This is a genomic window from Mycolicibacterium agri, assembly GCF_002553505.1.
GTDB lineage: Bacteria > Actinomycetota > Actinomycetes > Mycobacteriales > Mycobacteriaceae > Mycobacterium > Mycobacterium agri.
The window spans coordinates 55948-167932 of sequence record NZ_PDCP01000002.1; the positions used below are offsets into that span (position 1 = coordinate 55948).

Genomic DNA, 111985 nt, shown 5'->3' on the forward strand with positions numbered 1-111985 from the left:
TCGACGGGGTCGTCGACGAGATGAATGCCGTCGAACCCCTTGCCGACAAATGGTGGGCGTTCGGCTGGAATGTCCATGCCGTCGACGGGCACGACGTGGCCGCGCTCAGCTCAGTGCTGCGCGACATCCGCGACAACCCCAACGGCAAGCCGACCGCCGTCATCGCCAAGACGGTGAAGGGCAAAGGGGTCAAATTCATGGAAGAGAACTTCGGCTGGCATCTGGGCTGGCTGGACGAAGACGACCGCGCCGACGTACTGACAGAACTGAAGGCGAACTCATGACCGACACCAAAGAGGCTGGCGCACGCGGGAACTCGTGGCAGATCATGGATCTGCTCGGGCAGGCACCCGGTTTCGCCGCGCTGTCCCAAGCGCTTATCGAGCTCACCGACGAGGGCGTGCCGATCGTCGTCGGCACCGCCGACCTCAAATACTCCAACGGCCTGGTCCGCTACCAGCAGAAGTATCCGGACCGGTTCCTGCAGTTCGGTATCTCCGAGCAGAACATGGTGTCGGCAGCGGCGGGCATCGCCACCACCGGCAACCAGCCGTGGGTCGCCACGTTCGCCAGCTTCCTGGCGCTTTTGTGCGCCGAGCAGATTCGCACCGACACCGCCTACACGCAGTTGCCGGTCCGCATGGTCGGCCACCACGCGGGCATCACGCTGGGGTTCTACGGCACCTCGCATCACGCCACCGAAGACCTGGCGATCACGCGCAGCATGGCCAACCTCACCGTGCTCGCGCCCGCCGATCCCGTACAGCTGCACGCGATGGTGAAGCAGACGCGCGACATCGACGGCCCGGTGTATCTGCGCACCGGAAGGGGCCGTGACCCAAAGGTTTACGACGCCACCGACCTCTCCGACCTGCGCATCGGGCGGGCGCTGCGCCACGGTGACGACGCACCGGTGACGATCGTCGCGACCGGGTCGATGGTGCATCCGGCGCTGCAGGCGAAGGCGACCCTCGCCGACGAGGGCGTGGACGTCTGCGTGCTGGACATGCACACGATCAAGCCGTTCGACCGCGAGGCAATCGAGCACGCGGCCTTGACATCTGACGTCATCGTGACCGTGGAAGAGCACAACATCATCGGCGGCCTTGGCGGCGCCGTCGCCGAGGTGATGGCCGAAAACCCGTCGCGCGCAAGGCTGGTTCGGCACGGCATCCGCGACGTATACAGCCTGATCGGTCCTCCGACGCACCTGTACCGCCACTACGGACTCGACGCAGAGGGCATCGCCGATGTGGTCCGGCGCGCCGCGGTTCAGCCGGCGCGGTCCGGCGTGTAACCCAGGCTCGCCGAGATCTCGGCGGCGCCGTTGCGCACGAGCTGCTGAAGGTGAGACTTGGCCTTGCCCAGAAGGTCGTCGCGCAAACCACTGACCGACAGCGCGGCAATCACCTCGCCGCGGAAATCGAATACGGGCGCACCGAGCGCGGCGATGCCGACGGTGACGTCACCGTCGCTCGTCGTCACCCCTTCGGCGCGCTCCCGGCTCAGCACGTCGAACAGCCGCTGACGCGTCGATGGCGTCGACGGCGTCAACCGCACCAGCGGACCCGCCGAAACGTAGCGCTGCCATTCCTCCTGCGGCGCGAACGCCAGAAGAGCGCGCGGCGCGGCACCGGTATGCAACGGCAGCGAGCCGCCCAGTTGCAACGCCAACGAGGCGACCCGCTCGCCCTCAATGCGTTCCACGCACACCGCGTGATCACCGCGGCGGACAAGCAGATACACCGTCAGCCCGGTCTCGTCGCGGATCCGGTTCATCACCGGCAGGGCCCGTTCCCGCTCGTCTAGCCCCGCCATCATCGCGGCGCCGAGGCGCAACGCGTGCACGCCGAGGCGATAGGTGCCCCGCGAGCCGGCCGACTCGACGAACTCGAGCTTCTCGAGGCTGCCGAGCAACCGATACAGGGAGCTGCGCGGCTCGCCGGTCTTCTCGGACAGCTGCGCGATCGTCAACTTGCGCTCCTGGCCGAGAAGGTCGAGCACTTCGACCGCCTTCTCCACCAGCCGTAATCCCACTGGTTGCGCCACTGTTTCCCTCTGCTTTCGGTTCATCGGTGCGGTCCGGAGGTCAAACCCCGGGGCTCACTACCACCTTCAGCGAATCACGCTCGCGAACCATATCGACGGCCTTCGCATAATCAGACAACGGTACGGGCTTCTCCACAATCGACTCGGCATCGATCATGTCGTTCTCGAGCATCCGCAGCGCGCCGGGGAACGTGTGCCGCGTCGTCATGCTCCCGATTATCGACAACTCGCGCGCAAAGACCTGGTAGGGCGACAGCGGCACGACGGCGTCGCCGGGCGCCACACCGAGCTGAAGGAACGTCCCTCCCCGCTGCAGCCGTGCCAGCCCATCCGCGATCGCCGCGGGCGCGCCGCTGGCATCGACGACGAGGTCCCAGTCGTCCTGCCGACTCAAGCTGTCGGGAGCAAACACCTCGTCGGCACCGAGCTTTTCGGCGACCGACAACCGCTGGGTGTCGAGGTCCACCGCATCCACCGTGTAGGCCCCGAGGTGGCGAGCCACCTGAACGGCGAGCAACCCGATCGTGCCGGCGCCGTAGATCAGCACCCGCCTGCCTGCTGTCCTCGGCACCATCTCGAATGCGTGCAGCACACACGCGAGCGGTTCGGCGAGGACGGCGGCCGAGAAGGTGACGGAGTCTGGAAGCACATGACAGTTGCGGGCAGGCACGACGACTCGGTCTGCGGCGCCGCCGTTCAACGTGATGCCGACGGCGTTGCGGTGTTCGCAGAGATTGGGTCGCCCACGACGGCAGAGCAGACACGTCAGGCACGGGACGCCGGGATCGACGACGACGCGGTCACCCGGTTGCGGGGACGTGACCTCCGCCCCGGTCGCGACGACCGTGCCGGTCACCTCATGCCCGGGCACAATGGGAAACCGTGCCGTGGCGAAGTCGCCGTCGAGCATGTGCAGGTCGGTGCCGCACACGCCGGTCAGCGAGACGTCGACGACCACCTCGGCAATGGCGGGGCGTGGCTCGGGGAGGTCGGACATCCGCACCACCGTCGGCGCCTCGATGACCACTGCTTGCATCACGGCCCCCAGTAACTCTCGTTTGGTGGACGTACTGTCCACCCAATGAAACTATTTTGCCATACGGGCGGCACTCAGGACACCTTCAGCCGGCGGTCAATTGGCGCTCAGAACAGCGCGACGGGGTTAACCAGGCATCCCGTCGCACCGATCATGACCAAGGGATTCACGGTCAGCAGGAAGTCGCGGCGCTCTTCCTGGTCGCACGCCTCGACCAACGGTTCCAGCAGTGGCGAATCGATCACCGCCACGCCGAACGCGTGTATCACCGAATGCACGCCGAACGAGAGACCGTCCCTATTCGGTGCGGTGTCGAACATGTCCCACAGCACGACCGCGATGTCGCGCTCGCGGAAGAACGGGACGCAGCCGGCGTCGAGGCCCGGTCGGCACGAGGCGTCCGCGGACCACGGGCCGTGGCGTTGTTCGTAGGCCCCTCGACCGCAGAAGATCGCCACCGCGTCTCCCGGTCCCGGTTCGACGCCCTGCGTGCGGCAGATGTCGTCGAGTTCGTCGCGGGTCACCGGTCGATCGTGGGTGACGTAATCGACGCCGCGGTAACGCGGTACGTCGATGAGGAAGCCTCGGGTGTAGATGCCGTCGCGCCAGTGCTCGATCGATCCCCACCGCGCGCCGGACAACGTGATCTCCTCGTCGGGATTCCGGCCGCCCCACAGGCCGTCGCCGTCCCACACGTGGCAGAGCGCGTCGACGTGGGTTGCGCTCTGACCGTGGTAGGCCATCCCCTGGAAGTCCTTCGCGGCACCACCACCCGCCGCGTGCGGTGTGCGCTCCATGTACATCATCGCCGGTGTCCGGTTGTTCGGGGCGGGCCGGGTCGGCACCGGCCGGGACAGCGACACAGCACGGCCGGAGCGCACCAATTTACTTGCCGCTACCCGTTTTTCGTTAGTGATCAGGTTGAGCGCCCCGCGTTGGTCCTGCGGCCCCCAGCGGTCCCAGTTGCGATGGTTGCGCAGATAATCCTTGAGTTCGTCGACGGTCATGCGCCACCCACCCAGGCCAGGTGGTCGGACAGGGCCTGGCGAAACTCGTTCGGTTTCTCCAGCGGTGCCATGTGAGGCGCGTCGATCTCGACGTAACGGGCGTTCGGCAGGCGCTCAGCCAGGGTGATCAGCTCCTGCGGCGGGGTGGAGACGTCGTGCTTTCCGGCCAGACAGGTTGTGGGCGCCGTGATTTCACCGAGTCGGTCCAGCACGTCATGGTCGGCCATCGCCCGCCAGATGTCGGCGAACGAGGCCTTGTCTATGTTCTGAAGGCACCGACGCGCATACGCCAGTGCCTCGGGTTCCGGTGTCGCAGCGAGGAAATCGGCGGTGAACCACCGCTCCAGCGTGGTCGCGACGGTGCGCTCGGTCGGGTCGCTCTCGGTGGCCGCCGCACGGTCCACCAGGATCTCGGTCGGGGTTCGCGCCGTGGTGCAGGCAAGCACGAGCGAGTGCACCGATCCGGGGTGGGCGAGCGCGAGATGCTGGGCCACCATACCGCCCAGCGACAGCCCGACGACGTGCACCGGCGTACGCACCCAGCCTGCGATCTCATCGGCCATGTCTTCGAGCTGAAGTCCCGGCCGCTGCCGACGCCTGATGCCGTGTCCGGGCAGCGTCACCGAGATCGCGCCATCGACGCCGAGCAGGTCGGCACACGCAGCGTCCAGGCCCGCTGCGTGCAGGATGAGCACCGGTGCCGCGGTCATGCGTCAGGCTTTTTCATCGGCGCGGGAGTGATCTCCCGGTACACGTTGCGGAGGTGATCGGTGAAGTGCGCGCTGATTTTTCGCGTCCACTCCGTCGGCGGAAGCAGCCGTTGGTAGGCCGGGCCGTCGAGCACCTCCGGATTCTCCAGTTCGTATGTCGCAAGGTATTTCGGCCCGCCTTCGAGCGCCTGGAACCGTCTGCCGTTGAGGAAGCCGTCGCACGCCAGGCGCTCGGGCAGGTGCTCCTCCTCGTACCAGCGGTTGAACTCGTCTTCGAACTCGGGCTCGATGTCGATCATCACGAACAGCAGCCCCGATCCGCGACCGGTGCTCATAGCTATGTCCTTTCGTCTCTTGGGTTCTGCCGGGATACCGTCACTCCACAAGAACTCCGGTCCGCACCCCCGTCTTGCGTCCGGCGACGCTGGGCAGGATGAGGATCGCCGCGGCGATGGCGAAGACGATCAGCGCGATCGGACGGTGCAGGAAGATCGTCCAGTCTCCGCTGCCCATCGACGACGTCCTGTTCAGGTTCGCCTCGAGCATCGGGCCTAGGATCAGACCCAGGATCAACGGCGCAGGCGGATAGCCGTACTTTGCCATGAAGAATCCCGGGACGGCGGCGGCCACCGCGAGCCATGCGCCCCACATCCGCTGTTCGATCGCGTATGCGCCGAGCACGCTGGCCACGATGATGATCGGGTACAGCAGCGAATAACGCAGCCGCAGAATCGATGCGAACATCGGCGCCATCGGCAGATTCAGAATCAGCAATAAAACGTTGCCGATGTAGAACGAGGCCAGCAGGCCCCACACCAGCGGCGCCTCTTTCTCCATCAGCAGCGGACCGGGCTGGATACCGAACAACAGGAACGCGCCGAGCAGCACGGCGGTGGTGCCCGAACCCGGAATGCCCAGCGCGAGCGTCGGCACGAACGCTCCATTGACCGCGGCGTTGTTCGAAGACTCCGGCCCGGCGACGCCCTCGATGGCGCCCTTGCCGAACTGCTCCTTGCGCTTGGAGATTCGCTTCTCCAGGTCGTAGGAGACGAAGGACGCGATGGTCGCGCCCGAGCCAGGCAGGATGCCGAGGAAGAAGCCCACGAACGTGCCGCGGGTGATCGGCCCGGCCGATCGGCGAAGATCCTCTTTGGTGAGAAGCAGATCGCGCAACCGGGCCCGGATGGGGTCCTGTCTTTCCAGCCTGGCCTGGCGCATCACCTCCGACAGCGCGAAGAGACCGATCACCACCGCGACGAAGTCGATGCCCCCGACGAGTTCGATGCTGCCGAAGGTGAATCTCGGCACCCCGGACTGGGGATCAAGGCCGACGGTCGAGATCGCGATGCCCAACAAACCCATTGCGAGCCCTTTGAATACCGCAGAACCCTGGGCGAAACCGACGACGCCGGCGAGTCCGAGCATCACGAGCGCGACCATCTCGGGAGGACCGAATTTCACCGCGAATCGGGCGAAGACGGGGGCTGCCGTCATCAGCAGCACGATGGTGATCGTGCCTGCGATGAACGACCCGATCGCGGCGATCGCCAGCGCTTGGCCTGCCCTGCCGCGTCTGGCCATCTGATAGCCGTCGAACGTCGTGACGACCGTGGATGCCTCACCGGGGGTGGACACCAGGATCGAGCTGATCGTCCCGCCGTATTGCGTGCCGTAATACAGGCCCGCCAACATGATCAACGCAGTGACGGGCTCCAGGCCCAAGGTCAGCGGCATGAGCAAGGCGACACCGGTCGCCGAGCCGAGACCCGGCAACAACCCGATGATGGTGCCCAGTAAGACACCGAGCAGGCAGAACAACAGGTTGTGCGGTGTGAGGGCAGTCTGGAAGCCGGTAAGGACGTTGTCCCACATGCCTTTACATCACCCCCGCGAACACACCCCAGGGCAGATTGACCTCGAGGAAGTCGTCGAACACGTACCACGACGCGATGAGGATCAGCACGGACACCGCGATCGAGGCGATCCACGGCTCCCGCTCGACGAACTTCATCATCACGAACGCGCCGAGCGCCAAGGCAGGGATGAGGCCGATGTAGGGCGCCAAGACGAGCGACCCGACCATGGCCGCGAGGATGAACCAGGGCCGAAGGCGGTGCCTCTCCTCGCGGTCGGCGATGTCGGATTCCATGTTGTCCGATGGCTTTTCGACCGCAGCGTCGGTAGCGTCGCTGCCGCCGACGCGGATGGGTGTTCGCTCGGTGACCTCCGCAGGCACGGCCGCCGCGGTGCCGGTGGCGCGGGATGACCGCAATTCCGACACCACCAGCAGCAGGCCGAAGACAATCATGCCCAAACCCGTGAGCGCGGGCATCAGCCCCGGCGCCATCCGGCCGTCATGCGCCAGCCCGTAGGACAGCCCGCCGACGAAGAACCCGACCCCCAGCGCGGTCACGATCGCGCCGGGAAGCCAGGCCGATACGGATCTCCTCACTGGGCGAACGCCCCGCTTGCCTCGAGCACCTCGTGAACTTCCTTGTCCTGCTCTTTCAGCATGTTGGTGAAGTCCTCAGGTCCGCTGTAGGCGGGGGTGGTCAGCGCGCTCTCCAGGTACTGCTGATACGACGGTGTGTCCTGCCACTTCTTGAAGCAGTCGGCATACCAGTCGCGAGCCTCGTCGGACATGTCGGGCGTGCCGAGCAAGCCGCGCCATTGCGTGAACGCGATGTCGTAGCCCTGCTCTTGCGCGGTCGGCACCTCTGCCATCGCCCCGTCGGAGTAGCGCTCCGGGCCGAAGATGGCCAGACCGCGGATGTCGCCCGATTCGACCTGTCCGACGATGTCGCCTGCGCCGCCGATCGCGGCATCGATGTCGCCGCCGAGCAGCGCGGCCGTGGTCTCGCCGCCGCCGTCGAAGATCACCGGTTCGAACTTGACGCCGCCCTGCTTTTCCAGGAGCACCCTTGCGATGTTGTCGGGGCCGGAAAGGCCGACGACGCCGATCGTGACCTTTCGTGTCTTGGCGGCCTCCACCAGGTCTTGCAAGGACTTGAATGGCGAGGCCGCGGGGACCGCAATGCTGACCTGGTCGTCGGCGAGATGGGCTATGGGAGTGAATGATTCCCACGTGAAGGACGTGTCGACGAACATCGGCAGCGTGGTGAGCTCGGTGGTGGTGGCCATCAGAACGTGGTCGCCGTGCTGCTGTTGGAAGTACGAGTAGCCGATGACGCCGCTGCCGCCCTCGTGGTACTCGACGTTGCCTTTGATGCCCTCGCCGCACGACTCCAGGCCGGTCAGCATGGCGCGGGCGAACTGGTCGGTGCCGCCTCCGGCACCGAACGCGGAGATCATGGTGATCTGCCGGGTCGGCTTCCAGTCGCCCCCGCCGGAATCGCCTGAACTGCCGCTGTTTCCGCCTGCACTGCAGGCCGACAGCACAAGGGCCGACGTGACTAGCAATGCTCCTCCGACACCACACCGGCGGAACTTCCGGACTTCTCTCATCGCACACTCCTCGATGTCGCACCTTGTAAAGCGATTTCGTGACGTGTCAGCCACGCCGTGACCGGCCGGTCCGGCCGGCCGCCGTTCGTCGGTGTCGGAATGGGTGCGCCGGCTGCTGTGCCGACGCGGAGAAAAGCCCACTCGGTGGTCACTTGAATCGGGGGGAGCCTTCGCGGGTGTAGATCATCGCCGACCGCTTGTAGGTGATGACGGTTGTGCCGTCCTGTTTGAAACCGCGGGTGCTCACAGTCACGATGCCGGCGTAGGGCCTGCTCTTGGACGGCCGCGTGTCGATGACCGTCGACTCGGCATAGAGTGTGTCACCGACGAAAACCGGTGCGGGAAGCCGCACTTCATCGAATCCGAGGTTGGCTACGGCGTTTTCACTGATGTCGCCCACGGTCAGCCCGTTGACGATGGCGAGCGTCATACCGCTGTTGAAGAGGTACTGGCCGAACTCGGTCTTCTTCGAATACTCGGCGTTGATGTGGTTCGGGTTGACGTTGCACGTCAACAGCGTGAACCAGATGTTCTCGGTCTCGGTGACGGTGCGGCCGACCGGATGCCGGAACACGTCGCCCACCTCGAAGTCCTCGAAGAAATTGCCGACCCAACTCTGCTTGACAGCCATCTACCCTCTCTCGCCTGGCTTAGCCGGACGCTGCTACTGGACTGCGGTCAGCGCAGCGATAGAATTCCCATATAACAGACATTCAGTTCACCACACGGAACATGGGTTGTCTAGAGAGTCGGACAAGAAAAGCGTGACGGGGGTCACTCCCGCGATGCGGCGCCATCCGGCAGCGGGCCCGGGCCGCCGGCGAACTTGGGGGTGATCTCGGCGTAGACGCCGCGGATCATCCGAACGTGCGCCTCGACCTCCTGCGTCATCGGAGTCGGGTTGCGCTTCTTTTCCAGGTACGGCTCCTGCTGGACGACTGCCGGGTTGTCGAGTTCGTACATGGCGAGGTACTTCGGCTGCCCCTCGACCGCGACATATCTGCGCGCAGACAGGACGCCGGGGATTGCCCCGCGCTCGGCCAGATGCTCCTCGTCGTACCACCGGTTGAGGAGCTCCTCGTAGCCCTCCTCGGGCTCCATCATCACCACCAGCAGGCCACGGCGGTCAGTGGGATACGCGGCGGGTTCGGTCGCTTGCTCGGACGGGTTCACGCTGTCCTTTCCGGTGGCCGGCGCTGTTGAATCCGGGCCGGCCGCCTCGCTCAACGCGGTCGCGAAACTGGACAATAAGGTCATCTACATGGTGGACTAATTGTCCGTAGAGCGAGACTATATGAACTCGGCGCGGCGCGTGTATCAAAGCGAAGGAGCGCAGGCTGTATGACCCCGTTGGATGGACACCGCGTAGTCGACATCACGCAAAGCGCCGCCGGGCCGTACTGCACGATGATTCTCGGCGACCTCGGCGCCGAAGTCATCAAGATCGAGAAGCCGACCGGCGGAGACGACGCCCGGGACTGGAAGCCCCCGTACTGGGGTGAGTACGGCTGCACCTTCCTCGCGCTCAACCGCAACAAGCGCAGCCTGGCCGTCGACCTGAAAACACCTGAGGGCAAACGGATCCTGTGGCAGCTGATCGAGACAGCCGATGTGCTGGTGCACAACCTGCGCGCCGGCGCACTCGACAAGCTCGGTTTCGGCTACGACGCCGTCCGCGCTGCCAATCCCCGGCTGATCTACTGCTCGATGACGGCCTTCGGCGGCAGCGGCCCCCTGTCGTCGCGGCCGGGCTACGACCCGCTGATGCAGGCCTATGCCGGGCTGATGAGCATCACGGGCGAGCGGTCCGCGCCGGGTGAACCGCCGCGCCCGCCGATCCGGGTCGGCACGTCGATCAACGACATGGGAATGGGCATGTGGGGTGCCATCGGCATCCTCGGCGCGCTGATGAACCGCAGCAAGACCGGGCACGGCCAGTTGGTCGAGACGTCCCTGCTGGAAACCGCCGTCAGCTGGATCCCGTATCAATTGCAGGCCTACATGGCCTCCGGCATCCTTCCTGACCGAAACGGCTCCGGCACCTCGATGAACGCGCCGTATGAAGCGTTCCCAGCCTCCGACGGCTACGTGATGATTGCTGCAGGAAACAATCCGTTGTGGGAGAAGCTGTGTCATGCGATCGGGCGGCCGGAGCTGATCACCGACCGGCGCTACGTGGACAACCCTGCCCGCGTGCGAAACCGCGCTGAGCTCGCCGAGGACCTGACCGCGACGCTGCGCACCAACACTGCGGCGCACTGGGTTTCCGTCCTGTCGGACGCCGGCGTCCCGTCCTCGCCGATTCGAACCCTCGACGAGGTGCTCGCCGACCCACAGGTTGCGCATCTGCGCATGGTGCGTCCCGCCGATCATCCAGAGATCGAGGGCTACAAAGACGTCGCGCTGCCGTTGCAGTGGGATGGGCAGCGGGTGGCGACTCGGCGGACACCGCCTGCGCTCGGTTCGGACACGGTTGCCGTCCTGCGTGAGATCGGCCTTGACGACGGTGATATCGCGCGGCTGATCCGCGAGCACATCGTCGGAGCCGCCCCCGAATCCGAAGCGGTCGCCGCCTCTCCGTCGTCGACGTGATGCGGCGACCCTCTGCACCGAGTGCGCCATGGTGACCGGTGCCTGGCCGACGACCCTGGCGGTCGCCGCGACGGCGTTGAGCAACATGCCGATCTGGGTCTTCACCGGACTCGCGCCGTCGATCGGTGCCGATCTGAACTTCGGTGAACTCGGGCTCGGAGCGACCGCCGCGGCATTCTTCGCCGCCGCAGGCCTTTTCGCAGTACCGGCCGGCCATGCCGTGGAGCGCATGGGATGGCGACGAGCCATGATCGTGGTGTCCATCCTGCTGATCGTGTCGTTCACCGGCATGAGCCTGGCGGCCAACCTCGCTGTGCTTGTGTGCTTTTTGCTGGTCGGCTCCCTCGGCTTCGCCTTCACCCACCCGAGCACCGGCCTGACGCTGGCCCAGACCGTCGATTTGCACCGTCGGGGCATGGCCTTCGGGCTCAAGCAGGCCGCGCTTCCGCTCACCACCCTCCTGGTCGGGGCCACCACGCCGTTGTTCCTCGGCGTGAACGGCTGGCGCTGGGCCTTCGCGTCGTCGGCCGTGCTCAGCCTGGCGTTCCTGTGGGCGGTGGCGACCGAACATCGCAGATGGGTGTTCGCGAACGGAACTCGAATACCATTGCGAACAAATAACCATGGCGAACCAGTTGCACCGCGTCCGCGGCCGCAGCCGCCGCTGATGATGCTCGCGGCCGGCGCCGGGCTTGGGTGCATCGCGACCGCGAGCATCGGCGGCTTTCTCGTCGTCTACGCCGTGTCGGCCGGGCTGACCCAGACGCAGGCCGGCCAACTCCTCGCGATCGGCAGCATCGTGTGCCTGATGTCCCGGTTGGCCACCGGCTGGTTCGCGGATCGCCGCGGGCGCGGGCACCTGCGAGTGGTGGCGATCATGATGCTGGCCGGCTCGCTCGGCTTTTTGCTGCTGGCCGTGGCCTACGGCAGGCCGTGGCTGCTGGTCGTGGCGGCGGGTTTGGCGTTCGGGCTTGGCTGGGCATGGAACGGGCTGTTCGCGTTCGCCGTCGTGCACAACCATCCCGAGTTCCCCGCCGCCGCAACGGGTGTGGTGCAAAGCGTGATGGGGATGGGTTCGGCGGTCGGTCCGGCGCTGTTCGGCGTCACGGTTTCGGTCGCCAGCTACACCGGCGCGTGGACGGGTGCGGCGGTGTGCCTCGCGCTCGGTGCGGCGTTCATGTTGCAGGGTCGACGGCTGCTGGCCAGGGCGGTCGCCGCGCGCTAGCGTCAATCCGATTGCGGTGCAGGCGAAATAGCATCGCGCGCGGGCGAGACAATCGGCTCCTTCCACGGCGAGAGCGCACCCTGATATGCGCTCGGGCCGACACGGAAGTGCTGGGCCTGCTCGAGCGTCTCGACGAACGGCATGTCCATCGGGTAGAGCCGGTCCGGTCCCGGCCGCGGACCCGCCTTCGACACGTGTCCGTAGAGCGGATGACCCACGATCTCTTCGGCGAGCACGACGACATCGATCAGCCGGTCGAGGTCGACGCCGGTTCTGTAGCCGAGGCTTTCGAGCAGGTGCACCAGGTCCTCGGTCGGCGTCAGTGTCGCTGCGCGGCCGTTGCCGCAATAGGGGCATCCCGCCATGCCGCCGATGCTCGCGTCGATGATGGCAGTGTGTCGCTCGTCGAGCGTGCGCAGTGCCGAATAGATCGAGATCGCCGCCACCCCGCGCGTGTTGTGCAGGTGCAGGTGGAAGGTCCGCACGCTGGGCCAGCGACGGATGATTTCGCTGAGATCCTCTTCGACCTCGTGCGGCACGTTCCAGCCCATCGGATCGGCCAGCGACACCTTCGTCACCGCGATGCCGGCCGCCTCCCACAACTGAACTTGGCGCGCAAGCAGATCCATGCGCTCGGCATGACTGAACCCGCCCAGCCAGTTGGAACCCCATGCGGCGCCGAGGCCGACCTGGGCCTCGGTCGCGCCGTTGGCGACCGCCGCCTCGATCCGACCGGGCCACGACGCGATCTCCTGCTCCCTGGAGCGGTTGGTGTTGCGCCGCGCGAACACATCGCAGAGGTGGACGTTGGTCGCCGGAAGACCGTCGTCGAGCGACAGCGGCGGAATGTACTTCGCGCGCCGCTCGACGCCCTTCTCGTTGAGGGCCAGCGCCGTGTAGATGACGTCGGGACGAGGCGTGAAGCCCTCGACCACCTTGTCGATCATCGCCATCTGCGGCGTCCACTTGGGACTGACGAAGCTGCCCACCACGATCCGCTTGAGCCCGGTGTCCGACAGCGCATCGAGCAGCCGGATGCGGTCTTCCACCGAGATGTCGGGATTTTCGATCTGCAGTCCCTCGCGCATCCCTTCTTCCACGACGGCCACCGCAGGCATCCCCGCGGGCCCGTACGCAAGGTGCGGCATCTGCTGGTGCGCGTGCCGTGCAGCGCTGGTCGCCGTACCTGGCATCGTCGTCAGCTCCTTTCTCGGTGAAGGTCGATCACGTCAGCGCCCCCTCCAGACCGGTTGGCGCTTCTCGAGATACGCCCGGATACCCTCCTGGCGGTCCTCCGTGAGATACGGGTTCGGCCCCACATTCAGCCGCAGCGCCGTTTGCACCGGAAGCTCCCAGCCCTTGGTCAGCATTTCCTTGTAGCGCCGCAACGTCAACGGGGCGTTGGCCACGATCTGGCGGACCAGTTTCTCCGCCTGCTCGCGCAGCGTCGCCCCTGGGACGACGCGGTTGTACAGGCCCCACTTCAGCGCATCCTCGGCACTGATGTTGTCACCGGTGTAGAGCATCTCGAGCGCGACCGCGCGCGGAACGAGGCGCGGCAGCACCACGGTGGCGAAGTTGGCTCCCATGCCCCGTTTGGCCTCCGGCATGCCCAAAACGGCGTGATCGGCGGCGATTCGCAGATCGCAGGCCAGCGCCAGTTCGCAACCACCGGCGACGGCGGGACCGTTGAGCACCGCGATCGTCGGCTTGTACGTCTCCAGCACAGTCTCGTAGAGATTGCGTCGCGGGCCGGTCATCGGTACCGGAATCTGCTTGCCCGACTGGGCGATCTCGTCGAACTCCTTCAAGTCGGCGCCCGCGCAGAAGGCCTTGTCCCCTGCTCCGGTGAGCATGACCGCCCAGACGTCGGGATTGTCCTCGGCGTCGGTGAAGGCGTCGACGAGAGACGCGGTAACCGCAAGGCTCAAGGCATTTCGGCGCTCCGGGCGGTTGATGGTGATGTAGCAAACGTGCTCACGAACCTCGACGAGGACTTCGTCTGTGCTCATCTATCCACTCCTTTTCCTGCCTCCGCGAGGCATCCGACGAGATTTCTGGCGGCGAGGTTGTCCATCAGCGCACGGATACCGGTCGACCAAGCCGGCGCGCGCTCGCATGTGGTAACGGTGTTTTCCAGCGTTCCCAGTTCGGGACAGCTGATCGTGACGCGGTCGCCGACGTGGTGGGTGAAGCCCTCACCGGCGCGGTCGCGGTCCTTGAAGGGGGCGAACATCGTGCCGGTGAACAGGGCGAACCCGTCCGGGTACTGGTGATGCCTGCCGTAGGTGCGGGCCAGCAATTCCTCAGGGGTGCGGCTGATCTCGCGCATCGAGCTGACCTCGGTCAGTTCGAAGCCGTCGTCACCTTCGACGTGCAGAGTGATGTCGAGCCGCTTGACGTCGTCGAGGGTGAAGCCGTCGTCGAAGAGCCGGATGAACGGGCCGATCGCACATGATGCGTTGGCGTCCTTGGCCTGCGCCAACAGCAGGGCGCTGCGCCCCTCGAGATCACGATGGTTGACGTCGTTTCCGAGCGTCGCGCCGACGCAGGCGCCGCGGGAGTTCGCCACCAACACGACTTCGGGTTCGGGGTTGTTCCACGCCGAACGCTCCAACACGCCGATCTGGGCGCCGTGTCCGACGGCGGACAACACCGGCGCCTTGGTGAAGATCTCCGGATCCGGTCCTATGCCGACCTCCAGGTACGGTGACCACAACCCCTGCGCGACAAGCGTTTGCTTGAGTCGGTCCGCGGCCGCCGTGCCCGGCACCAAGTCACCGATGGCGCTGCGGATCTGCTCGGTGAGCTCAGCACGCACGCCCTGCACGCGCTGCGGATCACCGCCTGCGGCCTCCTCGACCACGCGCTCCAGCAGGCTGCGCACGAACGTGACGCCCGCGGCCTTGATCACCTGCAGATCAATCGGCGCCAGAAGATGCGGCCGCACCGGGCTCGGACCCGTCGCCAACTCCGCCAGCGACCAGTCCCGCGACGCCTGCCCGTGGCGCGCCACGTCGATGGCGTCGTCGCGGTCGAGAAGGTCGGCCATCGTGGGGCCGTGCCCGGTGATGTCGGCGACCCGTTGCCCGCGGACCGCCACCAGGCAGGGCCCGCCGACATCCGGGTCGTAAAGCCGCCCGACGCACGTGGCACGTTGTGCGGCAACATTGTTCACGTTGCCGCCTCTTGCGGTTGGTCACGGCATTCGCGGGCCAGCTCGCGCCAGAAGTCGTCCCGCTCGCCGGGCAGCATGAACTCGAAGAGCGCGACCCGGTCGACCAATCCGTCGTATCGCTCGCGCAGGGCGGCTCCGACGTCGCCCGGGTCGGCCTCCACGGCGAAAGCCGACACCATCTCGTCGGTGACGCAGTCCGACATCTCGTCCCATCGGCCCTGGCGCGACATGGCGTGCAGCTTTTCGCTGATCGCGTCCCAACCGTGGACATTCAGCACGACGCGGTACGCGGGGGTCGACGCGTAGAACGCGATGCGGGACTTCACCGCGGCGCGCTGTCGCTCTCTCTCCTCCCCGCTGTCCCCCGTGATGACGAAAGTGCTTGTCGACAGCTCCACCTCCGCCGCCGCCCGGCCCGCCGACGCCGCGCCCTTGCCCACCTCGGGCAGAACGACGGACCGGATGTAGGCGGGGGTGTGGAACGGGTGGACATGCAGCCCGTCGCACATCTCGCCGGCCAGGCTGATCAGCGCTGGGCTCACGCCTGCGATGGCGACGGGGATATGGGGGTGATCCAGCGGACCGGGGTTGAAGACGGGCGGAAGCAGGTTGTGGCGGTAGAACCGGCCTGCATAGTTCAGCGGCTCACCGCTCTGAAACGAATGCCAAATCGCCCGCAACGCGCAGACGTAGTCGCGCAGCCGTGCGACTGGTCGGTCCCACGGCATCGAAAAGCGCCTCAGCACATGCGGTTTGACCTGGGTTCCGAGTCCGAGCAGAAAGCGTCCGCGCGAGCGGCGCTGCAGGTCCCACGCGAGTTGGGCGGTCACCATGGGCGAGCGGGAGAAGGCGATCGCCACGGCGGTACCGAGCTGGATGCGCGATGTGTACTCCGCCGCGACGGCCAACGGCAGGAACGCGTCGTGCTTGTTCTCACCGGCCCACAAACCGGCGACGCCGATCTCTTCGGCCCATCGACTGATGCTGCCGGTGGCGAGTGCGGACGACCCCTCGGAACTGAGTCGGGCGTCGAACTTCACGAGCACTCCTTTTCACAGTCGCGGTGACAAGACCGGCTTGATGATGGTTCCGGCGCGCATGTCGGACATGGCCTGGTTGACTTGTGCGAGCGGGTATTCGGTCACCAGCCGGACCAGGTCGAAGTGGTCGGCCACCTGCGGCAGCGTGCGCACGTAGCGCTCATAATGTTGCGCCGAAAACGCCCATGAACCAATGACTTCCAGTTGTTTCCTGGTGATGTGGTGGGGATTGATCAACGTGTCGCCGTGGTCGGTGTACTGGCCGACGACGAGGTAGCGGCCCCCGCGACGGGCCATCGCGATGCCTTCCGCCACGGCGCTGGGCAGACCCGTCGCCTCGATCACCAGATCGGCTCCGCGGCGACCGGGGGTGACCTGTCGGGCGGCGTCGATCCTGGCTTCCGGTTCGGTGTGGCGGTCGATGTCCAGCGCCAGATCGCAGACGCCGAGTTCGTCGGCCACCTTCAGTCGCTCCGCAGGCCCGCCGACGAGCACGATGGTGCCCGCGCCCGCCAACCGCGCGTACATCGCCGCCGCCATTCCGACCGGGCCCGCGCCTTGGATCACCACCACCTCGCCCACCCGGGGCGCGGCTCGGCCGAGCAACCCGTGCACGATGGTCGGTCCCGCGCAGCCCAGCGCGACCACTTCCAGCCCGGAGAGCTGCGCAGGTACGCGGAACAGCGCGGTGCCCGGCTGCAGGTAGATGCGTTCCGCCCAGCCGCCCGACAGGTGTGGCCACACCTGCGCCGATTGATTGATGCCATAGACCCGGCGCTGCTCACACAGCGAATATTCATGCAGCGCAACGCAATAGTGACAGCGGCCGCACGGGATGCTCGACGCCCACACGACGTGATCGCCGGCACGCAACCGGTCGCCCGTCGCGTCGGCATCCACACCGTCGCCCAGTTCGCGCACCACGCCCACCGCTTCGTGGCCGAGAATCACCGGAAGGGGAACCGGCAGCCTGCCGTCCTGCAGGTGGATGTCGGTGCCGCAGATCCCGGCGTGCAGGACGTCGACCACGACCGCGCCCGGTTGCGCGGGGGCCGCGGGATACGTGCCGATGCGCACCTCGCCGCCGGTCGTCTCCAGCACCGCAGCGCGCACCGTCGTCACCATCGACTCCATCTCTTCGGCCTGTTTCGGAGATTACCGCACAGCAGACATATTGCCCACTGACAGATAGAATTCTTGCGGACTTCCTCCATGGCACCTGCAAACGGGTGCGCCTCTGCGAGAGTTGATTCGTCTGGTGAGACGTCTGTTCGCCGAGCTTAAACCCATCAACGTGAGGAGCGGCAATGACAGCCCTGCAGGGACTGCGAGTTCTCGACGTGACTCAGGTGTTGGCCGGGCCGTTCTGCGGTCAGCTGCTCGCCGACATGGGCGCCGACGTCATCAAGGTCGAACCGCCCGAGACCGGCGACCAGTCCAGGCGCGCGCTCGGCTTCTCACTCAAGGGCGACGACACCGCCGCCTTCCTCGCAGTCAACCGAAACAAGCGCAGCCTCACCCTGAACTTGAAGAGCGACGCAGGCCGAGATGCGTTCTACCGCTTGGTTCGACAGAGCGACATCGTCATCGAGAACTTCCGGCCGGGTGTGGCCAAGCGCCTCGGCATCGATTACGAGACGCTGAGCGCCATCCATCCGCCGATCATCTGTGCGAGCATCTCCGGTTACGGCCAGGACGGCCCGTACGCCACGCGGCCCGCGCACGACCTCATCGCGCAGGGCATGGCGGGCCTGATGAGCGTCACCGGCGAGCCCGACGGGCCACCGGCGAAGGTGGGCATCTCGATCGCCGACCTGTCCGCCGGGCTGTTCTGCGCGTACGGCATCGTGTGCGCCGTGGTGGCCCGCCACCGCACCGGACGCGGCCAGTACGTCGACACATCGATATTCGAGGCGCCCATCGCGCTGGCGGTGTTCGAGTCCACCGAGTTGTGGGGTCTGGGCCGGATCCCGCGACCGCTGGGTTCGACGAACCGCACGGCTGCCCCCAATCAGGCCTTGAGGGCGCGCGATGGGTACATCAACGTGTGCGCGGCCAATGAACGCCTGTGGCAGCGGTTGTGCGAGGCATTGGGACGCGACGACCTGCCGAAGGATCCCCGGTTCGCCACGAACATGGACCGCATGGCGCACCAGGGCGAGCTGGCCGAGGAACTGGAACGCACGCTCGTCGAGCGCGACGTGGCCGACTGGGTGGACCACCTGCTGGCGGTCGGGGTGCCCGTGGGCCCGATCCTCAACTACGAGCAGGTGTTCTCCGACCCGCACACGCTGGCGCGCAAGATGGTCGTCGAGATGGAACATCCCGTCGAGGGCACCCTCAAGGGCCTCGGAATACCGGTCAAACTCAGCGATACCCCCGGATCCGTGCGGTCCGCAGCACCGCTGCTCGGCGAGCACACCACCGAGATCCTTTGCAGCCTCGGCTATTCCGATGAGGAGATCAGCCGGATGCGGCGGGATGGCGCGGCGTGACGTTCTCGCCTGCGAGGAATTCAGAGATCGTGTCCGCCAGCAGCTCGGGCTGTTCGAGGTAGCCCATATGGGGCACCCCGCCGAGGATCTTCAGTTCGCAGTCGGGCAGGACTGCGGCCATCTCCTCGGCGAATCGGGGCGGCGTCGCCACGTCGGCGTCACCGGTGACGACCAGGGTGCGCGTCCGAACGCCGCGCAGATCGTCGCGCACGTTGTGCTCGGCGATGGCGCGAAATGTGTTGGCCCACGAGGCGGAATCGTTCTCGAGCAGCCGGCGGTAGGCCCGGTCCACGACCGGCAGCGCCATGCCCGCGTCAGTGAACCAGCGCGCGATCGCCGCCTTGGCGACGGGCTCCATGCCCTCGGCCTCGGCGACCCGCGCGCGGTCGAGGAACACCTCGCGTTCCGACGACGATGTCGTGCAGGAAGTCCCCGACAACACCAGGCCCGTCACGAGTTGGGGGTAGCGGATGGCGATGTGCTGTGCGACCAACCCGCCGAAGGACTGACCGACCACGTGCGCGCGGTCGATACCGTTGCGCTGCAGCAGGCCCGCCACGTCATCGGCGAGGTCCTCGAGGCGCCAGGGACCGGGCGGCGACGGCGACTCACCATGACCGCGCAGGTCAACCCGCAGGATCGCGAACCGCCTCTCGAGAACGGCCGAGGCGGCCGCCCAGAACGTCCGGTCCAGACCGACGGAGTGCAGCAGCACCACCGTCTCGCCGTCGGCCACGCCCGCGCGATCGAAAGCCAACGGAACCGTTCGACGCTCGAGATGCGCACTTCCCATCGCTTCACCCTTCATTCGACAGCCACCGCAGCGTATCGCCAGGTGGACACGGAGTCCATGCCGTGCCACAGCGGTGTGCGGTTATTTCGCAGCGATTTATTGACGATTGCGACCCTCCAGGTCTAGACACGCCTGCGCCCATGTGATGGACTAAATGTCCACACACCGGACAAAATCGGCATCGCCGCCGACCTCGGAGTCGGACGGTGCCGCGGAAAGGTAGCCGTGGCGGATCTGTCACCTCAGCAACAGTCGATAGCCGCGGAGATCCGCGAGATCTGCGCGTCATTTCCCGAGGACTACTGGCAGGACAAGGACGCCCGACGCGAGTATCCCGAGGAGTTCCTCAAGGCGTTGCTCGCCTCCGGCTGGCTCGGAGTGCTCATTCCCAAGGAGTACGGCGGCAAGGGCATGGGCATGACCGAGGCCGCGGTGATCATCGAGGAGATCGCCAAGTCCGGCGCCAACGCAATCGCCTGTCACGCACAGATATACAACGTCGCCATGCTGATGCGGTACGGCTCAGAGGAGTTGAAACAGCGCTACCTGCCGCGCATCGCCGCCGGCGAGATGCGATTCCTGGCGTTCGGCCTCACCGAGGAGGCGGCCGGACAGGACACCAGCAGCATCAGCACCGAAGCCAGGCGCGAAGGCGACGTGTATGTGCTCAACGGCCGCAAGAACTGGCTTTCGCGAGCACAGCACTCCGACCTGATGCTTGCCGTCGCGCGCACCACGCCGCTTGACCAGGCGCCCAAGAAGACCCACGGCCTCAGCGCCTTCCTCGTCGAACTTCCCGTCGAGGGACTGCATCTGCGGCCGGTCCCGACGATGTTCAACATCGAGACCAACGAAGCAGACTTCGTCGACCTTCGGGTGCCCGCCGAAAACCTGGTGGGCGAAGAGGGGTCCGCGTTCCGCTACATCCTCAGCGGCGTCAACGGCGACCGCATCGCCGCGGCGTCCGCCGCGATCGGCGACGCCAGGTGGCTCATCGAACACGCAACGCAGTACGCCAACGACCGCGTGGTCTTCGACCGGCCCATCGGACAGAACCAGAGCGTGCAGTTCCCCATCGCACACGCCTACGCCGCTACCGAAGCCGCCAGCCTGATGCGGTTCCGCGCCGCCGAGAAGTACGACCGAGGCGAGGAGCCGGGCCCGGAGGCGAATATGGCGAAACTCCTTTCGTCGGAAGCCGCCTGGGAGGCGGCCAACGCCGCGATGTCCACCTACGGAGGCTATGCGTTCGCGCGGTCTAAGGGCATCGAGCGGAAGTTCCGCGAAACGCGCTTGTTCCTCAACGCCCCGGGCTCCAACAACCTGATCCTGTCCTACCTCAGCCAACACGTTCTGGGGATGCCCCGAAGCTTCTGAATCCACCGGCCGGCACCGGGCCGCACCGACGTCAACGAAGACACCTTCCGGTCAGGAGTACAAATGAAAACAACAAGGCCATTCTCCGCGTTGCTCGCCGTGATCGCGCTCGCGTTGGTCTACCTCTTGGCTGCGTGCGGCAGCGAATCGCAGAACGCGTCCGGCGGGAACGAGGCCCAGGGCCAGGGCCAGAGTCAGGGCCAGGACGAGAACTATCCCAGCGGGCCCATCCAATTGATCGCACCGGCCGCCGCGGGCGGCGGTTACGACACCACCGCGCGCACGGTGCTCAACGTGCTCCAGCAGACGAAGCTGGTCGACACGCCGATGGTGGTGGAAAACCGCGAGGGCGCAGACGGATCGGTGTGGATGGCGCAGATGGCCACCGACCTCACCGGCGATGACAACGTCATCTCGGTCGGCGGCACCGCGTCGATGTACAACGACGCCCGCGGCGACACGCAACACGACTTCTACGACGTGACCCCGATCGCGTCGCTGATAAGCGAGTATTACGTATTCGTCGTTCCGGCCGACTCGCAGTTCCAATCGCTGAAGGACATCGTCGAGGCCGTCAAGCGCGACCCGCGGTCGGTGCCGATCGGCGGCGGCAGCCTCGACCGCGCCGCGTTCGATCTGGTGATGCTCGCAGCGGGCGGTGATCCGTCCAAGACCAACTTCGTCGAGTACCCGACCGGGGCCGAACAGACCGTCGGCCTGCTCAACGGTGACCTCGCGGTTGGCGTCGCAGGCACCCCAGAGTTCCAGGGCCAGATCGAGTCCGGCGATCTTCGCGCGGTGGCGGTGACCAAGCCCGAACGGTTCTCAGATGCGCCGTACGACACCGTTCCGACGGCGACCGAGGAAGGCTACGACGTCACCCTCGCGAACTGGCGCGGCATCTACGGCCCGAAGGACATGCCCGATTACGCGGTCAAGTACTGGGCGGACACGCTGGGCAAGATGGTCGACACCGAGCAGTGGGCCGAGGCGGCCAAGAACAACCAGTGGGAAACCAATTTCAAGACGGGAGACGAGTTCAAGAAGCTGATCGACGACACCTACGCCGAGATCAAGGACGCCTACCGGGCCACCGGGGTGATTAAGTGAGCGGGCGCGTCGACGCCGAAACCCGCAAAGCACGGTCCGCCCGCCGAGAGGACGCCGTCGCCGCGCTCGTCGTACTCGCGCTGGCGGCGTTCATACTCCTTTACGGGCTGAAGATCCCGGACTCGAGCTACTCGAATGCCATTCTGTCACCGAGGGATTTCCCCTTCCTGACCGGTGCGCTCATGCTGCTCGCGGGTGTTGCGCTGCTGGTGCGCAACGTCTCCGCGCTGCTGCCGAGTCGAGCGCCAACCGAGGGGTCCGAGGCGTCCGAGACGCCCGAGTCCGAGCCCGCGAAAGATCAAGCGCCCGCTGAGGATTCGGACGACGAGTTCGAAACGGGTCGGGCCGCGCAGGATCCGCGAATCCTCGGAATGCTGCTCGCCCTGCTGCTCGGCTACATACTCGTCTTCGTCTGGCTCGGTTACGTGTTGTCCACGTTCGCCTTCCTGACCGCCTCGACAATGCTGCTGTCGCCGCGCCGGCCGGTTCGCAATGTGATCTTCGCCGCGGCGCTCAGCACCGCCATCTATCTGCTGTTCACGGTGGGACTGAATGTGCGGCTGCCACCGGGACCGTTGGGCGGGTTGCTCTGATGGATACCTTAGGCCTGCTTGGCGACGGCTTCGCCGCGGCGCTGACCGCGGAGAACCTGTTGTGGGTGCTGGTCGGTGTGCTGGTCGGCACCGTCGTGGGCATCCTCCCGGGGCTGGGGTCCATCACGGCGGTGGCGCTTCTGCTGCCGCTGACCTTCAACCTGTCCCCGCTGGCGGGCCTGATCATGTTGTGCGGGGTCTACTTCGGGTCCCAGTACGGCAGTTCCACCACCGCGATCCTGGTGCGAACTCCCGGCGACATGGGGTCTGTCGTGACGACGCTCGACGGCTATCAGATGGCGCTGCGCGGACGCGCGGGTCCCGCGTTGTTCACCGCCGCGATCGGGTCGTTCCTCGCGGGCACGGTGTCCATTGTCGCGCTGACGTTCCTCTCGCCGCTGTTCGCGCGGCTCGCAATCAGTTTCGGGGCCGCCGAGTACTTCCTGCTCATGCTGTTGGCTCTCTTGCTGGTCGCGACCTTGACCACCGGGTCCACGATCAAGGCGATCATCGCGGCGCTGTTCGGGTTGTGGTTGGCAACCATCGGAACCGACGCCGCCAGCGGCGTCACCCGATACACCGGCGGGAACCTGCATCTGATCAACGGCATCGACTTCATCGTGGTGGCGATCGCATTGTTCGCGATGGCCGAGGCGTTGCGAGTGCTGTCGCATCCGGCGGGCAAGAAGTTGAAGCCCCACGCCGTCGGACGCATCACGATGAGCAAAGAGGATTGGCGGCGCTCGGCAGGACCGTGGGCGCGGGGCTCCGTGCTCGGTGTGATCGTCGGCGTGCTTCCCGGCATCGGACCGTCGCTGGCCTCCTATGCGTCCTACATCCTCGAAAAGAATGTCGCCCGCAAGGAACGCAAGGCCGAGTTCGGCCGCGGCGCAATCGAAGGCGTCGCCGGCCCCGAGGCGGCGAACAACGCCGGTGTGGGCGGCGCGCTGGTGCCGATGTTCACACTCGGAATTCCGGGATCGGCCACGACGGCACTGCTGCTCTTCGTGTTCACCATGCACGGGCTGCAGCCGGGACCTCAACTGTTCCACACGAATGCGCCGCTGATCTTCGGGATCATCGCCAGCCTCTACATCGGCAACATCGCACTGCTGGTGCTGAACCTGCCGATGGTGGGCCTGTTCGCGCGACTGCTGCGCGTGCCGCAGGAAATGCTCTACACCGGCGTTGCCGCCCTCGGCGTGCTGGGCGCATACGCGTTGGGCTTCGACCAGTTCGACCTGTACCTGCTGTTCATCTTCGGCATCGTCGGTTACCTCATGGACCGGTACGGCTTTCCCGCGGCGACCGCCATCTTGGCGATGGTCCTCGGACCGCTGGTGGAACAGAACCTCAGCCGGGCACTCAATGTCGCCGGCGGCGACCCGTTCGTGTTCGTGCAGCGGCCGATCTCCCTCGCGCTCGTCATCGTCAGTGCCCTCGTACTCCTCGGCCCGATGATCACGAAGGTCATCCGCAGGCAACGGGCGCGGCGCGGCGGCGGCAGCACCGTCGAACGCTCGGAATCCACTGAGGAGCCTGCTCCGGCCGCACAGTAACAGGCCTGTCCCCCACCATCACTGAGAGGAATTCACAGTGCTTCTAGACGTGTCCCAGCCGCTGCACACCGGCATGCCCAAGGCGGCCCCGCTGTCTGACGTCAGGGTCGAACCCGTCCTACGTATCAAAGACGGAGACGCGTTGGACACATCGGAGCTCTCGATGCCCTCGCATGCAGGGACACATGTCGACGCACCGTCGCACGCGATTGACGGCGGGGCAACGATCGACGAGATACCCACCGACCGGTTCCTCGGGCCCGCCGTGGTGTCGGCCGTGCGGTGTGAACCAGGCGAGGTGATCGGCATATCGCATGTGCTCGACGGCGGACCGGAACCGACCGCAGGCGACATGCTGTTCCTCGACACAGGCTGGGGGGCACGGTTTTTCGACGACAGCTACTACGACCATCCCAGCCTGGAGCCCGAGCTCGCGCAGTGGCTGGTCGACAAGGGTGTGAAACTGCTCGCCGTGGACATGATCACCCCGGACCTGGCCCACGCACGGCGCAGTGAAGGATTCGATTACCCGGTGCACAAGATCCTGCTCGGCAACGATGTGCTGATCGCGGAGAACCTCTCCGACATGAGTGCTTTCGCAGGCCGACGGGTGTTCGCCTACGCGTTTCCGTTGATCGTCCGCGGCGGCGATGCCGGCCACGCCAGGATTGTGCTCTCCGACGAGCCGGTCGGCTGACGCCTCACGGCGTCAGCGCGCCGCCGTTCACCTCGATCACCTGGCCGGTGACGTAACCGGCCATCACCGGTGAGGCCAGGAACAGCACGGGGCCGACGCAATCCTGCGGAGTGCCAATGCGTTTGAGCGGATTGCTCGCCGCGATCTTCTCGAGCCGCTCCGGCGTCGAGTGCCGGTCGTGGAACGGCGTGTCGATCACTCCCGGCGCCACCGCGTTCACCCGGACACCGGAGCTGCCGACTTCCCGCGCCAGGCCACGGGTGAAGGTGCTCACCGCCGCTTTGGCCGAGGCATAGATGACCGACCGCCCTCCCCCGCCGGTCCGTGCAGCGATCGAGCTGACGTTGACGATTGCGCCGCTGCCGCGCTCGACCATCGTCGGCACCACCCGTCGGCAGACCCGGAACACAGTGCCGATGTTGAGATCCATGATGTGCTGGTAGACCTCGTCGCTGACGTCGGCGACCTCGGCGCGTTGACCGAGATCGCCCGCGTTGTTGATGAGGATGTCGATGGAGCCGAGTTCGGCCTCCACCGCCCCGACGACCTCGTCGGCGCCGCTCGGTTCGGTGAGGTCGGCCTTGACCAGAAGCCCCCGCGCGCCTGCCGACGTGACCGTGTCGAGCACCGCTCTGGCGCCGTCGGCGTTGCTGCGATAGTGCACCGCAACAGATGCGCCTGCCGTGGCAAGGGCGACGGCGACGGCTGCGCCGATTCCCGAGCTCGCCCCGGTCACCAACACCGTCTGCCCGCGGAATTCCTCCATGCCGGCCGCCTCCTCAATTTTATGGACAATATGTCTACTGAGTGGGACTCACAATATCGCGCTCTGGACCTGCTGCAGAGCGTGGTGCATAGACTGACATTCAGTGTGCCGAACTAATAGTCTACCTGCGACAATAGCCAGGCGTGACGCACGTCTCAGATGACCCTAGACAACGTGCTGTCCGTGTGGTGGACTAAATGTCCGTGCAGTAGGACTCCTGTCGCAGGTGTTGCCGGCGACCTAAGCCGTCGAGGAGGACAGCGCTGATGATCAAGTCCCACGTCCGCCGATCCCTGGGGGTGATCGGCATCGCGACGGCACTCGTCTCGGGTTGCGCTGCGCAAGGCGGCGGGGACGGCGCCTGGCCCGGCGGCGAACAGATCACCTACGTGGTCCCCTACAGCCCAGGCGGCTCAACCGATCCGGTGGGCAGAGAGTTCTCCCGCCAACTCGCCGAGGCCGCCAAGGCGAGTGCCGTCGTGGAGAATCTGCCCGGCGGCGACGAAACCATCGGCCTGACCAAGGTGATCGAGGCGGAGCCGAACGGCTTGACGCTCGGGCTGAGCTCGGCGACCGGGGTGATAGTCCAACCGATCGTCAACAAGAACCTGCCCTTCCAGACGGCGGACGACTACACCCCGATCGTCAAGATGGTGGAGGCACCCAATGTGCTTGTGGTGGCGGCGAATTCGCCGTACAAGACGCTGGATGACCTGATCGCCGACGCCAAGAGGCGGCCGGGGCAGGTGCGGGTCGGCACGACCGGTGAGCTCACAAACAACACCTTCGTGCTGGTCAGCCTGGAGGATCAGGCAGGCATCGACCTCAACATCGTGCCGTTCAGCGGCGGCGCGGGTGAAGCCGTGCTCGCCACGTTGAGCGGCAACATCGACGCGGCCATCCCCACGGCGGCAGGGCAGCGTTCCTTCATCGACAGCGGTGAACTGCGCGCGCTCGCGCACACCGGTGACGCCGAATACAACGAGGTCCTGCCGGGATCGGTGCCGTTCAGCGAGGCCGGCTACGACGTGCCGTTCTCGTCCGACTACCTCACCGTGGCCGCGCCTGGCCTCCCCGACGACGTTCGCGAGGAGATCGTCGCGAAGGCCAGTGAAGTGGCCGGTAGTGACGAATGGGCGGCATGGTGCAAGGAGGCCGGATTCGTCGCCGACCCGATGTCGGGCGCCGAACTCGACGAATGGATCGCTCACACAACCGAAGCGAGCAAGAAGGCGATCGAGCTCGTCCAAAACAGCAGACAACAGAACTGACAGTCGCTCGCACCAGCCGTCCGCCAATCCGTCGACCCCACGAGAGGAAACCTGTGGCGCGCGTTCCCTACCTATCCGCTGATGATCTGCCAGAGAAATATCGCGACCTGCTGTCGCGACCGATCAATCTGTTTCGCGGCCTTGCGAACTCCCCGGAGGCCTTCGCCAAGTACCACGCGCTCGGTGAATGGATCCGGTGGGACTGCGAGCTCGATCCTCGGCTGCGCGAATTGGTGATTCTGCAGATCGGATACCTCGCGCACAGCCCGTATGAGTTCAGCCACCACATCGAGATCGGCCGCAAGTTCGGCGTGACCGACCAGGATGTGCAGGGGCTGATCGACCTGGCGGAGGGACGTGATACGCATTTCACCGACCAGGAACTCGATCTGCTGAAGGCCGCCGCTCATCTCGTCGACGACAACACCGTCCCGGCCGATCTCTGGGATCGCTTGGCAGCGTGGATGTCACCGGCACGACTGGTCGATTTCGTTGTGGTGGCAACCTTCTACTGCATGGTGGTGCGGGTGCTCGGCACTCTGGAGATCGACGTCGAACCGGAGTACGAGCAGTATCTCGACCAGTTTCCGTTGCGGAGCCCGGTATGAGCCAGCCGGAGTCCGCGCTCGGTGTCGCGGGTAACGGCAGGGATCCACGGATAGCCTGGCACGACCCTCAGCGCCGGGGCCGGATGCTGCTGGGGGCCGTGAGTTTGATGGTCGCCGTCGGCTATCTCGTCGAGGCACTCGGCATGCCGCGCGGCACGGCCGAACATCCGGGGCCCGGTCAGTGGCCGATCGCCGTCGGCGTGGCCTGGATCGTCATCTCGATTCTGGTCATCGCCGAGGCCGTGGTGTCGCGCGAAGTCGGCGGCGAAGTGGAACTTCCCACCGGCGACGAGCGCCGTGACCTTCTGATCTTCCTCGGCGCGACCATCGCGTTCGTCGTACTGCTGCCCTATCTGGGTCAGTACATCGCGGCGGCGCTGTATGGGGTTGCGATCGTGAAGCTGTTGAGCAATCTGTCGTGGCCGCGCGCGGCGGCCTACGGCGCTGTGCTCGGCATCGGCATCTCGTTCGCATTCATCACACTGTTGCAAATCAGGCTTCCCGTCGGACTTTTCGGCGGGTTTTAAAGGATCACTCGTGGGTACCATCGACGGCTTCATGCAAGGGCTCTCCCTTGCCGTCACGCCCGAACTGCTGCTTGCCGCCTTCCTCGGCGCATTGGCAGGCACGTTGATCGGCGTTCTGCCCGGCCTCGGCCCCGTCGCGGGTGCGGCACTGGTGCTGCCGCTGACGTTCGCCTACTCCCCCGCGGTCGGCCTGATCCTCATCGCAGGCATTTATTTGGGCGCGCAGTACGGCGGTTCGACGACCTCGGTGTTGCTGAACATTCCCGGTGACGCCTCCGCGATCGTGGCGACGTTCGACGGTCACGAGATGGCGAAGAAGGGCCGCGCCGGGCCGGCGTTGACGATCATGGCCATCGGGTCCTTTATCGCGGGCACCGTGGGCTTGACCATTCTGGTGTTCACGGCCACGAGCGTTTCGCGGCTCGCACTGAACTTCGGGCCGCCGGAGTTCTTCGCGTTGACGGCGGGCGGGCTGCTTGCGCTCGCCCGCATCTCGGGCGGCAGCGTGGCAGGCGGGTTGCTTCCGATGATCCTGGGCATCGCGATGGCGACCGTCGGGCTGGAAGCAGCCACCAGTTATCCACGTTTCACCTTCGGCAACAACGACTTATCGCTGGGCTTGAGCATCGCCACCGTCGCAGTCGGCCTCTACGGCATCTCGGAAATGATGTACATGATCGAGAGCCGAGACGCCGACCGACGGCCCATGCGCATCGGCATGCGTGACCTCATGCCCTCCGCCGAGGAGTGGAAGCGCGCGGTGACGCCGTGGTGCCGGGGCTCACTGCTCGGCTTCTTCTTCGGCCTGCTTCCCGTCCCCTCGGCCACCCTGTCGACCTTCACCTCCTACAAGCTCGAGCAGACGGTTTCCAAACACCGCAAGGAACTCGGCAAGGGCGCCGTCGAGGGGATCGCCGGGCCGGAAGCGGCCAACAACTCGGCGGCGATCGGAAGCCTGGTGCCGGTGCTGGTGTTGGGACTGCCGTTCTCGGCGACGTTGGCGCTGATGATCTCGGCCATGGTGGTTCAGGGCATCCAGCCGGGCCCCATGATCCTGACGCAGCGACCGGAGCTGTTCTGGTCGGTGGTCGCCGCGATGGTCGTCGCCAACTGCATGCTGCTGGTACTGAACCTGCCGATGGTCGGGGTGTGGGTGCGGGTGCTGCAGATCCGCCGGCCGTATCTGGTGGCCTCGATCGTGCTGATCGCCGCGATCGGCAGTTACAGCGTGTCGTACAACATCATCGACGTCCGGCTGATGATCGCCATCGGCATCGTCGGCTACGTGCTGCGCAAACTGAACTTCAGCCTGGCGTCACTGCTGGTCGGTCTGGTCCTCGGGCCGCTGATCGAAAAGTACTTCATGCAAAGCATGTTCATCTCCCGCGGCGACATCGGGTATCTGTTCAGATCCCCCATCTCGATCGGTGTCTGGACGTTGGTCGCGATCGTGCTGATCGGCGGCCTGTTCACGCCGTTGCTTCGGCGGCGACGCACGCGCAGGCCGAAACCGACGACCGACGAGACCCAAACCACCGACGACGCGAAGAACATGGCAGAGGAAACGCATGGCTGACCGACTGAAAGACAAAGTGTGTATCGTCACGGGCGCAGGCTCGTGCGGTCCGGGGCTGGGCAATGGCCGCGCGACCGCGATCGCCTTCGCCCGCGAGGGTGCGTCGGTGGTGATCAACGACCGCGACGCCGATGCGGCCAAACCCACGCTCGCCGCCATCGAGGAAGCGGGCGGCACCGCCTCGGTGTGCATCGGCGACCTGACCGACGCCGCCGACGCCGAGGCTCTCACCCAGCACGCAGTCGACACCTTCGGGCGAGTTGACGTGCTGCACAACAACATCGGGATCAACGGTCCCGGCTCGGTCGTCGACATGACCGAGGATCTGTGGGACCGGGTGATGTCGGTGAACGTGAAGAGCATGGCGCTGACATCGAAGTTCGCCATTCCGGCCATGGCCCGCAACGGCGGCGGCGCCATCGTCAACATCTCGTCGATCTCGGCGTTGCGGCCCCGCGGACTCACCCCGTATTCGGCGTCGAAGGGGGCGGTGATCGCGCTGACCAGGGCCATGGCGGTCGATCACGCGAAAGACGGCATCCGGGTCAACTGCATCGCCCCCGGACCGATATACACCCCGCACGTGATGGACGGCATGACCGAGGAGCGCCGGGAGCGGCGCCGCAAGGCGTCCCTGCTCGGCATCGAAGGCACCGCATGGGATGTCGCGTACGCCGCGGTGTATCTGGCCTCCGACGAGGCGCGGTACGTCACCGGCGTGACGATTCCCGTCGACGGCGGCGTCACCTTGACGAGCGCGGGCCGATGACGTCGGCCGAGCCTCTGGTGGTGGCCGTCCTCGACGACTATCAGGGCGTCGCCGCGGACTGCGCGGACTGGAGCCGGCTCGGACCGGCGGCCGACGTCCGCTTCATTCGCGAGCACATCGACGACGACGACCGGCTCGTCGAGACATTGAAGGACTGCCACGTGGTGGTGGCGATGCGGGAGCGGACGCCGTTGCGCGCCGACATCCTCGGCAAGCTCGACGAGCTTCGCCTCGTCGTCACCACCGGTATGCGCAACGCCTCGATCGAGCGGGTGCCCGGCGTGGTCTTCTGCGGCACAAGGGGTCTGGTGTCGCCCACCGTCGAGCTGACCTGGGGGCTGCTGCTGGCCGCCCGCCGACGGCTGATCACCGAGTCGGAGGCACTGCGCGAAGGACGCTGGCAGACCTCGATAGGCGAGGGCCTGGAGGGCAGCACGCTCGGCGTGTTGGGCCTCGGCCGGATCGGCACCCGGATGGCGCGGATCGCGGCGGCGTTCGGCATGAACGTGATCGCCTACAGCCAGAACCTCACCGAAGAGCAGGCGCGGGAGGCCGGGGCCGTGCGTGCGAAATCTCTGCAAGCACTGTTCGCCGATGCCGACACCGTGACGATCCACCTTCGGCTCAGTGATCGGACGCGCGGCCTGGTGGGCGCCGCAGAGCTAGACCAACTGGGCCCAACCGGCCTGCTGGTCAACACCTCTCGCGGCGAGATCGTCGATCAGGACGCGCTTCTGGCCGCGCTGCGCGACGGCCGCATCGGCGGGGCCGCCCTCGACGTCTACGACCAGGAGCCACTGCCCGCAGGCCATCCGATACTGTCTGCGCCCCGCACCACGCTCAGCCCGCACCTCGGATACGTCACCCGGCAGAACTACGAGTTGTTCTTCTCCGACGTCGTCGAGGACATCGAGGCGTTCATCGCGGGCAAGCCGATACGAATGCTCGAAGACGGCTGACGACCGAGGTTTCCGAGGTTTCCAAGGTTTCCAGGGTTTCCAGGAGGGATCACATCCGTGACACGTAAGCTCGAAGGCAGAACCGTCGTCGTCGTCGGCGGCGGACAGACACCAGGCCAGACGGCCGGTAACGGACGCGCCGCGGCCATCACCTACGCCGAGGCCGGCGCCAAGGTCCTTGTCGGCGACCGCGATCTGGACGCGGCGAACGACACCGTGAAGGCCATCCTCGACGCCGGCGGGGAGGCGTGGGCGGCGACGGTCGACGTGACCGACGAGTCCTCCATCGTCGAACTGATCGGCACCGCGCGCCAGATGTGGAACCGGATCGACGTGCTGCACAACAATGTCGGCGTCAGCCTTGCCGGCGGTGACGCCGTGATTACCGACATCGATGCGGAGGCCTTCAACCGGGTCATCGACATCAACCTCACCGGAATGGTGTTGACGTGCAAGCACGTCATTCCCATCATGCGGGAGCAGGGCGGCGGCGTCATCATCAGCATTGGCTCGCTGGCTTCGATGATCGACTACCCCTACATCGCCTACAAGACATCCAAGGCCGGTGTGGTGGCGATGACGCAGAACATCGCGATCAGGCATGCGCCAGAAGGCATCCGCGCCAACGCGATCCTGCCGGGGTTGATGGACACGCCGATGGCGATCGAGAACCGCGTCGGGCTTGGCGGCAAGACACGAGAGCAGGTGATCGCCGAGCGCAACAGCCACGTGCCGCTGCGCGGCCGCATGGGTACCGCATGGGACGTCGCGCGCGCCGCGCTGTTCTTGGCGTCGGACGACGCGCAGTTCATCACGGGTGTTGCGCTGCCCGTGGACGGTGGCCAGTCCCTGGCCGTTGGGTGATGTGGAGGGGAGACAATCGATGACGGCTACAGAAGCGACGACGCCACAACCGAAGCAGACCGTTGAGCTGTACTGGATGCCGGGGTGCAGCAGCTGCCTTCGCATGAAGGAATTCGTGGAACGATCCGGCCTCGACTTCGTGGCGATCAACGTGGATCAGGAACCCGAGCGCGCCGACAAGCTCACCAAGTTGGGCTTGCGAGTGCCCGCCGCCTGCATCGGCGACACCTGCGTCACGGGAACACATCTCACCAGCGTCGCGAAGCTGCTCGGAATCGAGTACTCCGCGCCGGAGATGCTGGAGCCGGCCGAACTGATGGCCCGCTACCGGCGAGTGATAGAGGCGCTGTGCGATCTGATCGTGCAGATCCCCTCGGAGCGTGGTGATTTCAAGCTGCCGGGTCGCGACCGCGACGTCACCTCGCTCGCCGGCCACGCGGGTTGCGTCATGCGGTACTTCCTCGGCAAGTACGACGACGACGATTATGAGGAGTTCTTCGAAGACCTCGAGCCGGGCTACCGCGACGCGCCACGGCTGGTCGCGTTCGCCAAGGAGACGCTGCAACAAGCCGAGACATGGTGGGCGCAGGACGGTCACGACGATCCGCTGGACCGGGTGGTGCCGTTGTACTGGGGCCACCGCACCCTGGCCGAAGGCCTCGAACGGGAGGTCTGGCACACGGCGCAGCACACGCGGCAACTTGCCTACATGCTCGAGCACATCGGTGTCCAACCGCGCGGTGCGCTCACCGCGGACGACCTGGCGGGCCTGCCCCTTCCTGAACGGATCTTCGACTGATGGACGACCACGGTTCCTCGTTCGCCGAAATCGAGGAGGTCACCGGCGACGATCCCCGTGCGCTGCTCGACCGTCCCGGCCTCGTGCTGGTCCAGTTCTGGGCGGAATGGTGTTCGCCCTGCCACGCAATGCGCGCCGAGATCGAGCGCTTCGCCGCAGAAGCTCACGACGACGTCGCGATCTGCGCGGTCGATATCACCGAATCCCCCCGCACCACCCAGCATTTCGGGGTCAGCTCGGTGCCGAGCATCGTCATTCTGCGCGACGGGGAAACCGTCCATCGCTCCGCGGGTGCCAAGCGGCGCTCGCAGATCGCGCGGCTTGTCGCGGGGGCGCGTTGACCGTGCAAGCCGTCGTGTACGCCAGCCCGGGACGACTCGAACTGCAGGACCGGCCCGATCCGACGCCTGCGCACGACGAGGCGCTGCTCGCGGTCTCCCACGTCGGGGTGTGCGGCACCGACCTGCTCGTCTGGGAGGGCGGTCTGGAGCGGGTGCGCCCGCCAGTGGTGTTGGGACACGAGTTCAGCGCCAGCATTATCGAGGTGCCACCCGATACGGGTCTGCGGCCCGGTCAGCCGGTCGTGGTGGAGCCTCTGCTGTCGTGCGGCGAGTGCACGCCGTGCCGAACCGGCAACAGCCACGTATGCGTGCGACTCGGTTTGGTCGGTATCGATGTCGACGGTGCCGCGGCGCCGACCGTCGCAGTGCCCGCCCGCAGGCTGCACCCGGTGCCGGAGGCTTTGGGTCTGCGCGAGGCGGCGCTGGCCGAGCCGACCGCGGTGGCCTGCCACATGGTGAACCGGGCGGCCGTGACACCGGGGATGACGGTGCTCGTCGTCGGCGGCGGGCCGATCGGAGTTCTGGTCGGGCTCGTCGCGCACGCGAACGGTGCGGGCCTTGTCGTCGTCAGCGAGCCGAACAAGCATCGGCGCGCGATCGCGGAATCCGTTGGGCTGCTGACGTCGTCGCCCGATGACGAACCCGTTGACCAACTCGCCGCACGCGCGGGTGCCGACGGCTTCGACGTCGCCTTCGAACTGACGGGGCTCGGGGTCGGCCTGCAGACCGCGATCGCCGCGGCCAGGGTGCGCGGCACCGTGCTGCTCGGCGGGCTGCCGCACGGTGCGATCACCGCCGCGACGGCTCCCGCGGTTCTCAAGGAACTTGAGCTGCGGGGGTCACGGGTCTATCGAAGCGCCGACTTCAAGACTGCGCTCACGCTGCTCGCCGACGGACGCGTCCCGGCGAAGCATCTGATCACCAAAGTGGTTGCGCTGGACCAAGCGATTGACGGTGCCTTCAAGGCGATCCGCGACGACAAAGCGGAGATGAAAGTGCTCATCGATGTCGGAGGCGATGCTTCATGACCACACCGCAGCGTCCCCCGCTGGGACGCATGGACGGCCGCGTGGCCGTGGTGACCGGAGCCAGCACGGGTATCGGCGCTGCGATTGCCCGGGAATTCGTCCGCGCGGGCGCGAAGGTCCACGCCGTCGCGCGCCGGCCCGACGTCATCACCGACAACATCGGCGCCGACGTGGTGGCCTCGGGCCAATGCGTGCCTCACAAGGTCGACGTGTCCGACGCCGACGCGGTGCGGGCGCTGGCCGATGAGCTGCGCGACAGCGAACCCGTCGACACCTTGGTGTGTGCGGCCGGCATCAACGTCACCCGCAGGCGTATCGCGGAGTTGACCCTCGACGGGTGGCACCAGCTGGTCGCCACCAATCTCAACGGAGTCTTCTACTGCCTCAACGCATTTCTCGACGAATTACGGGCCAACCACGGGGATTTCGTGGTGATCTCGAGCGTGGCGGCGAGCTGGCCCGACCACAGCGGGCCGGGCTACGGGGCGACCAAGTCCGGGCTCCTGGGCCTGGCACGCGGCACCGGCATCGACGAACACGCCAACGGCGTTCGGGTGTCGACGATTCTGCCCGGCATCGTCGACACGCCCATCCTCGACAACCGCCCCATACCCCCGCCACCCGAGCTGCGGGAGTGGTGCCTCAAGCCGGAGGACATCGCCGCGACCTGCCTGCTGGCGGTGACATTGCCGCCGCGAGCCAACTTGGCCGAGGCCACGATGGTGGCGACCCGGTTGCAGTCGCTCGGCAAGACGCAGCAGGCGAACCCGCAACTGCCGCCCGACCTCGCCCCCTGACCGCCGAACCTCAACGCCTGACCGCTCGAATGTGAAACTGGCGACGGTTTACGGCCGTTTTGCGTCGTCAGATGCACAAACGGCGGGAGGCTATAGGTAGGTCACGCCCAGCACGACCAGCGACAGCAGCACGGGCGAAACCGGCAGCGCGCACAGAAATGCCGCCAGCACCTCCCTTCGCTGGCGATAGGCCCGCCAGCCCAGGAAGCCCGCGACGAGGCCCAACACGAACGACACCGCGGCCACCACCAGCACCCAGCTGCTCACCGTGCGCGTGGCGATCGCCGCGGAGATACCGGCCAGCCACAGCATGTGGCCGATGATCAACCCGCCGATGCCTGCGACCCAGATCGCTCGCGCTGTACCGGGCTGCTGACCCACGCTCAGAAGTTGATCATGTGGCCGACGAGCCCGTGGAAGCACTCCTGCAACGCCTCCGACATCGTCGGGTGCGTGTGCACGTTGCGCGCCAGTTCGGTCGCGGTCAGGTCCCACTTCTGCGCCAGAGTCAGCTCGGGCAGCAGCTCGGAGACGTCATGGCCGATGAGGTGCCCGCCGATCAGCTCGCCGTACTTCGCGTCGGCGATCAGCTTGACGAACCCGCTGGGGTCGCCCATGCCGTGCGCCTTGGCGTTGGCGGTGAACGGGAACTTCGCGACCTTGACGTCGTAGCCCTCTTCGCGGGCCTGTTCCTCGGTCAGCCCGAAGCTGGCGACCTGCGGCTGGCAGAACGTCGCGCGCGGCATCATCCGGTAGTCGCCGAGCGGCAAAGTGTCTGCACCGCCGATGGTTTCGGCCGCCACCACACCTTGGGCCTCTGCGACGTGGGCGAGCTGCAGCAGCCCGGTGACGTCACCGATCGCGTAGATGTGTGGCACGTTGGTGCGCATGTAGTCGTCGATGCCGATGGCCTTGCGCTCGGTGAGCGCCACGCCGGCCTTGTCCAGCCCGTAGCCCTCGACGTTCGGCGCGAAACCGATGGCCTGCAACACCTTTTCGGTCTTGAGCTCGTCGGACTTGCCGTCCTTGCTGACCGTGACGGTGACGTCGGACCCGTTGTCTTTGATGCCTTCCACCTTGGTGCCGGTGAGGATCTTGACGCCGAGCTTCTTGAACTGCTTCTCGATCTCCTTGCTCACCTCGGCGTCCTCGTTGGGCAGTGCGCGCGGCAGGAACTCGACGATGGTGACGTCGACGCCGTAGTTGCGCATCACATAGCCGAACTCCATGCCGATCGCGCCCGCGCCCGCGATGACGATCGATTTCGGCAGCTCCCGCGACAGGATCAGCTTCTCGTAGGTGACGACGTTGTCCGACAGTGACGTGCCGGGCACCAGCCGCGTGCTGCTGCCGGTGGCGATGATGACGTTGTCGAACGTCACCGTCTCGCTGCCGCCCTCGTTGAGGTCGACCTCGAGCGTGTGGTCGTCTGTGAACTTGCCGTAGCCGTGAATCTCGGTGATCTTGTTCTTCTTCATCAGGAAGTGCACACCGGCGACACGGCCCTCGGCCACCTTGCGGCTGCGGTCGAACGCGACGCCGTAGTCGAACGTCGCCTCCCCGCTGATGCCGAACTGCTTGGCTTCCTTGGTGAAGATGTGCGCGAGTTCGGCGTTGCGCAGCAGCGCCTTCGACGGAATGCAGCCCACATTGAGGCACACCCCGCCCCAGTACTTGGGTTCGACGACTGCGGTGTTCAGCCCGAGTTGCGCCGCGCGAATCGCTGCGACATACCCGCCGGGACCTGCTCCGAGAACAACGACGTCATAGTGGCTCACTCCGCCAACCCTAGTAGGGGATGACACCCACCAGACAACGGCTTGCGTGTTGGCAGAAGTAGAAGCCGTACAGCACGGCGGCCGCGGCCGTCGACGCGAACGGCGCCGACATCAACGCGATGCCCAGCGCGGCCTTCACCGGCCTGCCCGGCGCCATCGCCGCGATCAGCGCCGCTACGGTGCACACCCCCAGGTACACCAGCACGACGAAGACGGCGGGCGTCTTGTTGATCGAGTGGAACCACCAGTAGTACAGCCCCAGCCCGATCACCGCCGCCACCACCCAGACAGCCGCCACGACCAGCATGAATGTCCATCGCTTGATGGCCGCACCCTCGTCCGCGGCGGCCAGCCTGGCCGGGATGGCTTGCGGCTGCTCGGCGACGACGGGCATCTCGCCGGTGAACATGGGCGTGAACGGCGCGGTCGGTTCGCCGGGCAGTGCGTCACGCTCGGCGTCGGTCTTGGGCTTCGTGTCGACGGCGACGATGGCGTCCTGCGCGTCCTGCGCGTCGCGGGCCTTCAGGGCTTCCTGGGTGTTTCTGGTGTGCTGAGTCTTGTGAGCGTCCTGGGTGTCGCGGGCATCCTGCTCGCCGGGCCGGATGCGCGGCGGATGCCAGCCCACCGGCGCGCGATGGCGATGGGCGCCCCGATAGGTCTGCTGCTCAGGCACCGTGCACCGCCTGAAACGCGACCAGCGCACCGAACCACCCCGGTGCGACGGCAACGACTGACGCGCCCAGCGCCGTCATCCAGCGCCGGTGCGACAGCAAAACCATCACCATGCCCAACGCGCTCGGCACCCCGACCACGAGAGCGATGACGACATCGGGCCGGACCGTCGCGCTGACCACCACCGTCGCCGCGGTCGCCGCGATGAACCCGATCGCGGCGCCGACGAGCATTGCGCTGGTCAGCACCCACCCCCGTGGAATCGGTATCACATTTCGACGATAACGCCGCCGTACCCGCGAACGCGGCTATCCGCGCGGCGCGTTCGGTATCGGACGTGCATCGATTGCGTCTGCGGGAAGACCAAAGCGTGACCTAGGCTCGCGACGTGAGCGATTCCACGCGCGGTGTCGGTTCGCCGACCGAACTGGCACGGGCGCTCGAGGCGACCGGCTACCTCGCCGATGACGGCCTGGCAACGGCGGCCTACCTCGCGTTGCGGATGGGACGGCCGCTGTTCTGCGAAGGCGAGCCCGGCACCGGGAAGACCTCGCTCGCCGCCGCGCTGGCGGAGGCGCTGCACTTGCAGCTGATCCGCCTGCAGTGCCACGAGGGCATCGACGCCGCGCAGGCGCTCTACGACTGGGACTTTCCCCGGCAGTTGCTGCACCTGCGCACGCTGGAGGCCGCCAGCGCCGGGCACCTCGAGGCCGACTCCGCAGAACGCTCCCTCTACACCGAGCGGTTCCTGCTCGCGCGGCCGCTGCTGCGCGCGCTCACCGAAGCGCCGTGCGTGCTGCTCGTCGACGAAATCGACAGGGCCGACGACGAATTCGAGGCGTTCCTGCTGGAAGTGCTCGACGACAACGCGGTCACCATCCCCGAACTGGGCGAGGTGCGGGCGGCGTCGCCGCCGATGGTGGTGCTGACCTCCAACCGCACCCGCGACGTGCACGACGCTCTCAAGCGGCGCTGCCTGTACCACTGGCTCGAACACCCCGACCTGGCGCGGGAGGTCGCGATCCTGGGCAAGCGCATCCCCGACATCACCGAGGCGCTCGCCAAGCAGGTGGCCGAAGCGGTGCACGCACTGCGCCGCATGGACCTGGTCAAGCCGCCCGGCGTCGCCGAATCGCTGGACTGGGCGCGGGCGCTGCGCGAGCTCGACCGCGATGTCCTCGACGCGCAGAGCGCCGCGGCCACGCTCGGCGCGGTCATCAAGTACCACGAGGACTCCGAGCGCATCGCCAAGCTGGGTTTGGACCGCCTGCTGGCCGGGTGAGACGCGAATGCCCGCAGGCCCCGACATCACGACCCCCGACCCGCTCGTCGGCGTCGCGGGATTCGCGCGTGCCCTTGCGGCCGCGGGCCTGCCGGTGGCGTCCGATTCGGTGGAGACCTACACGCGGGCACTGCGTCACACCGACGTCGCCGACCCCCTGGCGGTGTACTGGACCGGACGCGCGACGCTGTGCCGCGACCCCGCCGACATCCCGCGCTACGACCTGGTGTTCGAGAACTGGTTCTCTCGAACCGTGCCGAGGCGGGCACCGCACCGGGCCGCGCAACCACGCCGCGCCCGAATCGCCGCCCTGCAGACCGCCGGGGCCGCCGACGCGGGCGCCGACGCGCAACACCTGCGGGTCGCCGCCGACGACACCGAGATCCTTCGGCACCGGGATATCGCCGAGCTGACCGTCGCCGAACGGGCACACCTGGCCGAGCTCATCACCGAACTGCGCCCGCACCCCGCGACGCGTCCCGCGGTGCGGCTGCGGCCGTCGCGCCGAGGCCGTGTCGACGCACGTCGCACGGTGCGCCACATGCTCGCCGCGGGCGGTGAACCGGTGCGGCCGCGGCGGCACCGCAAGGCGACCCGGCCACGCCGCACCGTGCTGCTGCTGGACGTATCCGGCTCGATGAGCCCGTATGCGGATGCCCTGCTGCGCTTCGCGCACGTCGTCGCCCGCGCCAACCCGGCCACCGAGGTGTTCTCGCTCGGCACCCGCATGACCCGCCTGACGCGCGCGCTGCGCATCCGGGATCCCGAGCTCGCGCTGGCCACCGCGGGCCGGACGGTGCCCGACTGGGCCGGCGGCACCCGGCTCGGCGAGACGATGCGCGCATTCCTGGACCGCTGGGGGCGACGCGGCACCGCCCGCGGCGCGGTGGTGGTGGTCTTCTCCGACGGCTGGGAGCGCGGCGACCCCACGCTGCTGGCCGAACAGATGGCCGCGCTGGCCCGGCTCGCGCGTGCGGTGTTGTGGGTCAACCCGCATGCGGGGGCGGCGGATTATCGGCCAGTGCAATCGGGGATAGCGGCCGCGCTGCCCTACGTCGACCGGTTGCTGGCGGGGCACAGCCTCGGCACGCTGCAGCAGCTGCTCGACGAAATCCGCAACGCCTAGGCGCGACTGGCAGTCGCGCTGTGCTAGTACCGATTTCGTCGTTTCAACCGTTCGCGGCCGTCGGCCAGAGCAGAGTATGCCTATGCGCATCACAGTCACCGTCGATGGAACGACGTACACAGACGACGTGGAGCCGCGGCTCCTGCTCGTGCACTACCTCCGAGAACGGCTCGGCAAGGTCGGGACCGTGGTCGGCTGCGACACCAGCAACTGCGGCGCCTGCACCGTGCACCTCAACGGCTACAGCGTCAAGTCGTGCTCGGTGCTGGCCGTGCAGGCCGACGGCGGCGACGTCATGACCATCGAAGGCCTGTCGCGAGACGACGGGACGCTGCACCCCGTGCAGGAGGCGTTCCGCGACAACCATGCGCTGCAGTGCGGGTTCTGCACGCCGGGCATGATCATGCAGGCCATCGACCTGCTCTCGGAGAATCCCGAACCCGACGAGGAGGCGGTCAGACACGGCCTGGAGGGCAACCTGTGCCGCTGCACCGGCTACCAGAACATCGTGCGAGCCGTGCAGGACGCGGCGCAGCGACTGCGCGCATCGGCGACCGACACCCCGGAAACCGTTGCAGCCAAAGCTGATACCGCAGGAGGCGTGCGATGACGGCCACTGCTGAACCGGAAATCGGCAAGGCGAGGGTCCGCAAGGAAGACCACCATCTGATCACCGGACGCACCAGGTGGACCGACAACATCGTGTTGCCGGGCATGCAGCACATGGCCATCCTGCGCAGCCTGGTCGCGCATGCGCGCATCAGCCACATCGACACCAGCGCGGCGCGCAGCATGCCCGGCGTGGTGGCGGTCTACACGGGCGCCGACTTCGCCGAGGAGCAGGGCAGCCTGCCAAACGCCTGGCCCATCACCGAGGATATGAAGGCGCCGCAGGCGCCCTCGCTCGCGGTGGACACCGTGAACTTCGCCGGCGAGGCCGTCGCCGTCGTCGTCGCGCGCACCGCATACGAGGCGCAGGACGCGCTCGAGGCGATCGACATCGAGTACGAGGAACTGCCGGTGGTGCTCGATCTCGCGGCGGCCGCCGAGGACGGCGCCGAGCTGGTGCATCCCGATCTGGGCACCAACGTCAGCGCGGTGTGGACGTTCGACTCCGCAGAGGCGGGGACGGGTGCCGACGTCGACGAGGCGATCCGCGACGCGGAAGTGGTGCTGGAGCGCACGTTCCGCCAGCAGCGGCTGATTCCGGCGTTCATGGAGCCGCGCTCGGTGGTGGTCGACCCGACCGGCCCCCACTTCACGATGTGGTCGGCCACGCAGATCCCGCACATCCTCAAGCTCATGTTGGCGATGACGTTGGAGATCGGAGAGCACAAGGTGCGCGTCATCGCCCCCGATGTCGGCGGCGGCTTCGGCGGCAAGCTTCAGGTCACCCCGGAAGAGGTGATCGCAATGCTCGTCGCGCGCAGGCTCGGCAAGCCGGTGAAATACACCGAGTCGCGCAGCGAATGCATGCTCGCGGCGCACCACGGCCGCGACCAGATCCAGAAGCTGACGCTGGCGGCCCGCCGCGACGGCACGGTCACCGGGCTGAAGGTCGAACTCCTCGCCGACATGGGCGCCTATCTTCGGCTGGTCACCTCCGGCATACCGATCCTGGGCGCGTTCATGTTCAACGGGATCTACAAGTTCCCGGCGTACCGCTTCACGTGCACCAACGTGTTCACCAACAAGACACCCACCGACGCCTATCGCGGCGCCGGACGTCCGGAGGCGACGTTCGCCATCGAGCGGATGATGGACGAGCTCGCCGTCGAGCTGTCGCGGGACCCGCTCGAGCTGCGCGAGCAGAACTGGATCAAGCACGAGGAGTTCCCGTTCGACACGGTCGCGGGGTTGACCTACGACTCCGGCAACTACGAGGCGGCCACCGCGAAGGCGCGTGAGTTGTTCGACTACGACGGGTTGCGGCGCGAACAGGCCGAGCGCCGCCAGCGGCAGGACCCGGTGGCGCTCGGAATCGGCATCTCGACGTTCACCGAGATGTGTGGGCTGGCGCCGTCGCGGGTGCTCGGCTCGCTGTCCTACGGTGCGGGCGGCTGGGAGCACGCGTCGATCCGCATGCTGCCGACCGGCAAGGTCGAGGTGGTCACCGGGTCGTCCCCGCATGGTCAGGGGCACGAGACGGCGTGGAGTCAGATCGTCGCCGACCAGTTCGGGGTTCCGTTCGAGGACGTCGAAATCCTGCACGGTGACACGCAGAGCTCGCCGCGCGGGCTGGACACCTACGGGTCGCGGTCGCTGGCGGTCGGGGCGATCGCGGTCGTCAAGGCGGCCGAGAAGGTGATCGCCAAGGCCAAGCCGTTCGCGGCGCACATGATGGAATGCTCCGAGGACGACCTGGAATTCACCGCGGGCAAGTTCCGCGTCGCGGGGACCGAGAAGGCCGTCACGCTCCCCGAGGTCGCGCTCGCGGTGTTCGCCGCGCACGATCTGCCTGACGGGCTGGAACCGAACCTGGACGCCGAGGCCACCTATGATCCGGAGAACTTCTCGTTCCCGCACGGAACACATTTGTGCGCAACGGAAGTCGACACCGAAACCGGCCAGGTGCGGATCCGGTCCTATGTCTGCGTCGACGACGTCGGTCACGTCGTGAACCCGCTGATCGTCGACGGGCAGGTGCACGGCGGGCTCGCGCAGGGCATCGCGCAGGCGCTGTACGAGGAGGCCGTGTACGACGACTCGGGCACGCTGGTCAACGCGTCGTTCTCCGAATACCTGGTGCCTGCCGCGCCGGATCTGCCGTCGTTCATCACCGGGCGGACCGAAACGCCGTCCACCACAAACCCGCTCGGCGTCAAGGGCGTTGGTGAGGCCGGCACGATCGCGTCGACGCCCGCCGTGGTCAACGCGGTGATCGACGCGGTCCGACACCTCGGTGTCACCGACATCGAAATGCCGTGCAGCCCAATGAGGGTATGGCACGCGATCCAACAGGCGAAGGGAGGCGCCCGATGATTCCGTCGAACTTCGACTACGTCGCACCGGCCACTGTCAGCGAGGCGGTGGCGGCGCTCGCGCAGGGCGGTGAGGACGCCAAGGTCATCGCGGGTGGCCAGACCCTGATGCCGGTGCTGAGGCTGCGGCTGGCCGCCCCGAGCGTGCTCGTCGATCTCGGCAAGATCGAGGAGCTTCGCGGCGTGCGCGAGGACGGCGACAGCCTGGTGATCGGCGCGATGACGACTTACTATGCGTTGCTGCGCAATTCGCTCATCAGCAAGCACGCGCTGCTGCTGGCGGAGGCCACTCGCACAGTCGCCGACCCGCAGATCCGGCACCGCGGCACGCTGGGCGGGAACCTCGCACACGCCGATCCGGCCGGCGACCTGGCCGCGCCTGTGCTGGCGTTGGACGCGACGATGACGATCGTCGGCCCGTCCGGTGCCCGCACCGTGCCCGCCTCGGAGTTCTTCGTGGACTACTTCACCACCGCGCTGGGGCCCGAAGAGATCCTCACGGAGATCAGGATTCCGAAGCACACGGATTGGCCTGCGCACTACGAGAAGATGCACCGGGTGGCCCAAGCCTGGTCGATCGTGGCGGTGGCGGCCACCGTGGAGGTAGATCAGGGCACCGTCGCACAGGCGCGCATCGCGCTGACCAACGTGGCGCCGACGCCGACGCGGGCCCGCGCGGTAGAGGAAGCGCTGATCGGTCAGCCCGCCAGCGATGAGTTGATACGTACGGCGGCAGAGCATGCGGCAGAGGGCATCGACCCGATCAGCGACGGCAATGCCGACGCCGAATACCGCAGCCATCTCGCGAGGGTGCTGACACGGCGGGCGGTCGCGACGGCCGCGGGCGTCTGACCCACCTCGCAGGCCTGCTGGAGGTCGATCGCCCGCGCTGGCGGCCGACCCGCGACAATGGCGGGGTGACTGACGACCCGTACCTGTGGCTTGAGGACATCACCGGCGAAGAGGCGCTGGACTGGGTCCGCAAGCACAACGAGCCGACCCTGACCGAACTGTGCACGCCGCGGTTCGAGCAGATGCGCGCCGAGGCGCTCGAGGTGCTCGACACCGATGCGCGCATCCCGTATGTCCGCCGCAGGGGCGAGTTTCTGTACAACTTCTGGCGCGACGCGGCAAACCCGCGCGGCCTGTGGCGGCGCACCACGCTGGAGCGCTACCGCACCGAAAAGCCGGACTGGGAGGTGGTGATCGACCTCGACGCGCTCGCCGCCGACGAGGACGAGAATTGGGTATGGGCAGGCGCGAAGGTCATCGAGCCCGACTATTCGCTGGCGTTGGTCAGCCTGTCGCGGGGCGGCTCGGATGCCGCGGTCGTGCGTGAATTCGACATGCGCACCAAGGAATTCGTCGTCGACGGCTTCTCGGTGCCGGAGGCCAAGACCCAGATCACCTGGGAGGACGAGAACGCCGTTCTGATCGGCACCGACTTCGGCGAGGGCTCGCTCACCGAATCCGGCTACCCGCGGCTGGTCAAACGCTGGCGGCGCGGCACCCCGCTCGCCGAGGCCGAGACGCTGTTCAGCGGGTCGGAGACCGATGTGATCGTCGCGGCGTCGACCGACCGCACACCCGGCTTCGAGCGCACCCTGATCAGCCGCGCCGTGGACTTCTTCAACGACGTGGTCTACGAATTGCGTGACGGCGAGTTCATCCGCATCGACGCGCCCACCGACGCCACGGTGTCGGTGCACCGCAACTGGTTGCTGATCGAGTTGCGCACCGACTGGTATCACGGCACGAACTCCTATCGGGCGGGCTCGCTGATCGCCGCCGACTATGAGGAATTCCTCGCGGGCACAGCCGATCTGCACGTCGTCTTCGAACCCGACGCGCACACCAGCCTGAACCATTACGCATGGACGAGGGACAAGCTGGTCATCGTCACGCTCGCCGATGTCGTCAGCAAGGTGCACACGGTGACAGCGGGCAGCTGGGAGACCCAGCCGTTGCCGGATATCCCCGACAACGTCAACGCCGTCATCGTCGACACCGACGACCGCGGCGACGAAATATTCTTGGATTTCAGCGGATTCGACACGCCGTCGCGGCTTCTGCACGGATCCGCGGAAGGCCCGTTGCACCAGATCAAGTCGGCGCCCGAGTTCTTCGACGCCGAAGACATCGTCGTCACTCAATATTTCGCCACCTCGAAGGACGGCACCAAGATCCCGTATTTCGTTGTCGGGCACCGCGATAGCGACGGACCCACCCCTACGCTGCTGAGCGGCTACGGCGGATTCGAAGTGTCGCGAACGCCGGGCTACGACGGCGTGCTTGGCAGGCTGTGGCTGGCCCGCGGCGGCACGTATGCGCTGGCCAACATTCGCGGCGGCGGGGAGTACGGCCCGTCCTGGCACACCCAGGCCATGCGCGAGGGCAGGCATCTGGTGGCCGAGGATTTCGCCGCCGTCGCACAGGATCTGGTGCAGCGCGGGATCACCACCGTCGAGCAGCTGGGCGCACAGGGCGGCAGCAACGGCGGCCTGCTGATGGGCGTCATGCTCACCCAGTACCCTGAACTGTTCGGCGCGCTGGTGTGCAGCGTTCCGCTGCTGGACATGAAGCGGTTCCACCTGCTGCTGGCCGGCGCGTCATGGGTGGCCGAGTACGGTGACCCCGACGATCCCGGCGACTGGGCCTTCATCTCGGAATACTCGCCGTATCAGAACATTTCGGCCGACCGTAAGTATCCGCCGTTGCTGATGACGACATCGACGCGCGACGACCGGGTGCATCCCGGCCATGCCCGCAAGATGACAGCAGCACTGGAGGCGGCAGGCCATCAGGTGCTCTACTACGAGAACATCGAAGGCGGGCACGCAGGCGCGGCCGACAACGCGCAGACGGCGTTCCGCTCGGCATTGATCTTCGAGTTCCTGCACCGGACCCTGAACAAAGAGGTGCATTAGGGGCCCTGCGCGCGCCGGTAAACTCACAGCAAACGTCTCTGGAGGTGTCATGTGGGTTGAGCCGGAGCTGTTGAGCTCGGGTGGGCAGGTGGCGCGCAACGCGGGCGACCGGGTGCTGAACGGTGCTGCGGCGCTGGCGTCGACCCCCGTCGGGACGAGCATCTTCGGCGATTTCGCCGCCGCCAGGGCTTTCCAGATGCGGCTCGGCGAACTGCAGATCGGCCAGGTCACCGAAATGCGGAACAGCCACCACATGCTGACGGACGTCGGCACCAAGGCCAAGACGTCGTCGGTGTCGTTCAGCGAAACCGAGGCGGCCAACCGGTCGACGCTCGACGCCGTCTCGGATGCCTGAGTATCCGCAGCTGGTTTACCTCAGCGTGCCCGAGCTCATCGGCGCGGCCGGGGGCGACCCGTGGCGTGTCGACGAGACCATCCAGGCGGGCGCGCCCGGCGAGATCAGCGAGCTGGCCTCCTCGTTCCGGGCGGCCGGAGTGTGCATCACCGAGACGGACGAGGAGTTCAACCAGGCCAAGAAGCGCTTCGAGGAGGCCTGGGACCGCGACGACCCCGCGCATCCGATCAACGACGCCGCCGAAGTGCAGCGCGCGACCCAATGGTTGCGGCTCAGCTCCGAGCAGATGGCCAAGGTTTCCGCCGACCTGCAGAACATCGCGGCCACCCTGGCGGAGGCGCAACGCAGCGGCCACATCTCGATCGCCAACCTCAACAATCGCCTCGTCGCGCTGGACAACGTCATCGCCGCCGAGATCGAAAAGGCCCGCGCCGACGGCGTCCAGCTGGACTGGTCGGCGTTGAAGGCGGCCGCGGTCGACGCCACCAGCCAGTCGCTGAAAGAGGTCACCGCGGTGCGCGACGCGTACGGCGCCAAGCTGGACGAAGCCGAACTCAAGATGGCCGCCCACGGCTATGACATGGACGCCGTCGCAGGCGGCGAGGGCCAAGGCGAGCCCTCGGCCGAGGACAAGGCGCAAAGCGCCGCCGAGAAGTACGACGCCACCCAGCGCGCCGCCGACGAGGCGCTGGTCAACGACGGCGGCCCGATGACCCCCGAGAAGGAGGCGGCGGCCGGGCGGCTGCGCGACTTCGCGACCGTCAACGATCCCAACGCCAACCCGTACCTCAAGCAGTATGCAGGCGAGCGCCTCGACGACTACAACATGTCCCGGTTCGTCGGGCCGCTGCCCGTCGACCCGGTCCTCGGTAAGGACGCGCGCCAATTGGCCCAGTCGCGGATGGAGCTGCAAGCGCAGCTCGAGAAGGGACTGCTCGGTGGTCCGCCGATGTCTCCCGACCAGGCGACGGCGTTCCTGGACAGCGGCGAATCGCAGGCCAGGACGCTGCTGCTGAACCAGGCCGAGCAGCAGCTGCGGAACCTCGGCATGTCGGAACAGGGCATCTACACGGTGATCAAGGGCCTGGGGTCGCTGTCGGACAGCATCGGCACGGGTGTCGAGCAGTACGGGAATTCGGTGGAGACCGGCAAGCACGCCCTCAACGGCCTGTCCAAGGCGGACGCCGCGGCGTTCGCCAAGTGGGGCGGTCGCGTCGGCACCGTCGGCAGCATCGCCCAGTTGGTCATCGCGGGCCTCGAGTACCCGGACAACGCGTGGAACCCCAACGAAGAGCTCGGCAAGGCCAGCGGCAGCGCACTCGGCAGCGTGCTCGGCGGCATGGGCGCGGGCGCCGCGGTCGGCTCGTTCGGCGGCCCGTTCACCGCTGCGGGCGCCGCGGTCATCGGCGGACTCATCGGCGGATTCGCCGGATCGGACCTCGGCGGGAAAATCGGCAGCCTGTTCGACCGGCAGTACTACGCCGGCGGTGGCGGCGGAAGCTGGTGAGGCCATGATGAAGCCGTTGTTCTACGCGGGCCTGGCCGCCATCGTGCTGGGCACCGTGCTCGGGATGTTTCCGCGCTGGAAGTCGGCCACGCTGTCGCCGGCGTCCATTCAGCGGCGGTGCTACTGGACCGGCTCGTTCGTCGGCGCACTGTTGTTGTTCATCGCGGTGCTGCCCGACTGGAAGTCGGCGGTTTTCGTCGCTGCCGCGGTGTTGGCCGTCCTCGTGGTCGTCGCCTACCGGTTCACGTCGCACATCAAGCTCGGCGGCAAGGTCTACGGGTATATGCGCGACCAAAGACACCCGTGACCCGCCTGACCTCTGCCTCGTTTGTGAATCTGGCGACGATTCGGGCCCGGTCTGCGTCGCTGTACGCACATTTGATGCGAAGCCAGCCGATATCGGCGAGCCTGGGTAGATGCGCATCGTCATCGCAGGCGGACACGGCAAGATCGCGTTGATCCTCGAGCGGCTGCTCGCGCAGCGCGGCGACTCGGTCGCCGGTTTCATCAGGAACCCGGAGCAGGCCGCCGACCTGGACGCCGCGGGCGCGCAGGCGCTGGTCGTCGATCTGGAGAAGGCGTCCGTCGACGAGGTGGCCGAACACGTGCGCGGCGCCGACGCAGTCGTCTTCGCTGCCGGGGCGGGCCCCGGCAGCGGGGCCGCACGCAAGGAAACCGTCGACCGTGACGCCGCGATCCTTCTCGCCGACGCGGCCGAAGCGGCGGGCGTCGAACGCTACGTGATGATCTCGTCGATGGCCGCCGACCCGAACGCCACCGCCGACGACGACGTCTTCCAGGCCTACCTGCGGGCGAAAGGCGCTGCGGACGAAGCGATTCGGAGCCGTGCGGGGCTGAAGTGGACCATCGTGCGGCCTGGCGCGCTCACCAACGATGCGGGAACCGGCCGCGTGAGAATCGCAGAGTCCACTGGCCGCGGCAGCATTCCCCGCGAGGACGTCGCGGCCGTGCTTGTCGCGGTCCTCGACGAACCCCGCACCGCCGGCCTTACCTTCGAATTGATCTCGGGTGACACCGCAATCGCTGATGCCGTCGCCGCGCTGGTGCGCTGACGCGATACTGCAAGCATGCCCACCAGCGCACACGAGTTCGAGACCCTGCTGTACAAGACGGCCCCGCCCGTCGCGACCATCACTCTGAATCGCCCGGAGGCGCTCAACACCATCGTGCCGCCGATGCCCGACGAGATCGAGGCCGCGATCGGGCTGGCCGTACGGGATTCGGCGGTCAAGGTCATCGTGTTGCGCGGGGCCGGCCGAGCGTTCAGCGGTGGCTACAACTTCGGCGGCGGCTTCCACCACTGGGATGACCTGCTGTACACCGACGGCCGTTGGGATCCCGGCAAGGACTTCGCGGCGATGACGGCCCACGCCACCAGCCCGCACCAGAAGTTCATGGCGATCTGGCGCGCGTCCAAACCGGTGATCGCTCAGGTGCACGGCTGGTGTGTCGGCGGCGCAAGCGATTACGCGCTGTCCGCCGACATCGTGATCGCCAGCGACGACGCCGTCATCGGCACGCCGTATGCGCGGATGTGGGGCGCGTATTTGACCGGCATGTGGCTGTACCGGCTGAGCATGGCGAAGGCGAAGTGGCATGCGCTGACGGGCGAACCGTTGACCGGCCGCGAAGCCGCCGATGTCGAACTGATCAACGAATCCGTCCCGTTCGAGCGGCTGGAGGCGCGGGTCGCCGAGGTGGCGGCGCAGTTGAGCCGAATTCCGTTGTCCCAGTTGCAAGCTCAGAAGCTGATCGTCAACCAGGCCTACGAGAACATGGGACTGGCGTCCACCCAGACGCTGGGCGCCGTACTGGACGGGCTGATGCGCAACACGCCAGAGGCGCACAGGTTCGTCGAAACCGCCGCCACCGAGGGTGTGCGCGCCGCGATCGAACAGCGCGACGGCCCGTGGGGCGACTACAGCCAGGCGCCGCCGCAGCGGCGACCCGACCCGTCGCACGTCATCGATCCTTAGCCAGCACGCCGCCGAGCATCGCGACCACGACGCCGAGCACCACCAGCACGCCGCCGGCGGCCAGCGTCATATTCAGCCAGTGATGCGCGCTGGCCTCGGCTTCGCCCACCATCACGTCGGCGATCTGGCGCATGTTGCCCGTCGTGCGGTTCAGCGCGTCGTCGATGTAGCGTCGACCGACCTCCAGCCCGGCCCACCCCGCGGCTCCCACCAACAGCGCCGAAACACCAAGTGCGACCAGCGCTTTGCCACGTGAGCGCGCCGTCGCCAGGGTCAGCAGCGCGAACACCACGGTGATGATGCAGGCACCGATGCTGACCCACGGCCCCCACGTGGCCAACCTCTTCAGCTGGCCGGGCCGCAGCGAGGAATCCTCCGGCACAGTGATCGGCACCTCGAGCCGCTGCGGCACCTCGAGGTTGAGGTTGCCCAACGTCTGCCTGATCGACGGGTCGTTGAGCATCGGCGCCACATCGACCAACCAGCGATCGCCCGAGCCGTCGTCGCGACGCACCGCGTCGGTGAACATCCAGCGGTGAGCGATGCGATTGGCCTGGCTGAACTGCCCGGGGAAGCCAGGATTGGTGGTGTAGGCGTCCGTCACGCCGCGGATCAGGTCGGTGTTGGTCACCTCGTAGCCGTTGTCGGAGGCGATCTCGGTGATCTGCGCCGTCAGTTCCGCCGCCATGGCCTTCTGCAGTCGCGGGTCCTCGGCGGCTGAGGCGGCCAACGCCGCGTAGCCGTTTTCGCTGACCAGATTCCGCTGTGCCCACGTCGCAGGCACGGACGCTGCCAGTGCGGCCGTCGTCAGGACCCAGAACAGCAGCGCACCGACGAAACGCACGCCGACGAATCTACTTGGCGGCGCGGCGCGGACCCAGCAGTGCCAGCTTCGTCATCAGTTTGTTCATCCGGGCCAGGGCCTTGTGCGAGTTGTTGTAGTAGGTGCCGCCCGCGCCCAGATTGGTTCGCGGCGCGACGACGGCCTCCTGCCTGCAGTATTTGCGCAGACCCTCGGGCCCACCGAAACGCGCGCCCATGCCGGAGGTCTTCCAGCCGCCCATCGGCGCGGTCGTGCACATCAGGTTCGAGATCACGTCGTTGATGTTGACTGCGCCGCATTCGAGTTGCACAGCAACCTTTTTGGCGCGTTCGACGTCTTTCGAGAAGACTGCGGCGGACAGGCCGTAGGGGCTGTCGTTGGCCAGCCGGATCGCCTCGTCCACCGACGACACCTTCATGATCGGCAGCGTCGGACCGAACGTCTCCTCGGTCATGGCCGTCATCGAGTGGTCGACGTCGACGAGCACCGTCGGCGGATAGAAGCTGCCCTTGCCCCCGACGCGTTCTCCACCGGTGAGCGCCTTGGCGCCCTTGGCCAGCGCGTCGCGCACGTGGGCCTCGGTGACAACGACCTGGCTCTCGTCGATCATCGCGCCGACGTCGTGGCCCTCACCCGCGCCCACCTTCAGCCTCTCGACGTCGCGCACAACCGCCGCCACGAACTGATCGTATACCGACTCCAGCACGTAAACCCGTTCGACGGACACGCACGTCTGCCCGGCGTTGAACATTGCGCCCCACACCGCGGCGTGCGCGGCCAGCTCGATGTCGGCGTCGTCGAGCACGATCATCGGGTCCTTGCCGCCGAGTTCGAGGCTGACCGGGGTGAGCCGTCGCGCGGCCCGCTCCATGACCTTCGCGCCGGTCGCGCAGGAACCGGTGAACTGGATGAAGTCGGAGTTGTCGATGACCGCCTCGGACACCTCGCGCGCGCCCTGGGCCAGCGCCAACACGTCGGGCGCGCCGGACTCATGCCAGCCGCGCAGCAGCACCTCCGCGGTCAGCGGCGTGCGTTCCGACGGCTTCAGCAGCACCGAGCAGCCCGCTGCGAGCGCGCCGATCGCGTCCATCAGGGCGTTGGCCACCGGGTAGTTCCACGGCGCGATGATGCCGACGACGGGGCGCGGCCGGTAGTGCACCTCGACCTTCTTGATCGCCAGGAACGGCAGCGCTGCGGGCCGTTTCTCCGGCGCGAGCGCCTTCTCCATCGTCTTGATGTAGTAGGACAGGATCATCAACAGCAGCGGCACCTCTTGGGCCGCGTCGACCGCCGACTTGCCGGTCTCCTCGATCAGCAACGACTCGATCTCGTCGCGGTGCTCCCCCAGCCAAACGGCATAGCGGGCAAGCACTTTCGCGCGGTCCTTGGCGCCGCGTGCCTCCCACTCCTTCTGCGCGGCGCGCAGCCCTGCGGCGATGCGCGGCACGTCGGCGGGATCGGTCCAGCGCACCTGGCCGGCCACTTCCCCGGTCGCCGGATTGCGGATCGTCGTCGCAGACGAGGACGAATCAAGATCAGGCGTCGCGGTCATACGCCCATGCTAGCCACCGGTGTGATCTGCGTCGCACTCGGGTTGACGCCTGTCAAGTTCGGCGGTGAGTGCGGCCGCGCAGACCAGCGCGCTGCCGAGTAGCGCGGCGCCGAGCGCATCGGTGAAGTAGTGGTAGGTCACGCCCTGCCCGATCATCACCAACACGGTGATCGAGGCCGCGATCGCCACGGCCCACCACGCCGCGCCCGCCACGAGGACGAGCATGCCCAGCACGACGACGGCCGCGGTGGTGTGGCCGCTCGGATAGGCCAGCGCGGAACCGTTGTGGCGCCCGAAGAACCGCTTGAGCAGCTGCACCAGCGCGATACCGACCAGCGGCGTGACGACGATGACGACTGCCAGCCTGCGCCGACGCCGATGCATGGCGACGGCGACGCCGAAGAGCAGAAGGATCGTCAGCAGCCAGGGGTCGGTGAAGAAGAGCAGCCAGCGCGCCGGGCTGTGCCGGAATCGGTGAAACCAGTCATCGAGCGGTGTCGAGCCGGTGCCGACGGCCCATCCGAGCGCGAACATCGCCGCAACGGCGATCCCCGACCACAGCACCAGGGCGCTGCGGCCGGCAACGGCCGTCACGTCAGGAGGCGATGCCGCGGACGTAGGCGGCCTGGCCGAGGTGCTGCGCACAGTCGTCGATGATGCTGACCAGGCGCACGCTGGCGGTGACCGGCGGATCCCAGTTCTCGTCGACGACACGGTTGAGTTCCTCGGCCGTCACCGACGCGATGTACTCCAGCGTCACCTTGTGCACGGCGTGGTAGTAGCCGGCCAGCAGATCGGCGGGCGCCTTCACCCGGCCGACGTCTTCGGAGGAGTGCCCGTAGCCGAAATCGTTGCCCTGTAGGTCGAGATTGAACCGGTCCTTCCAGCCTTCGCGGGTCCACACCTGCTCGATGCCTGCGATGTCGCACAGCTGAAGGTCCTGCACGCGCGCACTGTGCCAGATCAGCCATGCGATCGAGTTGGCGTCACGTGTCGGCCGGAAGAACGAGACGTCGTCGGTCAGGTCGTCGGTGAGGTCGTCGACGTGCTCGATCAGCCGCGTGAACGAGTCACGGAGCAGTTCGCGGGCCGCTTGAACATCGGGTTGGGCATCGGATCGCGCGGAGTCAGCCATGGGATTGACGCTACCCCGATTCCCATATTCCTTGACAGTTATATGATTTGATGGTGATATGAAGGGGTGGACGCGTTCGCGGTGATCGCCGATCCCACCCGGCGGCGCATCCTCGACACCTTGCGGGAGGGCGACGCCGACGTCGGCACTCTCGTTGCGCGGCTCAACATTTCGCAGCCGTTGATGTCAAAGCACCTCAGCGTGCTGCGGGAGGCCGGTGCCGTCGACGTCCAGGTCGACGGCAAGCGACGCGTCTACCGACTGGCCGAGGACCCGCTGCCTGCGGTGCTCGCCTGGGTCACGCCGTATCACCGCAAATGGGCCGCGGGGCTGGACCGTCTCGCCCAACTCATCGACGAGGAGCAATCATGACCCATCCGCTGGACGGAAAACTGGAATGTCGGGACGACGCTTGGGTTTTGACGCTCGCGCGCGACTTCAATCACCCTCCCGAGACGATCTGGCCGTGGTTGACCGACGCCGAAAGGCTGCGCCGGTGGTCGCCGGTGGTCCCGGATCGGTCGTTCGACAGCACCGGGCACCGCGATGTACGGGAGAATCCCGACGACGAGCCGGTCAGCGGCGAGGTGTTGCTGCTCGACCCGCCTCGCGAGTTGGTGCACCGATGGGGTGACGACATCGTGCGCTGGCGGCTGGCTGGCACCGACGCCGGCTGCCGACTCACGCTGGAGCAGACCATGAGCCGACGCGACGATGCCGCGATGAACGCGGCAGGCTGGCAGATCTGCCTTGACGTCCTCGACGACCTCTCGGGCGGGGTCGAGCGTCCGCGCGTGGTCGGTCCCGACGCCGCCGTACACGGCTGGGAGGCGTTGCGCGACAGCTACGCCGAGCTGCTGGGCTAACCGGCTGAAGCTTGCTCCTGCGATAGGGAGCGCCGAATTAACGTTGGTGTCAACGGATTTCGCGGGCGATCGACGCGCTTTGAACTTCCGATCATCGTACGCTTGATCCGTGCATTTGGCATGGCCGCTGGTCGGGCGCGCGCAGGAAATGCGTGTGATCGAAGCCGCCATCGCGGATCCGGCGCTTTCCGGCATCGTCATCGGTGGGATGGCCGGAGTGGGCAAGAGCCGAATTGCCCGCGACGTGTTGGCGTCTGCCGCGTCGAAGGGATACCCGACGCGGTGGGCGGTGGCGACGTCGTCGGCGCGAAAACTCCCGGCCGGTGCGTTCGCCGAGTGGGCTGAATCGACCGCAATCGACAGTCTCCAACTCGTTCGCGGCATCGTTCGACGGTTGACGGCGGCGTCGCCAGATGCTCCGACTGTCATCGGCGTCGACGACGTGGCGTTGCTCGATGATCTGTCCACGTTCGTCGTACACCACATCGCGCAACGTCGCGCCGCCAAACTCGTGCTGACTGTCCGCAGTGGCGAGCCGATTCCAGCTGCGACACAGGAGATTTGGCGCAACGGCCAGTTCGATCGACTCGATCTGCAACCTCTGTCACAGCGCGAGATCACGACGCTGCTGATGCAGACCCTCGGCGGGCCGGTGGATCCGGATGCCGTGCGCCGGATGTGGGCGCTCACGCGGGGCAACGTGCTCTACCTCCGCAACATCGTCGAACAAGAGGTCGCCGACGGCCGGCTCGCCGACCATCACGGCCACTGGCGCTGGGTGGGAGATCCGGTGATCCCGTCAGGCCTTCTCGAGATGGTCGAATCGCGGCTCAGCACGCTGCCGGCGCCGGTGAGCGAGGTGATCGACACGCTTGCCGTCAGCGAGCCGCTCGAACTCGCATCGCTGACCAGAATCACCTCCGCGGCCGCGGTCGAAGACGCCGAGACGCGCGGCCTCGTCACGCTCAACAGTGTCGACGGGCGTGTGGAAGTGCGAGTCGCGCATCCGCTCTACGGCGAAGTACGCAAACTGCGCGCGCCTGCGACTCGGCTGCGGCGGCTCCGCGGTCTGGTGGCCTGCGACCTTGCCGACTGCGACGACGGCAACGACCTTCGCACCGTGGTGCGTCGTGCGGTGTTGACGCTGGACTCCGACCTCGAGCCGGACCCGCACCTTCTCGTCACCGCCGCTGGCATTGGCTGATCTGAGTCTCGGGTGCTTGCCCCACCACAGTTCTCGGCCCCGCGCTGCGCGAAATCGTCGAACCGCTGCCGCTGACGTCCCGCGAGCGCGAGGTCGTCATGCTGATCAGCATGGGACTGTCCAGCCGTGCGGTGGCGGACCGACTCACGCTGTCGGTCCGCACCGTCGAGGGCCATCTCTACCAGGCCATGAAGAAGACCGGCGCTGCCTCGCGCGACGAACTCATCGCGATGCTGCCGCAGCGCACCGTTCGGGCCTAAGAGGTCAGAGTGACATCCTGTTCGTCATGCCCGAATTCGACCTGCTGGCCGTTGAAGTCACCCTTGCACGAGGTCACGACGTGCCACGTGGTGAACGGCGGCGGCGCCAGAACCGCGAATGAATGACTCCCGTTCGCCTCGATGTCGAAATTCACGGTGACTGGCGACAGCCCCGGTGAGGTCGCGTTGTAGACGCACTGACCGGGGATGTTCGCCTTGCTCTCCACCCTCACGGTCGACTGAGGAATCGTTCTGACGAACGTCACGGTGATGGCATCCTTCGGCGGCTCGGGCGGGGGCGCGGGCTTCTCTTCCGGCTTCGGCGCTGCCACATTGCATCTCGGGAGTTTGGCGGTGGGATCGGACGTCCACGTGTTTCCGCCGGGGGTACCCGTCGATGTGCCCTTGACGGTGCCGTCGTCGGCGATCTGGCCGGTGAAGGTGGAGGTGGTGCCCTTCGCGGCACCTTCGGTCCAGTTCACGGCCATGGTGATCGTTCGACCGTTGATGTTGCCTGTCACCGGCCCCACCGATTTGGGGTCTGTCCACATCGTCGCGTAAGCCGGGGCACCGCTCGGCAGTGCTGTGATCGACTTTCCGGACCACCCATAGGTATCGAAGTCGAGTCCGTTCTGGTCCAGTGTGAACGCGAAAACGGTTGGCCCCAAAACCCAGTCCTCGCAGGCGGCCTGGGCGACGGGAACCATTTGGATCGGCAGTGTGAAGAGGCCGATCGCACTCACCGCGGATCCCGCGGCGAGCAATTTCGAACTTCTCTTTGCAAATTGACGCGGTGTTCGTGTCATGACAATCTCCTTGCGTGAACCCCCAACGGGCCCACTCGTTTCTTCTTTTGGGATGTGACTTCGGACGGCAGCGAGCGTAAGTTCGCCATTTGCGGACTTACACACGTAATCGGCTACTTGGATTCCAGCAGAGGTGCACTTGCCTACTGCGGGTTCTACTCTGGGATCACCCAGTCGCTCAACGGCTCCCATGGATTGACCTTGTACGCCGACGCGGGCAGGCCCGGACCGCCCGGTCGCAACTCGAACTCGTCCACGCCGAATATGGAATTGCCGGGCATGACGTTCAGAGTGTGGGTGCAGTACCCGACGACGGGCCCCGGGAAGAACCTCACTTTGGGCACCAGGTTTCTGGCGCTGCAGATCTCTTCGGCGGTGACGGTGCGGTCCGCACTGGCCGTCGGCGCCGCGGACAGTTGTTGGGCGAGTAGGCCGCCGACGAGAACTGTCGCGCTCGCGGCTGCAGTGGCATGACGCAAGAGCGCCGGATGATTGTTGTTGATCTTCATTGTCGGTCTCCGGTTGGGTTGCAGATAAGGGTTTCTGGCACTTTCGTTGACCGACACAGAATTCTTCGATGCAATCGGGCGGCGCGCGTGCGTAGTCGACTACTCGAATTCAAAAGCCGTGAAGGTCGCGTAGATACGTACCCGTACGACGCCGCGACGACGGATGCAGGCTTGTGGCATGGCCGATGAATTGCGCCCACGTGAACGGGCATTGCGTGAGCTGCCGTTGGCGTACTCGTTGGCCTTGCGGTTGCGCGACTCGGGCGTGGCTGCGGAGGTGATATGCGAGTACGTCGGAATCGAGGTGGCCGCCCTTGAGAATTTCTACCGCATCGCCGAGGCGAAACTCGCTGCCGCACTTGAGTCCGACCAGCAGGCGAAATCCACGTAGCCGGATACTTGCGCCGCCGAGACCGAATAGTGTTATCCAGCGCTCAGACGCCGACGATGAAATAACGTCTGCGCTAATAACTTCGGGAGATGCCGCGCCAACCGACGCGAAGGTTCCCCCCGGCGGGCTGGTCCGCGTTGTCGAGCGTATTCGCCATCATTCGGTCTAGCCCTGCGGCTTCGCCCCGTGAAAGACGGCTTCGACGTTGTTGCCGTCCGGGTCGCGGACGAACGCGCCGTAGTAGCCGGGGTGGTACTCCGGCCACAGCCGCGGCGCGTGCAGCGATTCGGCGCCGAGCCGCAGCGCGGTGTCGTAGAAGGCCTTGACGGCGTCCTCGTCGGCGGCCTGGAACGCGACATGGACCTCGCGGTTCGGCCCCTTGGCGTCACCGGCGCTCATGTCGGCGATCCAGAAGTCCGGCTTGCCGTCCCTGCCGTAGCCGATGGCGACTTGGTAGTCCATCTGCCGCGTGTACCCCAGGACGCCGAGGACTTCGTCGTAGAAGGTCTTTGAGTTCTCCCAGTCCGCACAGTTGATTCCCAGGTGATCGATCACCCGCCCATCCTGGCATGACGCGCCGGGGCGGCCGTAAATTGACGTTCATGAGCTACGAGCTGATCATCCGCAACGGCACGATCGTCGACGGCCTCGGCGGCGAGCCGTTCGGCGGCGACGTGGCGATCTCCGGCGGCGTGATCACCGCCGTCGGCGCGGTCGACGGGCAGGGCTTGCGCGAGATCGACGCGACCGGGCTGCTCGTCACGCCCGGCTTCGTCGACCTGCACACCCACTACGACGGACAGGCCATCTGGTCGGACCGCATGACGCCGTCGTCGGCGCACGGTGTCACCACCGCGGTGATGGGCAATTGCGGCGTCGGGTTCGCGCCGTGCCGAGCCGAGGACCACGACGTGCTGGTCGACGTGATGGCCGGCGTCGAGGACATTCCCGGCGTGGTGATGGTCGACGGGCTGCCCTGGACGTGGGAGACCTTCCCGGAGTTCATGGATGCGCTTGACGCGGACAGCCGCGACATCGACGTCGCCGCGCTGCTGCCGCACTCCCCATTGCGGGTGTACGTGATGGGCCGTCGCGGCGTCGACCGCGAACCGGCCACCGCCGAGGATCTCGCGCAGATGCGCAAACTGGCCGCCGAGGCCGTTGACGTCGGCGCGCTTGGGTTTGCGTCGTCGCGGCTGACGATCCACAAGACCGAGAGCGGTCGTCCGATCCCCAGCTACGACGCGGGCCGCGACGAGATCGAAGCGATAGCGCGCGGGGTGAAGGACGCAGGCGGCGGATTGATCCAGTTCGTGCCCGACCTCGTTGCAGGCGACTACGAACCGGCGCTGCAGACGGTATTCGATGTGGCCGCCGATGTCGACTTGCCCGTCACGTTCACGCTCGCGATCGGCAATGCGGGGCCCGCGTTCTTCGAGGACGCGCTGAAGATGGTGGAGAAGGCCAACGCCAACGGCGGCGACATCTCCGCGCAGATCTTCCCGCGGCCGATCGGGCTGGTGATCGGGCTCGAGCTGTCGGGCAACCCCTTCGTGATGTATCCGAGCTACCGCGCGATCGCGGACCTGCCGCTGGCCGAGCGCGTTGCCGAGATGCGCAAACCCGAAGTGCGACAACGTATCCTGTCCGACAAGCCGGCATCGGACGGGCATCCGTTGATGTTCGCGGTTCAGGCGTGGGACTGGATCTTCCCGCTTGGCGATCCGCCGAACTACGAGCCCGACCGATCCGAGAGCATCGCCGCGCGGGCGCGGGCGCGCGGCGTCGATCCCATCGAGGAGGCCTACGACCGCCTGCTCGACGACGACGGGCACGCGATGCTGCTCGTCACGTTGGCCAACTTCCGCGACGCGTCGCTGGACACCGTCGCCGAGCTGATCCGCCGCGACGACGTCGTCCTCGGCCTGGGCGATGGCGGCGCGCACTACGGAATGATCTGCGACGCAAGCTTTCCCACGTACATGCTGACGCACTGGGTCCGCGACCGGTCGTCGGGCCGGCTGGCGGTACCGCAGGCAGTGCGCGAGCTGACGTCGGTGCCCGCGCGTGTCGCCGGGCTGGCCGATCGCGGCCGAATTGCGGTGGGCTACAAGGCCGACCTGAACGTCATCGATTCCGGCGCGCTGCGCCTGCACAAGCCGGTCGTGCGCTACGACCTGCCCGCGGGCGGACGTCGGCTCGACCAGACCGCCGACGGCTACGTCGCGACCATCGTCTCCGGCGAGGTCATCGCCGAGAACGGCGTGCCCACCGATGCCCGGCCGGGCAGACTGGTCCGCGGCCGCCAACCCGCGCCGCCGCCGTCGCCGTAGCCGGCGCCGTCGCCGTAGCGGCCACGAACGTATGGCCTGTGGAGGCGAATCGGCGTTTTGGTGTCCATAGCCCATACACTCGTGGGCTAACCACGGCTCACCAAGGATCATTAGGTCTCACCAGGTTTGCGGGCAGCCGCGCGAGATCAGCGCAGCGCCGACGCGATCGAAGAAGTCTCCGCGACGGTGGTGCAGAATTCTTGCAGTCACCCGGGTATCGAGCCAGCCGAGTTCGGGCAGCTTTGCATATCGTTCGAGGTCCCAATCCCACTGCCTGGGTTCGGTCCAGTGGTGTTTGCCTTCGAAGTCCACGCCTACCCGATACTCGGGCCAACCGATGTCGATGCGGGCGAACAATCGACCTCGTTCGTCGTACACCGGTATCTGTGTTGTCGGCCGCGGGAAGCCGCGCTGTATCAACAACAATCGCGTCAAGGATTCGTACGGCGATTCCGCGCCGCCATCGACAAGCGCCAGTGTCTGTCGCAACTGCCGCAGCCCGCGGGCGCGCGGACTCCGCTGAGCTATGGCTTCGACAGCGTCGATATCGAATCGGGTCGCGTTCATCAGAGCGTCCAGGTGGGCCAGCCCAGCCGCCAGCGGCAGCCGCCGACCCAGGTCGTACGCCGTGCGCGCTTCGGTGGTGACCTCCATGCTTCTCGCCAGGCAGACGTCGTCGTCGGCTAGTCGATAACGGCGGACGACCATGCCCTTTTGCGGGTACGCGTTCGCCCGGATGATCTCGGCGGGATCGTGCGGATCCAGCCATTTCGTGCCGTGCACAGCGGCGGCCGAGACGCCGCACAACACCGCCCCGGTGGACAGCCACGCCGCTCGCGCCTTGACGGCCGCCGTGACTTCGGCGTCCTTGCGGATGTAGACGTCGCGAAAGATGGGTGTGAAGCGGGTACGGAGGTCGTGACGGGTGAGCTCGCCGTTGGCCATCGCGGTGCTTCCGAGAATCGGAATGTCCATGGGACGCACGATGATCACGGGCGCCAACGACATATCGGCCCAATCGGACCACCAACGTATGGCCTGTGGATCGATTTCGGACTGTTGATGTACCTAGCCCATACGCTCGCGGTCGGTGCCACGGCGCATCCGGCGAGCCGGCCCGAGCCTAGGATGGTCGGCATGAGCGTCAAGGTGGACCTCGACCAACTGGCCGACGCACTGAAGGATTACACGTTCGCCTACCTGGTGACCGTCGGCGACGACTACCGCGCGCACACCGTCGCCACCCAACCGCTCTTCGCCGACGGCGTCTTCGACGTCGGGGGCCTCGGCGGCAAGTCCAGCAGCAACATCGCCGCACACCCCGACGCGACCCTGGTCTGGCCGCCGCGCGAGGCCGGCGGCTACACGCTGATCGTCGACGGCCGTGCCGACGGCTCGCGGATCGAGCCGCTGCGGGCGGTGCTGCACCGGCCCGCCGAGCCCGGCGCCCAGACAAAGCCCGGCTGCAAGGACGACTGCCGCCCGCTGGAAACCACCTGACGGCACGAAAAAGACACGAAAAAGCCCGGCCCCCAAAGGGACCGGGCTTTCTCGTTAGGGGACTTAGAAGTCCATGCCGCCCATGTCGCCACCGCCGGGAACGGAAGCCTTCTCCTTCTCCGGCTTGTCGGCGACGACCGCCTCGGTGGTGAGGAACAGCGCGGCGATCGACGCGGCGTTCTGCAGCGCCGAGCGCGTCACCTTCACCGGGTCGGCCACACCAGCGGCGAGCAGATCCTCGTACTCACCGGTCTGCGCGTTGAGGCCGACGCCAGGCTCGCTGTTGCGCACCTTCTCGGCGACCACACCGGGCTCCAGACCCGAGTTGAAGGCGATCTGCTTCAGCGGGGCCTCGAGCGCCACGCGCACGATGTTGGCGCCGGTGGCCTCGTCGCCGGTGAGCTTGAGCTCTTCGAGCGCCGGAGCCGCCTGCAGCAGCGCCACGCCACCGCCTGCGACGATGCCCTCCTCGACGGCCGCCTTCGCGTTGCGGACCGCGTCCTCGATGCGGTGCTTGCGCTCCTTGAGCTCCACCTCGGTGGCGGCGCCCGCCTTGATCACCGCAACACCGCCGGCCAGCTTGGCCAGACGCTCCTGCAGCTTCTCGCGGTCGTAGTCGGAGTCGCTGTTCTCGATCTCGGCGCGGATCTGGGCCACCCGACCGGCGATGGCGTCAGGCTCGCCTGCACCCTCGACGATGGTGGTCTCGTCCTTGGTCACGACGACCTTGCGGGCACGGCCGAGCAGCTCGAGTCCGGCGTTCTCCAGGGAGAGGCCGACCTCTTCGCTGATGACCTGGCCGCCGGTGAGGATCGCCATGTCCTGCAGCATCGCCTTGCGGCGGTCACCAAAGCCGGGAGCCTTGACGGCGACCGACTTGAAGGTGCCGCGGATCTTGTTCACGACCAGGGTCGACAGCGCCTCGCCCTCGACGTCCTCGGCGATGATCAGCAGCGGCTTGCCCGACTGAATGACCTTCTCCAGCAGCGGAAGCAGGTCCTTGACCGTCGACACCTTCGACGCGACGAGCAGGATGTACGGATCCTCGAGGACCGCTTCCTGACGCTCGGCGTCGGTGACGAAGTAACCCGAGATGTAGCCCTTGTCGAAGCGCATACCCTCGGTGAGCTCCAGCTGCAGGCCGAAGGTGTTGGACTCCTCGACGGTGATGACGCCCTCGTTGCCGACCTTGTCCATCGCCTCGGCGATCAGCTCGCCGATCGACGGGTCACCGGCGGAGATGCCCGCGGTGGCAGCGATCTGCTCCTTGGTCTCGACCTCCTTGGCCGACTTCAGCAGCGTCTCGGTGACCTTCTCGACAGCCTTCTCGATGCCGCGCTTCAGGCCGAGCGGGTTGGCGCCGGCCGCGACGTTGCGCAGGCCTTCACGAACCAGCGCCTGAGCCAGAACGGTGGCGGTGGTGGTGCCGTCGCCGGCGACGTCGTCGGTCTTCTTGGCGACTTCCTTGACCAGCTCAGCGCCGATCTTCTCGTACGGGTCCTCCAGCTCGATCTCCTTGGCGATGGACACGCCATCGTTGGTGATCGTGGGAGCGCCCCACTTCTTCTCCAGAACGACGTTGCGGCCCTTGGGACCCAGCGTCACCTTTACCGCGTCGGCGAGGCTGTTGAGGCCCCGCTCGAGGCCACGGCGGGCCTCTTCGTCGTACGCAATTGTCTTGGCCATTGCGAAGTGTTCCTCCGGATTGGGGATGGCACGTCTGTGGTCGGGAGCAGTGCCCGCGACGGACGGCTGGAGGTGTGCTCCCGCAGGTGCGGCCCCTGCCTCACCGTCCCGACCTAGCACTCACCGGTCGCGAGTGCCAATTGCATTCTTAGCACTCGACCAGGGAGAGTGCAAGAACGGTATCCGCCCAAACCAGGCCTCGATCCGGCCCCCGATTGACGACACTATGCGCATGCGACTGAGCCAACTGGCAGCAGCCCACAGCGCACGCGGCGGGGCGACCGCTCTCATCCACGACGGCGGCACGCTCACCTACCTCGAACTCTGCGATGAGGTCGACGCGCTGGCCGCCGCAATGCGCGCCGACCGCCTGGCCGGCACACCCGTCGCGCTCATGCTGCCCAACAGCCCCGCACTGGTCACCAGCTACCTCGCCTGTTTCGCGGCGGGCGCAATCGCGGCGCCGCTCAACCGGCGCTACGCCGCGCCGGAGGTCGAGCGCGCGCTGCGCCGGATCCGGCCGCGGTGGCTGCTGGTGCACGCCGATCGCCTCGAGTTGTTGGCCCGCGTCGATGCCTCGACGCTGGCCGATGTGCGGCTGATCCTCGTCGGCGCGGGACCGACCGAGGGGTTCGAGGCCTACCGCGACGTGCTCGACAGCGGCCGAGGGACCGCCTTCGAGCCCGACGTGGCTCCCGACGAGGCGGCCGTCGTCTTCCTGACATCGGGGTCGACGGGCCAGCCGAAGGGCGTGGTGCACAGCCACAACTCCGCGCTGGCGATGTTGACCAGCACGTCGGAGGCGCTCGGTGACGTCCGTGCCGACGACGTCGTCCAGGTGTTCGAGCCGCTCGTGCACGTCAGTGGATTCATCGCCACCTTCACCACACTCCTCGCAGGCGGCACCGTCGTCCTCTACGACGGCTTCGACATCGACACCTATGCCCACGCGCTGCGCACCCACCGGCCCACGCTGATCTGCACCCACATCGACGTGCTGGCGCAGCTGCTGCACGTCGACGGGGTGTGCAGAGAGTGGTTCAGCTCGCTGCGGGGGGTCTACACCGGCGGCGACACCGTGCCGGCCCGGCTGCAGCAGGAGTTCATGGCAACCGCGGGGCTGCCGATCGGGGTGGGTTACGGGATGACGGAAGCGATCTGGCTGACCGTTCAACGGGCGCCGCGCACCAACCGCGACGGCTGCATCGGCAGGCCGGTGCGCGGCGTGCACCTGCGTATCGACGACGCGACGGGCGAGGTGCTGGTCTGCGGACCGATGGTGATGAAGGGCTATTGGGAGGACGACGCGCTGACGGCCAGCACCCTGATCGACGGCTGGTTTCGCACGGGAGACCTCGCCGAGCAGGACGACGACGGCGTGTGGTGGTTCACCGGCCGGATCAAGGACGTCATCGTGCGGCGCACATCGAAGATCACGCCCGGCGAAGTCGAAGCCGCGCTGGAGCAGCATCCGTCCGTCGAACTCGCGGCGGTCGTCGGCGCCCCCGACGCAGAGGAGGGACAAGTGCCGGTGGCCTTCGTGGTGCCGCGGGCAGGCGCGACGCTGGCGCCCGACGAGCTGGTGGCGTTTCTCTCCGACCGCATCGCCGCCTACAAGATCCCGGTCCGCTTGCACCTGCGGTCGGCATTGCCACTTACCCCCAGCGGCAAGATCTCTCGGCGCGAACTAGTGGAGTCGGCATAACTTCACCGCGGCCGCAGGCCGTCCAGGATCACATCGGTCAGCCGGGCGGCAGCGTCGGGGTGACTGGCCTGCATCGCCAGGCTGCCGTTGAGGATCGCCTTGATGTCGGACCCGACGATGCCCTGCCGCACCGTACCCGCCTTCTGGCCCAGCTTGACGAGGTCGTCGAGCAGGGCGATGAAGCCCTCCTCGGCCTCCGGCATCGCCGCCTTGATGTCAACCCCGACGCCTGCCAGCGCGTCGGCAAGGCCGCGGTCGGTCGCGCCCCACTGCAGCACCACCCGACGGAGAAACGCGTACAGCGCCTCGGGGTCACCGGTCGCCAGCAGCTCGCGGCCCTCGTCGACCATGCGGCAGATCCGGTCCTCGACGACGGCGCGGTACAGATCCTCCTTGGTCGGAAAGTGGCGATAGACCGTGCCCGCGCCGACGCCTGCCCGGCGGGCGATCTCGTCGATCGGAACCGCCAGCCCTTCGGCGGCGAACGTGTCGTAGGCGACCTGGAGCACGCGGGCGCGGTTGCGAGCCGCGTCCGCGCGCAGGGGCCGCTCCGGCTTGGCCAACGAAATCACCTCGGGAATAGATAAACGGGGCGTGCGTTCCGCATAGTCGTCATCAAACGGAGCGCTCGCCCCGTTTAATTCGATTGTAGGAGAGATCGCCATGAGCAAGTGGACCATTGCCGACATTCCCGACCAGGCCGGCCGCACCGCCGTCGTGACCGGTTCCAACACCGGCATCGGCTTCGAGACGGCCAAGGCGCTGGCAGGCAAGGGCGCGCGAGTGGTGCTCGCCGTCCGTAACACCGGCAAGGGCAGCGACGCCGCCGCCCGCATCATGGCCGAGCACCCCGGCGCCGACGTCGCCGTGCAGGAACTCGACCTCTCCTCGCTTGAGTCGGTGCGCGCCGCGGCCGACCAGCTGCGTGCCCGCCACGAAACGATCGATCTGCTGATCAACAACGCGGGCGTGATGGCACCGCCGAGGTCGACGACCAAGGACGGCTTCGAATTGCAGTTCGGCACAAACCATCTCGGTCACTTCGCCTTCACGGGCCTGCTGCTGGACCGACTGGTTGCCACTCCGGGTTCGCGGATCGTGACGGTCAGCAGCAGCGCGCACCGGTTCGTCAACGGCATCCGGTTCGACGATCTGCAATGGGAGCGCGACTACCGCGCGATGCGCGCTTACGGCCAGTCCAAGCTCGCCAACCTGATGTTCACCTACGAACTGCAGCGCCGCCTGGCCGGCACACACACGATCGCCGCAGCCGCGCACCCCGGCGCGTCGCAAACCGAACTCGGCCGCAACGCATCCCTGCGTCTGACGCTTGCGTTTCTGCCGGTCGTGCCGCTGCAGCAGCCCGCGACGATGGGCGCGCTGCCCACACTGCGCGCGGCCACCGACCCGGGTGTGCTCGGCGGTCAGTTCTTCGGCCCCGACCGCTTGTTCGAAACCCGCGGCTATCCCGTCGTCGTCTCCTCGACACGCGCGTCACACGACATCGATGCGCAGCGCCGGCTGTGGAGTGTTTCCGAGGAGTTGACCGGCGTCACCTACCCCATTCCCGCGACGGTCTGAACGTGGCAGGGTGGGTAGGGATGTCACTTGTCGTGCCGCCCTACCCACCACCGCGATACACCAAAGACGAGCCGGAGGTCAGCGCGTGGCTACGGCGTGGCGACGAACCGCCGGACTACGACTCCTTCGGCACGGTGCAGTACCACTACCTGGCCAACCAGCAAGCCACCGACGGCGACTACGGCCTCTACCGCGTCGACATCGCCCCGAGGGGCGGCGGCCCAGGCCCGCACTTTCACCGCGCGATGTCCGAGGCGTTCTTCGTGTTGTCGGGCACGCTGAAGCTGTACGACGGCAACGGCTGGATTGACGGGCACCCCAACGACTTTCTCTACGTGCCACCCGGCGGCATCCACGGTTTCCGCAACGAAGCCGACGCCCCGACGTCCATCCTGATGCTGTTCGCTCCAGGCGCGCCGCGCGAGCACTACTTCGAGGGTTTCGCCGAACTCGGCGACATGACCGACGACGAACGCCGCGAGTGGTTCATCAAGAACGACAACTTCTTCATCGAGTGATCACTCGGCGGCACTGCCCTGCTGCTGCCGGTCTTGGCGTTCAGTTCGTCGCTCGGCGATCTTCTTCTTCACCTGCTCGACGCCGGCCTCGACGCGGTTGCGCAGCTTGCGCAGGTCATGGAGGTCATTGCGAATGACTTGGCGCAGCGCGCCGCCGCGGTCTCTGTGCTGTTGACCCACAGGCAGTTTCGGCAGGCCCCGGTCGAGCACCGATTGGCGGACCTGCTGCTGGCTCTGCACGTTGCGGCGAATCTCGCCGTCGCGCAGATACGGCCGGGTGTCGCCGGGTTCGTCGTGTCGAACGTATGCGGCATCGACCACCGGCCGAAGAACGTCGTCGACCCTGTCGACGAGCGCGTCGGGCGCACCGACATCGCGGAACGCCTGTGTCAGAGGCAGATTCCCGGTCGGGACGAGGTAGGTCGTGACCGCGCCGTGCTGCTCGTCCTTCCTTTCGATCTCGCTCACCGGCGTCAGGCCGGACACGACGGTCTGCGCGATCGGCGGGCCGTGGACGTAGGCGATGCCCGCCAGCGCGTTGGCGGCGGCGAGTAGGTTCCAGGGCCGATCCGGGGCGTCGGCCCAGCCGTCGTACTCGCCGATCACGATCGTCGTGTCGTACGCAGACTGCTGGATGCGTTCGATCCGGTAGTTCAAGACGGGGATGAAGGTGCCCTCTTTGAAGTACTCGGCCACGCCTGCCTCCGGCGGGGCGATCAGGACGACCCTGACGTCGTTCTGTGACGGTGCATCGGCGCCCTCGGCGAGCTCGCGCGCGACTCGCCAGGCCACCATGCTGCCCATCGACTCGCCGATGATTACGACTGTGCCGTCGGTCTGCCGCACGACGGCGCTGGCTTGCGCGACTCCGTCGGCGATGGCCCGGTTCGAATCGAGGGCGTTCTGCGAGTACTTGACCACCTCCGGGGACGCGTCGGTGTGGAAGTGCAACCCGATGTCCGGGTAGGAGGTCGCGACCATCGGGTAGAGCGGATTGATCCGCTTGAAGACGGTGGCTCCCGGTATCAAGACCGCTTCTTCGGCGTGGCTGGTCCCGCTCGCCAGCGGGCCGGAGGCCAGCAGCAGCGACACGGCGGCGACCGTGGGCATCAACCGTTTGCGCCAGATGATCATGCCGGAGCCTTGCACATGGATTGTCGTCGCCAGGTGTGTTTGCTCAATTTCGCAGAAAACTGCCCGACCCTCAGCGCAGGCCGAGTACGCCGCGGGTATCACGACACGCCGCTTCCCGTACGGGCCAGCGGCGTGTCGTCGACGGTCGCGACACGACACACCGGCGGGATGCGTGCCCGGAAACCCTTGCGCTAGGCTGACGTCCGATCAGTTTGAGGAGTCTTGGGTGCGGGTAAATGCAGCGCCCGACACCCAGGCTTTACGGAGCTGGCAGCGTCGGGCATTGGTGCGGTACCTTGCCGCCAAGCCACGCGATTTCTTGGCCGTGGCCACCCCGGGATCGGGCAAAACGACGTTTGCCCTGCGCGTCGCCGGGGAGCTGCTGGCCGACGGCGTCGTCGAGCAGATCACCGTCGTGGTGCCCACCGAACACCTCAAGACCCAATGGGCGTTGGCGGCCGCGCGGCACGGTATCGCGCTCGACCCGAAGTTCTCCAATTCCGCCGCGCACACGTCGTCGGAGTATCACGGCGTGGTGGTGACCTACGCCCAGGTCGCCAGCCACCCGACGCGGCACCGGGTGCGCACCGAGAACCGCCGCACGCTGGTGGTGTTCGACGAGATTCACCACGGCGGCGACGCGAAGACCTGGGGTGAGGCTATCCGCGAGGCGTTCGACGACGCGACGCGACGGCTGGCGCTGACCGGCACCCCGTTCCGCAGCGACGACGCGCCGATTCCCTTCGTCACGTATGCGCCCGACGCAGACGGGCTGATGCGCTCGCAGGCCGATCACACCTACGGCTACGCCGACGCGCTGGCCGACGGCGTGGTCCGTCCTGTGGTGTTTCTGGCCTACTCCGGCGAGGCGCGATGGCGCACGAGCGCGGGCGAGGAGCACGCCGCCCGGCTCGGGGAACCGCTGAACGCCGAGCAGACGGCGCGCGCGTGGCGCACGGTGCTCGACGCGAAGGGCGAATGGATCCCGGCGGTGCTGCAGGCCGCCGACAAGCGCCTCACGCAGTTGCGCAACGGCGGCGTGCCCGACGCGGGCGCCATGGTCATCGCCTCGGACCAGAAGGCCGCACGGGCGTATGCCGCTGTGCTGACCCGGATTACCGGTGAGACCCCGACGGTGGTGCTGTCCGACGACCCCGGCTCGTCGGCGCGCATCGCCGAGTACTCGGCGGGCACCAGCCGGTGGCTGGTCGCTGTGCGCATGGTGTCCGAGGGTGTCGACGTGCCGCGGCTGACCGTCGGCGTCTATGCCACCAGCGCGTCGACGCCGCTGTTCTTCGCCCAAGCGATCGGCCGGTTCGTCCGGGCGCGGCGGCCGGGCGAGATCGCGAGCATCTTCCTGCCGTCGGTGCCGACGCTGCTCGACCTGGCCAGCCAGCTGGAAGCCCAACGCGACCACGTGCTGGGCAAGCCGCACCGAGAGTCGCAGGGCTTCGACGACGACGCGCTGCAGGACGCGGCGCGCAAGAAGTCCGAGCCCGACGAGGACAAGGGCTTCGAATCACTGGGCGCCGACGCCGAATTGGACCAGGTGATCTTCGACGGCTCGTCGTTCGGCACCGCGACACCGGCAGGCAGTGAGGAAGAGGCCGACTATCTTGGCATCCCCGGCCTGCTCGACCCCGAGCAGATGCGAGACCTGTTGCGGCGCAGGCAAGAAGAACAGATCAACAAGCGCACGGCGTCGGGTGAGGTGCCGCGGCCGTCGACCCACTCACAGTTGCGGGAACTGCGCCGCGAGCTCAACACGCTGGTGTCGGTCGCCCACCACCGCACCGGCAAGCCGCACGGCTGGATTCACAACGAGCTGCGCCGGATCTGCGGCGGCCCGCCGATTGCGGCCGCGACGACCGAGCAGCTGAAGGCACGCATCGAGGCGGTCAGGCAGTTGCGCGCCTAGCTGTACTGGGACAGGACGTTGGTAGCAGGCGTGTTGGCTTGATGTGAGGAGAACCTCCGGGTGGGGTGTGGCTTGTCTAGGTCCACCACCGTCCGGAGGTTCTCGTGTCCCACCGTAATGCCCGTACGACGTTTCACGGCCGCCTGCTGATGGTGCACCGGTATCAGGCTGGTTGGCCCAAAGCCCACATCGCGAAAGCGATGGGGGTCTCGCGTAAATGCGTCCACACCTGGATCAGCCGTTTTGAGACCGAGGGTGAAGACGGTCTTCACGACCGGTCCTCGCGGCCGCATACCAGTCCGAGCCGTGTTCGGCCCAGCGTGGAGAACCAGATCGTGGCCTGGCGCAAACGCCACCGCTGCGGCCCTGACGAGATCGCCGCCAAGCTCGGGATGTGCCCGCGAACGGTGTCCCGTGTGCTCAACCGCCGACAGATGCCCCACCTACGCGAGCTGGACCCGATGACCGGTCAGCTGATCCGCGCTTCTAAGACCACCGCGGTGCGTTATGAGCGGTCGCGCCCCGGCGAGCTGGTGCACATGGACGTCAAGAAGCTGGGTCGCATCCCCGCCGGCGGTGGATGGCGAGCACACGGACGAGGACGTGCTCCGGATCGAGATCGCAGGAACGGCAATGGATTCGACTACATTCACTCGTTAGTCGATGACTACTCACGGCTGGCCTACTCAGAAATCCTGCCCGATGAGAAAGGCGCTACCTGCGCCGGGTTCCTACGACGAGCAGCCCATCATTTCCGCGCACACGGAATCACCACCATCGAAGAGGTGATGACCGACAACGCCTGGGCCTACCGCTACTCGATCCGTGACGTGTGCGCAGAGCTGGGCGCACGACAAGTGTTCATCAAACCGCACTGCCCATGGCAGAACGGCAAGGTCGAGCGCCTCAACCGCACCCTGCAGACCGAATGGGCCTATAAACGCGTGTTCGCCTCCAACGCCGACCGTGCTGCAGCCCTTGCGCCCTGGCTCAACTACTACAACACTCAACGACGCCACAGCGCACTCGGCGGCCTCCCACCGACCAGCCGACTGATACCAACGTCATGACTCGGTACACCTAGCGCCTGGCCTCGGCGAGCTCGGCCAGGTGCCGCAGTGAATTGTCCAGGTGTGACATCTCGAACGGCGGGAAACTGATCTTGTCCCGAATCGGTTGCGGCGCAGCCGACCAGTCGTAGGTCAGCCTGACTGTGGTGCGGTCGTCGTCGAGCTGCTCGAGGTCGTAGCGCCAGAACCAGCCGCCGAATTCCAGTTCGCCATCGTCGGCGCCCTGACCGGGCTGCCAGGCGATGGCGCGCGGCGGGTCGAATACCGTCACCCGGTTGGCCACCTCGTAGTGATTGTGGTCCTCTTCTGGATTGTCGAAATACATTGCCATCCGGAAGATCTGGTCGACGCCGGTGATGCGCGCCGAATTCAGTGGTTCACGCACCCAGCCGGTGCCGTCGATCGCCTGATGCGTGGCCGGGTCGGCCAGGATCGCGAAGACCGTGTCGACCGGCGCGTCGACGGTTCTGCCGGCGGCGATGGTGTCGTCGGTGGAAGTCATTGTTGACGCGCCTCGGCGAGCTCGGCCAGGTGGTGCAGCGAATTGTCCAGGTGCGACGGCTCGAACGGCGGGAACGCGATGTCGCGCAGCTGTGGCGGCACGCCCGACCAGTCGTAGGTCAGCGTCACCTCGGTGCGGTCGTCGCCGACCGGTTTCAGGTCGTAGCGCCAGATCCAGCCGCCGAAGACGAGTTTGGAATTGTTCATCATGTTGCCCTTCTCGTCGGGGCCCTGCCCCGGCTGCCAGCCGATCGCGCGCGGCGGATCGAACACGTCGATGCGGTTGGCCATCTCGTAGTAGCCCTGCGGGTGGTTCTCGTGATACATGGCCATCCGGAAGATCTGGCCGGTTTCGGTGACCGGCTTGCCGTCCAGCGATTCGCGAACCCAGCCGGTGCCGTCGATCGCCTGATGCGTCGTCGGATCCGCGAGCACCTCGAAGACGGTTTCCGGCGATGCGTTGACGGTGGCCGTTGCTTGTACGCGTTCTTCAGTCATGCCCATACCGACCGGGGCAGGCGGCGAAACTCATCGCGACAGGCAGAGCAGCTCCGGCAGATCGGCGACCGAGTCGATGACGTGGTTGGGTTGCATGGCGAATTCGTCGGCGGCCCACCGGTCCAGGGTCTCCTGCCGGAACTTGCCGGTGCGCACCAGCACGCCGGTCATGCCGACCACCTGCGCGGCCAGCACGTCGTTGTTGAGGTCGTCGCCGACCATGTACATCTCGTCGGGGTCGACGCCGAGGCGTGCTGCCGCGGCGAGAAACCCGGCGGGCGCGGGCTTTCCGACGGCGGTGGCCTTGCGGCCCGACGTCTCCTCCATCCCGATCAGATACATGCCGGTGTCGATGCGCAGGCCCCTGGTGGTGTTCCACGAGGTGCTGCGGTGCATGGCGACCACAGGTATGCCCTGGGTCATCCACTCGTAGACGCGGCTGAGCGTCAGGTGGTTGTACTCGGGGCCCGCGCCGCCGAGCAGGATGACGTCCGGGGTCTCCGGCACCACATCGGCGTCGTAGTCGTAGGGGTAGATCAGGTCGATGCCCGGCATGTCCTCGGCGATGTCGCCGCTGTTGACCAGCAGGCAGCGCGCGTCGGGGTAGTTGGCGCGGACATAGTCCGCGGTCAGCGCGGCCGCGGTGATCACCTCGTCGGCCGCCACCTCCATGCCCGCGCGGGTCAGCAGTTCGGCGATCTGCACGCGGGTACGGGTCGTGGTGTTGGTCAGGTAGGAGCGGGCGATCTGGTGCTTGGCCAGCACCCGCAACGTCTCGGCGGCGCCTTCGATCGGCTCCCACGAGGTGACCAAGACGCCGTCGATGTCGAACAGCACGCCACCGACCGCCATGGTGCGACAGTAAACGGCGCGAGGTGGTGTGCAAGTCGACAGGGGGTCATCGGCGCGCCCACCGGCTGTCGGCCACCCACGGCGACGCGGTCGCGGCGATCGACCAACTGAGTTCGGCCGGAACGTCGATCAGCCGATAGTGCTTGACGCCTGCGGCAGTGGCCGCGATCAGCGTCGCCACCTTCGCCCGGCGCTGGAAGAAGGTCTGGCGAACCGTCCAGCCGATGATGCCCGCGGCCGCGATGCAGTCGCGACGCTGCTCGATGCTGCCGGCCTGGGCGACCAGCCACTGCCCATCCACCCGGTGGCCGAGCGCACGGGCGCGGTCGGCGGCCAGCAACGCGCAGCACACCGCGAGGCATGCCACCGCCACCCACGCCCAGAACGGGACGCCGACGGACACCGCCGCGACGAGCAGGCCCACGGTGGCGAGCGCGGGCAGAGCCAGCGCGCGGGTCCAGCGTCGACGCGTCGCGGCCGGGCCGTGCCCACGCAGCGGGCCGGTCACCGCATCGGCGTTGTCGATCAGCCCGGCCAGCACGGCCTCCGCGGTTTCGGCGGGGCACGGCGGAAGCAGCAGTGACGCCTCCCCCGCCCCCGCGACGCCCGTCATCACCGCGTCGAGCCGGGCGCCGCCGAGCAGCCGCACAAGCAGCGGGCGCCGCAGCGTGCCGCCGCGCAGCCGACGCATGTCGAAGGTCTGCTCCCGCCTGCGCAGCAGGCCGTGCTCGAGATGCAGCACCTCCGCGTCGCGGCGCAGTGTCAGGTTGCCGTACGTCACCAGCGACCGCAGCACCGACAGCGCGACCGCGACGACCACCACCACGGCGGCGACGACGGCGACCGTCGCGACGATGCCGAACCGCTCCGCGGTGTCGCGGCCGGACTCGGCGATTCGCGAATGCTGAAGTGCCGCACCAAGTCCCGCCTGGTACACGACGCCGACCGCGGCGGTGATCATGGCCAGGCCGGTGAAACTCAGCGGGCTGTAGCGCAGCCATGACGGCTGCCAGCGGGCCAGTAGCCGCCCGGGCGCCGGCTGCTGCTCGCCGGCGCCGTCGGCGACGGCCAGCGAATCGGCCAGCAGAATGGAGCGTAGCCGCGGCACATCCTCGGCGCGCACCGCGTCCAGCGCGAACGCCGCGTCGCCCTTGGCCTGTTGGCCGGTGCTTACCCGCAGCACCGTCAACCCCAACAGCTGGTGCAGCAGCCGCGCCTCGGTCTGCACCGAACGAATTCTGTTGCGCGGCACCGAGATCACTTTGCGCTGCAGCAGACCGGTGCGCAGTTGCACTTCGTCGGGCTCGATGCGGTAGGTGGTGGTGAACCAGCGCAGCACACCGAATGCGACGGTGGCCGCCAGCGCCGCAACGGTCCACATGAAATTGCCGGTCGCCGAGCCAACCACGATTGCGCCGATCAGCAGCGGGATCTGGCGCAGCACCTCATGTACGGGGTGCACCAACAACATCCGCGGGCTGAGCCGATGCCACAGCCGCTCGGTGGTCGGAGTCGGTGCGGTCATGTCGCGTCCTCGGCGCCGATGGCGGCGATGTCGGTGAGCTGCGCGACGATCCGGTCGGCGACATCGGAGTCCAGCGCCACGATGTGCACCGCACCGGCCGACGACGCCGTCGTCACCGTCACATTGGCCAACCCGAACAACCGGTCAAGCGGCCCTCGGTAGGTGTCGACGGTCTGCACCCGCGACACCGGCGCGATCCGGCGCTCCTGCACCAGCCAGCCAGATCTGGTGTACACCGCCTGCGGGCTGATCTCCCAGCGGTGGACGCGGTAGCGCCAGATCGGGACCACCACGACGAACACGACGATGCCGATCACAGTGGCGACCGCCGCGGCGACATGCAGCCACGCCCGCCCACTGTCGAGCACGAACCACACCACCTGGGCCACCACCAGCGCCAACCACGGAATCGCCGCGCCGACGGCCCACACCAACGGAGCCTTGCGGCTGGGCGGATTGGCGGGATCGACCAGATGAGCGACCAAGTGGATGCCACCGCTTTCCGACATGGGACCGACGGTAATCGGCCGTGAGTAGTCTGCTGGTCATGACTGCAAAGTGGACCGCCGCCGACATCCCTGACCAGTCGGGGCGCCTCGCCATCGTCACCGGCGCCAACTCCGGCCTCGGCTACGACACCGCGGCCGCACTGGCCGCCAAGGGTGCCCATGTGGTGCTGGCGGTGCGCAACCTCGACAAGGGCCGCGACGCGGTCAACCGCATCAAGGCCGCCAGCCCGAACGCGGTCGTCGACCTGCAGGAGCTGGATCTGACTTCGCTGGAGCGCGTCCGCAAGGCGGCCGAGGAATTGCGCGGCGCCCACCAGCGCATCGATCTGCTCATCAACAACGCGGGCGTGATGTATGTCCCGACGCGGGAGACCACCAAAGACGGCTTCGAGATGCAGTTCGGCACCAACCATCTCGGCCATTTCGCGTTGACGGGTCTGCTGCTCGACCGCATGCTCCCGGTGGACGGGTCGCGGGTGGTCACCGTCAGCAGTGTCGGGCACCGCGTGCTGGCCCGCATCCACTTCGAGGACCCCCACCTGACCCGCAAGTACAACCGCATCGAGGCCTACGGGCAGTCCAAGCTGGCCAACCTGATGTTCACCTACGAACTGAAGCGTCGGCTGCAGGAAAAGGGCGCAGCCACCGCGGCGCTCGCCGCCCATCCCGGCTTCGCCGACACCGAACTGATGCGCTACATACCGAGTTTCATACCCGACTTCATGTGGAAGTTCGGCGCCCAGCCCGCGTCCATGGGCGCGCTGCCGACGCTGCGGGCGGCCACCGACCCCGGCGCCCGCGGCGGCCAGTACTACGGGCCCGACGGCCCATTCGAAGTCAGGGGCCATCCGAAAGTCGTTGCCTCCAGCGCACAATCGCGCAACCCGGAACTCCAGAAGCGGCTGTGGGCGCTGTCCGAGCAACTGACCGGCGTAACCTTTCCCGTCTGATGCGATCTGTAACCGAACACCAGAAAGTCGTCGCCGATCTGATCGTGCCACGCGCACCGATCGACATGCCGTTGGCCGATGCGCTCGGGTTGGTGCTGGCCGAGGATGTGGTGGCCCCGCTGTCGCTGCCGGGATTCGACAACTCGGCGATGGACGGCTACGCCGTGATCGCCGACGACGTCGCCGACGCCGGCCCCGAACACCCGGTGCTGCTGCCGGTGGCCGAGGACATCCCGGCCGGGCGCACCGATGCGCTGACGCTGAAACCCGGTACGGCACACCGCATCATGACGGGCTCACCGGTGCCGTCCGGCGCCACCGCGATCGTGCCGGTGGAGGCGACCGACGCCGCGACGGACACCGTGGCGATCCGCGCGTCGGCCAAGCCAGGGCAGCACATCCGCCGCGCCGGCGAGGATGTCACCGCGGGCACGACGGTGCTGCAGGCAGGCCAGGTGGTGACCCCCGCCATGCTCGGTCTGGCCGCCGCCCTGGGACTCGGTGGGTTGAAAGTCATTCCGCGACAACGTGTTCTGGTGATGTCGACCGGATCGGAGTTGGTCGCGCCCGGCCAGCCGCTCAAGCCGGGACAGATCTACGAGTCCAACGCCGCCATGCTGGCCGCGGCGGTCCGTGCCGCCGGCGCCGAAGTGGTCGCATCGCCGATGGTCGGCGATGACGTCGAACAATTCCGCACCGCACTGGACAACCACGTCGGCGACGCCGACCTCATCATCACCACCGGCGGGGTGAGCGCAGGCGCCTACGAGGTCGTCAAGGACGCGCTTCTCAAAGAGGTCGAGTTCGTCAAGGTCGCGATGCAGCCGGGCATGCCGCAGGGGTCGGGCACCGCGGCGGGCAGGCCGATCGTCACGCTGCCCGGCAATCCCGTCAGCGCGCTGGTGTCGTTCGAGGTGTTCATCCGCACCCCCCTGCGCGCCGCCATGGGCCATCCGCGGCCGTCGCGGCCGACGCTGACCGCGGAGTTGACGGAGGACCTCACGTCGCCGCGCGGCAAGCGGCAGTTCCGCCGCGGCGTTCTGGACGCCGAAACGAAAACCGTCACCAGCTACGGTCCGCCGGCGTCGCACCATCTGCGCTGGCTGGCTTCGGCCAACTGTCTGCTGGAGATCGACGAGGAGGTCACCGAACTGGCGGCGGGCTCGCAGGTCCACGTATGGGACCTGTCCAGCGGCTAGCCACCCGTAGAATCGCGACACGATGGCCAGACGCCCCGACCTTCGATCAGGCCCCGCGCGACTGGCGGCCCTGGCGAAAACCACCATCCCTCCGATGCACCCCGCCGGGCTGCCGTTCGTCGGCGCAAGTCTGGCCGTGGCAGCGGTGGGCCACCGCAACATGTGGCTGCGGCGCGCCGGCCTGTTGGCCGCCGCCGCGAACGCCGCGTTCTTCCGCCATCCGCCGCGGGTGCCGCCGACCCGGCCGGGTGCGGTCGTCGCCCCCGCCGACGGGATGATCTGCCTGGTCGAAGAGGCGTTGCCGCCCGCCGAACTCGGCCTTCCGGAGCGTCCGCTGCCGCGCGTCAGCATCTTCCTGTCGATCTTCGACGCGCACGTCCAGCGCATCCCGATCAGCGGTGAGGTGGCCGCCGTCGTGCATCGGCCTGGGCTGTACTGGTCGGCCGAACTGGCCGCCGCAAGCCAGGACAACGAGCGCAACAGCGTGCTGATCCGCACGCCGGAAGGGCACAACGTGGTGGCGGTGCAGATCGCCGGGCTGGTGGCCCGCCGCATCGTCTGCGACATCGCCCAAGGCGACAAGGTGATGATCGGCGACACCTACGGGCTGATCCGCTACGGGTCGCGGCTGGACACCTACCTGCCTGAGGGCACCGAAGTGCTCGTGCTGCCGGGCCAGCGCGCCGTCGGCGGCGAGACCATCCTGGCGGAGCTGCCGCGATGAAGCCTTTGAAGCCCCGCGTCAAGAGGAGAGTCGTCAGCCTTCGGATACTGCCCAGCGCCATGACGGTGGCCGCGATCTGCCTCGGCCTGTCGGCGGTGAAGTTCGCACTCGACAACCGGCCGACCGAAGCGATGGCGTTTCTCGCGGTGGCCGCGATCCTCGACGCGCTCGACGGCCGCATCGCCCGGCTGCTCAAGGCCACGTCGAAGATGGGCGAGGAGATCGACTCGCTGGCCGACGCCGTGAATTTCGGTGTGGCACCGGCTTTGATCGTCTACGGCACGCTGCTGTCGCAGTCGCGGATCGGCTGGATCGTGGTGCTGCTGTACGCGGTCTGTATCGTGTTGCGGCTCGCGCGATACAACTCGATGCTGACCGAGGAGCAGCCGCCCTACACCAAGGAATACTTCGTCGGAATGCCCGCACCGGCCGGGGCGATCGGCGCGATCGGGCCGCTTGCCGCCAAGATGCAGTTCGGCGAGGGCTGGTGGACTTCCGAGCCGGCCGTGGTGATTTGGATGATCGGCGTCTCGCTGCTGGTGGTCAGCACCCTCCCGATGCGCAAGATCCACACGTTCGCGATATCGCAGAACATGGTCGTTCCGTTGTTGGCGCTATTGGCGATCGGCGTTGCCGCGGCGATCCTGTACGGCTACATCGTGATCATGGCGATCATCGTCGCCTACGTCATCCACATCCCGTTCGCGGTGCGGACCAAGGCGTGGCTGGCCGAGCACCCGGAGGTGTGGGGCGAGCGGCCCAAGGCGCAACGCCAGGCGCGGCGGGCCATTCGACGCGCGCAGCCGCACCGCCGTTCGATGGCCCGGCTAGGCCTGCGCAGACCCCCGAAGGCCTGACATGACCGACTCCGACGTCGCGGAGCGTCCCTCGCCGCGCAACCATCTCGCGTTGACGGCGCGGCTGAACACCTCTGCGCTGGACTCGCGTCGCGGTGTGGTCCGGCTGCATCCGGAAGCGATTGCAGCGCTGGGTATTCGGGAATGGGATGCGGTGTCGTTGACCGGTTCGCGGACCACCGCCGCCGTGGTCGGCGTCGCACCGCCCGGAACGCCGGCGGGCACCGCGCTGATCGACGACGTCACGCTGTCCAACGCGGGCCTGCGGGAGGACACCACGGTGCTCGTCGCGCCGGTGACGGTGTACGGGGCGAAGTCGGTGACCGTGCGCGGATCCAAACTGGCCACGCAGTCGGTACCGCCTGCGACGCTGCGGCAAGCGCTGCTCGGCAAGGTGATGACGGTCGGCGACACCGTCTCGCTGTTGCCGCGTGACCTCGGTCCCGACATCCCGTCGACGGAGGCCAGCAAGAAGCTCGCCTCCGCCGTCGGCATCACGTGGACGTCCGAACTGCTCACGGTGACCAGCGTCGACCCGCCAGGAACCGTTAGCGTGCAACCCAACTCGTCGGTCACCTGGGCGTCTGCCGCCCCACCGTCATCGCCGCCGTCACCGTTGTCGTCATCGTCGTCATCGTCGTCATCGGAGCAACCCACTACTCCGCCGCAGCAGGCGACATCGGTGGTCAAGCCACCGTCGGCCCCTTCGGTCAGCTTCGACGACCTCAAGGGCGCACATGCGCAGGCCAGCCGACTCGCCGAGTGGCTCAAGCTTGCGCTCGACGAACCCGATCTGCTGAAAAGCCTTGGCGCAACGGCGAATCTCGGCGTACTGGTGTCGGGGCCCGCCGGTGTCGGCAAGGCCACCATGGTGCGCACCGTGTGCGCGGGCAGGCGCCTCGTCGAACTCGACGGCCCGGAAGTGGGCGCGCTGCGCGCCGAGGACCGCCTGCGCGCTGTCACGTCGGCGGTGTCCGACGTACGCAACGGCGGTGGGGTGCTGCTGATCACCGATATCGACGCGCTGCTGCCCGCCGCCGCGGAACCGGTGGCGACGCTGATCCTCACCGAACTGCGCAACGCCGTTGCCACCGCAGGTGTGGCGTTCGTCGCGACGTCGGCCGTGCCCGAGTCGATCGATGTGCGGTTGCGCGCGCCCGACCTGTGCGACCGCGAGCTGGGCCTGAGCCTGCCCGACGCCGCGACCCGCAAGCAGCTGCTCGAGGTGCTGCTGCGGGATGTCCCCGCCAAGGACCTGCAACTCGACGAAATCGCCCAGCGCACACCAGGTTTCGTCGTCGCTGATCTATGCGCCCTGATGCGCGAGGCGGCGCTGCGGGCAGCCGCGCGGGCCAGCGAGGACGACGAACCGCCCATGCTGACCCAGGCCGACCTGACAGGGGCGCTCAGCGTCATCCGGCCGCTGTCGCGCTCTGCCACCGAGGAGGTGGCCGTCGGTTCGGTGACGCTCGACGACGTCGGCGACATGGCCGAAACCAAGCAGGCGCTCACCGAAGCGGTGCTGTGGCCGCTGCAGCATCCCGACACCTTCGAACGGCTGGGCGTCGAGCCGCCGCGCGGCGTGCTGCTGTACGGGCCGCCCGGCTGCGGGAAGACCTTCGTGGTGCGCGCGCTGGCCAGCTCCGGACGGCTGTCGGTGCACGCCGTCAAGGGCGCCGAGCTGATGGACAAATGGGTCGGCGCATCGGAGAAGGCCGTGCGCGAATTGTTCCGCCGCGCCCGCGATTCCGCGCCGTCGCTGGTGTTCCTCGACGAGATCGACGCGCTGGCTCCCCGGCGCGGGCAGAGCTTCGACTCCGGGGTGACCGACCGCGTGGTGGCGTCGCTGCTGACCGAACTGGACGGCATCGAGCCGCTGCGCGACGTCGTCGTGCTGGGCGCGACCAACCGGCCCGACCTGATCGATCCCGCGCTGCTGCGGCCGGGCCGGTTGGAGAAACTGGTGTTCGTCGAGCCGCCCGACGCCGAGGCCCGTCGCGAAATCCTGCGCACCGCAGGCAAATCCATACCGCTGGCCGACGACGTCGACCTCGGCGCGCTGGCCGAGGACCTGGACGGCTACAGCGCCGCCGACTGCGTCGCGCTGCTGCGCGAGGCCGCGCTGACAGCCATGCGGCGCTCGATCGACGCGGCGGACGTGACAGCGGACGACGTGGCCAAGGCCCGCGAGACGGTGCGCCCGTCGCTGGACCCGGTGCAGGTGGAGTCCCTGCGGGCGTTCTCCGCCGGTCGCTGACCCCCTCTTTTCCCCTCGCGAGCAGACGCTAAGGTCCGCTGCTTCCTGGGGTTTTGCGGGCACAAGTGTCTGCTCGCGGGGTAACGGATCTTGACAGTGACAAGTCGGGACGGCATAGTGTGCGTATCTAGACATTGTCAAGATCTTGGGGAGGCGCCATGACAACCGCGGCCGCACAGCCGATCCGCGCGGGCGACCGCGACCGGGAGACCACCGCATACGAGCTCGGCTTGGCGCTCGCGCAGGGCTATCTGGCGATGGACGAATACGAGAAGCGGCTGCAGGCCGCATTCGTCGCCAACACCACCGCTGAGCTGCGACAACTCGTCGCCGACCTGCCGGTGGCGGAGTTGCGGCGCAACGACCCGCAACGCCGGGCAGCGCGTCGCGCCGCGGCCCGCCGCAGTGTGCAGATCCACCTCGCCGGCTACCTGGCGATGGTCGCGATCGTGCTGACGGTGTGGCTGGCCGTCGGTCTGACGGCGGGCTCGTGGTACTTCTGGCCGATCTGGCCGATACTCGGCGCGGGCATCGGGCTGGTCGCCCACGCGCTGCCGATCCGCTACGGCGCCGGATGCGCGCCGGTCAAGGCTCGATCAGCCCTGCCCGGATCGCGTAGCGCGTCAACGCCAGCCGGTCCCGCAGGCCCAGCTTGGCCAGCGTATTCGTGCGGTGGCGATCGACGGTCTTGGCGCTGATGCCAAGCGTGTTGGCGATCTCGCGCGACGAGTAGCCCTCCGCCACGAGCTTGAGCACCTCCTCCTCCCGTGGCGTGAGGATGTTGTCGGGGAGGTCGTCGCCCTGACGCGCCCGGTTCAGATAGTCGCGGATCAGCGCCGTCACCGCGCCCGCGTAGAGGAACGGCTCGCCGCGCAGCGTGGCCCGGCACGCCTCGAGCAGGTCGCGGTCGGCCACCGACTTCAGCACGTATCCCGACGCGCCCGCCTTGAGCGACTCGAAGAAGTACTGCTCGTTGTCGTACATCGACAGGATCAGGATGCGCACGGTCGGGTGGGTGCGGTTGATCTCGCGCGCGGCCTGCAGACCGGTCATCCGCGGCATCGCGATGTCGAGAATGGCCAGGTCGACGGGGGTACCGTCGAGCGCCTTGATCGCCTCGTGCCCGTCGGCGGCCTCGGCGACCACCTGCAGATCGGGTTCGGCGTCCAGAATCATGCGCAACCCGCTGCGCACCAGCGCATGGTCATCGGCGAGCAGTATTCGAGCGGCCTGAGCGAGCATCAATCCACCTGTCCACTGAGCGGAATGTAGAGCCGCACCTCGGTGCCCTCGCCTCTCGGCGACGTGATCGTGAGGTCGGCATTGACCAGCAACGCGCGTTCACGCATCCCGTTGATCCCGGCCCCCTCACGCGTAACACCGCCCTTGCCGTCGTCGGCGATGCGCAGCGTCAGCCGGTGGGGGGTGGTGTGCAGGTCCAGCCAGACCTTGTCGGCGTCGGCATGCCGCGCGACGTTGGTCAAGCTTTCCTGCGCCACCCGGTAACACACCAGCTCGATGTCGGGGGGCAGCCGATCCACTTGCGAGGCAATGTGTTTGACGACGGTGATGCCCGCGGCCTGAGTGAACTCGCTGCACAATGCGGCCAGGGCGCTGTTCAGCCCGAGGTCCTCGAGCGCGTCGGGGCGCAGACGACGCGCGATGCTGCGCACCTCGTCGAGGCCCGAGCGCACGGCTTCCTGCGTCTCGGCCAGCTCGTTGCGGATCTCCACGGGCGCCCGGTCCACCGCGCGTTTGAGCACCAGCAACGCCACCGTCAGCGTCTGGCCGATCTCGTCGTGCAACTCCCTGGCGATACGCTGACGCTCGTTCTCCTGGGCCGCCAACGCCGTCGCGCTGGCCGTCGAACGTTCCGACTTGAGCATCGGCGCCAGGCTGCGCCGCAGCAGCAGCGCATTGGCGGTCAACATCACGGCCAGGCCGACGATGAGCACCGGGATCTCGGTGAGCTTGACCCGCGCAGACACCGTCGCAGGCGACAGCGCCAGGATCAGCGTGCCGAGCGTGAAGATCAGGCCGTTGATCATCACGACGCGCCGGAACAGGGCGGTCGCGCGGCTTCGCGCCCGATTCATACCCATCAGCGTGATTGCCTGACATCTATTTGTCCATACGGCCTGTTCCCCACCCGATATGGGGGTCAGCCCCGATGGTCAACGACGCCCGACCTGCACAAACTGGAACCCACCCGCTGATCGGCCCGCTGATCGCCCGCTGTTGCTGGAGCGCCGGGTCGACGACCTGATCGGAGACGAGGACCATGTCAATCACCGCAGACACCGCCGGGAACGAAATCATGCAAGCTCACGAGATTGCCGTCACGCCGCCGACGGTCCGGATGGACGATCCGGTCTCCAAGGCCGTGCAGCTGATGGTCGTCAACCGCCTGCCGGGGCTGGTGGTCGTCGACGACGACGACCGGCCGATCGCGGTACTGCCCGGTACTCAAGTGCTCCGCCTGACCATTCCGGAGTCGTACCGCGACGACCCGGCCCTCGTGCGCACGGTCGACGAGATACACGCCGACCTGTTCTGGCACGGCCCCGGCAAGCTGACCGTCGGTGATTGCCTGCCCACGCCCGTGGCCAAGCCGACGACTGTCGCGCCTGACGCCACCCTGCTCGAGGTCGCCACCGTGATGGCGAACAAGCGCAGCCCGCTGATCGCGGTCGTCGACCGCGACGGGCGACTCATCGGCGCGGTCACGCTCGAGCGATTGCTGACGAGCCTGGCGGTCGCCGGCCCCAACGACTGATCCTCGGTCCCGTGCTGGCCCCCCTGCTCGCACTGGGGATCTTCGTCGGAGCCTTCTGGTTCATCGCGACTGAGCGGGCCGACAAGGTCAAAACCGTTCTCCTCGCCGCCGGCCTGATGACGCTGCTCGGGCTGACCCCCGGCGTCAACGTCTTCTACTCCGAACACGAAGGCATCGACTGGAACGTCATCTTCCTGCTGCTCGGGATGATGGTGATCGTCGGCATCATCAGGCAGACCGGCCTGTTCGACTACCTGGCCATCTGGGCGGCCAAGCGATCACGCGGAAAACCGTTCCGGCTCATGGTGATGCTGATGCTGATCACGGCGATCGCCTCGCCGGTGCTCGACAACGTCACCATCATCCTGCTGATCGCCCCCGTGACGCTGGTGATCTGCGACCGGTTACGAATTCCCCCGCAGCCCTACCTGATCGCCGAGGTGCTGGCATCCAACATCGGCGGCGCGGCCACGCTGATCGGCGATCCCCCGAACATCATCATCGGCAGCCGAGCGGGCTTGACGTTCAACGACTTCCTCATCCACATGGCGCCGATCGTCGCCGTCATCTTCGCGTTGTTCGTCGTGCTGACCCGTTTTCTGTTCCGCCACGACCTGCGCGACAACGGAGTACACGCCGACGAGGTGATGGCGCTGCAAGAGAAGCGGGCCATCAGAGACAGCCGGCTGCTCGTGCGCTGCCTCGCGGTGCTGGCCGTCGTCATCGCCGGGTTCGCGTTGCACTCCGTGCTGCACGTCGCCCCGTCGATCGTCGCGCTGCTCGGGGCCGGCGCCATGGTGTTGGTCACCGACGTCGACATCAACGAAATCATCCCGGAAGTGGAGTGGCCGACGCTGGTGTTCTTCATGGGCCTGTTCGTGATGGTCGCCGGACTGGTGCACACCGGGGTCATCGGCGCGCTCGGCGACGTCGCCGAGTCGGCGTTCGGCGACAACTTCCTGGGCGCGGCCACGGCGCTGCTGTTCGGCTCGGCGGTCGTCGGCGCCTTCGTCGACAACATCCCCTACACCGCGACGATGACGCCCGTGGTGGAAGGCATGGTGGCGAATGCTCCCGACGTCGAGACCGGCCGGGCCCTGTGGTGGGCCTTCGCGCTCGGCGCCTGCTTCAGCGGCAACGGCACGGCCATTGCGGCCAGCGCAAACGTCGTCGCGATCGGCATCGCCGCCCGCGCGGGGCATGCGATCAGCTTCTGGCGGTTCACCCGGTACGGGATTGTGGTGACGCTGCTAACAACCGCGCTCGCGTGGGTATACGTCTGGCTGCGCTACTTCTGAGCGCGCGCCCTATACATGCCATAGTGATGTCCCGTGCAAGTCTTACCCGTCGTCGACGCGCCACCGGCCCGCCGCATCCGCGATGACCTGAACGGTCTGCGCGGGCTGGCGATCGCGCTAGTCGTCGTCTACCACGTGTGGTTTGGACGGGTCTCGGGCGGCGTGGACGTGTTCCTGGTGCTCTCGGGGTACTTCTTCGGCAGCCGCCTGCTGCGCATGGCGGCCGACGGGCAGCGGCCCGCATTGCACACCGAGATCAGCAGGCTGCTGCGCCGGCTGCTACCCGCGCTGGTGGTGGTGCTCGCCGCGTGCGCCGCGCTCACCGTCTACGTCCAGCCCCAGACCCGCTGGGAAGAGTTCGCCAACCAGGGCCTGGCCAGCCTCGGCTACTACCAGAACTGGTATCTCGCCTCGACCGTGAACGACTACCTCCGCGCGGGCGAGACCGTCAGCCCGTTGCAGCACATCTGGTCGATGTCGGTGCAGGGGCAGTTCTTCCTCGCGATCCTGCTCGTCGCCTGGCTCATCGCGCTGTTCGCCGGACGCCGCAGGCGCGCGGTGCTGATCTCGGTGATCGCGCTCGGCACGGTCGCCTCGTTCACCTATGCGGTGATCGCGCACAACATGTCTCAGTCGACCGCCTACTACGACAGCTTCGCGCGGGCCTGGGAGTTGTTGGTCGGCATGCTCGCCGCCGCCCTGCCTGCCACGCTCGTGTCGGGACGGTGGCGGGCGGTGGCCGCCGTGCTCGGTTTGGCCGGCATCCTCGCCTGCGGCATCGTGCTCGACGGGGCCGCACAGTTCCCCGGCCCGTGGGCGCTGCTGCCCGTCGGCGCGACCATATTGGTGATCCTCAGCGACAGCGGCGCGAATTCCACTGGCGCATGGCCCAACCGGATTCTGGGCGCGCCCGTGCTGGTGACGGTGGGGGCGATGGCGTACGCGCTCTACCTGTGGCACTGGCCGCTGCTGATCTTCTGGCTGGCCTACAGCGGCAAGGACGGTGTCGGCATCGCCGACGGCGCGGCGGTGATGGCCGTGTCGGGCGTGCTGGCGTATCTGACGCTGCGACTGGTGGAGGATCCGCTGCGGCGCGGATCGCCGAAACCCGAGGCTGAAGCCGAGGCGGCTCAACCGGTCAGGCGGCGACGTCGCATCGTGCTGCTCGGCACCTGCGTGATTCTGCTCGCGGTGGCGCTGACCCTGACTTCGTTGTTGTGGCGCCAGCACGTTGCGGTGGTCCGCGCGAGCGGTTCGGAACTCGCGCAGCTGTCCACGCGCGACTATCCCGGCGCCCAAGCGCTCTTGGGCCACACCAAGGTAGCCAAACTACCGATGCGGCCGACGGTTTTCGAGGCACCCGACGACCTGCCTGCGCCGACAGTCGACGGCTGCATCACCGACTTCCCCGGCACCGAGATCGTCAGGTGCAGCTACGGTGACCGCAACGCGTCGCGCAGCATCGCGCTGGCGGGCGGCTCGCATGCCGAACACTGGATCGGCGCGCTGGACATCCTCGGCCGCAACCACGGATTCCGCGTCGACACCTTCCTGAAGATGGGATGCGCTCTGACGCTTGACGATCCGAACATCCCCGACTCGGAGCATCCCTATCCGCAATGCCGCGAATGGGTGTACAAGACGCTGGACACGATCATCGCCGAGCGTCCGGACTTCGTGTTCACCAACACCACGCGTCCGCGCACCGACGGGCCGGGCGACATGGTTCCCGACTCCTATGTCCACGTGTGGGAAGAGCTGGGCGCCAACGGCGTTGCGGTTCTCGGGATTCGTGACACCCCGTGGATGCTGCACGACGGCATGCTGGTCTCGCCCGTGGACTGCCTGGCCGATGGCGGCGACCCGGACTCGTGCGGGGTGCCGCGTCGCGAGGCGCTCTCCGACTACGACCCGGCGCGTGACTACGACGACGACTTTCCGCTGCTTCACCTGCTCGACCTCAGCGACGCGATATGCGGGATGGACACCTGCAGCGCCGTCGAGGGCAATGTGTTGGTCTACCGCGACGCGCACCACTTGACGCAGACGTACGTGCGCACCCTGGCCGACGAGTTGGGTCGGCAGATCTCGGAGGCGACCGGGTTCTGGTGAGGGCTCATCCCGTCCAGCGCGCCACCGCCGCCGCGACATCCGGCGCCGCCGGCCGGTCGTGCGCCCACGCGACGTAGCTGTCGGGGCGCACCAGCACCGCGGCGGGCAGGCGCTCGTCGGCGTGCACGGCTGACACCACACCGGGCGGCGCGACGTCAGTGTCGCCGCGCGTCGCCAGCACGAACCGGCCGCCGCGCAGCAGTTCATACAGCCGTGTGCCACCGCAGTCGACGTCGGGCATGCGCCTGCCGACCATGCGGTGATCATGACCAGACGGGCGCGGATAGGCGATGTCGATCTGGCTCAGCCGCCCGGCGACCGCGCGCCTGGTCACCGGCAGCCGCGTGATCGCTCCGAGCACGGCGGCCCGCACCAGCCGCTGCGCCCTCGACCGCCCGAGAACGACCTGGTTGAAGGCGTCGGTCATGCGCAGCACCGCGGCGCCGACCGGATGCCGCTCGGCCTCGTAGCTGTCCAACAGCCAGTCCGGCGCCGTGCCCGCGACCGCGGCCGACAGCTTCCAACCGAGGTTCATCGCGTCTCCGATGCCGGTGTTCATGCCCTGCCCGCCGAGCGGGGAGTGCACATGCGCGGCGTCACCCGCGAGGAACACCCGCCCGGCGCGGTAGTGCTCGGCCTGCTTGCGTTCGGAGAGGAACCGTGAGCTCCACCGCATTTCGGTCATCCCGTAGTCGTCGCGGGCGATGCGTCGGAACGAGTCGCGGATCTCGTCGAACGTGACCGGCTCGCGCAGCGGCGCCTGTTCGCACAGCCGGTCCCAGGCAATGGCGCGGAACCAGCCATCGCCGAACGGGATCATCAGCACGACGCCGCGCGCATTCGGCACCCCGGTGAGCGTGTCCTGCGGCGCACGGGTCAGCCGCACGTCGGCCAGCAGGATGTGCGTCTCGTACTGCTTGCCGACAAAGTCGATGCCGGCCAGCCGCCGCACCGTGCTGTGGGCGCCGTCGCATCCGACCACGTACTTCGCCCGGACCGCGGTGCCGTCGGCGCAGTCGACCGTCACGCCGTCGCCGTCCTGGGTCAGCCCCACGACCGTCGCGCCGCGCACCACCGGCACGCCGTGGGCGTCCACCCGCGCCTCGAGCACCTGCTCGGTGCCGCTTTGCGGGACGATCTGCACCATCCCGAACCGGCCCGGGAGCCGACGCAGGTCGACCATCGCTCCGCCGGGCGGTGTGATCTGGTAGACGGCCGTCCCGCGGGCCAGCAGATCGTCGGCCAGTCCGCGCGCGTCGAGCAACTCGAGGGTGCGGGCGTGCACAGCAAATGCCCTGGTGATGTTGGGCAGGTCGGAGCGTTCTTCGAGCAGTCGGACCGCGACGCCGCCGAGCGCAAGTTCACCAGCGAGCATCAGCCCGGTTGGCCCCGCGCCGACGACCACGACGTCGGACGACTCCACGGGGCGGAATGCTAGCCGCATCCGCCCACGTAGACTGACGTTCGGCCGAAGCGCCACCGGCTGACACCCCGACCAACACATTCCGATCGGAGTGCCCTTTTGCTCGCCATTTTGCTTGCCCATGCGGTTGCCACCGCGTTGGCTCCTTTGCTGGTGTACCGGTGGGGGCGGATGGCGTTCTACCCGTTGAGCCTTGTCCCGCTCGTCTCACTGGTCTGGGTGGCACAGAACTGGCCGGGATCCTCGGGCGCCCACACCGTCAATGTGGAGTGGCTGCCGGAGCTGTCGATGAACATCGCGCTTCGGTTCGACGCCCTTGCCGCCATCATGAGCGTGCTGGTGCTCGGGATCGGCGCGCTGGTGCTGTTCTACTGCGTCAACTACTTCCACCACCACGACGGGCGCATGGAGAACCGGCTGCCGAGTTTCGCCGCCGAACTGGTCGCGTTCGCAGGCGCGATGTTCGGGCTGGTCATCAGCGACAACATGCTGATGCTCTATGTGTTCTGGGAGATCACCACGGTGCTGAGCTTCCTGCTGGTCGGCCACTACGCCGAACGGGTGGCCAGCCGCAAGGCCGCCGTGCAGGCGCTGCTGGTGACCACCGCGGGCGGTTTGGCGATGTTGGTCGGCATCGTGATCCTGGGCACGCTGTCGGGCACGTACCTGTTGAGTGAGCTGGTGGCGGCACCGCCGTCGGGGCTGGCGGCGTCGATCGCCGTCGGGTTGGTGCTCGTTGGGGCGTTGGCGAAGTCGGCGATCGTTCCGCTGCATTTCTGGTTGCCGGGCGCGATGGCCGCGCCGACGCCGGTCAGCGCCTACCTGCACGCGGCCGCGATGGTCAAGGCCGGCGTGTACCTGATCGCGCGGATGGCGCCGGGGTTCGCCGATTCGCCGCCGTGGCGGCCCATGGTGTTGACGCTCGGGGTGCTCACCGTGCTGCTCGCCGGCTGGCGCGCGGTGCGCGAGTACGACCTGAAGTTGATCCTGGCGTTCGGCACGGTCAGCCAGCTGGGCTTCATCGCGGTGATGGTCGGCGCGGGCGGCAGCGACCTGATGCTCGCCGGGTTGGCCCTGCTGTGCGCGCACGCGATGTTCAAGGCGACGCTGTTCATGGTCGTCGGCATCATCGACCACGCCACCGGCACCCGCGACATCCGCAGGCTGGCCTGGCTCGGGCAGCGCAACAAGGTGCTGATGGTGATCGCCGCGGGCGCGACGGCCAGCATGGCGGCGCTTCCGCCGTTCCTTGGCTTCGTCGCCAAGGAAGCCGATTTCGAAACTCTCTACAAGAGTTCGTCTTTGGGCCCGTTCGGGCCGCTGGTGCTGGCCGGTGTCGTGCTCGGCTCGGTGTTCACCACGATCTATTCGCTGCGCTTCATGTGGGGCGCGTTCGCCCGCAAGGGCAGGCCGGAACCGAGCAGGCGCGTCGCCGAGATGTACCACGTGCCGGCCACTTTCCTCGTCGCGCCCGCCATCCTGTCCGCGGCGGGCCTGGTCTTCGGGCTGTGGCCTGAACCGCTTGACAAGGGCCTGCACACCTACGCCGACACGGTAACCGGCAGGTCGGATTACGAACTGGCGCTCTGGCACGGGATCGGGGTGCCGCTGCTGTTGTCGGCCCTGGTGCTCGGGCTGGGCACCGCGGCGTTCCTCTTCCGGGCGCGGCTGCGCCGTTGGCGGGTGGCCTACCTGCCGCTCGGCAACGCCGACCGCGTCTACGACGCGGTGATCCGCTACGCCGACGTGGCCTCGGTCCGGCTCACCGGCACCACGCAGCGCGGTTCGATGCCTGCCACCCAGTCGGTGATCTTGTCGACGCTCGTGGTGGTTCCGCTGGTCGTGCTGGCGCTCGGCGCCCGCGACCGGCCCGAGTTCGCGCTGTGGGGTTCGCCGCTGCAGGTGATCGTCGGGGTGTTGATCCTGACCGCCGCGGTGGGCGCCGCCGCCATGCGGAACCGGCTGTCGTCGGTGCTGCTGGTCGGCGTGACCGGCTACGGCTGCGGCGTCATCTTCGCGCTGCACGGCGCGCCGGACCTGGCGTTGACGCAGTTCCTGGTGGAGACCGTCACGCTCGTCATCTTCGTGCTGGTGCTGCGCACGCTGCCTGCCGAGTCCAGCCAGCACGGCATGCGCAGGCACCGGCTGCCGCGCGCGGCGCTGGCGCTGGCCGTCGGCGCCAGCGTGTCCACGCTGACCGCGTTCGCGTTGGCCGCCCGCTCCGGAATTCCGATCGCGGCGCTGCTGCCCGACGCCGCATACTACGACGGCCACGGCGCCAACACGGTCAACGTGCTGCTGGTCGACATCCGCGCCTGGGACACCCTCGGCGAGATCTCGGTGCTGTTGGTGGCCGCCACCGGGGTGGCATCAATGGTGTTCCGGCACAGGCGTTTCGGCGCTCCGCCCAGGGTTGCCGACGCGATTGCGCGCAACTTCGCGTCGAGCCGGGCGTACGCCACCAGCCCGGCGGCCGGTGAGATCACGTGGTTGCGCGGCAGCGAGTTGCGCGACCCGAAGCACCGCTCGCTGGTGTTGGAGGTCGCGACCCGGATGATCTTCCCGCTGATCATGGTGCTGTCGGCCTACTTCTTCTTCGGCGGCCACAACACACCCGGCGGCGGCTTCGCCGGCGGCCTGACCGCAGGGCTGGCGCTGGTGCTGCGGTATCTCGCAGGCGGGCGTTACGAACTCGGGGAGGCACTGCCGTTGGACGCGGGCAAGGTTCTCGGTGTCGGTCTGGGCCTTTCGGCGGGCACCGCGGTGGCCTCGCTGTTGTTGGGCGCGCCGGTGTTGTCGTCAGCGGTGCTCGAATTCGAGCTGCCGGTGTTCGGCACGGTGAAACTGGTCACCGCGCTGTTCTTCGACCTGGGCGTGTACCTGATCGTGGTCGGCCTCGTCCTCGACGTGCTGCGCAGCCTCGGCGCCCGTGTCGATGTCGACCTCTCCGAACGGCGAGCTGCGGCGGTGGCGTCACGATGACGGCCTTCCTCGTACCGCTGCTGCTCATCGGTGGCCTCGTCAGCGCAGGCGTCTACCTGCTGCTGGAGCGCAACCTGACCCGAATGCTGTTGGGGCTCTTGCTCATCGGCAACGCCGTCAACCTGCTGATCCTGTTCGTCGGCGGCCCGTCGGGCAACCCGCCGGTGCGCGGCAGGGTCAGTGCGGGTCAGACCGCGACCGCGGACCCGTTGGTGCAGGCGATGATCCTCACCGCGATCGTGATCAGCATGGGCATCGCGGCGTTCGTGCTGGCGCTGATCTACCGGACGTACCGGTTGACCACCGAGGAGGACGTCGAGAACGATCCCGAGTCGGAGCGCGTCGCGCACATGACCGCCGAGGAGGCCGCCGCCGTCGACGAGGGCCGCCCGGTTCCGGATCTCTCGCGCGACACCGACGAACCCGACGCGCTGGACGCCCTGCCGGGGTTGGAGGGGTCGCGATGAACGCGCCCGCGGTGCTCACCCCGCTGCCCGTGCTGATCCCGATGCTGGGGGCGGCGGGCACGATGTTCGCCGGCCGCCAGCCGCGGCTACAGCGGGTGATCACGCTCGGCGCGTTGGGCGCGGTGGTGGTGGTGTGTGCGGCACTGCTGTACCTGACAGATCATCGGGGCACGATGGCGCTGCACGTCGGCGGCTGGGGCGAAAGCATGCTCGGCATGGGCCCGCTCGGCATCACGCTCGTGGTGGACCGGCTGTCGGCGCTGATGATGGTGGTGTCCTCGATCGTGCTGCTGGCCGTGGTGCTCTTCGCCATCGGGCAGGGTATCCGTGACGGCGACGAACGCCAGCCGGTGTCGATCTTTTTGCCCACCTATCTCGTGCTGTCGGCCGGTGTGTGCGGCGCATTCCTGGCCGGCGACCTGTTCAACCTCTACGTCTGCTTCGAGGTGCTGCTGGCGGCCAGCTTCGTGTTGCTGACCATCGGGGCGAGCACCGAACGCGTCCGCGTCGGCATCTATTACGTGATGGTGTCGATGGTGTCGTCGCTGATCTTCTTGATCGGCATCGCGCTGGTGTACGCGGCCACCGGCACGTTGAACATGGCCGAGCTCGCCATCCGGCTCAACTCCGTCGAACCGGGCACCCGCAGCGCGCTGTTCGCGGTGCTGCTGGTGGCGTTCGGGGTGAAGGCGGCGGTGTTCCCGCTGTCGATGTGGCTGCCCGAGTCCTACCCCACTGCGCCAGCCCCCGTCACCGCCGTGTTCGCCGGCTTGCTGACCAAAGTCGGTGTGTACGCGATCATCCGGGCGCACACCCTGCTCTTCCCCGCAGCCGGCCTTGACCGGATGCTGATGGTGGCCGCGCTGCTGACGATGCTCGTAGGGATACTCGGCGCCATCGCACAGACCGACATCAAGCGGTTGCTGTCCTTCACGCTGGTCAGCCACATCGGCTACATGGTGTTCGGTGTGTCGCTGGCGAGCCAGCTCGGCCTGTCGGGCGCGATCTACTATGTGGCCCACCACATTCTGGTGCAGACGACGCTGTTCCTCGTGGTCGGCCTGATCGAGCGTCAGGCCGGGGCGTCGTCGCTGCTGCGGCTGGGCGGGTTGGCCGCGGCCAGCCCGCTGCTGGCGTTCATCTTCGTGGTGCCCGCACTCAATCTTGGTGGCATTCCGCCGTTTTCCGGCTTCATCGGCAAGATCGCGCTGATGGAGGCCGGCGCGCAGGACGGGTCTGCGCTGGCGTGGACGCTGGTCGGCGGAAGCGTGCTGACCAGCCTGTTGACGCTGTATGTGGTGTCGAGGGTGTGGACGCTGGCGTTTTGGCGGCCCCGCGCGGACGCACCCGAGGATCTCGCGTCGGCCGTACCGTCAGCGCTGCTGGATGACACCAGGGACATCGCCGTGCTGGAACGCGAGGACGTCGGCCGGATGCCGGTCGGCATGCTGGCGCCGACGGGCGCGCTGATCGCCGTCGGCCTGGTGCTCACGGTGGCGGCCGGGCCGATCATCTCCTACACCGATCGCGCCGCCGCCGAGGTGATGGACCGCGACCGCTACATCTCGGCGGTGTTGTCGGAGGCGGGGCCATGAGGCGCTATCTCCTGCGGGCGTGGGTGCTGTGCTGGCTGATGCTGGTGTGGGTGTTGTTGTGGGGCACCGCTTCTGCGGCCAACTTCATCGGCGGGCTGGCGGTCGCGGTGTTGATCACGGTGCTGCTCCCGCTTCCGGTGGTTCCGGTCGAGGGCCGGGTTCATCCGTTGTCGCTGGTGAAGCTGATCCTCGTGGTCGCCTACCAACTCGTTTTGTCGTCGGCGCAGATGGCGTGGCTGGCGATCCGGCCGGGCCCACCTCCGCTGACCGCGGTGCTGCGGGCCCGGGTGTCGATCAAGTCCGACCTGGTGCTGGCGTTGGCGGTCAACATCATCACGCTGATTCCCGGCTCGATCGTGCTGGAGATCGACCAGGAGCGGCGCCTGATCTATGTGCACGTGATCGACGTCGGCTCGGACGAGGCCGTCGCCGCCTTCTACGACCATGTCGCGCAGATCGAGCGGTTGCTCATCGCCGCGTTCGAACGGGATGCGGACTGGAAGCCGGCCATCACCGGACAGGAGGAAGCGCGATGATCGTCGTGTGGATCATCGCCGCGGTCATGTTGACCGCATCCGCGGCGATCGTGATGTACCGGATCCTTGCGGGTCCAAGCACATTGGACCGCTTGGTCGCGCTCGACACGCTGGTGGCGGTGGCGATGTGCGGGATCGGCACGTGGGCGGCCTACAGCCTGGACAGCACCGTGACCTACAGCCTGACCGCGCTGGCGCTGATCGGCTTCGTCGGCTCGGTGAGCGTGGCACGGTTCCGGGTGCCCGATGTGGACACCAAGGCCGACACCACGGTGAAGGGCGGCGACGGGCCGCAGCGACGCGTGACGGGGGACGGCCAGTGATCGTGTTCGACATCCTCACCGCGGTGCTGGTGCTCTCGGGTGCGGCGCTGGCGTTCACCGCCGCGATCGGCGTGGTCCGGTTCCCCGACACGCTGTCGCGCATGCATGCCGCCACCAAGCCGCAGGTGCTAGGCCTGCTGCTGGTGCTGGCGGGCGCGGCGATCCGGCTGCGCGGTCATGTCGACATCGGCATGCTGATCCTGACCGGCATGTTCGCCGTCATCACCGCTCCCGTCGTCGCGAATCGGGTGGGACAGTTGGCATATCGCGAACAGCAGGACCTGCACGACGTGTTCACCACCGACGAACTCTCCGACTACGCCGAAGGCGGCAGCGATGGCCAGAACTGACGACGACTCCTGGGACATCACCGAAAGTGTCGGTGCCACCGCGTTGGGCGTGGCGTGGGCACGGTCGCAAGAGGCGTCGTCGCAGTGCCCGTTGTTCACCGACCCGTTCGCGAAAATGTTCGTCGATGCGGCCGTCGTGCGCGGTTGGCAGCCGCCGCCGCCCTACATGGCCGAGCAGATCCGCTCGATATCGGGGTATGCGGCCGCGCGGACCAAATGGTTCGACGAGTTCTTCATCGCCGCGGGAGCGGGCGGCATCGACCAGGCGGTGGTGCTGGCCGCAGGGTTGGACGCCAGGCCGTGGCGGCTGCCGTGGAACAGCGGCACCACCGTCTACGAGATCGACCAGCCAGGAGTGCTGGAGTTCAAGGCCGAAACGCTTCGCGCCAACGACATCAAGCCGGCCACCAACTATGTGGCCGTGCCGGTCGACCTGCGGCAGGATTGGCCGAAGGCGTTGCAGCAGGCCGGTTTTGACCCAAGCGAGCCGACAGCGTGGGCGGCCGAGGGGTTGCTGCCGTATCTGCCCGCCGACGCGCAGGACCTGCTCTTCGAACGCATCGCGAACCTCAGCGCCACCGGCAGTCGCGTGGCGGTGGAGACGTTCGGCGAGGGATTCTTCGACGAGGAGCTTTTCGCCCGCCACCGCGAGGAGATGCGCCGGCTGCGTGAGGAAGCGGGCGCGACGAACGACGACGCACCCGACGTCATGGACCTGTGGTACGTCGAGGAACGCACCGACCTGTCCGAATGGTTCACCGACCGCGGCTGGCAAGTTTCGGGGGTCGGGGCCGGCGAATTGATGAAGCGGTACAACCGCGAAGCCGACGAGGATCACACGCCGCGGGTGGTCTATCTGGAGGCCACGCTGACCGCTCACTCACCGGACAGCTGAAACTCGACCATCGCACTGACGGTCTCCAGCGCCTCGTTGAGCGCGGCCAGCCGCGCGGCCACGGTCGGCGCCGCCAGCACCGCGTACCGGTCGGCCTGCCCCATCGGCAGCCGAGCCGCCAAGCCGTACAGCCACATCGCCGCATCGGGTGCGTCGTCGGCGCCGGCCAGGATGTCGCGTCCGGCGATGTCGGCGCCGCGGGCCCGCGCGATCCGCTCGAACAGGGCGGCCATGCGGTCCTCGATGTCGCGGATCGCGTCGACGCTGACCGGCTCGCCGGGTTCGTCGGGCCACACTTCGATGGCGGCCTGCGGGTACGGATTGTCGGGATGCCATTCGATCACCCGGATCCGTTCGGCCATCACGCATTTCAACCGATAGCGGCCGTCGCCGAAGTCGGCGACATCGGTGATGTGGGCCATGGCCCCGACGTCGCTGCGGGTGTCGCCGCCGCCCACCTCGCGCCCGGCCTCGATCAGTACGACACCGAACGAGGGATCGTCGGTGGCCAGGCAGTCGGAAACCAGTGCGGTGTAGCGCGGTTCGAAGATCCGCAGCGGCAGCTCTTCACCGGGCAGCATGGCCTGCTCGAGCGGGAACATCGGGCTGATCGGCACGGCTAGATGTCCAATTCTGCGACCAGCGCGTCGACGACCGCGCGCAGGTCTCCGTCGTGTTCTTCGGCGACGCGTCGCTGCCGCTGGTAGGACGCGCCGATCTGATAGATACCGGCGACCTTGGCCAGTTCGTCGGAGCAGTGCAGCGACTTGGCCACCGGTTCCAGTCGGTTCAGCAGTTCGTCGAGGTCTTCGGTGACCAGCCGCTCGTTGCTGTCGGCGTCCAGGATGATCACCGCGTCGAGGCCGTATCGTGCCGCGCGCCACTTGTTTTCCTGCACATGCCACGGCGGCATGGCGGGCAGCTGCTCGCCTGCGTCCAGGCGCCGGTCCAAATCCACCACCAAACAGTGCGTCAATGCGGTGAGCGCGCTCAGCTCGCGAAGGTTGGACACTCCGTCGAACACCCGGACCTCGACGGTGCCCAGATGCGGGGAAGGCCGGATGTCCCAACGGATCTCGTTCATATGGTCGATGATCCCGGTCTTCTTCTGGTCGTGGACGAAACCCTCCCACTGCGCCCAGGTCTGGAAGTGGAAGGGCAGACCGGCCGTCGGCAGCTGCTGAAACATCATGGCCCGGTTGCTCGCATACCCGGTGTCCTCGCCGTCCCAATACGGCGACGACGATGACAGCGCCAGCAGGTGCGGATAGTGATTGAGCAGCGACGTCACGATCGGCATGACCTTGTGCGCCGAGGAGATTCCCACGTGCACGTGCACACCCCAGATCAGCATCTGCCGACCCCACCACTGCGTGCGCTTGATCAATTCGGCATACCGTGGCGCGTCGGTCAGCTTCTGCGCTGACCACTTCGCAAACGGGTGGGTGCCCGCACAGAACAGCTCCATGCCGCGATCGCGCACGATGCGCCGGGCGGGCACCAGCGTGGATCGCAGATCGTCCATCGCCTCAGCGGTGTTGTCGCAGATGCCGGTGACGATCTCGACGGTGTTGCGGAGCAGCTCCTTGTGCACGCGGGGGTTCTCGCCGATCTCGGCGATCACCGCGGCCGCCTCGTTGCTCAGGTCACGGGTTTCGGCGTCGACGAGGGCGAACTCCCACTCGACGCCAACGGTCGGCCGGGGCGACCCGGCGAAGTCGATTCGGCGGCTATCCGGTGCCGATGACACCGCACGCGACCCGCTTCCCGGCGTCGCCGGTAGCCAGCGTGGTCTGGTCTGGCGGCGGAGCGCCGTTGATCTGCTGGTAGCGCTCCGGCGGGATGTTGGCGAAGTTGTCGGCCTTCTCGTGGATGATGATGGCCGTCTTGGCGCCCGCCATCAGGTCGTCGGCGGTGAAGGCGTCGGTCGTCGTCACCAACTCGGCGGTGCCGTCCTCGCGCACCTGCAACGACGTCAGGTCGCCGCTGGCCGGGTGACCGCTGTGGCCGGGCACCTGGAAGTGTCCGCCCGCGGAGTTGAAATCGCCCGGCTCCCCGCCGGTCGGCGCGACCGAGTTGGGTTCGCATTTGCCGACCTGGTGGATGTGCATGCCGTGGAAGCCGGGCGTCAGCTGGCCCGGCTCGGTGGTCTTCACGGTGATGGTGACGTAGCCGCCGCTGAACTGGAAGTCCGCGGTGGCGACCGTGCTGCCGTCTGCGTTCTTGAGTTCGGCGGTCAGCCGCTCGCCCTGCGCCTGCGCCTGGGCCTCGGCACCGCCGTGGCCCCCTTCCTCGCCGGGTGTCGAGGGGGCGGGCGAACCCGTCCACACCGACGGCGTGGTCCCGGGCTCCGACGAAACGGGTTCGTACGGACTGCATGCGCTCAGGGCGAATGCGGGAAGGGCAACGACAGCAGCGACTGAGGCGGTCCTGAACATGCCTGAGAGCCTATCCCGTGACCGCCACGATCACGCCTGGTGGTTGGTCGGCAAGCTCCGGAGTTCTGGGTTCGACCGGGGCCTGCAGCAACTGGCCCACCTCGTCGGCGGACTCCCGCTCGCCGGGCTCCTCCCCGTAGTACACGGTGGTGGCGGTCACGCCCTCCAACGTCAGGTTTCCGGTGTCGGTGACGTTCCAGCCGGCCTCCCGCAGCTGGTTAGCCACGTTCTCGGCCGCGCCGGCGACCTCGGAGATGTTGTAGACGCGCACCTCGGCCTTGGCGGCAGGCTGCGCGCTGGCCGAGGTCGTCGGGGTCGTGGTCGTCGTCACGGTGGCCACCGGGGATTCGTCGGCCCCGGAGTCGTCTCCCGACCCCATGGCCTGGAACCCGACCAGCAGGAAGACCACGCCCAAAAACAGCAACACCATCACCATGGCGCGCAGGGGCAGCCCGGAAGAATCGGAAGGGCGCTCGCTCATCGGGCCCACTCTATCGACGCGCCACGCGGATCAGCGAAGACCTCAGGTCACCTCGAAGCCGAGGCGACGCGCCGCGCGCGCCTTCTGCCTGCTGGCGCGCATCCGCCGCAGCCGCTTGACCAGCATCGGGTCGGCGGCCAGCGCCTCCGGCCGGTCGACGAGCGCGTTGAGCACCTGGTAGTAGCGCGTCGCCGACATCGAGAACAGTTCCTTGATGGCGTCTTCCTTCGAACCCGCGTATTTCCACCACTGCCGCTCGAACGCCAGGATGTCGTGTTCGCGTCGGGTCAGCCCATCAGTGAGCTCAGAGTCGCCCCCGGATTGCTCAGTCCGCGCCATGGCGCCGTCTGTGTTGCTCCCCATTACTCCCTGGCCCGTTTCCACATCAGCTATTGCTTGGCTATTGGCTCTCGATAGCGATACGGCGAATATTCAACCACGGCTTCGCTTGTTGGGCCGTCAGCCAACCGGGCGAGTCGGCTCACTTAAGCTTGCCAATCGTGGCTGTTGTTGCAATCCGCATTGTCGGCGATCCAGTCCTACACACACCGACCACTCCGGTCCCGGTCGCCGACGATGGTTCGCTGCCGCCCGAGATCGCCGACTTGATCACCGATCTCTACGACACCATGGACGCCGCACACGGTGTGGGCTTGGCGGCCAACCAGATCGGGGTGTCGATGCGGGTGTTCGTATACGACTGCGCCGAGGACAAGGGCAGCACCACACGCCACCGCGGTGTCGTCGTAAACCCGGTGCTGGAGACCTCCGAGGTGCCCGAGACGATGCCCGATCCGGAGAACGACGACGAGGGCTGCCTGTCGGTGCCCGGCGAATCGTTCCCGACCGGGCGCGCCGACTGGGCGCGGGTCACCGGTCTCGACGCCGAAGGCAATCCCATCACGCTGGAAGGCACCGGACTGTTCGCGCGGATGTTGCAGCACGAAACCGGGCACCTCGACGGCTATCTGTACCTGGACCGGCTCGTGGGCAGGTACGCGCGCAGCGCGAAGCGCGCGGTGAAGGCGCACGGTTGGGGCGTTCCGGGGCTGTCCTGGATGCCGGGCAGGGATCCAGACCCGTTCGGCCACTAGCGTGATCGCTCTCCCGCCGGTGGGCACCCGGGTCAGCCTGCGCTACCGACGCCCCGAGGGTTCGGTGCCACCGCTGACCGACGTCGTCGGTCATCTGCTGGAAACCGGTGCGCGACTGCGGGTTCGGTCGAAGTCCGGCGATGTTGTCGAGATCGCGGCCGAAGACGTCGTCGCGGTGCGGGCGTTGACGGCGGCGCCGGTGCGCGCATCACAGATCCGCGCGATGGAGCACGCCGCCGCATTGGCGTGGCCCGGCACTGAGCGGCAGTGGCTGAACGGCTGGCTGCTGCGCAGTTCGGGCGGGCAGTCCCATCGCGCGAATTCGGCAGTGCCCCTCGGGGTCGAGGCCACAGTGGCGACGGTGCCGGCGATCGTGGACTGGTACGCGCAGCGCGGCCAGACCCCGTGGCTGGCGGTGCCCGACCGGCTGCTGTCGCTGCCCGCGGCGGTGCCGGCGCATCTGGAGACCATCATCATGGTTCGCGACCTGCCCGCTGGCCGACCCGATCCGGCGGTGACGCTGGCGCCGGAACCCGACGCGAAATGGCTGCGGCTCTACGAGCGCGACGTCTCCACCGACGTGTTGACCGCCGTCGTCGACGGGGTCGTGACGTTCGCCACCAGGGACGACGCCGCCGTCGGCCGGGCGGCGGTCACCGCAGCGCCGGACGGATCGCGCTGGGCGGGGATGTCGGCGGTGCGGGTGGTCGACGCGCACCGGCGCCGCGGGCATGCCCGCGAACTCTGCGCCGCGCTGATGAGCTGGGCCAGCGCGCAGGGCGCCCAGCACTGCTATGTGCAGGTGCTGGCCGACAACGCGGCCGCCATCGGGCTGTATGAGCAGTTGGGGTTCACGGCACAGCATCGGGCCCGGTACTACAACGCCGTGGACGTGGCTCCGTAGCCTGTAGTCATGCGGCTGGCGACCTGGAATGTGAACTCGATTCGGGCCCGCGTCGACCGTGTCACCGACTGGCTGGAACGAGCCGACGTCGACGTGCTCGCGATGCAGGAGACCAAGTGCGCCGACGACCAGTTCCCGACGATGCCGTTCGCCGCGATCGGCTATGAGGTGGTGCACTGCGGCTTCAACCAGTGGAACGGTGTGGCGATAGCGTCGCGCATCGGCGTCGAGGACGTGCAGGTCGGCTTCGACGGGCAGCCGACGTGGAGTGGCAAGCCTGATGTGCAGGGCGCGGCGGAGGCTCGGGCGCTTGGCGCGACGTGCGGCGGCGTGCGGGTGTGGAGTCTGTATGTGCCCAACGGCCGAACGGTCGACTCGCCGCACTACCACTACAAGCTGGAATGGCTTGCGGCGTTGAGGGAGACGGCGCAGAAGTGGCTGGCGCAGGATCCGCAGGTGCAGATCGCGCTCACCGGTGACTGGAACATCGCGCCGACCGACGACGACGTGTGGAGTGTCGAGTTCTACCAAGGCAGCACGCATGTCACCGAGCCGGAGCGCGCAGCCTTCAACGCCATCGTCGACGCCCAATTCGCCGATGTGGTGCGGCCTTTCACACCGGGACCGGCGGTGTATACGTACTGGGACTACACCCAGCTGCGGTTTCCGAAGAACCGCGGCATGCGCATCGACTTCATCCTCGGTTCACCGGGACTGGCGCAGCGGGTGACCCACGCCGAGATCGTCCGCGAGGAACGAAAAGGCAAGGCGCCCAGCGATCATGCGCCCGTGCTCGTCGAACTCGACTAGCGCGGTGTCAGGGGCAGCGCGGTGCCGTTGTTGCCCGGCGTGGTGTCACCTGCCCCGCTGACTTGAGCGTGGATGGCGCCGATGCCGGGTCGGTCGAACGTGACGATCACCGCAGGATTGATCTCTTTACCCTTTGCGACGGTGCCGCCAGTGCACCTCATCGCCGAGGACTGCCCGCCGACCGGCGCCACTGGGGCGCAACTGAACCCGTTGGCGGTCCAGCCGGGAGTGACCACACTCTGATCACCGAGCTTGGCCACACCGGATGTGGAAATGTCGACGACGACGCCGGTCGCGTCGACGTCGCTGACATTGCGCACAATCACCAGGTACGCCGGAGACGCCGACGCCGGCGGCGAATCGTTGCCGCGAATGGTCTGCAGCGCGACATCAGCCTGCGCGGCGGTCTTCGCCGGGTCTGTGCAGATGGTGTTCGATGGCGGCGACGGGTCCTCGTTGAATCCGAGGTGTACGTACTCCCACACCACAATCGACACGCACACCGGCGTATTCTCCGGCATGCCCTCGGCCGTCCTGGTGATGTCGCGGAATGGTGGCGGCAGCGGATGGATGTTGACATCCCGGCCGTCGATGATGACTCTGTCCGGGTTGTCGCGTTCCCGCACGGTCAGCCAGATCCCGCCGACATTGTCGTTGCTCTGTAGGGAGAAGGTGTAGGTGAGCGTGGTTCCCTTGACCGTCGCACTCTTGAGTTGAGCCGGCGGGGTGTCCGCCCGCGCAACCGGAGTGCCTGCGCCACTGATAACCACGGCAAGCACCAGGATGCCCACTGCAAGCACGGTCTTGATCTTGATTGCATCGGCCATACGCGTTCCTCGTTGCAGAAGTGCCTTAACGCTGTCGGGGCGAAGCTGTTACGTCGAGCGTTTCCCTGTGATCTTGTGGCGAAGATTGTAGGACTACCGATTTGCTGTCGGATCGTTTTCGCAGCAGAACAGCGCAGCCACCGGCGCCGGCTCGCGCTCCCACATGGTCATTGAATGCAAGTGCCATGCGTCCGTCTCCTCGGCAAAGCTTCCTCCCGACGCTATCCACCGGGAGCCCGCGAGGAATCGGGTGTTTCCCTATATTTCAGCCGAACAACGGCAAAGCGCGCTTGCGTGCCAACGCATTCATCCCTTTCTGGATGGTCGATTCGACCTCGCAGTATTTGCGGTCGACGTAGTCGACGTCGTCGGCCCTCTCGGGATCGTGGTCGACGTCCACGGCGGGCATGAGTCGCGTTCGGATCTTGGCTGGCAATGGGAATTGCGGCAATGCGGCGGGTGCGATGCCCCAGGGCAGCGAAGCTGCCACCGGAAAGACCTTCAACCGCAACAGTTTGTCCAACCGCAGCAGCGACGACAGGCCGTCACCGCGAATGAGCACCGGCATGGCGTCGGCACCGCCGACGGTTGCGATCGGCACGATCGGTACACCCGCGCGGATCGCCATCTTCACAAAACCGCTGCGCCCGGCCAGGTTTGCCTTGTCGCGTTCGTACCACGGCCGCAGCGAGTCGACCTCGCCGCCGGGCCATACCGCGACATCGCGCCCTTCCGCCAGCGCGGTCGCCATCGAATCCGGTGCGGCCGGAAGCACGCCCATCGCGCGGAAGTACCGGCCGATCCCGGGTATCGCCATCAATGCGTCGTGAGCGGTGCCATGCAGAAGCCGATCCTGGCCGAAGCGCCGCCACCACTGAACACCGACTGTCCAGGCGTCCCACACGAACGGCGCACCGGAGTGGATGCCGACCAGCAGCACTGGCGGCTCGGGCAGGTTCTCCCAGCCGTCCATCTCCATCCGGAACCAGTAGTCGACGAGGAAGTTCCACAGGTACTTCTGGCGCTGCATCGTCGCCTCGTCCGGGCCCTCGAGATCCCAGCGGCCCGCGCGCCGTGTCAGCCAGGACGACAGCCCGCCGTCCTGATGCGCGCTGCGACGAGCATCCATCTTGGCGCGCGCCTCTTCTGCGTGCTGCCGGGCCTGCTGCTGGACTTCCGGTGGGCGGGGATCGACGGGAGGCATGACGGTCGGTTACCCAATTCCGTCGCTCCGAACGCCTCCTAGTCGTCCTCGTCGAGGGCCCCGTACCGGCCGGCGTTGAACATCGACGCCAATCCGCCGATGACCATCATGACGGCGGCCGCGACGAACACGACGACCAGGCCGGTGTGGAACGGCTCGGTGATCAGGTGCGGGAAGAAAGTCTTGCCTGTCAACAACTCTGCGTTCACACCGGGCTGCTGCAGCGCGTGGTAGGGCGCCAGCAATTCGGCGATCGGGTTGTAGCCAAGGAACGCCGCGAACAGGCTGCCGACCGGTGGGGTGTTGGCCACCTCGTGCGCGACGGTCGCCGAGACGCCCTGCTCGTGCAGTCCCGCACTCATCGCGGTCGGCAGCGTGTTGGCCAGCCCGACGATCATCAGCGAGAAGAAGATGCCGATCGACAGCGACGAGCCGGCGTTGAAGAACGTCGCTCGCACCCCCGATGCGGCACCGCGTTCGGCGGCGGGCACGCTTGACATGATCGCGGCCGTGTTCGGCGCGGTGAAGATGCCGCCGCCGAGCCCGTTGAGGAACACCAGCACCGCGAACAGCCAGTAGTCGAAGTCGACCGGGATCATCACCAGCGCAACGAATGTCAGGGCCATCAACGCCATGCCGCCGACGGTGAACGGGCGCGCCCCGAACCGGTCGGCCAGCGATCCGGCCAACGGCGCCGAGGCGAGGAAGCCCGCCGTCATGGGCAGCATGTAGATCCCCGCCCACAGGGGTGTGGATTCAAAGCTGTAGCCGTGCAACGGAAGCCAGATGCCCTGCAGCCAGATGATCAACATGAACTGCAATCCGCCGCGGCCCACCGACGCCATCAGGCCTGCGAGGTTGCCCAGCCCGAACGACGCCGAGCGGAAGAGCCGGATGTTCACCATGGGTTCGGCCACCCGCAGTTCGATCACGCAGAAGAGCACCAGCAGAACCAGTCCGGCGCCGATGGTGCCGAGCACCCACGGGTTGGTCCATCCGGTGGTCGAGTCGCCGTAGGGCTGGATGCCGTAGGTGATGCCGGTCAGCAGCGCGGTCAGACCGATCCCGAAGGTCAGTGTGCCCGCCCAGTCCAGGCGGCCAGGGCTGCGCACACCCAGCTCCTTCAGCGACCGCATGCTCCAGATCGTGCCGAGCAGGCCGATCGGCACGCCGACCCAGAAGATGGCCTTCCAGTGCCATTCCGACAACACACCGCCGATCAGCAGACCGAGGAACGATCCGGCCACCGCGGCGACCATGTTGACCCCGAGCGCCATACCTCGCTGGTTCGACGGGAAGGCATCGGTCAGGATCGCCGCCGACGACGCCATCAGCATCGCGCCGCCGATCCCCTGCACCACACGCCAGGCGATCAGCCACACTGCCCCGCCAGAGAGGTGGAACGGGTCGAAGGACAGCGCGATCGCGGCGAAGGTGAACACCGCGAAGCCGATGTTGTAGATGCGGACCCGGCCGAACATGTCGCCGAGGCGGCCGAAGAACACCACCAGCACGGCGGTGACCACCAGGTAGCCCATCAGCATCCACAGCAGGTAGCTCACGTTGCCCGGGGCCAGCGGGTTGAGCCCGATGCCGCGGAAGATCGCGGGCAGCGAGATCAGCACGATCGAGGCGTTGATCGACGCCAGCAGCATGCCCAGCGTGGTGTTCGACAGGGCTATCCACTTGTAGTGCGGATGGTCGTGATCCATCCGCCTGCGTCGACGGGCGGTCTGCTCAACAGCCTCATCGGCGTTCGCTGCCAGCGGGGGTTTCGTGCTCTCTATTTCAGTCGTCATGTACTCGCTTGCATATTCACTCGGCTCAAAAAAACATATATTAGCTATATAAAGCATCGCCGAGCAATTCGTATTCCGCGCACGGGGCTTCGTGGTGGCATGTCCCCTCCCCATGTCTGGCCGCGGGCCGAGCGCCATGCGATAGCGTGAGCACGGCCCATCGACCACGCGGGAGCGCACGCCGGGTGCGCTGAGAGGACGGCTCAAGCAGGGCTTTTCGCCCGAGGGTGTCGTCGACCGTACGAACCTGACCGGGTAATGCCGGCGTAGGGAGTTGCTATGAGTTTTCTTCCGCTCACCCCTGGCGGTCAGACGCCGCCGCGGGTCATGACGATCGCGGGATCCGACTCCGGTGGCGGCGCGGGCATCCAGGCCGACATGCGCACCTTCGCGCTCCTCGGCGCACACGCCTGCGTCGCGGTGACGGCGGTGACTGTGCAGAACTCGATGGGCGTCAAAGGTTTCCACGAGATCCCGCTCGACGTCATCGTCGGCCAGATCGAGGCGGTGGTGAGCGACATCGGCGTCCAGGCCGCCAAGACGGGCATGCTGGCGTCGTCCGACATCATCGCGGCGGTCGCCGAGACCTGGCGGGGCCAGGGGCTGGCCGGCACCGTCCCGCTCGTCGTCGATCCGGTCTGCGCGTCGATGCACGGCGACCCGCTGCTGCACCCGAGCGCGCTCGATGCGCTTCGCACCGACCTGTTCCCGCTGGCGACGCTGGTCACGCCGAACCTCGACGAGGTGCGGCTGATCGTCGGCATCGACGTCGTCGACGAGGCCTCCCAGCGTGACGCCGCCCGCGCCCTGCACGCGCTTGGTCCGCAGTGGGCCCTGGTCAAGGGGGGTCACCTGAGGTCCTCGCCGGAGAGCCCCGACCTGTTGTTCGACGGCACCGACTTCCACGAGTTCGGCGCGACGCGTGTCGACACCGGCGACGACCACGGCGCCGGAGACACGTTGGCGGCCGCCACCGCGGTGGCCCTGGCGCACGGCTACACGGTGCCCGACGCGGTGGCGTTCGCGAAGTCGTGGGTCACCGAATGTCTGCGCGCCGCTTACCCTTTGGGCCACGGCCACGGGCCGGTGTCGCCGCTGTTCCGACTCGCGGTGGACGGCTCGTCGTGACCCTCGTCGACATCGCGGGCATCGCACACGAACCCGACGGCACGCCGGCGGGGGCGGTGGTGCTGACCCACGGCGCGGGCGGCAGCAGGGAGTCGGCCCTGCTGAAGAAGATCTGCGACGAGTGGGCCCGGCGCGGGTGGCTCGCGGTCCGCTACAACCTGCCGTATCGGCGGCGACGGCCCAAGGGGCCGCCGTCCGGATCGGCGGCAAAGGATCAGGCCGGCGTCGTCGAAGCGATCGCGGTAGTGCGGACCATGGCCGACGGGCCGATCGTCGCGGGCGGGCACTCCTACGGCGGCCGGATGACGTCGATGGTCATCGCCGAGGAGGCGAGCAAGGTCGACGCGCTGACGCTGTTCTCCTATCCCCTGCACCCGCCGGGCAAACCGGACAGGTTGCGCACCGAACACCTGCCGCAGATCACGGTGCCGACGGTGTTCACCCATGGCACCGCCGACCCGTTCGGCTCGATTGAGGAACTGCAGGCCGCCGCGGCGCTGATCCCGGCGCCTACCGAGATCGTCGAGGTCACCGGGGGCCGGCATGACCTCGGCTCGAAGACACTCGATGTTGCGGCCCTCGCCGTCGACGCGGCGCTACGGTTGCTGTCGTGACCACCCCGCCGGGGCCGCAGTATCCGCCCGGGCCCTATCAGCCCGGCCAGTATCCGCCGCCCGGGCCCTACTATCCGCCGCCCGGATATCCACCCGGCCCGTATCCGCCGCCTGGTGGTTACCAGCCTCCCCGGCCGCCCGGAACCAATTGGTGGCTGATCGCCGGGCTGGTGCTCGCGGGCCTGTTGGTGCTCGTCCTCGTCGTCGGGATCGTGCTGTATCTGGCGTTCGGCAGGGGCACCGTGGCGGCCAACAAAGTGGCGGTCGGCGACTGCCTCAAGGAACTGCCCGACTCGGGCCGTGTGCTCGCCGTCGACACCGTCGATTGCCAGGAGCAGCACACCGGCGAGGTCTTCGCCGTCATCACCATGCCCGACGGCGACTTCCCCGGGCAGTTCCTCATCGAGCAGTACCAGAACAAGTGCGGACCCGAGCTGGCCAAGTATTCTCCCGAGGCGGCAAGCGATCCGGAGGTCGGGTTGTTCGTGCTGTACCCGAGCAAGGACTCGTGGGACGAAGGCGATCGCACGGTGACGTGCATCGCGACGACCGACACACCCCGCACAGGCCACCTCGAGAAGTAGTCAGGAGAAAAGTCGTGCCGAACACCGAATCGAAGGGCTCCCGGGCGGCCACACTCGCAGGCTTGGCGCTCGCCGGGCTCGGAGCCACCCACTTCGTCAAACCGGAGCTGTTCGAGGACCTCACCAAGCAGGCGTTTCCGCAAGACACCCGCACCTACGTCTACATCGACGGCGGCATCGAAACGGCGATCGGGCTTGCCTTCGCAGCGCGAAAGACGCGGCGGCTCGCCATCATTGGGCTGCTCGGCTACGGTACCTATCTGGCAGGCAACGTCGTGCGCAACCGGTAGCGGCCGAGCAACGCGAGGTCGAGCAGCCGGCTCACCATCGCCAGCGACGCCGCTGAGTTGTCGTAGCGGACCAGCCTGCCGACATCGATGACCAACGCCATGGCGGCGTGCACGGCGAACCGGGCTTCGCCGACGGTCCAGTCCGACCGGATCGCGGTCAACAGCCGCACCCACGACTCGACGGTGGCCCGCTGCATGTTGCGCAGCACCTTCTGGTCGCCGGGCGCCATGTTGAGCCGTTCGGCGTAGTACACATTGCCCAACTCGGGATGAGCGAAAGACCTTGCGACATAAGCGTCGATCAACGCGGTCAACGCGTCCTGCGGATTCGAAACGGAGCCGAGGATCGTCGACGCCTCCGCCGACAACCGGTCAGCCGCCCGTCGGTAGATCGCGGCAAGGATGTCACTCTTGCCGGAGAAATACCGGTAGATGCCTGACGTCGGCATGCCGACCGCCGAGGCGATCTCCTCCATCGTGGTGTCGCGGTAGCCCTTCTGGTTGAACAGCCGCACCGACTCCGTCAGCAGCGCTTCGTATTTCGACACATCCAGGGGGCGCACCCGCTGTCGACCATCCACCGCCGGCTCGTCGCCCAAATCGGGCACATCGGCGGTCGAGACGGCGGCAGCGACCTCGGCAAGCACCGAACGGATATGCGCCGCAGGCAACTTGGCGCGGTGATCGACGATGCTGCCGATCACGCTGAGTATCGCCGTCGACAGCACCCATCGCTGCCGCGAGGTCAACCCCGGTCGAATCGTCAACAGCGGTTGTTGAATTCGGTGGTTGACCGTGCGCATCTGACTGTTCAGGGTGGCCTGGTCGTCGCCGCGCAGATAGCGCGCCTCCCAGCGGTACAGGCCGCCGGACTCCCGGTTGACCAACGCCGTCTCGGTGAGCGCGGCGATGAGTCGACTCAATGTGTCCGCATCGGGCGGTGCGTCGTCGGCGAACGCCGTGCAGCTCACCAGCTGCTCACCCAGCACCAGCACGGCGTCGCGGAACAGGGTGTACTTGTTCGGATAGTGCCGGTACAGCGCCGTCGCCGAGATGCCGACCCGCGACGCGATCGCCTCCATGCTGACCGCGTGATAGCCGAGCGCGCTGAACGCCTCGGCCGACGCGCGGGCGATCTGCGTCTTGCGGTCCTTGGGCCGACGTCGGACCCCGGCGTCAGGGCTGGGGAGGCTGCGCGCCATGGCGATCACCTTACGGAGTGCGGGCACACTTAAGCACCGACTTCGCTGATGAATCCGGCTCAAAGCGGCGACCCAGAGAAGAATCGCCATTAACATAATCGGTACGTAAGCCGGATGGGGGTCAAGTGCTCAACGCGTTGCGACGGGTGCTCGGCCACCGAGTCAGCGTCGGTGAACTGATCGTCATCGCCCTTGTGCTCGGCACCCCGTACTTGATCGTGGGTGTCATCTGGTCGAGCATCCATACCGACCATCTGGCGCGGATGAGCGGCATCGACCTGGTCGTGTCCTTCCTGGGCGCGATCGTGTCGTGGCCGGTGTTGCTCGTCGCCGACGTCTGTATGACCTGAAAACGGGGAGGGCCACAGTTTTGCATCGTCGTCACGCCCGCGCCTTCTACCTCGGCGTTGTGGGCCTCGCCATGATCGGCGTCGGGTTGCTGGCGTTGAACTTCCCGGTGTTCATCGATGCGTTCGACCAATTCGGCTTCCAGATCAAATGCGGCAACGGCTACTTCGCCAACCTGTCGCAAGCGCAGGAGGCCACCGGTGGCGACTACGTCGGCCAGTGCGAGAACGCGCTGATGTGGCGTCGGCTCTGGACGATCCCGTTGGTGGCGATCGGCGCGGTGATCCTTGCCGTGATCATCTTGGTGGAGGCCACCGTCTGGGGCCGGGAATCGGCGTTCGGCACGGATTCAGCTTCCTGACCTACGATCCTGCGGTGGGTACGCCGGACGATCCGAAGCTACGTCGCCGGCTCGGCCTCGCTGACGCCGTCACCATCGGGCTGGGCTCGATGATCGGCGCCGGCATTTTCGTGGCGCTGGCGCCCGCGGCCGCAGCGGCCGGTTCGGGCCTGCTCATCGGCCTCGCGGTCGCGGCCGTCGTGGCGTACTGCAACGCGACGTCATCGGCTTGGCTGGCCGCGCTGTATCCGCAGTCGGGCGGCACCTATGTCTATGGACGCGAACGCCTCGGCGAGTTCTGGGGATACCTCGCCGGGTGGAGTTTCGTCGTCGGCAAGACGGCGTCGTGTGCGGCGATGGCCCTGACGGTGGGCTTCTATGCCTGGCCGTCGCACGCCCATGCCGTCGCCGTCGCCGCGGTCGTTGCGCTGACGGCGGTCAACTACGCGGGCATCGAGAAGTCGGCGCGGTTGACCCGGGCCATCGTCGCGGTCGTGTTGGCCGTGCTGGCCGCGGTCGTGGTGATCGTGCTCGGCTTCGGAGGCGTCGAGGGCGCACGGCTGTTCGTCGGCGAGGACGTCAGCGTCACCGGGGTGCTGCAGGCGGCCGGCCTGTTGTTTTTCGCGTTCGCCGGCTATGCGCGCATCGCCACCCTCGGCGAGGAGGTGCGTGATCCCGAACGCACGATTCCACTGGCGATCCCCGTCGCGCTTGGCATCACGCTGGCGGTCTACGCGACCGTCGCGGCGGTGGTGTTGGCGCAGCTCGGCAACGCCGGCCTGGCGGCGTCGCGTGCGCCGTTGGCCGACGCGGTTCGCGGGGCCGGGCAGCCGGGCCTGGTCGTCGTCGTGCAAGTGGGGGCGGCGGTGGCGGCGCTGGGCTCGCTGCTGTCGCTGATCCTCGGGGTGTCCCGCACGACGCTGGCGATGGCCCGCGACCGGCACCTGCCTCATGCGCTGGCGGCGGTGCATCCCCGCTTCGGCAGCCCGCATCGAGCCGAGCTGGTGGTCGGATTGGTCGTCGCGGCGGTGGCGGCGGTGGCCGATGTGCGCGACGCCATCGGATTCTCCGCATTCGCGGTTCTGCTGTACTACGCGATCGCCAATGCATCGGCGATGACGTTGGGCCGCAGGCCGATTCCGGTGGTGGGACTGCTGGGGTGCGTGCTACTGGCGGTGTTGCTGCCGGTCGCCTCGGTGGCCGTCGGGACGGGAGTCGTACTGGCCGGCGCGCTGGGATACGCGATACGGCGCAGAATGTAGTCCCGTGATCCCGCTGACGTGGAAACCAGTCGACGCCAGGACAGACGCGGACTTCATCGTCGGACCCGACGAACGGTTGAGTTGGCCGCGCACCATCGGCATCGGCGCCCAGCACGTGGTGGCGATGTTCGGCGCCACCTTCCTGGTGCCGGTGCTCACCGGCTTCCCGCCCGCCACCACCTTGCTGTTCTCCGGTGTCGGCACGGTGTTGTTCCTGCTCATCACCGGCAACCGGCTGCCGAGCTATCTCGGGTCGAGCTTCTCGGTGATCGCGCCGGTCACCGCGGCGGTGGCGTCGCATGGCACCGGCAGTGCCCTCGGCGGACTGGTGGCCGTCGGCGTGGCGTTGATCGTCATCGGTGTGGTCGTGCACGTCGTGGGCACGCACTGGATCGAGGTGACGCTGCCGCCCGTCGTCACCGGCGCCATCGTGGCGTTGATCGGCTTGAACCTCGCGCCCGCGGCCAAGGACAACTTCGAGAAGGGACCGCTGCTGGGGCTTGTGACGCTCGTGCTTCTGGTCGCCGCGCTGGCGTTCTTCCGCGGGATCATCGGCCGGCTGGCGATCTTTCTGGCCGTGGTGGCGGGCTATGCGCTGGCGCTGATCCGCGGCGAGGTCGACACCTCGCAGATCGCGGCGGCGCCGTGGATCGGGCTGCCCGAGTTCCAGACGCCGACGTTCTCCCTCGCCGTGCTGCCGATGTTTCTGCCCGCGGTGATCGCGCTGATCGCGGAGAACATCGGGCACGTGAAGTCCGTCGGCCAGATGACCGACACCGATGTCGACCCGCTGATGGGCCGCGCACTGGCCGCCGACGGTGTCGCCACCACGTTCGCCGGGCTGGGCGGTGGTTCGGCCACCACCACCTACGCCGAGAACATCGGCGTGATGGCCGCGACGCGCATCTACTCGACGGCCGCATACTGGGTCGCCGCCGCGGTGGCCATCGCGTTGTCGTTGTGCCCCAAGGTCGGTGCGGCCATCTCGGCGATTCCGTCAGGGGTGCTGGGCGGCGCGACGGTGGTGTTGTACGGGCTGGTCGGCATTCTCGGCGTGCGGATCTGGCTGACCAACCACGTGGACTTCGCCAAGCCGCTCAATCAGATGACCGCCGCCGTTCCGTTGATCATCGGTATCGCCGACTTCACCTGGCAGCTGGGCGATTTGACATTCACCGGCATCG

Annotated in this window: 119 protein-coding genes, 1 pseudogene and 1 riboswitch (2 of these 121 running past the window's edge); of the genes and pseudogenes, 71 read left to right on the top strand and 49 right to left on the bottom strand. The window is 67.3% G+C overall.

All coding sequences use genetic code 11. The features are described from left to right. Both CQY20_RS01410 and CQY20_RS01415 read left to right on the top strand, forming a co-directional pair. Nucleotides 1–284, top strand: the final stretch of a protein-coding gene (locus CQY20_RS01410) for a transketolase (protein ID WP_097937869.1). 562 nt of this gene lie to the left of the window's left edge; 284 of the gene's 846 nt are visible here — the last part of the coding sequence; the start codon falls outside the window, past its left edge; the stop codon is at nucleotides 282–284. After that, nucleotides 281–1297: a transketolase family protein gene (locus CQY20_RS01415; RefSeq protein ID WP_097937870.1), complete on the top strand. Its 1017-nt coding sequence runs from the start codon at nucleotides 281–283 to the stop codon at nucleotides 1295–1297. The genes CQY20_RS01410 and CQY20_RS01415 overlap by 4 nt, the downstream gene beginning before the upstream one ends. Here CQY20_RS01415 and CQY20_RS01420 read toward each other — a convergent pair. From CQY20_RS01420 to CQY20_RS01465, 10 genes are all read right to left on the bottom strand, one after another. Then, nucleotides 1273–2049, bottom strand: a complete 777-nt coding sequence (locus tag CQY20_RS01420; protein ID WP_163700921.1) for an IclR family transcriptional regulator — start codon at nucleotides 2047–2049, stop codon at nucleotides 1273–1275. The two genes, CQY20_RS01415 and CQY20_RS01420, sit on opposite strands and share 25 nt — an antisense overlap. Before the next feature lie 40 nt (nucleotides 2050–2089). Further along, the gene (locus CQY20_RS01425; RefSeq protein WP_133119010.1) at nucleotides 2090–3127 is read right to left on the bottom strand and encodes an alcohol dehydrogenase catalytic domain-containing protein; all 1038 of its coding nucleotides are present in this window, start codon (nucleotides 3125–3127) and stop codon (nucleotides 2090–2092) included. A gap of 65 nt (nucleotides 3128–3192) precedes the next feature. After that, a complete protein-coding gene (locus CQY20_RS01430) occupies nucleotides 3193–4092 on the bottom strand; it encodes a cyclase family protein (RefSeq protein ID WP_097937873.1) in 900 nt (299 codons plus the stop codon). Next, entirely contained in the window at nucleotides 4089–4802 is a 714-nt protein-coding gene (locus tag CQY20_RS01435; protein WP_097937874.1) for an alpha/beta fold hydrolase, read from the bottom strand. Before CQY20_RS01435 ends, CQY20_RS01430 begins: the two co-directional genes overlap by 4 nt. After that, nucleotides 4799–5137 (bottom strand): DUF4286 family protein, encoded by a 339-nt coding sequence (locus CQY20_RS01440; RefSeq protein WP_097937875.1) that lies wholly within the window; start codon nucleotides 5135–5137, stop codon nucleotides 4799–4801. The genes CQY20_RS01435 and CQY20_RS01440 overlap by 4 nt, the downstream gene beginning before the upstream one ends. A 40-nt stretch (nucleotides 5138–5177) precedes the next feature. After that, nucleotides 5178–6674 (bottom strand): tripartite tricarboxylate transporter permease, encoded by a 1497-nt coding sequence (locus CQY20_RS01445; protein WP_097937876.1) that lies wholly within the window; start codon nucleotides 6672–6674, stop codon nucleotides 5178–5180. Nucleotides 6675–6678: 4 nt separating this feature from the next. Then, complete coding sequence (locus tag CQY20_RS01450; RefSeq protein ID WP_097937877.1) at nucleotides 6679–7254, bottom strand: tripartite tricarboxylate transporter TctB family protein; 576 nt, start codon at nucleotides 7252–7254, stop codon at nucleotides 6679–6681. Further along, nucleotides 7251–8267, bottom strand: a complete 1017-nt coding sequence (locus CQY20_RS01455; protein ID WP_097937878.1) for a tripartite tricarboxylate transporter substrate binding protein — start codon at nucleotides 8265–8267, stop codon at nucleotides 7251–7253. Before CQY20_RS01455 ends, CQY20_RS01450 begins: the two co-directional genes overlap by 4 nt. Before the next feature lie 148 nt (nucleotides 8268–8415). Continuing rightward, a complete protein-coding gene (locus CQY20_RS01460) occupies nucleotides 8416–8898 on the bottom strand; it encodes a MaoC family dehydratase (RefSeq protein ID WP_097937879.1) in 483 nt (160 codons plus the stop codon). Between the two features lie 143 nt (nucleotides 8899–9041). Next, a complete protein-coding gene (locus CQY20_RS01465) occupies nucleotides 9042–9524 on the bottom strand; it encodes a DUF4286 family protein (RefSeq protein ID WP_133119011.1) in 483 nt (160 codons plus the stop codon). Between the two features lie 84 nt (nucleotides 9525–9608). Here CQY20_RS01465 and CQY20_RS01470 point away from each other — a divergent pair, with 84 nt between their 5' ends. After that, a complete protein-coding gene (locus CQY20_RS01470; protein ID WP_097937881.1) occupies nucleotides 9609–10859 on the top strand; it encodes a CaiB/BaiF CoA transferase family protein in 1251 nt (416 codons plus the stop codon). A gap of 28 nt (nucleotides 10860–10887) precedes the next feature. Then, nucleotides 10888–12084, top strand: a complete 1197-nt coding sequence (locus CQY20_RS01475; RefSeq protein ID WP_097937882.1) for an MFS transporter — start codon at nucleotides 10888–10890, stop codon at nucleotides 12082–12084. Between the two features lie 2 nt (nucleotides 12085–12086). On the opposite strand, the gene CQY20_RS01480 is transcribed toward CQY20_RS01475, so the two are convergent. From CQY20_RS01480 to CQY20_RS01500, 5 genes are read right to left on the bottom strand one after another with little or no spacing between them, the layout of a single operon-like run. Beyond that, the gene (locus CQY20_RS01480; RefSeq protein WP_234816054.1) at nucleotides 12087–13277 is read right to left on the bottom strand and encodes a hydroxymethylglutaryl-CoA lyase-like TIM-barrel protein; all 1191 of its coding nucleotides are present in this window, start codon (nucleotides 13275–13277) and stop codon (nucleotides 12087–12089) included. Nucleotides 13278–13313: 36 nt separating this feature from the next. After that, entirely contained in the window at nucleotides 13314–14096 is a 783-nt protein-coding gene (locus tag CQY20_RS01485; protein WP_097937883.1) for an enoyl-CoA hydratase/isomerase family protein, read from the bottom strand. Continuing rightward, on the bottom strand, nucleotides 14093–15262 hold the full coding sequence (locus CQY20_RS01490) for a fumarylacetoacetate hydrolase family protein (protein ID WP_207767233.1): 1170 nt from the start codon (nucleotides 15260–15262) through the stop codon (nucleotides 14093–14095). The genes CQY20_RS01485 and CQY20_RS01490 overlap by 4 nt, the downstream gene beginning before the upstream one ends. Then, complete coding sequence (locus CQY20_RS01495; RefSeq protein ID WP_097938016.1) at nucleotides 15259–16302, bottom strand: TIGR03617 family F420-dependent LLM class oxidoreductase; 1044 nt, start codon at nucleotides 16300–16302, stop codon at nucleotides 15259–15261. The genes CQY20_RS01490 and CQY20_RS01495 overlap by 4 nt, the downstream gene beginning before the upstream one ends. A gap of 12 nt (nucleotides 16303–16314) precedes the next feature. After that, nucleotides 16315–17427 (bottom strand): zinc-binding dehydrogenase, encoded by a 1113-nt coding sequence (locus CQY20_RS01500; protein ID WP_420093239.1) that lies wholly within the window; start codon nucleotides 17425–17427, stop codon nucleotides 16315–16317. Nucleotides 17428–17609: 182 nt separating this feature from the next. Here CQY20_RS01500 and CQY20_RS01505 point away from each other — a divergent pair, with 182 nt between their 5' ends. Continuing rightward, on the top strand, nucleotides 17610–18797 hold the full coding sequence (locus CQY20_RS01505; RefSeq protein WP_097937885.1) for a CaiB/BaiF CoA transferase family protein: 1188 nt from the start codon (nucleotides 17610–17612) through the stop codon (nucleotides 18795–18797). Here the strand turns inward: CQY20_RS01505 and CQY20_RS01510 are convergent. Further along, the gene (locus CQY20_RS01510; protein WP_163700925.1) at nucleotides 18766–19590 is read right to left on the bottom strand and encodes an alpha/beta fold hydrolase; all 825 of its coding nucleotides are present in this window, start codon (nucleotides 19588–19590) and stop codon (nucleotides 18766–18768) included. The genes CQY20_RS01505 and CQY20_RS01510 overlap by 32 nt on opposite strands. Before the next feature lie 225 nt (nucleotides 19591–19815). On the opposite strand from CQY20_RS01510, the gene CQY20_RS01515 reads away from it, so the two are divergent. The 5 genes from CQY20_RS01515 to CQY20_RS01535 all read left to right on the top strand — a co-directional run bounded on the left by CQY20_RS01515 (nucleotide 19816) and on the right by CQY20_RS01535 (nucleotide 24926). Continuing rightward, nucleotides 19816–20967 (top strand): acyl-CoA dehydrogenase family protein, encoded by a 1152-nt coding sequence (locus tag CQY20_RS01515; protein WP_207767234.1) that lies wholly within the window; start codon nucleotides 19816–19818, stop codon nucleotides 20965–20967. 63 nt (nucleotides 20968–21030) lie between these two features. Then, nucleotides 21031–22077 (top strand): tripartite tricarboxylate transporter substrate binding protein, encoded by a 1047-nt coding sequence (locus tag CQY20_RS01520; RefSeq protein ID WP_097937887.1) that lies wholly within the window; start codon nucleotides 21031–21033, stop codon nucleotides 22075–22077. Beyond that, nucleotides 22074–22670 carry a tripartite tricarboxylate transporter TctB family protein gene (locus CQY20_RS01525; RefSeq protein WP_097937888.1) on the top strand — a complete coding sequence of 199 codons (597 nt, stop codon included), beginning with the start codon at nucleotides 22074–22076 and terminating at the stop codon, nucleotides 22668–22670. The genes CQY20_RS01520 and CQY20_RS01525 overlap by 4 nt, the downstream gene beginning before the upstream one ends. After that, entirely contained in the window at nucleotides 22670–24229 is a 1560-nt protein-coding gene (locus CQY20_RS01530; RefSeq protein WP_097937889.1) for a tripartite tricarboxylate transporter permease, read from the top strand. Before CQY20_RS01525 ends, CQY20_RS01530 begins: the two co-directional genes overlap by 1 nt. A 37-nt stretch (nucleotides 24230–24266) precedes the next feature. Continuing rightward, nucleotides 24267–24926, top strand: a complete 660-nt coding sequence (locus CQY20_RS01535) for a cyclase family protein (RefSeq protein ID WP_133119012.1) — start codon at nucleotides 24267–24269, stop codon at nucleotides 24924–24926. 4 nt (nucleotides 24927–24930) lie between these two features. Here CQY20_RS01535 and CQY20_RS01540 read toward each other — a convergent pair whose 3' ends face one another. Then, nucleotides 24931–25692: an SDR family NAD(P)-dependent oxidoreductase gene (locus CQY20_RS01540; protein ID WP_097937891.1), complete on the bottom strand. Its 762-nt coding sequence runs from the start codon at nucleotides 25690–25692 to the stop codon at nucleotides 24931–24933. A gap of 266 nt (nucleotides 25693–25958) precedes the next feature. Here CQY20_RS01540 and CQY20_RS01545 point away from each other — a divergent pair, with 266 nt between their 5' ends. Genes CQY20_RS01545 through CQY20_RS01595 form a run of 11 tightly spaced genes read left to right on the top strand, consistent with a single transcriptional unit; the run spans nucleotide 25959 to nucleotide 35231 of the window. Then, nucleotides 25959–26963 (top strand): Bug family tripartite tricarboxylate transporter substrate binding protein, encoded by a 1005-nt coding sequence (locus CQY20_RS01545; protein ID WP_097937892.1) that lies wholly within the window; start codon nucleotides 25959–25961, stop codon nucleotides 26961–26963. A 53-nt stretch (nucleotides 26964–27016) separates the two neighbouring features. Next, nucleotides 27017–27571, top strand: coding sequence for a carboxymuconolactone decarboxylase family protein (locus tag CQY20_RS01550; protein WP_097937893.1), 555 nt, complete (start codon nucleotides 27017–27019; stop codon nucleotides 27569–27571). Further along, the gene (locus CQY20_RS01555) at nucleotides 27568–28098 is read left to right on the top strand and encodes a tripartite tricarboxylate transporter TctB family protein (RefSeq protein ID WP_097937894.1); all 531 of its coding nucleotides are present in this window, start codon (nucleotides 27568–27570) and stop codon (nucleotides 28096–28098) included. The genes CQY20_RS01550 and CQY20_RS01555 overlap by 4 nt, the downstream gene beginning before the upstream one ends. A 10-nt stretch (nucleotides 28099–28108) precedes the next feature. Next, the gene (locus CQY20_RS01560; RefSeq protein ID WP_097937895.1) at nucleotides 28109–29674 is read left to right on the top strand and encodes a tripartite tricarboxylate transporter permease; all 1566 of its coding nucleotides are present in this window, start codon (nucleotides 28109–28111) and stop codon (nucleotides 29672–29674) included. Continuing rightward, entirely contained in the window at nucleotides 29667–30443 is a 777-nt protein-coding gene (locus tag CQY20_RS01565) for an SDR family NAD(P)-dependent oxidoreductase (RefSeq protein ID WP_097937896.1), read from the top strand. Before CQY20_RS01560 ends, CQY20_RS01565 begins: the two co-directional genes overlap by 8 nt. Further along, a complete protein-coding gene (locus CQY20_RS01570) occupies nucleotides 30440–31402 on the top strand; it encodes a D-2-hydroxyacid dehydrogenase family protein (protein WP_207767235.1) in 963 nt (320 codons plus the stop codon). The genes CQY20_RS01565 and CQY20_RS01570 overlap by 4 nt, the downstream gene beginning before the upstream one ends. 57 nt (nucleotides 31403–31459) lie before the next feature. Further along, a complete protein-coding gene (locus CQY20_RS01575; protein ID WP_163700927.1) occupies nucleotides 31460–32266 on the top strand; it encodes an SDR family NAD(P)-dependent oxidoreductase in 807 nt (268 codons plus the stop codon). A 19-nt stretch (nucleotides 32267–32285) separates the two neighbouring features. Then, nucleotides 32286–33065 (top strand): glutaredoxin domain-containing protein, encoded by a 780-nt coding sequence (locus CQY20_RS01580; RefSeq protein ID WP_097937898.1) that lies wholly within the window; start codon nucleotides 32286–32288, stop codon nucleotides 33063–33065. Next, on the top strand, nucleotides 33065–33406 hold the full coding sequence (locus tag CQY20_RS01585) for a thioredoxin family protein (protein ID WP_097937899.1): 342 nt from the start codon (nucleotides 33065–33067) through the stop codon (nucleotides 33404–33406). Before CQY20_RS01580 ends, CQY20_RS01585 begins: the two co-directional genes overlap by 1 nt. Before the next feature lie 2 nt (nucleotides 33407–33408). Continuing rightward, the gene (locus CQY20_RS01590) at nucleotides 33409–34434 is read left to right on the top strand and encodes a zinc-dependent alcohol dehydrogenase (protein ID WP_234816062.1); all 1026 of its coding nucleotides are present in this window, start codon (nucleotides 33409–33411) and stop codon (nucleotides 34432–34434) included. Further along, a complete protein-coding gene (locus tag CQY20_RS01595) occupies nucleotides 34431–35231 on the top strand; it encodes an SDR family oxidoreductase (RefSeq protein WP_207767236.1) in 801 nt (266 codons plus the stop codon). The genes CQY20_RS01590 and CQY20_RS01595 overlap by 4 nt, the downstream gene beginning before the upstream one ends. 90 nt (nucleotides 35232–35321) lie before the next feature. On the opposite strand, the gene CQY20_RS01600 is transcribed toward CQY20_RS01595, so the two are convergent. Genes CQY20_RS01600 through CQY20_RS01615 form a run of 4 tightly spaced genes read right to left on the bottom strand, consistent with a single transcriptional unit; the run spans nucleotide 35322 to nucleotide 37953 of the window. After that, nucleotides 35322–35612 carry a hypothetical protein gene (locus CQY20_RS01600; protein WP_097937901.1) on the bottom strand — a complete coding sequence of 97 codons (291 nt, stop codon included), beginning with the start codon at nucleotides 35610–35612 and terminating at the stop codon, nucleotides 35322–35324. 2 nt (nucleotides 35613–35614) lie between these two features. Continuing rightward, nucleotides 35615–37009: a dihydrolipoyl dehydrogenase gene (lpdA, locus tag CQY20_RS01605; RefSeq protein WP_097937902.1), complete on the bottom strand. Its 1395-nt coding sequence runs from the start codon at nucleotides 37007–37009 to the stop codon at nucleotides 35615–35617. A 10-nt stretch (nucleotides 37010–37019) separates the two neighbouring features. Then, nucleotides 37020–37682: a hypothetical protein gene (locus CQY20_RS36070; RefSeq protein WP_308494449.1), complete on the bottom strand. Its 663-nt coding sequence runs from the start codon at nucleotides 37680–37682 to the stop codon at nucleotides 37020–37022. Next, the gene (locus CQY20_RS01615) at nucleotides 37675–37953 is read right to left on the bottom strand and encodes a putative holin (RefSeq protein WP_174814691.1); all 279 of its coding nucleotides are present in this window, start codon (nucleotides 37951–37953) and stop codon (nucleotides 37675–37677) included. Before CQY20_RS01615 ends, CQY20_RS36070 begins: the two co-directional genes overlap by 8 nt. A 116-nt stretch (nucleotides 37954–38069) precedes the next feature. Here CQY20_RS01615 and CQY20_RS01620 point away from each other — a divergent pair, with 116 nt between their 5' ends. The 11 genes from CQY20_RS01620 to CQY20_RS01670 all read left to right on the top strand — a co-directional run bounded on the left by CQY20_RS01620 (nucleotide 38070) and on the right by CQY20_RS01670 (nucleotide 49856). Then, nucleotides 38070–38963, top strand: a complete 894-nt coding sequence (locus CQY20_RS01620) for an AAA family ATPase (RefSeq protein WP_097937903.1) — start codon at nucleotides 38070–38072, stop codon at nucleotides 38961–38963. 7 nt (nucleotides 38964–38970) lie between these two features. After that, nucleotides 38971–40089, top strand: a complete 1119-nt coding sequence (locus CQY20_RS01625) for a vWA domain-containing protein (RefSeq protein ID WP_097937904.1) — start codon at nucleotides 38971–38973, stop codon at nucleotides 40087–40089. A gap of 82 nt (nucleotides 40090–40171) precedes the next feature. Next, the gene (locus tag CQY20_RS01630) at nucleotides 40172–40699 is read left to right on the top strand and encodes a (2Fe-2S)-binding protein (protein ID WP_097937905.1); all 528 of its coding nucleotides are present in this window, start codon (nucleotides 40172–40174) and stop codon (nucleotides 40697–40699) included. Then, complete coding sequence (locus tag CQY20_RS01635; protein WP_097937906.1) at nucleotides 40696–43071, top strand: xanthine dehydrogenase family protein molybdopterin-binding subunit; 2376 nt, start codon at nucleotides 40696–40698, stop codon at nucleotides 43069–43071. The genes CQY20_RS01630 and CQY20_RS01635 overlap by 4 nt, the downstream gene beginning before the upstream one ends. After that, on the top strand, nucleotides 43068–43922 hold the full coding sequence (locus CQY20_RS01640) for an FAD binding domain-containing protein (RefSeq protein ID WP_097937907.1): 855 nt from the start codon (nucleotides 43068–43070) through the stop codon (nucleotides 43920–43922). The genes CQY20_RS01635 and CQY20_RS01640 overlap by 4 nt, the downstream gene beginning before the upstream one ends. A gap of 65 nt (nucleotides 43923–43987) precedes the next feature. Continuing rightward, entirely contained in the window at nucleotides 43988–45997 is a 2010-nt protein-coding gene (locus tag CQY20_RS01645) for a prolyl oligopeptidase family serine peptidase (protein WP_097937908.1), read from the top strand. 49 nt (nucleotides 45998–46046) lie between these two features. Continuing rightward, nucleotides 46047–46352, top strand: a complete 306-nt coding sequence (locus CQY20_RS01650; RefSeq protein ID WP_097937909.1) for a DUF2563 family protein — start codon at nucleotides 46047–46049, stop codon at nucleotides 46350–46352. Further along, on the top strand, nucleotides 46345–47859 hold the full coding sequence (locus tag CQY20_RS01655) for a putative alpha/beta hydrolase (RefSeq protein WP_097937910.1): 1515 nt from the start codon (nucleotides 46345–46347) through the stop codon (nucleotides 47857–47859). Before CQY20_RS01650 ends, CQY20_RS01655 begins: the two co-directional genes overlap by 8 nt. 4 nt (nucleotides 47860–47863) lie before the next feature. Next, complete coding sequence (locus CQY20_RS01660; protein WP_133119013.1) at nucleotides 47864–48166, top strand: hypothetical protein; 303 nt, start codon at nucleotides 47864–47866, stop codon at nucleotides 48164–48166. Nucleotides 48167–48275: 109 nt separating this feature from the next. Then, the gene (locus CQY20_RS01665) at nucleotides 48276–48932 is read left to right on the top strand and encodes an NAD(P)H-binding protein (protein WP_097937912.1); all 657 of its coding nucleotides are present in this window, start codon (nucleotides 48276–48278) and stop codon (nucleotides 48930–48932) included. A 15-nt stretch (nucleotides 48933–48947) separates the two neighbouring features. After that, nucleotides 48948–49856 carry a crotonase/enoyl-CoA hydratase family protein gene (locus CQY20_RS01670; protein WP_097937913.1) on the top strand — a complete coding sequence of 303 codons (909 nt, stop codon included), beginning with the start codon at nucleotides 48948–48950 and terminating at the stop codon, nucleotides 49854–49856. On the opposite strand, the gene CQY20_RS01675 is transcribed toward CQY20_RS01670, so the two are convergent. The 4 genes from CQY20_RS01675 to CQY20_RS01690 are packed head-to-tail and all read right to left on the bottom strand — an operon-like array spanning nucleotide 49843 to nucleotide 53366. Continuing rightward, a complete protein-coding gene (locus CQY20_RS01675) occupies nucleotides 49843–50700 on the bottom strand; it encodes a hypothetical protein (RefSeq protein WP_097937914.1) in 858 nt (285 codons plus the stop codon). The genes CQY20_RS01670 and CQY20_RS01675 overlap by 14 nt on opposite strands. 10 nt (nucleotides 50701–50710) lie before the next feature. Further along, a complete protein-coding gene (locus CQY20_RS01680; RefSeq protein ID WP_097937915.1) occupies nucleotides 50711–52231 on the bottom strand; it encodes an aldehyde dehydrogenase family protein in 1521 nt (506 codons plus the stop codon). Nucleotides 52232–52240: 9 nt separating this feature from the next. Then, a complete protein-coding gene (locus tag CQY20_RS01685; protein WP_234816056.1) occupies nucleotides 52241–52825 on the bottom strand; it encodes a phosphatase PAP2 family protein in 585 nt (194 codons plus the stop codon). A 1-nt stretch (nucleotide 52826) separates the two neighbouring features. Next, nucleotides 52827–53366 (bottom strand): mycothiol transferase, encoded by a 540-nt coding sequence (locus CQY20_RS01690; protein WP_097937916.1) that lies wholly within the window; start codon nucleotides 53364–53366, stop codon nucleotides 52827–52829. Between the two features lie 66 nt (nucleotides 53367–53432). On the opposite strand from CQY20_RS01690, the gene CQY20_RS01695 reads away from it, so the two are divergent. The 4 genes from CQY20_RS01695 to CQY20_RS01710 all read left to right on the top strand — a co-directional run bounded on the left by CQY20_RS01695 (nucleotide 53433) and on the right by CQY20_RS01710 (nucleotide 55696). After that, nucleotides 53433–53738: an ArsR/SmtB family transcription factor gene (locus CQY20_RS01695; RefSeq protein WP_097937917.1), complete on the top strand. Its 306-nt coding sequence runs from the start codon at nucleotides 53433–53435 to the stop codon at nucleotides 53736–53738. Beyond that, nucleotides 53735–54232, top strand: a complete 498-nt coding sequence (locus CQY20_RS01700; RefSeq protein WP_097937918.1) for an SRPBCC domain-containing protein — start codon at nucleotides 53735–53737, stop codon at nucleotides 54230–54232. Before CQY20_RS01695 ends, CQY20_RS01700 begins: the two co-directional genes overlap by 4 nt. 109 nt (nucleotides 54233–54341) lie before the next feature. Then, a complete protein-coding gene (locus CQY20_RS01705; RefSeq protein WP_097937919.1) occupies nucleotides 54342–55436 on the top strand; it encodes an AAA family ATPase in 1095 nt (364 codons plus the stop codon). A 71-nt stretch (nucleotides 55437–55507) separates the two neighbouring features. Continuing rightward, complete coding sequence (locus tag CQY20_RS01710) at nucleotides 55508–55696, top strand: response regulator transcription factor (RefSeq protein ID WP_272938789.1); 189 nt, start codon at nucleotides 55508–55510, stop codon at nucleotides 55694–55696. On the opposite strand, the gene CQY20_RS01715 is transcribed toward CQY20_RS01710, so the two are convergent. Together CQY20_RS01715 and CQY20_RS01720 are read right to left on the bottom strand one after the other, a co-directional pair. After that, nucleotides 55693–56607 carry a hypothetical protein gene (locus CQY20_RS01715; protein WP_133119014.1) on the bottom strand — a complete coding sequence of 305 codons (915 nt, stop codon included), beginning with the start codon at nucleotides 56605–56607 and terminating at the stop codon, nucleotides 55693–55695. The two genes, CQY20_RS01710 and CQY20_RS01715, sit on opposite strands and share 4 nt — an antisense overlap. A 50-nt stretch (nucleotides 56608–56657) precedes the next feature. Continuing rightward, the gene (locus tag CQY20_RS01720; protein ID WP_097937922.1) at nucleotides 56658–57011 is read right to left on the bottom strand and encodes a hypothetical protein; all 354 of its coding nucleotides are present in this window, start codon (nucleotides 57009–57011) and stop codon (nucleotides 56658–56660) included. A 178-nt stretch (nucleotides 57012–57189) separates the two neighbouring features. On the opposite strand from CQY20_RS01720, the gene CQY20_RS01725 reads away from it, so the two are divergent. Then, nucleotides 57190–57402, top strand: coding sequence for a hypothetical protein (locus CQY20_RS01725; RefSeq protein WP_097937923.1), 213 nt, complete (start codon nucleotides 57190–57192; stop codon nucleotides 57400–57402). Nucleotides 57403–57567: 165 nt separating this feature from the next. Here CQY20_RS01725 and CQY20_RS01730 read toward each other — a convergent pair whose 3' ends face one another. After that, nucleotides 57568–57957: a VOC family protein gene (locus tag CQY20_RS01730; RefSeq protein WP_097937924.1), complete on the bottom strand. Its 390-nt coding sequence runs from the start codon at nucleotides 57955–57957 to the stop codon at nucleotides 57568–57570. 47 nt (nucleotides 57958–58004) lie between these two features. Here CQY20_RS01730 and CQY20_RS01735 point away from each other — a divergent pair, with 47 nt between their 5' ends. Continuing rightward, complete coding sequence (locus tag CQY20_RS01735) at nucleotides 58005–59735, top strand: N-acyl-D-amino-acid deacylase family protein (protein WP_097938023.1); 1731 nt, start codon at nucleotides 58005–58007, stop codon at nucleotides 59733–59735. Nucleotides 59736–59852: 117 nt separating this feature from the next. Here the strand turns inward: CQY20_RS01735 and CQY20_RS01740 are convergent, their stop codons facing one another. Next, nucleotides 59853–60710 carry a type IV toxin-antitoxin system AbiEi family antitoxin gene (locus tag CQY20_RS01740; RefSeq protein WP_097938024.1) on the bottom strand — a complete coding sequence of 286 codons (858 nt, stop codon included), beginning with the start codon at nucleotides 60708–60710 and terminating at the stop codon, nucleotides 59853–59855. A 162-nt stretch (nucleotides 60711–60872) separates the two neighbouring features. On the opposite strand from CQY20_RS01740, the gene CQY20_RS01745 reads away from it, so the two are divergent. Continuing rightward, on the top strand, nucleotides 60873–61235 hold the full coding sequence (locus tag CQY20_RS01745; RefSeq protein WP_097938025.1) for a hypothetical protein: 363 nt from the start codon (nucleotides 60873–60875) through the stop codon (nucleotides 61233–61235). 63 nt (nucleotides 61236–61298) lie between these two features. On the opposite strand, the gene groL is transcribed toward CQY20_RS01745, so the two are convergent. Further along, nucleotides 61299–62921: a chaperonin GroEL gene (gene groL, locus CQY20_RS01750; protein ID WP_097937925.1), complete on the bottom strand. Its 1623-nt coding sequence runs from the start codon at nucleotides 62919–62921 to the stop codon at nucleotides 61299–61301. Between the two features lie 232 nt (nucleotides 62922–63153). Here groL and CQY20_RS01760 point away from each other — a divergent pair, with 232 nt between their 5' ends. Continuing rightward, nucleotides 63154–64626: a class I adenylate-forming enzyme family protein gene (locus tag CQY20_RS01760; RefSeq protein WP_163700930.1), complete on the top strand. Its 1473-nt coding sequence runs from the start codon at nucleotides 63154–63156 to the stop codon at nucleotides 64624–64626. Between the two features lie 2 nt (nucleotides 64627–64628). On the opposite strand, the gene CQY20_RS01765 is transcribed toward CQY20_RS01760, so the two are convergent. Next, nucleotides 64629–65189, bottom strand: a complete 561-nt coding sequence (locus tag CQY20_RS01765) for a TetR/AcrR family transcriptional regulator (RefSeq protein ID WP_097938026.1) — start codon at nucleotides 65187–65189, stop codon at nucleotides 64629–64631. Nucleotides 65190–65289: 100 nt separating this feature from the next. Here CQY20_RS01765 and CQY20_RS01770 point away from each other — a divergent pair, with 100 nt between their 5' ends. After that, a complete protein-coding gene (locus CQY20_RS01770) occupies nucleotides 65290–66207 on the top strand; it encodes an SDR family NAD(P)-dependent oxidoreductase (RefSeq protein WP_097937927.1) in 918 nt (305 codons plus the stop codon). Nucleotides 66208–66227: 20 nt separating this feature from the next. Then, on the top strand, nucleotides 66228–66725 hold the full coding sequence (locus CQY20_RS01775; RefSeq protein ID WP_097937928.1) for a cupin domain-containing protein: 498 nt from the start codon (nucleotides 66228–66230) through the stop codon (nucleotides 66723–66725). On the opposite strand, the gene CQY20_RS01780 is transcribed toward CQY20_RS01775, so the two are convergent. Beyond that, on the bottom strand, nucleotides 66726–67859 hold the full coding sequence (locus CQY20_RS01780; RefSeq protein WP_097938027.1) for a PE-PPE domain-containing protein: 1134 nt from the start codon (nucleotides 67857–67859) through the stop codon (nucleotides 66726–66728). Between the two features lie 226 nt (nucleotides 67860–68085). On the opposite strand from CQY20_RS01780, the gene CQY20_RS01785 reads away from it, so the two are divergent. After that, entirely contained in the window at nucleotides 68086–69777 is a 1692-nt protein-coding gene (locus CQY20_RS01785; protein WP_097937929.1) for a DEAD/DEAH box helicase, read from the top strand. A 104-nt stretch (nucleotides 69778–69881) separates the two neighbouring features. Beyond that, nucleotides 69882–70847: an IS481 family transposase gene (locus tag CQY20_RS01790; RefSeq protein ID WP_097937930.1), complete on the top strand. Its 966-nt coding sequence runs from the start codon at nucleotides 69882–69884 to the stop codon at nucleotides 70845–70847. Between the two features lie 10 nt (nucleotides 70848–70857). Here the strand turns inward: CQY20_RS01790 and CQY20_RS01795 are convergent, their stop codons facing one another. Genes CQY20_RS01795 through CQY20_RS01815 form a run of 5 tightly spaced genes read right to left on the bottom strand, consistent with a single transcriptional unit; the run spans nucleotide 70858 to nucleotide 74732 of the window. After that, a complete protein-coding gene (locus CQY20_RS01795; RefSeq protein ID WP_097937931.1) occupies nucleotides 70858–71349 on the bottom strand; it encodes an SRPBCC family protein in 492 nt (163 codons plus the stop codon). Beyond that, a complete protein-coding gene (locus tag CQY20_RS01800; protein ID WP_097938028.1) occupies nucleotides 71346–71846 on the bottom strand; it encodes an SRPBCC family protein in 501 nt (166 codons plus the stop codon). Before CQY20_RS01800 ends, CQY20_RS01795 begins: the two co-directional genes overlap by 4 nt. A gap of 30 nt (nucleotides 71847–71876) precedes the next feature. Continuing rightward, the gene (locus CQY20_RS01805) at nucleotides 71877–72698 is read right to left on the bottom strand and encodes an HAD-IIA family hydrolase (RefSeq protein WP_097937932.1); all 822 of its coding nucleotides are present in this window, start codon (nucleotides 72696–72698) and stop codon (nucleotides 71877–71879) included. A gap of 46 nt (nucleotides 72699–72744) precedes the next feature. Further along, the gene (locus CQY20_RS01810) at nucleotides 72745–74223 is read right to left on the bottom strand and encodes a PH domain-containing protein (RefSeq protein WP_097937933.1); all 1479 of its coding nucleotides are present in this window, start codon (nucleotides 74221–74223) and stop codon (nucleotides 72745–72747) included. Further along, nucleotides 74220–74732 (bottom strand): PH domain-containing protein, encoded by a 513-nt coding sequence (locus CQY20_RS01815; protein WP_097937934.1) that lies wholly within the window; start codon nucleotides 74730–74732, stop codon nucleotides 74220–74222. The genes CQY20_RS01810 and CQY20_RS01815 overlap by 4 nt, the downstream gene beginning before the upstream one ends. Nucleotides 74733–74770: 38 nt before the next feature. Between CQY20_RS01815 and CQY20_RS01820 the strand changes: the two genes are divergently transcribed. From CQY20_RS01820 to CQY20_RS01845, 6 genes and pseudogenes are all read left to right on the top strand, one after another. Beyond that, nucleotides 74771–75682: an SDR family NAD(P)-dependent oxidoreductase gene (locus CQY20_RS01820; RefSeq protein WP_097937935.1), complete on the top strand. Its 912-nt coding sequence runs from the start codon at nucleotides 74771–74773 to the stop codon at nucleotides 75680–75682. Beyond that, nucleotides 75682–76881 carry a molybdopterin molybdotransferase MoeA gene (gene moeA / locus CQY20_RS01825; protein WP_097937936.1) on the top strand — a complete coding sequence of 400 codons (1200 nt, stop codon included), beginning with the start codon at nucleotides 75682–75684 and terminating at the stop codon, nucleotides 76879–76881. Before CQY20_RS01820 ends, moeA begins: the two co-directional genes overlap by 1 nt. Before the next feature lie 22 nt (nucleotides 76882–76903). Continuing rightward, a complete protein-coding gene (locus CQY20_RS01830) occupies nucleotides 76904–77605 on the top strand; it encodes a phosphatidylserine decarboxylase (protein WP_097937937.1) in 702 nt (233 codons plus the stop codon). After that, nucleotides 77602–78462 carry a CDP-diacylglycerol--serine O-phosphatidyltransferase gene (gene pssA / locus CQY20_RS01835; RefSeq protein WP_097937938.1) on the top strand — a complete coding sequence of 287 codons (861 nt, stop codon included), beginning with the start codon at nucleotides 77602–77604 and terminating at the stop codon, nucleotides 78460–78462. Before CQY20_RS01830 ends, pssA begins: the two co-directional genes overlap by 4 nt. Nucleotide 78463: 1 nt before the next feature. Further along, a complete protein-coding gene (locus tag CQY20_RS01840; RefSeq protein WP_097937939.1) occupies nucleotides 78464–80719 on the top strand; it encodes an AAA family ATPase in 2256 nt (751 codons plus the stop codon). A 158-nt stretch (nucleotides 80720–80877) separates the two neighbouring features. Then, nucleotides 80878–81291: pseudogene (locus CQY20_RS01845) on the top strand (DUF1707 domain-containing protein); the annotation flags it as partial. Nucleotides 81292–81304: 13 nt separating this feature from the next. Here the strand turns inward: CQY20_RS01845 and CQY20_RS01850 are convergent. After that, complete coding sequence (locus CQY20_RS01850) at nucleotides 81305–81961, bottom strand: response regulator (RefSeq protein ID WP_097937941.1); 657 nt, start codon at nucleotides 81959–81961, stop codon at nucleotides 81305–81307. Further along, nucleotides 81961–82815: a sensor histidine kinase gene (locus CQY20_RS01855; RefSeq protein WP_097937942.1), complete on the bottom strand. Its 855-nt coding sequence runs from the start codon at nucleotides 82813–82815 to the stop codon at nucleotides 81961–81963. The genes CQY20_RS01850 and CQY20_RS01855 overlap by 1 nt, the downstream gene beginning before the upstream one ends. A 185-nt stretch (nucleotides 82816–83000) precedes the next feature. On the opposite strand from CQY20_RS01855, the gene CQY20_RS01860 reads away from it, so the two are divergent. Genes CQY20_RS01860 through CQY20_RS01870 form a run of 3 tightly spaced genes read left to right on the top strand, consistent with a single transcriptional unit; the run spans nucleotide 83001 to nucleotide 86905 of the window. Next, entirely contained in the window at nucleotides 83001–83495 is a 495-nt protein-coding gene (locus tag CQY20_RS01860) for a CBS domain-containing protein (RefSeq protein ID WP_234816058.1), read from the top strand. A gap of 11 nt (nucleotides 83496–83506) precedes the next feature. After that, the gene (locus tag CQY20_RS01865) at nucleotides 83507–84793 is read left to right on the top strand and encodes an ArsB/NhaD family transporter (protein ID WP_097937943.1); all 1287 of its coding nucleotides are present in this window, start codon (nucleotides 83507–83509) and stop codon (nucleotides 84791–84793) included. 33 nt (nucleotides 84794–84826) lie between these two features. Further along, nucleotides 84827–86905, top strand: a complete 2079-nt coding sequence (locus CQY20_RS01870) for an acyltransferase family protein (RefSeq protein ID WP_234816059.1) — start codon at nucleotides 84827–84829, stop codon at nucleotides 86903–86905. Nucleotides 86906–86909: 4 nt separating this feature from the next. Here CQY20_RS01870 and CQY20_RS01875 read toward each other — a convergent pair whose 3' ends face one another. Next, on the bottom strand, nucleotides 86910–88328 hold the full coding sequence (locus CQY20_RS01875; RefSeq protein ID WP_097937944.1) for an FAD-dependent monooxygenase: 1419 nt from the start codon (nucleotides 88326–88328) through the stop codon (nucleotides 86910–86912). Nucleotides 88329–88427: 99 nt separating this feature from the next. On the opposite strand from CQY20_RS01875, the gene CQY20_RS01880 reads away from it, so the two are divergent. The 7 genes from CQY20_RS01880 to CQY20_RS01910 are packed head-to-tail and all read left to right on the top strand — an operon-like array spanning nucleotide 88428 to nucleotide 95476. Beyond that, complete coding sequence (locus CQY20_RS01880) at nucleotides 88428–91310, top strand: Na+/H+ antiporter subunit A (RefSeq protein ID WP_097937945.1); 2883 nt, start codon at nucleotides 88428–88430, stop codon at nucleotides 91308–91310. After that, nucleotides 91307–91777, top strand: coding sequence for a Na(+)/H(+) antiporter subunit C (locus tag CQY20_RS01885; RefSeq protein WP_097937946.1), 471 nt, complete (start codon nucleotides 91307–91309; stop codon nucleotides 91775–91777). Before CQY20_RS01880 ends, CQY20_RS01885 begins: the two co-directional genes overlap by 4 nt. Next, a complete protein-coding gene (locus CQY20_RS01890) occupies nucleotides 91774–93372 on the top strand; it encodes a Na+/H+ antiporter subunit D (RefSeq protein ID WP_097937947.1) in 1599 nt (532 codons plus the stop codon). The genes CQY20_RS01885 and CQY20_RS01890 overlap by 4 nt, the downstream gene beginning before the upstream one ends. Then, complete coding sequence (locus CQY20_RS01895; RefSeq protein WP_097937948.1) at nucleotides 93369–93908, top strand: Na+/H+ antiporter subunit E; 540 nt, start codon at nucleotides 93369–93371, stop codon at nucleotides 93906–93908. Before CQY20_RS01890 ends, CQY20_RS01895 begins: the two co-directional genes overlap by 4 nt. After that, nucleotides 93905–94231 carry a monovalent cation/H+ antiporter complex subunit F gene (locus CQY20_RS01900; protein ID WP_097937949.1) on the top strand — a complete coding sequence of 109 codons (327 nt, stop codon included), beginning with the start codon at nucleotides 93905–93907 and terminating at the stop codon, nucleotides 94229–94231. The genes CQY20_RS01895 and CQY20_RS01900 overlap by 4 nt, the downstream gene beginning before the upstream one ends. Then, nucleotides 94228–94581, top strand: coding sequence for a monovalent cation/H(+) antiporter subunit G (mnhG, locus tag CQY20_RS01905; RefSeq protein WP_097937950.1), 354 nt, complete (start codon nucleotides 94228–94230; stop codon nucleotides 94579–94581). The genes CQY20_RS01900 and mnhG overlap by 4 nt, the downstream gene beginning before the upstream one ends. Next, nucleotides 94568–95476 (top strand): SAM-dependent methyltransferase, encoded by a 909-nt coding sequence (locus CQY20_RS01910; RefSeq protein WP_097937951.1) that lies wholly within the window; start codon nucleotides 94568–94570, stop codon nucleotides 95474–95476. The genes mnhG and CQY20_RS01910 overlap by 14 nt, the downstream gene beginning before the upstream one ends. Here the strand turns inward: CQY20_RS01910 and CQY20_RS01915 are convergent. Genes CQY20_RS01915 through CQY20_RS01935 form a run of 5 tightly spaced genes read right to left on the bottom strand, consistent with a single transcriptional unit; the run spans nucleotide 95458 to nucleotide 98758 of the window. Continuing rightward, complete coding sequence (locus CQY20_RS01915) at nucleotides 95458–96093, bottom strand: LON peptidase substrate-binding domain-containing protein (RefSeq protein WP_097937952.1); 636 nt, start codon at nucleotides 96091–96093, stop codon at nucleotides 95458–95460. The genes CQY20_RS01910 and CQY20_RS01915 overlap by 19 nt on opposite strands. 2 nt (nucleotides 96094–96095) lie before the next feature. Continuing rightward, a complete protein-coding gene (locus CQY20_RS01920) occupies nucleotides 96096–97226 on the bottom strand; it encodes a glutamate--cysteine ligase (protein WP_097937953.1) in 1131 nt (376 codons plus the stop codon). After that, a complete protein-coding gene (sodC, locus tag CQY20_RS01925; protein WP_097937954.1) occupies nucleotides 97207–97914 on the bottom strand; it encodes a superoxide dismutase[Cu-Zn] in 708 nt (235 codons plus the stop codon). Before sodC ends, CQY20_RS01920 begins: the two co-directional genes overlap by 20 nt. Before the next feature lie 10 nt (nucleotides 97915–97924). Next, complete coding sequence (locus tag CQY20_RS01930; protein WP_097937955.1) at nucleotides 97925–98395, bottom strand: LytR C-terminal domain-containing protein; 471 nt, start codon at nucleotides 98393–98395, stop codon at nucleotides 97925–97927. A 42-nt stretch (nucleotides 98396–98437) separates the two neighbouring features. Continuing rightward, a complete protein-coding gene (locus CQY20_RS01935; protein WP_097937956.1) occupies nucleotides 98438–98758 on the bottom strand; it encodes a nucleoid-associated protein NapA in 321 nt (106 codons plus the stop codon). Between the two features lie 137 nt (nucleotides 98759–98895). Between CQY20_RS01935 and CQY20_RS01940 the strand changes: the two genes are divergently transcribed. The 3 genes from CQY20_RS01940 to CQY20_RS01950 are packed head-to-tail and all read left to right on the top strand — an operon-like array spanning nucleotide 98896 to nucleotide 101203. Next, nucleotides 98896–99489, top strand: a complete 594-nt coding sequence (locus tag CQY20_RS01940; RefSeq protein WP_097937957.1) for a peptide deformylase — start codon at nucleotides 98896–98898, stop codon at nucleotides 99487–99489. A 4-nt stretch (nucleotides 99490–99493) separates the two neighbouring features. Continuing rightward, nucleotides 99494–100393, top strand: a complete 900-nt coding sequence (locus CQY20_RS01945) for an N-acetylglutamate synthase, CG3035 family (protein WP_371871107.1) — start codon at nucleotides 99494–99496, stop codon at nucleotides 100391–100393. Nucleotides 100394–100402: 9 nt separating this feature from the next. Continuing rightward, nucleotides 100403–101203, top strand: a complete 801-nt coding sequence (locus tag CQY20_RS01950; RefSeq protein ID WP_097937959.1) for an exodeoxyribonuclease III — start codon at nucleotides 100403–100405, stop codon at nucleotides 101201–101203. On the opposite strand, the gene CQY20_RS01955 is transcribed toward CQY20_RS01950, so the two are convergent. From CQY20_RS01955 to CQY20_RS01965, 3 genes are all read right to left on the bottom strand, one after another. Next, the gene (locus CQY20_RS01955; RefSeq protein ID WP_097937960.1) at nucleotides 101200–102030 is read right to left on the bottom strand and encodes a hypothetical protein; all 831 of its coding nucleotides are present in this window, start codon (nucleotides 102028–102030) and stop codon (nucleotides 101200–101202) included. The genes CQY20_RS01950 and CQY20_RS01955 overlap by 4 nt on opposite strands. Before the next feature lie 265 nt (nucleotides 102031–102295). After that, nucleotides 102296–103234, bottom strand: a complete 939-nt coding sequence (locus CQY20_RS01960; RefSeq protein ID WP_097937961.1) for a lysophospholipid acyltransferase family protein — start codon at nucleotides 103232–103234, stop codon at nucleotides 102296–102298. 38 nt (nucleotides 103235–103272) lie between these two features. After that, the gene (locus CQY20_RS01965; RefSeq protein ID WP_174814692.1) at nucleotides 103273–105033 is read right to left on the bottom strand and encodes an MFS transporter; all 1761 of its coding nucleotides are present in this window, start codon (nucleotides 105031–105033) and stop codon (nucleotides 103273–103275) included. Between the two features lie 158 nt (nucleotides 105034–105191). Further along, nucleotides 105192–105323, top strand: a riboswitch (TPP riboswitch). On the opposite strand from CQY20_RS01965, the gene thiD reads away from it, so the two are divergent. The 4 genes from thiD (at nucleotide 105313) to CQY20_RS01985 (ending at nucleotide 107649) form a co-directional block, all read left to right on the top strand. After that, a complete protein-coding gene (gene thiD / locus CQY20_RS01970; protein WP_097937962.1) occupies nucleotides 105313–106161 on the top strand; it encodes a bifunctional hydroxymethylpyrimidine kinase/phosphomethylpyrimidine kinase in 849 nt (282 codons plus the stop codon). (Overlaps the previous riboswitch by 11 nt.) Beyond that, a complete protein-coding gene (locus tag CQY20_RS01975) occupies nucleotides 106158–106775 on the top strand; it encodes an alpha/beta hydrolase family protein (protein WP_097937963.1) in 618 nt (205 codons plus the stop codon). The genes thiD and CQY20_RS01975 overlap by 4 nt, the downstream gene beginning before the upstream one ends. Further along, a complete protein-coding gene (locus CQY20_RS01980) occupies nucleotides 106772–107359 on the top strand; it encodes a septum formation family protein (RefSeq protein ID WP_097937964.1) in 588 nt (195 codons plus the stop codon). Before CQY20_RS01975 ends, CQY20_RS01980 begins: the two co-directional genes overlap by 4 nt. A gap of 14 nt (nucleotides 107360–107373) precedes the next feature. Beyond that, a complete protein-coding gene (locus tag CQY20_RS01985) occupies nucleotides 107374–107649 on the top strand; it encodes a DoxX-related protein (RefSeq protein WP_097937965.1) in 276 nt (91 codons plus the stop codon). Here the strand turns inward: CQY20_RS01985 and CQY20_RS01990 are convergent. Continuing rightward, nucleotides 107616–108851: a TetR/AcrR family transcriptional regulator gene (locus CQY20_RS01990; RefSeq protein WP_097938032.1), complete on the bottom strand. Its 1236-nt coding sequence runs from the start codon at nucleotides 108849–108851 to the stop codon at nucleotides 107616–107618. The genes CQY20_RS01985 and CQY20_RS01990 overlap by 34 nt on opposite strands. Before the next feature lie 137 nt (nucleotides 108852–108988). Here CQY20_RS01990 and CQY20_RS01995 point away from each other — a divergent pair, with 137 nt between their 5' ends. The 4 genes in view from CQY20_RS01995 to CQY20_RS02010 are tightly spaced (at most 20 nt apart) and all read left to right on the top strand, a layout consistent with a single transcriptional unit that may run on beyond the window. Next, nucleotides 108989–109201, top strand: a complete 213-nt coding sequence (locus CQY20_RS01995) for a hypothetical protein (protein WP_371871108.1) — start codon at nucleotides 108989–108991, stop codon at nucleotides 109199–109201. 20 nt (nucleotides 109202–109221) lie between these two features. Continuing rightward, the gene (locus CQY20_RS02000) at nucleotides 109222–109560 is read left to right on the top strand and encodes a hypothetical protein (RefSeq protein WP_174814693.1); all 339 of its coding nucleotides are present in this window, start codon (nucleotides 109222–109224) and stop codon (nucleotides 109558–109560) included. Between the two features lie 14 nt (nucleotides 109561–109574). Beyond that, entirely contained in the window at nucleotides 109575–110801 is a 1227-nt protein-coding gene (locus CQY20_RS02005) for an APC family permease (RefSeq protein ID WP_097937967.1), read from the top strand. A 4-nt stretch (nucleotides 110802–110805) separates the two neighbouring features. Beyond that, nucleotides 110806–111985 carry the 5' portion of a uracil-xanthine permease family protein gene (locus CQY20_RS02010; protein ID WP_097937968.1) on the top strand. The gene runs 101 nt beyond the window's last position, so 1180 of the gene's 1281 nt are visible here — the first part of the coding sequence; it begins with the start codon at nucleotides 110806–110808; its stop codon lies beyond the right edge, outside the window.

Bases quoted from the DNA above. Each gene is read 5' to 3' on its own strand.
- CQY20_RS01660 (WP_133119013.1), top strand. From the start codon at position 47,864: ATGATGAAGCCGTTGTTCTACGCGGGCCTGGCCGCCATCGTGCTGGGC.
- CQY20_RS01555 (WP_097937894.1), top strand. From the start codon at position 27,568: ATGAGCCAGCCGGAGTCCGCGCTCGGTGTCGCGGGTAACGGCAGGGAT.
- CQY20_RS01935 (WP_097937956.1), bottom strand. From the start codon at position 98,758: ATGGGGAGCAACACAGACGGCGCCATGGCGCGGACTGAGCAATCCGGG.
- CQY20_RS01820 (WP_097937935.1), top strand. From the start codon at position 74,771: ATGACTGCAAAGTGGACCGCCGCCGACATCCCTGACCAGTCGGGGCGC.
- CQY20_RS01545 (WP_097937892.1), top strand. From the start codon at position 25,959: ATGATCAAGTCCCACGTCCGCCGATCCCTGGGGGTGATCGGCATCGCG.
- CQY20_RS01850 (WP_097937941.1), bottom strand. From the start codon at position 81,961: ATGCTCGCTCAGGCCGCTCGAATACTGCTCGCCGATGACCATGCGCTG.
- CQY20_RS01475 (WP_097937882.1), top strand. From the start codon at position 10,888: ATGGTGACCGGTGCCTGGCCGACGACCCTGGCGGTCGCCGCGACGGCG.
- CQY20_RS01435 (WP_097937874.1), bottom strand. From the start codon at position 4,802: ATGACCGCGGCACCGGTGCTCATCCTGCACGCAGCGGGCCTGGACGCT.
- sodC (WP_097937954.1), bottom strand. From the start codon at position 97,914: ATGTTCAGGACCGCCTCAGTCGCTGCTGTCGTTGCCCTTCCCGCATTC.
- CQY20_RS01840 (WP_097937939.1), top strand. From the start codon at position 78,464: ATGACCGACTCCGACGTCGCGGAGCGTCCCTCGCCGCGCAACCATCTC.
- CQY20_RS01530 (WP_097937889.1), top strand. From the start codon at position 22,670: ATGGATACCTTAGGCCTGCTTGGCGACGGCTTCGCCGCGGCGCTGACC.
- CQY20_RS01540 (WP_097937891.1), bottom strand. From the start codon at position 25,692: ATGGAGGAATTCCGCGGGCAGACGGTGTTGGTGACCGGGGCGAGCTCG.
- CQY20_RS01640 (WP_097937907.1), top strand. From the start codon at position 43,068: ATGATTCCGTCGAACTTCGACTACGTCGCACCGGCCACTGTCAGCGAG.
- CQY20_RS01465 (WP_133119011.1), bottom strand. From the start codon at position 9,524: ATGACCTTATTGTCCAGTTTCGCGACCGCGTTGAGCGAGGCGGCCGGC.
- CQY20_RS01740 (WP_097938024.1), bottom strand. From the start codon at position 60,710: ATGGACATTCCGATTCTCGGAAGCACCGCGATGGCCAACGGCGAGCTC.
- CQY20_RS01830 (WP_097937937.1), top strand. From the start codon at position 76,904: ATGGCCAGACGCCCCGACCTTCGATCAGGCCCCGCGCGACTGGCGGCC.
- CQY20_RS01900 (WP_097937949.1), top strand. From the start codon at position 93,905: ATGATCGTCGTGTGGATCATCGCCGCGGTCATGTTGACCGCATCCGCG.
- CQY20_RS01455 (WP_097937878.1), bottom strand. From the start codon at position 8,267: ATGAGAGAAGTCCGGAAGTTCCGCCGGTGTGGTGTCGGAGGAGCATTG.
- CQY20_RS01885 (WP_097937946.1), top strand. From the start codon at position 91,307: ATGACGGCCTTCCTCGTACCGCTGCTGCTCATCGGTGGCCTCGTCAGC.
- CQY20_RS01930 (WP_097937955.1), bottom strand. From the start codon at position 98,395: ATGAGCGAGCGCCCTTCCGATTCTTCCGGGCTGCCCCTGCGCGCCATG.
- CQY20_RS01680 (WP_097937915.1), bottom strand. From the start codon at position 52,231: ATGACCGCGACGCCTGATCTTGATTCGTCCTCGTCTGCGACGACGATC.
- CQY20_RS01910 (WP_097937951.1), top strand. From the start codon at position 94,568: ATGGCCAGAACTGACGACGACTCCTGGGACATCACCGAAAGTGTCGGT.
- CQY20_RS01795 (WP_097937931.1), bottom strand. From the start codon at position 71,349: ATGACTTCCACCGACGACACCATCGCCGCCGGCAGAACCGTCGACGCG.
- CQY20_RS01690 (WP_097937916.1), bottom strand. From the start codon at position 53,366: ATGGCTGACTCCGCGCGATCCGATGCCCAACCCGATGTTCAAGCGGCC.
- CQY20_RS01860 (WP_234816058.1), top strand. From the start codon at position 83,001: ATGTCAATCACCGCAGACACCGCCGGGAACGAAATCATGCAAGCTCAC.
- CQY20_RS01780 (WP_097938027.1), bottom strand. From the start codon at position 67,859: ATGATCATCTGGCGCAAACGGTTGATGCCCACGGTCGCCGCCGTGTCG.
- CQY20_RS01500 (WP_420093239.1), bottom strand. From the start codon at position 17,427: ATGGTGACGACGGTGCGCGCTGCGGTGCTGGAGACGACCGGCGGCGAG.
- moeA (WP_097937936.1), top strand. From the start codon at position 75,682: ATGCGATCTGTAACCGAACACCAGAAAGTCGTCGCCGATCTGATCGTG.
- CQY20_RS01815 (WP_097937934.1), bottom strand. From the start codon at position 74,732: ATGTCGGAAAGCGGTGGCATCCACTTGGTCGCTCATCTGGTCGATCCC.
- CQY20_RS01480 (WP_234816054.1), bottom strand. From the start codon at position 13,277: ATGCCAGGTACGGCGACCAGCGCTGCACGGCACGCGCACCAGCAGATG.
- CQY20_RS01665 (WP_097937912.1), top strand. From the start codon at position 48,276: ATGCGCATCGTCATCGCAGGCGGACACGGCAAGATCGCGTTGATCCTC.
- pssA (WP_097937938.1), top strand. From the start codon at position 77,602: ATGAAGCCTTTGAAGCCCCGCGTCAAGAGGAGAGTCGTCAGCCTTCGG.
- CQY20_RS01800 (WP_097938028.1), bottom strand. From the start codon at position 71,846: ATGACTGAAGAACGCGTACAAGCAACGGCCACCGTCAACGCATCGCCG.
- CQY20_RS01960 (WP_097937961.1), bottom strand. From the start codon at position 103,234: ATGCCTCCCGTCGATCCCCGCCCACCGGAAGTCCAGCAGCAGGCCCGG.
- CQY20_RS01770 (WP_097937927.1), top strand. From the start codon at position 65,290: ATGAGCAAGTGGACCATTGCCGACATTCCCGACCAGGCCGGCCGCACC.
- thiD (WP_097937962.1), top strand. From the start codon at position 105,313: ATGAGTTTTCTTCCGCTCACCCCTGGCGGTCAGACGCCGCCGCGGGTC.
- CQY20_RS01650 (WP_097937909.1), top strand. From the start codon at position 46,047: ATGTGGGTTGAGCCGGAGCTGTTGAGCTCGGGTGGGCAGGTGGCGCGC.
- CQY20_RS01520 (WP_097937887.1), top strand. From the start codon at position 21,031: ATGAAAACAACAAGGCCATTCTCCGCGTTGCTCGCCGTGATCGCGCTC.
- CQY20_RS01775 (WP_097937928.1), top strand. From the start codon at position 66,228: ATGTCACTTGTCGTGCCGCCCTACCCACCACCGCGATACACCAAAGAC.
- CQY20_RS01635 (WP_097937906.1), top strand. From the start codon at position 40,696: ATGACGGCCACTGCTGAACCGGAAATCGGCAAGGCGAGGGTCCGCAAG.
- CQY20_RS01630 (WP_097937905.1), top strand. From the start codon at position 40,172: ATGCGCATCACAGTCACCGTCGATGGAACGACGTACACAGACGACGTG.
- CQY20_RS01855 (WP_097937942.1), bottom strand. From the start codon at position 82,815: ATGAATCGGGCGCGAAGCCGCGCGACCGCCCTGTTCCGGCGCGTCGTG.
- CQY20_RS01895 (WP_097937948.1), top strand. From the start codon at position 93,369: ATGAGGCGCTATCTCCTGCGGGCGTGGGTGCTGTGCTGGCTGATGCTG.
- CQY20_RS01890 (WP_097937947.1), top strand. From the start codon at position 91,774: ATGAACGCGCCCGCGGTGCTCACCCCGCTGCCCGTGCTGATCCCGATG.
- CQY20_RS01725 (WP_097937923.1), top strand. From the start codon at position 57,190: ATGGCCGATGAATTGCGCCCACGTGAACGGGCATTGCGTGAGCTGCCG.
- CQY20_RS01430 (WP_097937873.1), bottom strand. From the start codon at position 4,092: ATGACCGTCGACGAACTCAAGGATTATCTGCGCAACCATCGCAACTGG.
- CQY20_RS01570 (WP_207767235.1), top strand. From the start codon at position 30,440: ATGACGTCGGCCGAGCCTCTGGTGGTGGCCGTCCTCGACGACTATCAG.
- CQY20_RS01670 (WP_097937913.1), top strand. From the start codon at position 48,948: ATGCCCACCAGCGCACACGAGTTCGAGACCCTGCTGTACAAGACGGCC.
- groL (WP_097937925.1), bottom strand. From the start codon at position 62,921: ATGGCCAAGACAATTGCGTACGACGAAGAGGCCCGCCGTGGCCTCGAG.
- CQY20_RS01990 (WP_097938032.1), bottom strand. From the start codon at position 108,851: ATGGCGCGCAGCCTCCCCAGCCCTGACGCCGGGGTCCGACGTCGGCCC.
- CQY20_RS01595 (WP_207767236.1), top strand. From the start codon at position 34,431: ATGACCACACCGCAGCGTCCCCCGCTGGGACGCATGGACGGCCGCGTG.
- CQY20_RS01505 (WP_097937885.1), top strand. From the start codon at position 17,610: ATGACAGCCCTGCAGGGACTGCGAGTTCTCGACGTGACTCAGGTGTTG.
- CQY20_RS01745 (WP_097938025.1), top strand. From the start codon at position 60,873: ATGAGCGTCAAGGTGGACCTCGACCAACTGGCCGACGCACTGAAGGAT.
- CQY20_RS01760 (WP_163700930.1), top strand. From the start codon at position 63,154: ATGCGACTGAGCCAACTGGCAGCAGCCCACAGCGCACGCGGCGGGGCG.
- CQY20_RS01470 (WP_097937881.1), top strand. From the start codon at position 9,609: ATGACCCCGTTGGATGGACACCGCGTAGTCGACATCACGCAAAGCGCC.
- CQY20_RS01950 (WP_097937959.1), top strand. From the start codon at position 100,403: ATGCGGCTGGCGACCTGGAATGTGAACTCGATTCGGGCCCGCGTCGAC.
- CQY20_RS01485 (WP_097937883.1), bottom strand. From the start codon at position 14,096: ATGAGCACAGACGAAGTCCTCGTCGAGGTTCGTGAGCACGTTTGCTAC.
- CQY20_RS01460 (WP_097937879.1), bottom strand. From the start codon at position 8,898: ATGGCTGTCAAGCAGAGTTGGGTCGGCAATTTCTTCGAGGACTTCGAG.
- CQY20_RS01510 (WP_163700925.1), bottom strand. From the start codon at position 19,590: ATGGGAAGTGCGCATCTCGAGCGTCGAACGGTTCCGTTGGCTTTCGAT.
- CQY20_RS01720 (WP_097937922.1), bottom strand. From the start codon at position 57,011: ATGAAGATCAACAACAATCATCCGGCGCTCTTGCGTCATGCCACTGCA.
- CQY20_RS01700 (WP_097937918.1), top strand. From the start codon at position 53,735: ATGACCCATCCGCTGGACGGAAAACTGGAATGTCGGGACGACGCTTGG.
- CQY20_RS01805 (WP_097937932.1), bottom strand. From the start codon at position 72,698: ATGGCGGTCGGTGGCGTGCTGTTCGACATCGACGGCGTCTTGGTCACC.
- CQY20_RS01440 (WP_097937875.1), bottom strand. From the start codon at position 5,137: ATGAGCACCGGTCGCGGATCGGGGCTGCTGTTCGTGATGATCGACATC.
- CQY20_RS01735 (WP_097938023.1), top strand. From the start codon at position 58,005: ATGAGCTACGAGCTGATCATCCGCAACGGCACGATCGTCGACGGCCTC.
- CQY20_RS01965 (WP_174814692.1), bottom strand. From the start codon at position 105,033: ATGACGACTGAAATAGAGAGCACGAAACCCCCGCTGGCAGCGAACGCC.
- CQY20_RS01565 (WP_097937896.1), top strand. From the start codon at position 29,667: ATGGCTGACCGACTGAAAGACAAAGTGTGTATCGTCACGGGCGCAGGC.
- CQY20_RS01955 (WP_097937960.1), bottom strand. From the start codon at position 102,030: ATGGCCGATGCAATCAAGATCAAGACCGTGCTTGCAGTGGGCATCCTG.
- CQY20_RS01655 (WP_097937910.1), top strand. From the start codon at position 46,345: ATGCCTGAGTATCCGCAGCTGGTTTACCTCAGCGTGCCCGAGCTCATC.
- CQY20_RS01585 (WP_097937899.1), top strand. From the start codon at position 33,065: ATGGACGACCACGGTTCCTCGTTCGCCGAAATCGAGGAGGTCACCGGC.
- CQY20_RS01445 (WP_097937876.1), bottom strand. From the start codon at position 6,674: ATGTGGGACAACGTCCTTACCGGCTTCCAGACTGCCCTCACACCGCAC.
- CQY20_RS01580 (WP_097937898.1), top strand. From the start codon at position 32,286: ATGACGGCTACAGAAGCGACGACGCCACAACCGAAGCAGACCGTTGAG.
- CQY20_RS01625 (WP_097937904.1), top strand. From the start codon at position 38,971: ATGCCCGCAGGCCCCGACATCACGACCCCCGACCCGCTCGTCGGCGTC.
- CQY20_RS01415 (WP_097937870.1), top strand. From the start codon at position 281: ATGACCGACACCAAAGAGGCTGGCGCACGCGGGAACTCGTGGCAGATC.
- CQY20_RS01810 (WP_097937933.1), bottom strand. From the start codon at position 74,223: ATGACCGCACCGACTCCGACCACCGAGCGGCTGTGGCATCGGCTCAGC.